The organism is Bdellovibrio sp. 22V, from assembly GCF_030169785.1.
Classification (GTDB): Bacteria; Bdellovibrionota; Bdellovibrionia; order Bdellovibrionales; family Bdellovibrionaceae; genus Bdellovibrio.
The window spans coordinates 1658907-1774249 of the sequence record NZ_CP125854.1 but is presented as its reverse complement, the minus strand read 5'-3'; the positions used below and the strand labels follow the sequence as shown (position 1 = coordinate 1774249).

102 protein-coding genes and 4 tRNA genes (2 of these 106 cut by a window edge) are annotated in these 115343 nt (G+C 46.6%); 50 read left to right on the top strand and 56 right to left on the bottom strand.

Annotated features, from left to right (window positions below; all coding sequences use genetic code 11):
* The 6 genes from QJS83_RS08505 to QJS83_RS08480 form a co-directional block, all read right to left on the bottom strand.
* Nucleotides 1-684 carry the 5' portion of an endonuclease I family protein gene (locus QJS83_RS08505; RefSeq protein WP_284608756.1) on the bottom strand. Its footprint begins 195 nt before the window's first position, so 684 of the gene's 879 nt are visible here — the first part of the coding sequence; it begins with the start codon at nt 682-684; its stop codon lies off the left edge, out of view.
* A 101-nt stretch (nt 685-785) separates the two neighbouring features.
* The gene (locus QJS83_RS08500; protein ID WP_284608755.1) at nt 786-1730 is read right to left on the bottom strand and encodes a rhomboid family intramembrane serine protease; all 945 of its coding nucleotides are present in this window, start codon (nt 1728-1730) and stop codon (nt 786-788) included.
* Nucleotides 1727-2941 carry an RDD family protein gene (locus QJS83_RS08495; RefSeq protein ID WP_284608754.1) on the bottom strand — a complete coding sequence of 405 codons (1215 nt, stop codon included), beginning with the start codon at nt 2939-2941 and terminating at the stop codon, nt 1727-1729. Before QJS83_RS08495 ends, QJS83_RS08500 begins: the two co-directional genes overlap by 4 nt.
* 39 nt (nt 2942-2980) lie before the next feature.
* On the bottom strand, nt 2981-3598 hold the full coding sequence (locus QJS83_RS08490) for a hypothetical protein (protein ID WP_284608753.1): 618 nt from the start codon (nt 3596-3598) through the stop codon (nt 2981-2983).
* 165 nt (nt 3599-3763) lie between these two features.
* Complete coding sequence (locus QJS83_RS08485; RefSeq protein ID WP_284608752.1) at nt 3764-4969, bottom strand: S41 family peptidase; 1206 nt, start codon at nt 4967-4969, stop codon at nt 3764-3766.
* 77 nt (nt 4970-5046) lie between these two features.
* Nucleotides 5047-5478: a helix-turn-helix domain-containing protein gene (locus QJS83_RS08480; RefSeq protein ID WP_284608751.1), complete on the bottom strand. Its 432-nt coding sequence runs from the start codon at nt 5476-5478 to the stop codon at nt 5047-5049.
* 669 nt (nt 5479-6147) lie between these two features.
* Here QJS83_RS08480 and QJS83_RS08475 point away from each other — a divergent pair.
* The 10 genes from QJS83_RS08475 (at nt 6148) to QJS83_RS08430 (ending at nt 15554) form a co-directional block, all read left to right on the top strand.
* Entirely contained in the window at nt 6148-6399 is a 252-nt protein-coding gene (locus QJS83_RS08475; protein ID WP_284608750.1) for a hypothetical protein, read from the top strand.
* Between the two features lie 9 nt (nt 6400-6408).
* The gene (locus QJS83_RS08470) at nt 6409-7059 is read left to right on the top strand and encodes a hypothetical protein (protein WP_284608749.1); all 651 of its coding nucleotides are present in this window, start codon (nt 6409-6411) and stop codon (nt 7057-7059) included.
* Complete coding sequence (locus tag QJS83_RS08465) at nt 7053-7541, top strand: hypothetical protein (RefSeq protein WP_284608748.1); 489 nt, start codon at nt 7053-7055, stop codon at nt 7539-7541. The genes QJS83_RS08470 and QJS83_RS08465 overlap by 7 nt, the downstream gene beginning before the upstream one ends.
* 16 nt (nt 7542-7557) lie before the next feature.
* Complete coding sequence (cpaB, locus tag QJS83_RS08460; RefSeq protein WP_284608747.1) at nt 7558-8475, top strand: Flp pilus assembly protein CpaB; 918 nt, start codon at nt 7558-7560, stop codon at nt 8473-8475.
* Nucleotides 8476-8505: 30 nt separating this feature from the next.
* The gene (locus QJS83_RS08455; RefSeq protein ID WP_284608746.1) at nt 8506-10035 is read left to right on the top strand and encodes a BON domain-containing protein; all 1530 of its coding nucleotides are present in this window, start codon (nt 8506-8508) and stop codon (nt 10033-10035) included.
* A gap of 53 nt (nt 10036-10088) precedes the next feature.
* The gene (locus QJS83_RS08450) at nt 10089-12305 is read left to right on the top strand and encodes an ATPase, T2SS/T4P/T4SS family (protein WP_284608745.1); all 2217 of its coding nucleotides are present in this window, start codon (nt 10089-10091) and stop codon (nt 12303-12305) included.
* Between the two features lie 3 nt (nt 12306-12308).
* Nucleotides 12309-13184, top strand: a complete 876-nt coding sequence (locus QJS83_RS08445; RefSeq protein WP_284608744.1) for a type II secretion system F family protein — start codon at nt 12309-12311, stop codon at nt 13182-13184.
* A gap of 31 nt (nt 13185-13215) precedes the next feature.
* Nucleotides 13216-14868, top strand: coding sequence for an RHS repeat domain-containing protein (locus QJS83_RS08440; protein ID WP_284608743.1), 1653 nt, complete (start codon nt 13216-13218; stop codon nt 14866-14868).
* A gap of 16 nt (nt 14869-14884) precedes the next feature.
* Nucleotides 14885-15187, top strand: coding sequence for a hit locus (locus QJS83_RS08435; protein WP_284608742.1), 303 nt, complete (start codon nt 14885-14887; stop codon nt 15185-15187).
* 166 nt (nt 15188-15353) lie between these two features.
* The gene (locus QJS83_RS08430) at nt 15354-15554 is read left to right on the top strand and encodes a hypothetical protein (protein WP_284608741.1); all 201 of its coding nucleotides are present in this window, start codon (nt 15354-15356) and stop codon (nt 15552-15554) included.
* A 107-nt stretch (nt 15555-15661) separates the two neighbouring features.
* Here QJS83_RS08430 and QJS83_RS08425 read toward each other — a convergent pair whose 3' ends face one another.
* The 3 genes from QJS83_RS08425 to QJS83_RS08415 are packed head-to-tail and all read right to left on the bottom strand — an operon-like array spanning nt 15662 to nt 17549.
* On the bottom strand, nt 15662-15922 hold the full coding sequence (locus QJS83_RS08425) for a hypothetical protein (protein WP_284608740.1): 261 nt from the start codon (nt 15920-15922) through the stop codon (nt 15662-15664).
* Nucleotides 15909-16301 carry a response regulator gene (locus QJS83_RS08420; protein WP_284608739.1) on the bottom strand — a complete coding sequence of 131 codons (393 nt, stop codon included), beginning with the start codon at nt 16299-16301 and terminating at the stop codon, nt 15909-15911. The genes QJS83_RS08425 and QJS83_RS08420 overlap by 14 nt, the downstream gene beginning before the upstream one ends.
* A gap of 42 nt (nt 16302-16343) precedes the next feature.
* Complete coding sequence (locus QJS83_RS08415) at nt 16344-17549, bottom strand: hypothetical protein (RefSeq protein ID WP_284608738.1); 1206 nt, start codon at nt 17547-17549, stop codon at nt 16344-16346.
* A 77-nt stretch (nt 17550-17626) separates the two neighbouring features.
* Here QJS83_RS08415 and QJS83_RS08410 point away from each other — a divergent pair, with 77 nt between their 5' ends.
* Nucleotides 17627-19225: an outer membrane protein gene (locus QJS83_RS08410; RefSeq protein ID WP_284608737.1), complete on the top strand. Its 1599-nt coding sequence runs from the start codon at nt 17627-17629 to the stop codon at nt 19223-19225.
* Here the strand turns inward: QJS83_RS08410 and QJS83_RS08405 are convergent.
* From QJS83_RS08405 to QJS83_RS08375, 7 genes are all read right to left on the bottom strand, one after another.
* Entirely contained in the window at nt 19222-20082 is an 861-nt protein-coding gene (locus tag QJS83_RS08405; protein ID WP_284608736.1) for an SDR family oxidoreductase, read from the bottom strand. The genes QJS83_RS08410 and QJS83_RS08405 overlap by 4 nt on opposite strands.
* 104 nt (nt 20083-20186) lie before the next feature.
* Nucleotides 20187-21827, bottom strand: coding sequence for a chaperonin GroEL (gene groL / locus QJS83_RS08400; RefSeq protein ID WP_284608735.1), 1641 nt, complete (start codon nt 21825-21827; stop codon nt 20187-20189).
* 39 nt (nt 21828-21866) lie between these two features.
* Entirely contained in the window at nt 21867-22169 is a 303-nt protein-coding gene (gene groES / locus QJS83_RS08395) for a co-chaperone GroES (protein ID WP_284608734.1), read from the bottom strand.
* Between the two features lie 142 nt (nt 22170-22311).
* Nucleotides 22312-22818, bottom strand: a complete 507-nt coding sequence (locus tag QJS83_RS08390) for a hypothetical protein (protein WP_284608733.1) — start codon at nt 22816-22818, stop codon at nt 22312-22314.
* Between the two features lie 232 nt (nt 22819-23050).
* Nucleotides 23051-23126, bottom strand: a tRNA-Asn gene (locus QJS83_RS08385).
* 59 nt (nt 23127-23185) lie between these two features.
* Complete coding sequence (locus tag QJS83_RS08380; protein WP_284608732.1) at nt 23186-23641, bottom strand: hypothetical protein; 456 nt, start codon at nt 23639-23641, stop codon at nt 23186-23188.
* A gap of 110 nt (nt 23642-23751) precedes the next feature.
* Nucleotides 23752-23828: transfer RNA gene (locus QJS83_RS08375), tRNA-Arg, on the bottom strand.
* Nucleotides 23829-23970: 142 nt separating this feature from the next.
* Here QJS83_RS08375 and QJS83_RS08370 point away from each other — a divergent pair.
* Nucleotides 23971-24063: transfer RNA gene (locus QJS83_RS08370), tRNA-Ser, on the top strand.
* 22 nt (nt 24064-24085) lie between these two features.
* Here QJS83_RS08370 and QJS83_RS08365 read toward each other — a convergent pair.
* Entirely contained in the window at nt 24086-24460 is a 375-nt protein-coding gene (locus tag QJS83_RS08365) for a hypothetical protein (RefSeq protein WP_284608731.1), read from the bottom strand.
* Between the two features lie 152 nt (nt 24461-24612).
* A complete protein-coding gene (locus QJS83_RS08360) occupies nt 24613-25452 on the bottom strand; it encodes a TIGR02147 family protein (RefSeq protein ID WP_284608730.1) in 840 nt (279 codons plus the stop codon).
* Between the two features lie 276 nt (nt 25453-25728).
* On the opposite strand from QJS83_RS08360, the gene QJS83_RS08355 reads away from it, so the two are divergent.
* A complete protein-coding gene (locus QJS83_RS08355) occupies nt 25729-26244 on the top strand; it encodes a hypothetical protein (protein ID WP_284608729.1) in 516 nt (171 codons plus the stop codon).
* A gap of 43 nt (nt 26245-26287) precedes the next feature.
* Here the strand turns inward: QJS83_RS08355 and queF are convergent, their stop codons facing one another.
* Genes queF through QJS83_RS08330 form a run of 5 tightly spaced genes read right to left on the bottom strand, consistent with a single transcriptional unit; the run spans nt 26288 to nt 31228 of the window.
* The gene (gene queF, locus QJS83_RS08350) at nt 26288-26800 is read right to left on the bottom strand and encodes a preQ(1) synthase (protein WP_284608728.1); all 513 of its coding nucleotides are present in this window, start codon (nt 26798-26800) and stop codon (nt 26288-26290) included.
* A gap of 38 nt (nt 26801-26838) precedes the next feature.
* On the bottom strand, nt 26839-27324 hold the full coding sequence (locus QJS83_RS08345) for a hypothetical protein (protein ID WP_284608727.1): 486 nt from the start codon (nt 27322-27324) through the stop codon (nt 26839-26841).
* On the bottom strand, nt 27321-28673 hold the full coding sequence (locus tag QJS83_RS08340; protein WP_284608726.1) for a hypothetical protein: 1353 nt from the start codon (nt 28671-28673) through the stop codon (nt 27321-27323). Before QJS83_RS08340 ends, QJS83_RS08345 begins: the two co-directional genes overlap by 4 nt.
* Nucleotides 28663-30702 (bottom strand): hypothetical protein, encoded by a 2040-nt coding sequence (locus QJS83_RS08335; RefSeq protein WP_284608725.1) that lies wholly within the window; start codon nt 30700-30702, stop codon nt 28663-28665. The genes QJS83_RS08340 and QJS83_RS08335 overlap by 11 nt, the downstream gene beginning before the upstream one ends.
* Before the next feature lie 58 nt (nt 30703-30760).
* The gene (locus tag QJS83_RS08330; RefSeq protein WP_350159273.1) at nt 30761-31228 is read right to left on the bottom strand and encodes a nucleoside deaminase; all 468 of its coding nucleotides are present in this window, start codon (nt 31226-31228) and stop codon (nt 30761-30763) included.
* 181 nt (nt 31229-31409) lie between these two features.
* Between QJS83_RS08330 and QJS83_RS08325 the strand changes: the two genes are divergently transcribed.
* Both QJS83_RS08325 and QJS83_RS08320 read left to right on the top strand, forming a co-directional pair.
* Nucleotides 31410-31826 (top strand): hypothetical protein, encoded by a 417-nt coding sequence (locus QJS83_RS08325; protein WP_284608723.1) that lies wholly within the window; start codon nt 31410-31412, stop codon nt 31824-31826.
* A gap of 5 nt (nt 31827-31831) precedes the next feature.
* The gene (locus tag QJS83_RS08320; RefSeq protein WP_284608722.1) at nt 31832-34450 is read left to right on the top strand and encodes a hypothetical protein; all 2619 of its coding nucleotides are present in this window, start codon (nt 31832-31834) and stop codon (nt 34448-34450) included.
* Nucleotides 34451-34476: 26 nt separating this feature from the next.
* Here the strand turns inward: QJS83_RS08320 and QJS83_RS08315 are convergent, their stop codons facing one another.
* From QJS83_RS08315 to QJS83_RS08305, 3 genes are all read right to left on the bottom strand, one after another.
* Nucleotides 34477-35457, bottom strand: coding sequence for a C1 family peptidase (locus QJS83_RS08315; protein ID WP_284608721.1), 981 nt, complete (start codon nt 35455-35457; stop codon nt 34477-34479).
* Between the two features lie 110 nt (nt 35458-35567).
* Nucleotides 35568-35951, bottom strand: a complete 384-nt coding sequence (locus tag QJS83_RS08310) for a DUF333 domain-containing protein (RefSeq protein ID WP_284608719.1) — start codon at nt 35949-35951, stop codon at nt 35568-35570.
* 8 nt (nt 35952-35959) lie between these two features.
* A complete protein-coding gene (locus QJS83_RS08305) occupies nt 35960-37066 on the bottom strand; it encodes a C1 family peptidase (RefSeq protein ID WP_284608718.1) in 1107 nt (368 codons plus the stop codon).
* A gap of 215 nt (nt 37067-37281) precedes the next feature.
* Here QJS83_RS08305 and QJS83_RS08300 point away from each other — a divergent pair, with 215 nt between their 5' ends.
* Both QJS83_RS08300 and QJS83_RS08295 read left to right on the top strand, forming a co-directional pair.
* Nucleotides 37282-39303: a hypothetical protein gene (locus QJS83_RS08300; RefSeq protein ID WP_284608717.1), complete on the top strand. Its 2022-nt coding sequence runs from the start codon at nt 37282-37284 to the stop codon at nt 39301-39303.
* A 22-nt stretch (nt 39304-39325) separates the two neighbouring features.
* On the top strand, nt 39326-41251 hold the full coding sequence (locus QJS83_RS08295; protein WP_284608716.1) for an adenylate cyclase: 1926 nt from the start codon (nt 39326-39328) through the stop codon (nt 41249-41251).
* Between the two features lie 17 nt (nt 41252-41268).
* Here the strand turns inward: QJS83_RS08295 and QJS83_RS08290 are convergent, their stop codons facing one another.
* The gene (locus QJS83_RS08290) at nt 41269-41913 is read right to left on the bottom strand and encodes a DedA family protein (protein WP_350159287.1); all 645 of its coding nucleotides are present in this window, start codon (nt 41911-41913) and stop codon (nt 41269-41271) included.
* Nucleotides 41914-42092: 179 nt separating this feature from the next.
* On the opposite strand from QJS83_RS08290, the gene aceB reads away from it, so the two are divergent.
* A complete protein-coding gene (gene aceB / locus QJS83_RS08285; RefSeq protein ID WP_284608714.1) occupies nt 42093-43691 on the top strand; it encodes a malate synthase A in 1599 nt (532 codons plus the stop codon).
* Nucleotides 43654-44979, top strand: coding sequence for an isocitrate lyase (gene aceA / locus QJS83_RS08280; RefSeq protein WP_284608713.1), 1326 nt, complete (start codon nt 43654-43656; stop codon nt 44977-44979). The genes aceB and aceA overlap by 38 nt, the downstream gene beginning before the upstream one ends.
* A gap of 49 nt (nt 44980-45028) precedes the next feature.
* On the opposite strand, the gene QJS83_RS08275 is transcribed toward aceA, so the two are convergent.
* From QJS83_RS08275 to QJS83_RS08260, 4 genes are all read right to left on the bottom strand, one after another.
* Nucleotides 45029-45118, bottom strand: a tRNA-Ser gene (locus tag QJS83_RS08275).
* An 89-nt stretch (nt 45119-45207) separates the two neighbouring features.
* Nucleotides 45208-46500 carry a serine--tRNA ligase gene (gene serS, locus QJS83_RS08270; RefSeq protein ID WP_284608712.1) on the bottom strand — a complete coding sequence of 431 codons (1293 nt, stop codon included), beginning with the start codon at nt 46498-46500 and terminating at the stop codon, nt 45208-45210.
* A 40-nt stretch (nt 46501-46540) separates the two neighbouring features.
* Nucleotides 46541-46849: a hypothetical protein gene (locus QJS83_RS08265; protein WP_284608711.1), complete on the bottom strand. Its 309-nt coding sequence runs from the start codon at nt 46847-46849 to the stop codon at nt 46541-46543.
* A gap of 24 nt (nt 46850-46873) precedes the next feature.
* The gene (locus tag QJS83_RS08260; protein WP_284608710.1) at nt 46874-49771 is read right to left on the bottom strand and encodes a tetratricopeptide repeat protein; all 2898 of its coding nucleotides are present in this window, start codon (nt 49769-49771) and stop codon (nt 46874-46876) included.
* 261 nt (nt 49772-50032) lie between these two features.
* Between QJS83_RS08260 and QJS83_RS08255 the strand changes: the two genes are divergently transcribed.
* Together QJS83_RS08255 and QJS83_RS08250 are read left to right on the top strand one after the other, a co-directional pair.
* Complete coding sequence (locus QJS83_RS08255; RefSeq protein ID WP_284608709.1) at nt 50033-50428, top strand: hypothetical protein; 396 nt, start codon at nt 50033-50035, stop codon at nt 50426-50428.
* A gap of 144 nt (nt 50429-50572) precedes the next feature.
* Nucleotides 50573-51472 carry a polysaccharide deacetylase family protein gene (locus QJS83_RS08250; protein WP_284608708.1) on the top strand — a complete coding sequence of 300 codons (900 nt, stop codon included), beginning with the start codon at nt 50573-50575 and terminating at the stop codon, nt 51470-51472.
* A gap of 62 nt (nt 51473-51534) precedes the next feature.
* Here the strand turns inward: QJS83_RS08250 and murA are convergent, their stop codons facing one another.
* Both murA and prmC read right to left on the bottom strand, forming a co-directional pair.
* Nucleotides 51535-52788: a UDP-N-acetylglucosamine 1-carboxyvinyltransferase gene (gene murA / locus QJS83_RS08245; protein WP_284608707.1), complete on the bottom strand. Its 1254-nt coding sequence runs from the start codon at nt 52786-52788 to the stop codon at nt 51535-51537.
* Entirely contained in the window at nt 52781-55534 is a 2754-nt protein-coding gene (prmC, locus tag QJS83_RS08240; RefSeq protein WP_284608706.1) for a peptide chain release factor N(5)-glutamine methyltransferase, read from the bottom strand. The genes murA and prmC overlap by 8 nt, the downstream gene beginning before the upstream one ends.
* A gap of 204 nt (nt 55535-55738) precedes the next feature.
* On the opposite strand from prmC, the gene QJS83_RS08235 reads away from it, so the two are divergent.
* The 5 genes from QJS83_RS08235 to QJS83_RS08215 all read left to right on the top strand — a co-directional run bounded on the left by QJS83_RS08235 (nt 55739) and on the right by QJS83_RS08215 (nt 60609).
* Entirely contained in the window at nt 55739-57508 is a 1770-nt protein-coding gene (locus QJS83_RS08235) for a DNA topoisomerase VI subunit B (protein WP_284608705.1), read from the top strand.
* Nucleotides 57508-58671 (top strand): DNA topoisomerase VI, encoded by a 1164-nt coding sequence (locus QJS83_RS08230; RefSeq protein WP_284608704.1) that lies wholly within the window; start codon nt 57508-57510, stop codon nt 58669-58671. Before QJS83_RS08235 ends, QJS83_RS08230 begins: the two co-directional genes overlap by 1 nt.
* Nucleotides 58672-58910: 239 nt before the next feature.
* A complete protein-coding gene (locus tag QJS83_RS08225) occupies nt 58911-59342 on the top strand; it encodes a type II toxin-antitoxin system HicB family antitoxin (protein ID WP_284608703.1) in 432 nt (143 codons plus the stop codon).
* A gap of 87 nt (nt 59343-59429) precedes the next feature.
* The gene (locus QJS83_RS08220) at nt 59430-59795 is read left to right on the top strand and encodes a VOC family protein (protein ID WP_284608702.1); all 366 of its coding nucleotides are present in this window, start codon (nt 59430-59432) and stop codon (nt 59793-59795) included.
* Nucleotides 59796-59946: 151 nt separating this feature from the next.
* Entirely contained in the window at nt 59947-60609 is a 663-nt protein-coding gene (locus tag QJS83_RS08215) for an energy transducer TonB (RefSeq protein ID WP_284608701.1), read from the top strand.
* A gap of 34 nt (nt 60610-60643) precedes the next feature.
* On the opposite strand, the gene QJS83_RS08210 is transcribed toward QJS83_RS08215, so the two are convergent.
* Nucleotides 60644-62191: an ArnT family glycosyltransferase gene (locus QJS83_RS08210; RefSeq protein ID WP_284608700.1), complete on the bottom strand. Its 1548-nt coding sequence runs from the start codon at nt 62189-62191 to the stop codon at nt 60644-60646.
* 138 nt (nt 62192-62329) lie between these two features.
* Here QJS83_RS08210 and QJS83_RS08205 point away from each other — a divergent pair, with 138 nt between their 5' ends.
* On the top strand, nt 62330-63358 hold the full coding sequence (locus QJS83_RS08205) for an MBL fold metallo-hydrolase (RefSeq protein WP_284608699.1): 1029 nt from the start codon (nt 62330-62332) through the stop codon (nt 63356-63358).
* Between the two features lie 31 nt (nt 63359-63389).
* Nucleotides 63390-64814 carry an aspartate ammonia-lyase gene (gene aspA, locus QJS83_RS08200; protein ID WP_284608698.1) on the top strand — a complete coding sequence of 475 codons (1425 nt, stop codon included), beginning with the start codon at nt 63390-63392 and terminating at the stop codon, nt 64812-64814.
* 23 nt (nt 64815-64837) lie between these two features.
* On the opposite strand, the gene QJS83_RS08195 is transcribed toward aspA, so the two are convergent.
* A complete protein-coding gene (locus QJS83_RS08195) occupies nt 64838-65878 on the bottom strand; it encodes an FUSC family protein (protein WP_284608697.1) in 1041 nt (346 codons plus the stop codon).
* Nucleotides 65875-66672 carry a substrate-binding periplasmic protein gene (locus QJS83_RS08190; RefSeq protein WP_284608696.1) on the bottom strand — a complete coding sequence of 266 codons (798 nt, stop codon included), beginning with the start codon at nt 66670-66672 and terminating at the stop codon, nt 65875-65877. Before QJS83_RS08190 ends, QJS83_RS08195 begins: the two co-directional genes overlap by 4 nt.
* A 44-nt stretch (nt 66673-66716) precedes the next feature.
* On the opposite strand from QJS83_RS08190, the gene QJS83_RS08185 reads away from it, so the two are divergent.
* On the top strand, nt 66717-67901 hold the full coding sequence (locus QJS83_RS08185) for an RtcB family protein (RefSeq protein ID WP_284608695.1): 1185 nt from the start codon (nt 66717-66719) through the stop codon (nt 67899-67901).
* A 12-nt stretch (nt 67902-67913) separates the two neighbouring features.
* Here the strand turns inward: QJS83_RS08185 and QJS83_RS08180 are convergent, their stop codons facing one another.
* From QJS83_RS08180 to QJS83_RS08160, 5 genes are all read right to left on the bottom strand, one after another.
* Nucleotides 67914-68612, bottom strand: a complete 699-nt coding sequence (locus tag QJS83_RS08180) for a hypothetical protein (protein ID WP_284608694.1) — start codon at nt 68610-68612, stop codon at nt 67914-67916.
* Nucleotides 68609-69127: a group I truncated hemoglobin gene (locus QJS83_RS08175; RefSeq protein ID WP_284608693.1), complete on the bottom strand. Its 519-nt coding sequence runs from the start codon at nt 69125-69127 to the stop codon at nt 68609-68611. Before QJS83_RS08175 ends, QJS83_RS08180 begins: the two co-directional genes overlap by 4 nt.
* Nucleotides 69128-69205: 78 nt before the next feature.
* The gene (locus QJS83_RS08170; protein WP_284608692.1) at nt 69206-69682 is read right to left on the bottom strand and encodes a hypothetical protein; all 477 of its coding nucleotides are present in this window, start codon (nt 69680-69682) and stop codon (nt 69206-69208) included.
* Between the two features lie 101 nt (nt 69683-69783).
* A complete protein-coding gene (locus QJS83_RS08165) occupies nt 69784-70380 on the bottom strand; it encodes a DUF4360 domain-containing protein (RefSeq protein ID WP_284608691.1) in 597 nt (198 codons plus the stop codon).
* 69 nt (nt 70381-70449) lie between these two features.
* Nucleotides 70450-71208, bottom strand: a complete 759-nt coding sequence (locus tag QJS83_RS08160; protein ID WP_284608690.1) for a DUF4360 domain-containing protein — start codon at nt 71206-71208, stop codon at nt 70450-70452.
* A gap of 147 nt (nt 71209-71355) precedes the next feature.
* Between QJS83_RS08160 and gloA the strand changes: the two genes are divergently transcribed.
* The 3 genes from gloA to QJS83_RS08145 are packed head-to-tail and all read left to right on the top strand — an operon-like array spanning nt 71356 to nt 73250.
* Nucleotides 71356-71832, top strand: a complete 477-nt coding sequence (gene gloA / locus QJS83_RS08155) for a lactoylglutathione lyase (protein WP_284608689.1) — start codon at nt 71356-71358, stop codon at nt 71830-71832.
* A 1-nt stretch (nt 71833) separates the two neighbouring features.
* Complete coding sequence (gene mtgA, locus QJS83_RS08150) at nt 71834-72580, top strand: monofunctional biosynthetic peptidoglycan transglycosylase (RefSeq protein WP_284608688.1); 747 nt, start codon at nt 71834-71836, stop codon at nt 72578-72580.
* 13 nt (nt 72581-72593) lie between these two features.
* Nucleotides 72594-73250 carry an AlkZ-related protein gene (locus QJS83_RS08145; RefSeq protein ID WP_284608687.1) on the top strand — a complete coding sequence of 219 codons (657 nt, stop codon included), beginning with the start codon at nt 72594-72596 and terminating at the stop codon, nt 73248-73250.
* Here the strand turns inward: QJS83_RS08145 and QJS83_RS08140 are convergent.
* Nucleotides 73247-74464: an MFS transporter gene (locus QJS83_RS08140; protein ID WP_284608686.1), complete on the bottom strand. Its 1218-nt coding sequence runs from the start codon at nt 74462-74464 to the stop codon at nt 73247-73249. The genes QJS83_RS08145 and QJS83_RS08140 overlap by 4 nt on opposite strands.
* 105 nt (nt 74465-74569) lie before the next feature.
* On the opposite strand from QJS83_RS08140, the gene QJS83_RS08135 reads away from it, so the two are divergent.
* The 5 genes from QJS83_RS08135 to QJS83_RS08115 all read left to right on the top strand — a co-directional run bounded on the left by QJS83_RS08135 (nt 74570) and on the right by QJS83_RS08115 (nt 80186).
* Entirely contained in the window at nt 74570-75703 is a 1134-nt protein-coding gene (locus QJS83_RS08135; RefSeq protein WP_284608685.1) for a CapA family protein, read from the top strand.
* Between the two features lie 41 nt (nt 75704-75744).
* The gene (gene ybaK, locus QJS83_RS08130) at nt 75745-76239 is read left to right on the top strand and encodes a Cys-tRNA(Pro) deacylase (RefSeq protein ID WP_284608684.1); all 495 of its coding nucleotides are present in this window, start codon (nt 75745-75747) and stop codon (nt 76237-76239) included.
* Nucleotides 76236-76901 carry an SRPBCC domain-containing protein gene (locus QJS83_RS08125; protein WP_284608683.1) on the top strand — a complete coding sequence of 222 codons (666 nt, stop codon included), beginning with the start codon at nt 76236-76238 and terminating at the stop codon, nt 76899-76901. Before ybaK ends, QJS83_RS08125 begins: the two co-directional genes overlap by 4 nt.
* A gap of 71 nt (nt 76902-76972) precedes the next feature.
* Nucleotides 76973-79480, top strand: coding sequence for a PAS domain-containing hybrid sensor histidine kinase/response regulator (locus QJS83_RS08120; protein ID WP_284608682.1), 2508 nt, complete (start codon nt 76973-76975; stop codon nt 79478-79480).
* 19 nt (nt 79481-79499) lie between these two features.
* A complete protein-coding gene (locus QJS83_RS08115) occupies nt 79500-80186 on the top strand; it encodes a response regulator (RefSeq protein WP_284608681.1) in 687 nt (228 codons plus the stop codon).
* Here the strand turns inward: QJS83_RS08115 and QJS83_RS08110 are convergent.
* Nucleotides 80183-80641, bottom strand: a complete 459-nt coding sequence (locus QJS83_RS08110) for a hypothetical protein (RefSeq protein WP_284608680.1) — start codon at nt 80639-80641, stop codon at nt 80183-80185. The genes QJS83_RS08115 and QJS83_RS08110 overlap by 4 nt on opposite strands.
* A gap of 152 nt (nt 80642-80793) precedes the next feature.
* Between QJS83_RS08110 and QJS83_RS08105 the strand changes: the two genes are divergently transcribed.
* The gene (locus tag QJS83_RS08105) at nt 80794-81813 is read left to right on the top strand and encodes a lipoate--protein ligase (protein WP_284608679.1); all 1020 of its coding nucleotides are present in this window, start codon (nt 80794-80796) and stop codon (nt 81811-81813) included.
* Here the strand turns inward: QJS83_RS08105 and QJS83_RS08100 are convergent.
* Nucleotides 81810-82475, bottom strand: coding sequence for a substrate-binding periplasmic protein (locus QJS83_RS08100; RefSeq protein ID WP_284608677.1), 666 nt, complete (start codon nt 82473-82475; stop codon nt 81810-81812). The two genes, QJS83_RS08105 and QJS83_RS08100, sit on opposite strands and share 4 nt — an antisense overlap.
* 175 nt (nt 82476-82650) lie before the next feature.
* Between QJS83_RS08100 and QJS83_RS08095 the strand changes: the two genes are divergently transcribed.
* Both QJS83_RS08095 and QJS83_RS08090 read left to right on the top strand, forming a co-directional pair.
* Nucleotides 82651-82911, top strand: a complete 261-nt coding sequence (locus QJS83_RS08095) for a hypothetical protein (protein WP_284608676.1) — start codon at nt 82651-82653, stop codon at nt 82909-82911.
* Between the two features lie 141 nt (nt 82912-83052).
* Nucleotides 83053-83781, top strand: a complete 729-nt coding sequence (locus tag QJS83_RS08090) for a hypothetical protein (RefSeq protein ID WP_284608675.1) — start codon at nt 83053-83055, stop codon at nt 83779-83781.
* A 100-nt stretch (nt 83782-83881) separates the two neighbouring features.
* Here QJS83_RS08090 and QJS83_RS08085 read toward each other — a convergent pair whose 3' ends face one another.
* Nucleotides 83882-84160 (bottom strand): hypothetical protein, encoded by a 279-nt coding sequence (locus QJS83_RS08085; protein ID WP_284608674.1) that lies wholly within the window; start codon nt 84158-84160, stop codon nt 83882-83884.
* Between the two features lie 210 nt (nt 84161-84370).
* Here QJS83_RS08085 and QJS83_RS08080 point away from each other — a divergent pair, with 210 nt between their 5' ends.
* The 4 genes from QJS83_RS08080 (at nt 84371) to QJS83_RS08065 (ending at nt 88207) form a co-directional block, all read left to right on the top strand.
* Complete coding sequence (locus tag QJS83_RS08080) at nt 84371-84559, top strand: hypothetical protein (RefSeq protein ID WP_284608673.1); 189 nt, start codon at nt 84371-84373, stop codon at nt 84557-84559.
* A gap of 184 nt (nt 84560-84743) precedes the next feature.
* Nucleotides 84744-85499, top strand: a complete 756-nt coding sequence (locus QJS83_RS08075) for a hypothetical protein (protein ID WP_284608671.1) — start codon at nt 84744-84746, stop codon at nt 85497-85499.
* A 24-nt stretch (nt 85500-85523) separates the two neighbouring features.
* Nucleotides 85524-87248: a DNA repair helicase RadD gene (gene radD / locus QJS83_RS08070; RefSeq protein ID WP_284608670.1), complete on the top strand. Its 1725-nt coding sequence runs from the start codon at nt 85524-85526 to the stop codon at nt 87246-87248.
* A gap of 203 nt (nt 87249-87451) precedes the next feature.
* Nucleotides 87452-88207, top strand: coding sequence for a murein L,D-transpeptidase catalytic domain family protein (locus tag QJS83_RS08065; RefSeq protein WP_284608669.1), 756 nt, complete (start codon nt 87452-87454; stop codon nt 88205-88207).
* 74 nt (nt 88208-88281) lie between these two features.
* Here the strand turns inward: QJS83_RS08065 and QJS83_RS08060 are convergent, their stop codons facing one another.
* Nucleotides 88282-88824, bottom strand: coding sequence for a hypothetical protein (locus tag QJS83_RS08060; protein WP_284608668.1), 543 nt, complete (start codon nt 88822-88824; stop codon nt 88282-88284).
* A 70-nt stretch (nt 88825-88894) separates the two neighbouring features.
* A complete protein-coding gene (locus tag QJS83_RS08055) occupies nt 88895-89797 on the bottom strand; it encodes a LysR family transcriptional regulator (protein WP_284608667.1) in 903 nt (300 codons plus the stop codon).
* 135 nt (nt 89798-89932) lie between these two features.
* Between QJS83_RS08055 and QJS83_RS08050 the strand changes: the two genes are divergently transcribed.
* Both QJS83_RS08050 and QJS83_RS08045 read left to right on the top strand, forming a co-directional pair.
* Nucleotides 89933-90322, top strand: coding sequence for an OsmC family protein (locus tag QJS83_RS08050; protein WP_284608666.1), 390 nt, complete (start codon nt 89933-89935; stop codon nt 90320-90322).
* Nucleotides 90323-90430: 108 nt separating this feature from the next.
* Nucleotides 90431-99109 carry a glycoside hydrolase family 94 protein gene (locus QJS83_RS08045; protein WP_284608665.1) on the top strand — a complete coding sequence of 2893 codons (8679 nt, stop codon included), beginning with the start codon at nt 90431-90433 and terminating at the stop codon, nt 99107-99109.
* Here QJS83_RS08045 and QJS83_RS08040 read toward each other — a convergent pair.
* The 4 genes from QJS83_RS08040 to QJS83_RS08025 all read right to left on the bottom strand — a co-directional run bounded on the left by QJS83_RS08040 (nt 99099) and on the right by QJS83_RS08025 (nt 103704).
* Nucleotides 99099-99299, bottom strand: a complete 201-nt coding sequence (locus tag QJS83_RS08040; protein WP_284608664.1) for a hypothetical protein — start codon at nt 99297-99299, stop codon at nt 99099-99101. The two genes, QJS83_RS08045 and QJS83_RS08040, sit on opposite strands and share 11 nt — an antisense overlap.
* 147 nt (nt 99300-99446) lie before the next feature.
* On the bottom strand, nt 99447-102395 hold the full coding sequence (gene pruA, locus QJS83_RS08035; RefSeq protein ID WP_284608663.1) for an L-glutamate gamma-semialdehyde dehydrogenase: 2949 nt from the start codon (nt 102393-102395) through the stop codon (nt 99447-99449).
* 233 nt (nt 102396-102628) lie between these two features.
* Nucleotides 102629-103216, bottom strand: coding sequence for a fumarylacetoacetate hydrolase family protein (locus QJS83_RS08030; protein ID WP_284608662.1), 588 nt, complete (start codon nt 103214-103216; stop codon nt 102629-102631).
* The gene (locus tag QJS83_RS08025) at nt 103213-103704 is read right to left on the bottom strand and encodes a phosphoglycerate mutase family protein (RefSeq protein ID WP_284608661.1); all 492 of its coding nucleotides are present in this window, start codon (nt 103702-103704) and stop codon (nt 103213-103215) included. The genes QJS83_RS08030 and QJS83_RS08025 overlap by 4 nt, the downstream gene beginning before the upstream one ends.
* A gap of 83 nt (nt 103705-103787) precedes the next feature.
* Between QJS83_RS08025 and QJS83_RS08020 the strand changes: the two genes are divergently transcribed.
* Complete coding sequence (locus QJS83_RS08020; protein ID WP_284608660.1) at nt 103788-104900, top strand: Hsp33 family molecular chaperone HslO; 1113 nt, start codon at nt 103788-103790, stop codon at nt 104898-104900.
* A gap of 696 nt (nt 104901-105596) precedes the next feature.
* On the opposite strand, the gene QJS83_RS08015 is transcribed toward QJS83_RS08020, so the two are convergent.
* From QJS83_RS08015 to QJS83_RS07995, 5 genes are all read right to left on the bottom strand, one after another.
* Nucleotides 105597-106544 carry a hypothetical protein gene (locus QJS83_RS08015; protein ID WP_284608659.1) on the bottom strand — a complete coding sequence of 316 codons (948 nt, stop codon included), beginning with the start codon at nt 106542-106544 and terminating at the stop codon, nt 105597-105599.
* A gap of 83 nt (nt 106545-106627) precedes the next feature.
* A complete protein-coding gene (locus tag QJS83_RS08010) occupies nt 106628-107812 on the bottom strand; it encodes a THUMP domain-containing class I SAM-dependent RNA methyltransferase (RefSeq protein ID WP_284608657.1) in 1185 nt (394 codons plus the stop codon).
* Between the two features lie 3 nt (nt 107813-107815).
* Nucleotides 107816-108877 (bottom strand): hypothetical protein, encoded by a 1062-nt coding sequence (locus tag QJS83_RS08005; protein ID WP_284608656.1) that lies wholly within the window; start codon nt 108875-108877, stop codon nt 107816-107818.
* Between the two features lie 14 nt (nt 108878-108891).
* Nucleotides 108892-111195 carry a hypothetical protein gene (locus QJS83_RS08000; RefSeq protein WP_284608654.1) on the bottom strand — a complete coding sequence of 768 codons (2304 nt, stop codon included), beginning with the start codon at nt 111193-111195 and terminating at the stop codon, nt 108892-108894.
* A complete protein-coding gene (locus tag QJS83_RS07995) occupies nt 111185-112444 on the bottom strand; it encodes a hypothetical protein (protein ID WP_284608653.1) in 1260 nt (419 codons plus the stop codon). The genes QJS83_RS08000 and QJS83_RS07995 overlap by 11 nt, the downstream gene beginning before the upstream one ends.
* Nucleotides 112445-112740: 296 nt before the next feature.
* On the opposite strand from QJS83_RS07995, the gene QJS83_RS07990 reads away from it, so the two are divergent.
* The 3 genes from QJS83_RS07990 to QJS83_RS07980 all read left to right on the top strand — a co-directional run.
* Nucleotides 112741-113718, top strand: a complete 978-nt coding sequence (locus QJS83_RS07990; RefSeq protein WP_284608652.1) for a glycosyltransferase family 9 protein — start codon at nt 112741-112743, stop codon at nt 113716-113718.
* Nucleotides 113715-115001, top strand: coding sequence for a 3-deoxy-D-manno-octulosonic acid transferase (locus QJS83_RS07985; protein ID WP_284608651.1), 1287 nt, complete (start codon nt 113715-113717; stop codon nt 114999-115001). Before QJS83_RS07990 ends, QJS83_RS07985 begins: the two co-directional genes overlap by 4 nt.
* 218 nt (nt 115002-115219) lie before the next feature.
* Nucleotides 115220-115343 carry the 5' end (the start) of a hypothetical protein gene (locus tag QJS83_RS07980; RefSeq protein WP_284608650.1) on the top strand. 1007 nt of this gene lie beyond the right edge of the window, so only the first 124 of its 1131 coding nucleotides appear in the window; its start codon is at nt 115220-115222; its stop codon lies beyond the right edge, outside the window.

The window sequence follows — 115343 nt, the reverse complement described above, 5'->3', positions numbered from 1 at the left end:
ACGCGCTACGTTTCCTTGATGATTCTTAGGTGGTTCGAAAACCTCTTCAGAACCTGCGGTTCCAATTCCATAACGAGAAGCCGGGCATTTCAAATCCAGCAAGTCTTTAGAAACTTCACCGAACATATTGTTGCCACGAATAGAGTTCAATTGTGAATCCGTTGGGAAAAGATGATGCAGATCAGACTTTTGCACATCATCCGGATGCTTTCTTGTGAAATGGCTTTGCGGCCATGTGTGCTCAACATTGATCACGTTGTTATCTGGAATTTTTCCCGGCGCTGGTGGAGAACCGCGGAAGTCATTGCGTGTACGATCTGTATCACAATAAACGTCGTGAACGGCGTAACCGTTGTTACCGTCTTTGACAAGATAGTAGTTACCAAGAAGGAAAACTCTTGCAGCTGTGTAGCCGATCGCTTGATGTGCGTAGCATTTCCCTTGTCCACCTTGGCAAGCTTTGACGATTTGGTCGAGGCTGCCAGCGCGTGACTGGTGATAACTTCTGAGAACTGTTTTTAAACGGAGTTGCAGATCCTTATCGGAGATACCCGATTTCAAATCGCGGTAAAACTCTTCCCCATAGTAAGGAATCATTTGGGTCGCAGGAGCAGCTTGAGCCGCACAAGCGAGGGATAAAGTTGTCAATACAATCACTGACTTAATGAGCTTCTCTAGCTTCATTCAGGTCCGCCATTTCATTGTGGGGGGTGATGTTCAGCCTCTGCCCGCCAATGTGGCCCATCGGTAATATTTCTGTCAACGGGTATATATAATATACAATGTCAGGATTGTGTTAAAACGGCCGAGGACTTCCATCTGTAAAGAACCCCCGCTAATGCTCCTAAAAGAGTGCCTCCGAGATGAGCAGCATAAGCGACCCCACTCCCTAAGCCCTCAGGCGTCGACCAGAGATTGGCCAAATCCACGATTAAAAACAAAGGCACAATCATGAGCGTCGGCAAAAAAATCGCTCCATGATGCCCGGGCATAGGTGAAACAATATACAAAAAGCGAACTCTGGTTCGGATTTCCGCAATACAATAAAATGCCAAGAGCGCACTAATGGAGGCTGAAGCTCCCACCATCGGAACAGTCCCGTGCGCTTCCGTTAAAAGAAACCCGGCACCGCCGGCTAAACCGCCCAGCATGTAAATCAAAAGAAGAGCTCCGCTGCCCGCCAACGCTTCAACGGCCGCACCGATTAAGACAAGGAACGCCAGGTTCGACAAAAGATGCATCCAGTTCGAATGCGAAAACTGATAGGTCAGCCAGGAAAGCGGGCCTCGCTCCGAAGAACTCAAACCGAAACGATAAAGAAGCTGCTGCTGATATTTTTTCCGAAACTCGACGAAGTCTTTTTTCCACGTAGAGATTTGCACGTCGTCACCGCGAAAAATCAATTGCTCGGCGGAACTTAAAAACCGCGCATCACGAAGAGCATACGCTCCCAAAACTCCCATATGTTCCAGATTATGAGCTTTGAGCTGATGCACCCATTGCGGTTTTTCATAAAGAGTTTCCGCGGGAAGATCCTGGAGATACTGATAATAAAGACGCCCGGTTAAAACCAATCCGTCTTTTTGCAACAAAGATGATGAAGATAAACCTGAGGTCGTTGCGCCACTGAAAATCAAAACAAAAATAAACACGTTCAATACCGCCAACGTGATTGTCAACGGATAGCGAGTGTAGTCTTTGAAGTTGTTTTCAGGGCAAGGTAAAATCATGGAACCTCATAACGTTCTTTGAACGTTTCGATCCAAGAGTCTTTCTCTGCACTCGCTGGCATACGGCCGCTGTTTGCCGTAGGAACTTCATCGCCGCGCAAAGCCCAGACGGAACGCACGAAACGTTTTTCCAAACCAGCCTTCAAACCCGGAACTTTTTGCAGATCTTCAATCAGTTTCAAACTGCCGATGAAATCACTTTTCGTAAACTTCTCTTCCGACTGCAAAAGACGCGCAGTCAAAAGTTTATTGTCAACACCAACGAGATCTTCGGCTTCCCCGTCTTCACCCAGATAGCGAGCCAATGCACAGCTTGAAGCATCTCTGTCCTCGCACGCTTTATCGAAATACTGATCCTGGGCTTTTCCGTCTGCGATCATATACTTCGCAAGATAAGCAAGGCTGCGCGTTTCTTTCGAATCGCTCCACAAAAACGCTTCGGCTTCTTTGTCCAAACACTCCGCCGGAATTTCGTTTAACAAGAACATCGCAATCGCCACATCCAAACGTGACGTACCCGCAGAGTCTGACTCTTTAATTTCTTTACATGCTAAAGCGGTCGCTTTGTCCTCTTCGCGGTAATGTCCCGCCATTAATGAATGATACGTTTTGAAAAAGCCCAAGACGCCGAACAACAGCAAAAACAAAAAGCTCATGCGCATCCATGCGGAAAGGAAACGCATCTCCAAAGGGTAAGGACCTTCATCGCCCGTTTTCTTAAGAGTGATAACCATCGTGTCGGAAACTCTTTCATGAAAAGCCCGACGCAAAGGATGGCTCGCAATCTCAAGATACGGAACCGCAAAGGCCAAGAAGCCCAAGCACCACGAGAATGCACGCAAAAGACATTGATTGAGGGTTAAACGTTCTTGCTCATGCGGATAACCAATCACTTTAAGTTGCAAAAACAATTGGCCTGGCGTCGCTTGCCAGTAATACAGAAATACTGTCTGCAACAACGTCACAAAGAAAACGATGAGGGCCACAACAAGCCCCGCCGCCACCATGCCTTCCTGTGAAGACACATTCAGCAAGAAATAGGTTTTCGTCTGACGAACCAGCCCCGCGATGAACAAACTCACGATCGGCGAGAAAATCAGAAAATCCAAAATCAGCGCGATAAAGCGGTCTGAAATCGAAGCGATGGATTGATGAGCACTTTTATTTTTTTGCGGCTTTGTTTCTGGAGCCGATAGATCTGGAAATACCATACAGATCGTATCGGCTTGGGACAGGAAAGACTAAAGTGATTATTGTGTGAAATTGATGGCTTGAACTCGACCTTGATCGTCCGTCAAAAATTTCGCCTGACCGACGATTTCTTTTGCCGGAGAAATCAAACTGTAAATCAATTCATTGTCCGAGTTTTGCGCCAGGCTTACTTCATTAAAGTTCATACCGAAGGCTTCAGAGTACTTGGTAAGAAACTCCGCCTTGTCAGCGATAGCCATCGGCGTTTCACCGGCTTGAGCATCAATGAACTCAAGACTTTGAATGCGCCCTTGGGACAACTTCATGCCGTATTTGCCTTCAAGGTAGCCAAACACCAACTCATCACGCAATGTCGGAGACTCCGCTAAAGCTGCCGAGATCGCGTTTTTATCCGCCGCCATTTTTTTCGCAAGATCTTGTTCCCACTTCACGTCTTTCGCAAAACTTGCCGGCTGAAAGCTGGCGATTTCACGATTGCCGTTTGTGACAAGGGATTTGTCTGGTCCTTGGACCAACCATTGATTGAGGAAAACCGTCATAATAAGAACTGATGCGATAGAAAGAATCAGCACGGCTTTTTGTTCCTGTGCTTTGTCCTGCAATCTTTTTCTTACAGACTGTGCTTTGGGAAATTCAATCACGTTTGCGTTCCTCATAATAAACCCCTCGCTGATATTGTCATTCACTGCGAAGGGTGTGCCGTTTATAAGTCTAACCTATTCTCTTTTGTTGCAAAAGACATTAACAGACGAACAAAAGATGTTTGACGTACCAATTTGATCATCTCATTTTGATGCGCAAAAATCTGCTAATTAACAGGTCTAGTCGAGGGCCTTTTTCACCCAAGAATCAATCCCCGCCTGCATTTCCGAAAGATTGTAATAGAGCACTTTATCCAACTCCACACCTTGTCCCTCGATCCGGTAATTCTTGTGACTCAAATAGAGAGCTTCCGGCACAGAGATCTGCACACCTGGACCCACTTCATTCAGCGGATACCAAACGCCGACAAGAAGTTGACCACGACTTGGGCTTCCAAGCAGTGGCGCCTTCTTAAACTCTTTCAACGCTTGCGCCACCATCTCGGCAACGGAAGCCGTTTTCCCGTCTACCAAAACACGAACGTCGCCGTGATAACAAGTGTCTTGTTTGAAAGTTTTCAAAATGACTTCTTTGTTGGCGTCGAGGACCTCTAATTGATTTTCGTCTTTCAAGTCATTCGGCAGCTCTGCCACTGTCGTGACTTTCGCGCGCGGTTTTGACAAGCGGCCGATTTCTTCCGGCGCACAAATAAAGAGCGAAAGAAATCTTAAGCCGGCAACAAAATTGCCACCCGGATTTCCGCGCAAATCCACAACAAGACGTTTCATATCTTTGATTTGCTCTGCCACTTTTTTCACTTCTTCTTCAGAAAAAAACTGCGAACGGAAAGACGGAATCTGAATCACGGCCGTTTTTTCGCTGAGCTTCTCAAAGTTCACACCTTCAGAGCGAGTGAACGAGCCCGTTTTCATTTTAATGCTGAGTTCTTTGTCACCGCGCTCGATAACGTAATTGCCGTCTTCCGTCGAGGCATCCCAAGGATTCGGTTGTTCACCCTTGATGCTTTTAATGACGTCGCCTTTTTTCAGACCTAATATCGCTGCGGGAGATTGCGGATGCACTTTGAAAATCACCAGCTCGCTGTCCACGAATTCGGATTCAATACCGGTCTCTAAAGTTTCACCTCTCCAGATACTCTTCACTTCGGAAGAGTCATAGACCTCGAGATGAGAAACGTTGAGGAGCCCCAACACATTATTAATATCTTTGATGATAAGACTTTTTGGAGAATACGGCGTCACCAAACGACTTCGGCGATGGCAGGTGCGCTTCCATTTTTTTATTTGTTCGTCGCCCAGAAAGATTTTTTCCGCGACAAGATCGCAAACCACAGGATACGGGTTTACGAAACCTCTCTTCAAGGTGAAGTGATACGCTCCGAAAGCGCAAGTTAGTGCAAGAAGTACGGCAAGCAGACGACTCATGGCTGGATGACTTTGATTCAGAAAAAAAAGACCGAGCGCTCACACACCCGGTCTTTCGTTTTCAATTCAAAAGGGTCTTAAGCAGCCACTTTCTTCTTGCGAGCTGCAGAAGGATCAATGTGGTATTGCTTCACTTTGCGGTAAAGAGTCGCGCGACCGATACCCAAAGCTTTAGCCGCCTCAGTGAGGTTGCCTTTATATTGTACGATCGCATTTTCGATAGCATGAGCTTCTAGCTCTTCCATCTTTTGTACGCTCGTTGATGAAGATGTAGCTGTTGGGAATTGGATAACATTTCCACCGACATCTGAATTCACTGGGCTGTTGCCAGAGATCAATGCAGGAACTCCCGCTACAAGTTGTTGTCTGAAAAACGCATTATCAAGACCTTCGCGCCATTGTGCTGACGAATATGCTTGAACTGTCACATCATGGTTCTCCCAGTACTTCTTTGTGTTCTCAATCGTTTCCTGGTTATCGCTCACCACGATCATTACTGTGCGTGACATTCTAGTCCTCCCCTTTTGAAACATTAACAAGTGCTAATTGACTCACTTTGTACCTATCGGCGTATCACGCTGAGAATTTAGGGCCAGTTGCAATTTTTTTTTGAGACAGTTTAAAACCGCTGAAACACTGGACTTTTCTCTGGCTCCGGGTTCGCGCTTGATTTTTATGGGGGTTCGGTGGGGGCCTTGAGGACCTGTGTTTAAGGTTGGTCGCTTCGGAAGGCACGCCGTCCGGGCTCTGTTGCCGCCGCCCTTCCGGGCGGTTCGCGCCATCGTGGCGCCGGCAAAGGCCTCCCTTCGGATCAACCTTAAACACAGGCCCCCAAGGCCCACGACGCCCCATAAAATTTGGTTGTGGTGTTTGTTTGTGTTTTTTTTTTAAAATAAAAAATCAAAACGACTGTGAGCGGTAAGATCAGTGAGCTTCAAGGCATGATCGGTCAAGTTCAGTAGTCTCTGATTACTCCACTTTGGAGGTTGGATGACCATAGAGTACGTCCTGTTGCTATTTGCTGCGTTTTTCATTGGGCTGAAGTTTTATATGACAGCTCCAGGGGACGCTTTTCGCAATTCGGGTCCTCGTTTGGGCGCTCGAGTTGAACAGCAATTGGCGACAGGAGATGGCTTTAAGCCTGAACGGGGCAATCACATTGGATGGACAGGTAACTGATGAAACGAGCTGTATCTAATAACAAAGGTCAGTTTGTGATCGAGACAGTCCTTATGATGATTGTCACCATCAGTGTTTTTCTCTGGGCCACAAATCAGCTTCGCGAAAGCAAGTTCTTAGCAAAGATGATCGCTGGCCCATGGCAAAAAGTTTCTGGAATGATCGAAGCGGGAGTATGGGATACGCCTGACAAAGCTCGTCAGTTGCATCCCAATCAGATCGACCGCTCGCTCACCGTGAAACCCAACTAGAAGGAGCGCATGAAAAGGTTCAATGCCGGAATCTTTAAACCAGTGCAAAACTCCCGCGGAATGCTTTCCGCCGAGTTTATTTTTGCTCTCGTCTTGAGCGCGGGCTTGTGCATTGTTTTATTCGCATTGAACTTCACGCTCTCAATGGCCGAAGTGGCGCAATATATCGCCTTCTCTACTTCGCGTGCTCACGCTGCCGGACACCTCGATACAGACAGGCAAAAGCAGATGGGCGAAGACAAATTCAAAGCTTTAGTTAATAACGCCGTTTTAAAACCTCTCTTTAACAACCCAGATGGCGGTTGGTTCACTTTAACGGATCTGGATATCCGTCAGGGTGGATTGAACGGCAACACATTTGAAAACGACTACAAGGTCGTTGCCGATCGCGTGCCTCAAGTCGGCGTGCGCTTTAATTACAATCCAAAACTCCTCAGCGTAAAAATCGCCTTCCTTGGTTCGACAAGTGACGATCCTAACGGCGAAGGTTTTACGGCTAAAGTCACAGGCCTTTTGATTCGCGAACCCACGTTCAAAGAATGTTGGGATTTGCAAATCAAACAGCGCTACTCAGCGATTTTAAATCTCGACCCCCGCTACAAGGTACTGGGCGGATCCGGCGCGAATAAGTATGTACCGATGGAGGACAACGGATGCTAAAAAAACGTAAGTCCTTCATTCGCAATGAAAAAGGGATGGCGATCTTTGAAATGATCCCCATCCTTGTCATTATTGTTCTTTTCGTGAATTTCTCCTTGGGATTCTTTGGCGCTATTCACACAGGCATTTTGAACTCGATTGCTTCAAGAAACTATGCCTTTGAAACCTTTCGCAACCGTTCCAATCTTACGTACTTCCGCAACATCGGAGCTGACGTGATTGAGTATTCCCAAGTCGGCATGCGCGTGCATGGAACTGTTTCAGAGTCTTCCAAAGGCGGAGACAACTGGGTGGCATCATCCAGAACAATTGATTTTATGAATTTTCAGCCTAAGAGAGCCGCAGACATCGTCGGGAACAGTAAAAATGTTCACTCGACTGTGCGTGGAATTCCTGAAGGCAGAAACGAAACCATCGGCGTGAACCCCATTTGGATCAAAACAACGTATGGCATTTGTTTAAATGCTAAGTGCGGCACTTAGAAAGAAGTAGGACTTTATGGGATCGAATGAGACAAGAAACTTATGGCTTTCCATCGCAGCAGGTGTCTTTGCGACGTTCTTGCTCTACAGCTATTCGCAGGAAAAGAAAGCCGAGTACGACAAGCGCTTCGGTTCCACTAAACGTGTCGTGGTTGCAAAAGAAGATATCGCAGAAATGCAAACAATCTACGATACAATGGTTGAAACAAAAGAACTTCCCGCTGACTTTATTCAGCCGGACGCAATCACTGTTCCTGATGAAATCATCGGTAACGTTGCGGCAGTACCTATCCGTAAAGGACAGATGGTTGTGAAGAACAATCTTCTTACTCCGGGCCCTGACACAGGTATTGCTTTGCAAGTGGCGCCAAGCAAAAGAGCCGTGACAATTCCCGTGGATGAAGTCCGTGGTGTTGCGAAACTTATTCGTCCTGGTGATCGCGTGGATATCTACGCCGCTGTCGACACAGGAAAAGGTGTGAATCAACGTCGTGAAGTTTTTGCGATGATGTCGGACGTTGTCGTTTTGGCGACAGGCGTGAGCGTTGTGAACAACATTCCGCGCATGTTCGAATTGGATTCCACGGGAAAAAATCTGACTCAGATCGCCCTTACGGGAGACACAAAATATACGACGATCACGGTTGAAGCGACTCCGAAAGAGGCGCAGGACCTTTTCTATATTCTTTCAACCGCTCCAGGAAACTTGTTCTTCGCTTTGCGAAACTCAAACGACAGAACAGTTCCGCCAAGAATGCCCAGCTCCACGTCGGACTCGGTTCTTGGCAAACCTGTGGTAGCACTTGATGGCGCGCCTGCGGCCCCTGCCATCGCGATGCCGCCACGACCAGTTTATACTCCGCCTGTACAACAACAACGACAAGCACCTCCGCCAGCACAAAGACCTCGCGGCAATGGATTTCAAACTCTGTAATTGGGTCTAGAAGGGGAATAAGGGGGATTTATGAGAAAACATTTTTTACTCGCAGGACTGCTGATCAGCCTCTGCTGCGGAAGCGTGGCCCTTGCGCAAGAAGAACTTGTGGCCGAACCTTCGACATCTTCGGGTGACGAAGCCACTGGTGCTTACCGCTCTCGTAAATTCATCAACCTGACTCTTGGAATCGAACAAGATGAGAAGCTTCCCCCGCTTCCAGACAGTATCGAGTTTAAAGGTGACTTCCGTCGTATCGTGACGGCGGCTTACGCTAAAGATCTCAATGTCATTCGCTTCACACCTAGAGGCGAAGGTTTTGCGACACTTACAATCCATGACAAACGCAATGGTAAAATCGTTGCTGAGTATCGTATTGACGTGAAGAAAAGCAAGCTCGACAAAGTGGTGCGTGAAATGCGCGCCCTCCTTGGCGATATTGAAGGCATCAACATCAAGATCGTAAACAATCGCGTTGTCGTCGATGGCCAGATCCTTTTACCAAAGGACTTGGCGCGCATTTATAACGTTGTTCAACAATTTGGCGAACAAGCATCTTCGCTTGTGACTTTAAGTCCGTTGGCGCAAAAGAAAATCGCCGAGTTTATCGCTCGCGATATCAACAATCCCGAAATCGAAGTTCGTGCCGTGAATGATAAAATCATCCTTCAAGGCTGGGCAAACAGCGAAGAGGAATCAAAACGCGCCGAGATCGTGGCGAAAACCTATCTTCCGGATATCGTGATTGAAGCGGCGGAAGAAAAAGGTGTCATCAAAAAGCGTAAACCGGCGAATGACGGTGTCATCAACCTTATCCAAATCAAGGAAGCGGCACCAAAACCACCGTCTAAGATGATCCAACTCGTCGTTCACTACGTTGAGTTGAACAAAGACTACTCAAAAGCATTTAAGTTCCAGTTCACTCCGGAATTGGGTGATAACTCGCAGATGACTTTCCAAACCGGTGGGGACTCACCAGGTGGTGTGATCAGTTCTATCACGGGAACTGTTTCCAACCTTTTGCCTAAATTGAACTGGGCGAAACAGCATGGTCATGCGCGTGTTCTTGAAAGTACAAGCTTGATCGTGGAAGACGGCAAAAAAGGTGAAATCAAGCAAGTGACGAACCAACCTTATCCTGTGATCGGAAAAGATGGAACACAAGGAACTGCCTTCGCGGAAGTCGGTATCGTGACGGCAATCACTCCGGTTCTTTTGGGTGAAAAATCCGGAAGCGTGCACATGGAGATGATGTTTAAAGTGAGCAGCTTGGTCGGTAATACGCCGAATGGCGCGCCGATCACGAGTGCCAATGAAATGACGAGCACGGTGACTGTGCGTGACCGTCAAAGTGCGGCTGTGGGCGGTTTGATCCGTAACTCCACAGCAACGGGTTACAATCGTCCAGCTGGACAAAAGAACCCGATCATCAGTTTGTATGCATCTAAAGACTTCATCAAACAACAAAGTCAGTTTGTTGTGTTTGTGACCCCCATCGTGAAGACTTCTGCAAGCTCTGGAGCAGAGCAAATTAAGAAGAAGTTCCGTTTACGCGACTAAGATCTCGTAAACGGGCCTCCTCTTTACGCCGATAAGTCGTTTGGAGGTCTGCATTGGCTATTAATCCTAATTGTAATCTCATCGCAGTTGTTGGCGGTAAAGGCGGCGTCGGAAAGAGCGTCTTTGCAGCCAATCTTGCTTGCACCCTCATGACAGAACTTCGCACGCAAGTGCTTCTTGTTGATGCTGACGCAAAATCCGTCGGCGATCAGAACGTCATCATGGGTTTGAAGCCGCAAAAAACTTTGAAAGAACTTGCGAACTTCCAAGGCTCACTCAACTCTCAGCCGATGAACACTCTCGTGACGATGCACCAGTCAGGTCTCGCCTACTTGGGTGCGGTTCGCGGCCCTGAAGAAGCATTGAATATTTCTCCGGATCTTCTTGGCAAGCTCATGGAATTTTTCAGTCGTGCTTTCAAATTTGTGATCGTCGACGTCGGCACTGATTTGGGTCCTGCGCAGATGGCGGTACTTCAAGAAGCCACTGCGATCATGATCGTGACCAGCCCTGAAGTTCTTGTCGTTACGCAGACTCAACGTCTTATCAATGAACTTCTTTCTGCAACGTTGCCGAAAGATATGTTTCAGCTCGTTATCAATAAAGCGTCACCGACGGGATTGTCGCCGCAAACGATTTCAAATCAGTTACAGCTTCCATTCTTAGGAATTATTCCTCAAGACGAAGCCACATCTATGATGGCTTTGCAGAAGTACACGCCTTTTGTAATCTCTTCGCCGAAAGCTCCGGTGACTGCGGCTTATTATGATGTCGCTCGTAAGTTAACGGGCGGAGTTCTGCAAAGACTTAAAACCGTTTCTCGTCCCAAACCTCCTGCACCGGCTGCGGCCTCTGCTGCCGACGGAACTGCGGGTGCAATAGCCACTGCGGGGATGGATGCGCGCACGCTGCTCAAGATCCGTGTGCACAATGAATTGATCCGCACGGTCGATCTTAAAAAACTTCTGGTCGATGGCAAACAGGACGAGAACAAAGAAAAAGAAGTTCGCGAGAAAACGAAAAGAGAAATCACTCTGATTGTCGACCGTGAAGCTCCTGATCTTGCGCGTGAAGAGCGTTCTAAAATTATCAAAGAAGTTTTAGAAGAGGCTTTGGGCTTAGGTCCTTTGGAAGACCTTCTCGCCGATCCGGATGTTTCAGAGATCATGGTAAATGGTTTCAGAAAAATCTTTCTTGAAAAAGGCGGAAAGGTTCAGCTAAGTCCAGTGACATTCACATCGAATGATCACCTTCGTCGTATTATTGAAAGGATCGTGACTCCTCTCGGCCGTCAAATCAACGACTCTACACCTTACGTGGATGCGCGCTTGAAAGATGGATCGCGTGTGAACGCCGTGATTGAACCTCTTGCGATCGACGGACCGGCTTTGACGATTCGTAAATTTAAAAAAGGCGGTATTACTCCTGAAAAATACATCAACTACGGAAGTACAACGAAAAACATGATCGACTTCCTTCGCATCTGCGTGGAAAACGGTTTGAACGTTGTTATCTCTGGTGGTACTGGTTCAGGTAAAACCTCTTTGTTGAATATGCTTTCCTCATTCATTCCTTCGAATGAACGTGTGATCACCGTCGAGGACGCGGCCGAGTTGCAATTGCAGCAGGAACACGTCGTCCGTCTGGAGACACGTCCCGCTTCTATGGAAGGAACTAACGCAGTCACGATTCGTGACTTGATCAAAAATGCCCTGCGTATGCGTCCCGACCGCATCATCGTGGGTGAGTGCCGTGACGGCGCCGCTCTTGATATGTTGCAAGCGATGAATACAGGTCACGATGGCTCTATGACAACGACTCACGCCAACAGTCCACGTGAATGTATTGCGCGTCTGGAAACGCTTTGTATGATGTCGGGTATGGAGCTTCCTGTCCGCGCGATCCGTGAACAAATCGCCGGCGCAGTCAACTTGATCGTGCAAATCTCGCGTCTTTCTGACGGTAGCCGTAAGCTTTTAAGCATTACGGAAGTCGCAGGTATGCAAGGTGACGTTGTTACTTTGGCAGAGATCTTCAGATTCAAAGAAACAGGTTACGACAAAAACAGAAAGATCCAAGGGGTCTTCCAGGCAACAGGTACAATCCCAAGCTTTATCCAAAAGCTGAGCGATAAAGGTGTTGTGATTCCTCGTGAGATCTTTGCGAATGATCCAAATACAAACAACCCGGCAGCAGCACAGCCGAAACCGCCTATCGCAGCGGCTATGCCAAAAATGCCAGGAGTCGCACCGGTGAAAAAATCGGGGTAGTAGATGAAGTTCTTATTTAACGAATGGGTGATGATCCCACTTTTTGGAATCTGCGTTTTTATCTTTGTTATCCTTTGGGCCGACAAAGCAATCGCATGGCTTCATAAGCGCAGCCTTGGGCAGCGTGATCAAGTGATCAAACTTCTTCGTTTGATGGGAAATGACGTTGACGAAAAGAAGATCACCATTCTTATCCTCCTGATGAGCTTTGGTGTGGGTGCCTTGGTGTTCTTGGCATTCTGGCCCAACGTTCTTATGGGCTTCGTCTTCGGCGCTTCTATTACGGTCGCAGGCTGGCAGCTTCCTCTTTTACTCGTGCGCTTGATTTACGAACAGCGTTGCACACGTTTCGTAGATCAAATGGTGGACGGTCTTACAATCATGGCCAACGGTATTAAAGCCGGATCCAATCCACAGGAATCCATGAAGCGCGTCGTGGAGATCATGGGAAACCCGATCAGCCAAGAGTTCGCACAAGTACTTTATCAAATGCAAGTCGGCGACAGTTTCGAAAGCGCTTTGAACGATTTAGGAAATCGCATTCCTCGCCCTGACGTACAAATGTTCGTAACGTCGATCAATATTCTTAAAGAGACCGGCGGTAACTTGGCAGAGACATTCCAGACCATCGTCATGGTGATTCGTGAGAGACAAAAGGTAGAGAAAAAAATTCAAGCTTTGACCGCACAGGGTCTCATGCAAGGGATTATCGTCACCATGATTCCGTTTATCTTGATGGCCGTGTTTCTTGTGATAGATCCGGCATTCATCAAACCAATGTTTAGCACAACCCTTGGTCTAGTGTTACTGTTCGTGATGCTCTCTCTCCAAATAATCGGTGGCGTAATAATTAAAAAACTTGTTACCATCAAAGTGTAGTTTGTCAGTTTCAAGGAAGAGGTAATCTATAATGAAGAAAGCAATTTTGGCGTTCGCTTTTCTTTTTTCAGCACAAGCTTTTGCTCTTGTGGATATGAAAAATGCCAACTATTCCAATACATGGATTGATATGGATGTTCCTGGAAGTGGTTATGATCTGAAGATCGTTCGCACTTACAACAGCCGTTCTCTTTTTAATGGAATGTTTGGGTTTGGATGGTGTTCTGATTTTGAAACTTCGATGGAAGTAAATGCAGAAGGCAATATCAAAATCAAAGAGTGCGGCGGCGGTTTAGAGGTTACTTTCGCTCCTCGCGAAGTCACTCGTAAAGATATTGAATCTACAATTTCTCAAATCGTTACAAAGATGAAGGCCGAGAAAAAAGTGGGCGTCACTGAGGCTTACATCAATAATTTGAAAACTCAACTTCTTGAAGACGACAATCTTCGCTCTGAGTACGCCACTCAATATGGAATCAGTGTTCCTGTGAAAGAGGGCACGAAGTTCTATGCCAACGGCAAAGAGGTCGAACACTTTGTTTTCAATAAAACGCATTACACGCGTAATCTTCCAGACGGGAGCGCTCAGCGTTTCAGCCCGCAAGGAAAGATGACTCACATCTACGACAAAAACGGCAACTATTTGAAGTTCGATTACGACAAAGACGTTATTGCCTCTATCCAAGATAACAATGGCCGTCGTTTAAATTTCAAATACTTCCAAAACAAGAAAGTTAAATCCATCACAGGCCCGAACGGCTTGATGGCGGAATATAAATTCGCCAACTTGGATGACCTTGCGTCTGTAAAGAACGCTTGGTTGAAGACATATACTTACGAGTACGATGAGCTTCACAATTTGACAAAGGCTTCTTGGCCAGACAAATCATTCGTAGCAATCAAGTACGACAAGAAGAATGACTGGGTCGTTGCTTTTGCTGACCGCGATAAGTGTATCGAGAACTATAAATACGAATTCTCGCAAAACGATCCGAAGAATCACTACTGGTCGACAGTAAAAAAGACCTGCGGCAAAGAAGTGATGGCGGATAATAAATATGAATTCTGGCATCAACAACGCGCTGACGGACAATACTTCCTGCAACGTGTGATGACCACTGTCAGCGGTAACGTAACAGACATTACTTATCACGAGGTATTTGGTAAGCCTGTTTCCATCCGCCGTAACGCTGACCGCGTTTCTTACGAATACTATCCAGATGGATTGGTTAAAGTAAAAGCGGCGCCAAACATGCGCATGGCTTACGAGTACGATCCTAAGATCAAAAAAGTAAGTTCTGTTACAAGCACTTTCTTTAATGAAAAAGGCCAAAAGATTTCCGTCAAAGCCACTCAATTTAAATACGATGGCAAAGGCAACCTGACTTTCGCGCAAAATAGCGACGGTCAGAAAATCAATATGACTTACGATAACAGAGGCCGTATCGCGACGATCACAGATCAAGCGAAGAAGGTCGTTAAAATCGAGTACGAAGAACGTTACGGCAAGCCATCCATTGTAACCCGTCCTGGATTAGGCACAATCGTGGTGAGCTACAAGCCCAATGGCGAAATCAACAAAGTTGACAGCAAAGAAGGCCCTTCTGTAGCGATGCAAGTTGCAAGTACTTTTAATAACCTGCTAGATATCATTGCCCCTGCAACCGCAGAAATGTATCTATAAAGGAGAAGGTGATTATATGAAAAGACTCGTAGCTCTTTCCATTTTGTTGGCACTAGGTTTTTCCTTCGTCGGCACAGCTTCTTCTTGGGCGCAAGAAGGCGATGCTAAAAGAACAGTAAATCCTGGAGAAGATCCAAATGAAGCAAGATCCGGCAAAGCTCTTGAGGCTGACGTCGCGGCTGTAGGAACTTGCCCTGAGTGTATCGCTCGTATGAAGCATACGCGTTTAGGCGATGATACGACTTATAGACCAAAAGGGTCTCCAGCATCTCCTTCAAGCCCTGGTGCTGAAGGGGCTCCCAAAGAGGGTACTCGCTAAACTGTCTAGTTTCTTTCCAATCGAAAGCATAAAAGGGCTTTGGGCAACCAAGGCCCTTTTATTTTGATCCAAATGTAACGTATTTGTCTCATTCTGAGACGGAAATCCTGGCACACCCGCTGCATTACAACCTTTATGAAGAGTTCTTTTTATAAAGGAGTGACCTATGAAGAATGTCGTTAAAGCCGTTATTGGTATGTCTGTGATCGCATTTGCCTCTGCAGCGATCGCAAACCCGAAATGCTCACATCGAGTGGCGTCTTCCTCTAATGACCTATTGAAAAACACGAACCCAGTACGCGTGGCGAAAGTTGCGAAATCAACTCCACAAATGGGTAAAGAGTCGACGAAATCAGGTATCAAGTAATGAGAAAAAGGTACCTGGTACCTGTTTCCACCTGATTATTTGAATATGCCTCCGAGGAAGGGTGACTTCTCCCCCCAAGGTCACTCTTCCTTTCCCTTTTTTCCGTCTTAGCGAATCGCCTTTTCGTGAGCGCCTTCTTGAAATCCATCAACAGTGCTGGCAACTCCATCTTTAAGAGCGCCGCCTAAATTACGCAAAGCCATGGCTCCGCCTGCCGCTGCACTTTGAATGTATTGAGAAACCGTAGATCTTCTTAAGAACTGAAACGTGTGAGCTTCGATTGATCCTCCGCTCACTTTCACTTGCATTAGAACAACTAACAACATTGTGAAACACAGACACTTAACAACGAACTTAAGTTCTTCCATGTGATGACTCTCCTAGATGCGGTAATACTTTTGAAATTGAATTTAAAATCTGTTCTTTGCTGAAAGGCTTCGTTACGTAGTCGTCGAAACCGGCTTCGTAAGCTTTCTGCACCAACATATCTTGGTCGATTGTAGAACAACCAATAATTTTAATGTCGGGGTGAAGTTCTTTGAGGACCTTGGCAGTCTCAATACCATTTCGTAACGGCATCACCATGTCGAGAAACACCAGCTCAGGCAGTGTTGATTCCACAAGCGCGATAGCTTCGTCGCCATTGGCCGCTTCGCCCACGCAGGTGCCGCCGACGGAAGTCACAATGTTTTTGATGAGTTCTCTAAGAAAGGCGGCGTCGTCGATAACAGCGAAACGAATCTTCATACCGCCAGTATAGATTTGATAAATCCTTTTGATGAGAGGATTTTAGTGTCCCCAACGATAGCCTAGGGAGAACATATACAAAGAGTTTGTCACGCTGACGTTGGAAGGAGTTGCACCCGTACTTGGGTCGGGCAAAGACGCTGCTCCGTCAAAGACGTTTCTTTCCGTGCTGGCTCCCAGATTCCAAATCATCTGACTTTCGCGCGTGAATTTCCATTCACCGCCAAGATCAAGTCCGAAACGAACGCTTTCTTCAGCCGAACCTGATGTCACAGAAATACTTGTTCCCGACTCCGAGTGTTGCAAGCGAGGAAAGAAGCTTCCGCCAATAACCCATGCATAACTTGTCGACGTTGGAATTCGCGCCTTTAAACCTACACCCAATCCTGTTGACTTAATTCGCGGGTGCGAATCATTGTCACTCGGAGTATTCATCTTATTGTCACTGAACAAAACGGAAAACTCCACCGAGCTTGATTTGCGGGAAACACCAAAGAACTTTCTAAAGTTCAATCCCAGATCAACAAACTCATACTTCGCAGGGACACGAGATTGATCGGCGTTCAGAGAATCCACATCCGCAGCAAATGAGAACATCACTTGGCCACTAACACCGATCAAGGGCGTAAACCAAACATTCGTTTTAATCTTAAGCGCGTTGAAATAGCTCTGATAATCCCTGAACGAGTAATTGGATTGGGAATCGTTGTAAGTCACAACGGGCATCACATCCAATTCTACGCGATTGTTGCGAATATCATCAGGATGAATCTGCTCGCGGTAGAAATCGTAAATTCTTTCCGCACCATTCGAGAAAAGACTTTGCGCCTGCTCGCCCAAACCAGGCTCTTGCACCTCAGGAGCTTCCGGTGGCGCTGTCAGAATCGGGTTCACTACAACTGGACCTGTCGTCACGACAGTCGCTGTCGGCTTGCTTTCAGCCGCTTTTGCCTCAGCAGCTTTTTTCTCTGCCGCTTTCTTTTCTTCAGCTAACTTTGCTTGGCGTTCCGCCTCTTGGCGCGCCTTTTCTTCAGCGGCCAATTCTTCTGGCTTCAAGGTACGAACTTTTAGACCGTCAGAATCCGTCACGACAGGAGCCGCCTCACCCTCAGAGGCAAGCTTTCTTGTTTTCGATTTACGTACTTCATAACGTCCAGAAGAAAAACCCTCTAGACCCACCTGTGCCATTGCTGGCGCATGCGAGAACAAAAAAAGAAGAGTCACAAGGAAAGAAAGATATGAATTCATAGAAATTCTTTCGGCTCTCGGTCCGAATTACTTGACGTCAAATTGACCTGTTTTCAGAGAGCGGGCAGAATTATTTTATGAAATCATTTCCTCTGAGATTTATCTTCGTCGCGTCCTGTTTCATTTCTATATCGCTTCCTTCTTGGGGCCAGACTAATGCCCAGAACGTCTATGTCAGCGCTGTCGACCAAGATCTGGCGATCAAGTCCATTGTTCTTGTGCCCACAACGGACAATGTCGGCGGGATTTATGCGCGCCCCGTAGAAGAGGAACTGCGCCAGCTTCTTAACGATGACAAACAATGGTCTTTGGCGAATTACCCACAAGACGTCAAAGTGAAATCCGAAACGTTAGATGAAAAACCTGGCGACGTTCAGAAAATTCTTCAAGCCGCAAAGAGCGAAGCGGCACTGACATCACGAATCGTACGTGGCTCTCGCGGTCTTTCTATCACTCTTACTCTTTTTGTGGGACGCGAAGGTTTGCCTCTTCTGCAAGAGTCACTCAATGAGTACAAAGGATTTGAAACGGCGGATGTAAAAGCCGAAGTCAGAAAACTTTTTGAGAATATCAAATATCGCATGCCTTTCCGCGCGACGATCCTGAGCCGCCGTGGGCAGCAAGTCACTTTGAATCTGGGAAGCGCTTACGGAATAAAACCCGATAGCCGCGTTTCCGTCGTGCAAATTATCAAAATCAATCGTCACCCAAAACTGAATTTCATGGTGAGCACCGAAAAGGAAGTCTTGGGGCGTGTGAAACTTTTTAAGGTGGAACCGTATCTGAGTTTCGGCGCCATCGAAATGGAAAGAGAACCCGGTGTCATCACAGTAGGCTCCAAAGTGATGCCTGATGAGTTTGTAAAATACTCCGTTCCTGTGACAACCCCTTCCGGAAAAGTTTTGCAGGATATCACTCAACGTCCAGATAAAGATGTCGCTTTCGGTGAAGAGCCGCAAGAATGGCTGCCGACGATGCCTCCGCAGTTTGGAAAAATCGAGCTGCTCGCGGGTCTTTCGAATTACACACAAAACGTGAATTTAAACACGGCAGGCTCAATCAGCGGCAGCAGCAACCTTGCTCCGAACATCATGGTACGTGGCGAGCTCTGGCTTAATCCCGAATGGTATTTCGGCTTGCAATTGCGCCAATCGGTTTTTGAAATTGATAATGGTCTGAGCGGTTCTTCGCCAAGCAAATTGAACATGTCGATGAGTCAATATGGCGTTAACTTTGGTTACAACTTCCTGTTAACCAGCGACTTCTTCGGACCGAAACTTCAGGTTGCCGCGGGTTTCATGAATACAAACTTTAACGTCGATGACAGCACACCTACAGCCTTCACAACGATGAAGTATGGCGGTTTCTTAGTCAGCATCGCCGGCCAATTTCCGTTGTCAGAGGAAATGCCCGTCGATATCGGCGGTAAATTTGATTTCTACATGAATCCAAGCGTAAGTGAAAATCTCAGCAGCGGAGCTTCAGAAGACAGTAGCATCAATGCATTTAGTTTCTTCGTAGATTATAAAATGAAAACGCGTTTCAAAATTCGCGGCGAAATCCTGCTTGAAAACTACAGCACGGACTTTAGCGGCACCGGAGAAAGAACTGATCCCGCTTCCAGCGCCAGCCATAAAATGACAACGTTCATGGGTGGCGTTCAGTATCTGTTTTAAGATTTTTTCTTAGCCGCCTGAAAGCGGTAACCCATTGAAAGCAAAGCATCGAGCCACTTCGTAGGCAGGTGCTTTGCCAAGAACGCCTGAATACGTATTCCTTTTCCCACAAGATAGTAAGCGCGCGGATTTTTCGCATTAATGGCGCTCATGACTGTGTCTGTGACCCAAGACACAGGAACCGCGCTCTTAGCGACCTCCGCCACAGCGGAATTCAAATTCTCAATGGCTTCACCATAAACTTTCAACTGATCACCTGTAATAAACTTTTTCAGCTCATTACTGTGATGAATCGACTTATCCCAAATATCCGTCTTAATGGGACCAGGCTCGACAAGAACAACATTCACACCGTGAGAGCGCAACTCTCTTCTTAACGCATCCGAGATCGCTTTCACCGCGAATTTGCTGGCGCAGTAGGGGGCAAGATAAGGGGAAGAAATTCGGCCACTGATCGAACCAATGTTAATCACAAGCCCACGATTTTGGCGAAGACGTGGCAAAAAATTTTTAGTTACCGAAACAAGTCCGAACACGTTGACTTCGAACAAGGATTTCCACTCTTCGAGAGGCAAGGATTCAATCGGTCCGCCTAAGGCCACACCGGCATTATTAACAAGAATGAACTTTTTATCGGAAGGATTTTGCGTAATTGTTTGTACTGCCGATTCGATGTCCGTCGCCGACGTGACATCGAGTTTTAAGACTTTCAAGTTTCCGGGATATTTTTCTGCAGGAGCTTTAAGAGTTTCTGGTTTTCTCGCCCCGGCCCATACAACATCTCCCCTTTGCAGAAAAGACTCTGTCAGCGCGTAACCAATTCCAGAGGAAGCTCCCGTAATTAAAACTTCATGCATAAGATACTCCATAAATAAAAAAAGCCTGGGTTTGATCCCAGGCTTTTTAATGATGCTACTTCAGCTTAAGCGACTGCCGTCGCTACAGCACTGTGGCCACTGGCCTACATCATTCCACCCATACCGCCCATGCCGCCATGGTCAGGCATTGCAGGAGCTGCAGTCTCTTTCTTAGGAGCTTCAGCGATCATTGTTTCAGTTGTAAGCATCAAAGACGCAACAGAAGCTGCGTTCGTCAAAGCACAACGAACAACTTTAACTGGATCGATAACACCGTCTTTGATCAAGTCAGTGTATTCGTCAGAGTAAGCGTTGAATCCCCAAGTAGCAGATTTGTTTTGAAGGATACGATCCAAAACGATCGCGCCATCAAGACCTGCGTTTGCAGAGATTTGACGAATAGGCTCTTCACAAGCGCGTTTGATGATCATCGCGCCGAAACCTTCTTCTTCAGAGAATTTTGTTTTATCAACTTTTTGAGAAGCGCGAAGCAAAGCAGTACCACCACCAGCTACGATACCTTCTTCAACAGCTGCGCGAGTCGCGTTCAAAGCGTCTTCTACGCGGTGTTTTTTCTCTTTCATTTCAACTTCAGAAGGAGCACCAACGTGGATAACAGCTACGCCGCCAGCCAATTTAGCCAAACGCTCTTTCAATTTTTCTTTGTCGTAGTCAGAAGAAGTTTCTTCGATTTGCGCTTTGATAGCAGAAACGCGAGCAGTGATGTCCGCTTTCTTACCAGCACCATCGATAACAGTTGTGTTGTCTTTGTCTACAACGATGCGTTTCGCAACACCAAGATCAGCAACTGTAGCTTGCTCAAGTTTGCGACCGATGTCTTCAGAGATTACTTTCGCGCCAGTCAAGATCGCGATGTCTTCAAGCATAGCTTTACGACGGTCACCGAAGCCAGGGGCTTTAACAGCACAGATGTGAAGAGTGCCACGAAGTTTGTTCACAACTAGAGTTGCCAACGCTTCGCCTTCAACGTCCTCAGCGATGATCAACAATTGACGACCTTGCTTAGCAACGCCTTCAAGAATGCCGATCATATCTTTCATAGAAGAGATTTTTTTGTCATAAACAAGAACGTAAGCGTTCTCAAGAACTGCTTCCATTCTTTCTGCGTTAGTTACGAAGTATGGAGAAAGGTAACCACGGTCGAATTGCATACCTTCTACAACTGTTACTTCAGTTTTAGCAGTTTTAGATTCTTCGATAGTGATAACGCCTTCTTTACCTACTTTATCCATAGCGTCTGCAAGCATTTGACCGATTTCTTTATCGTTGTTTGCAGAGATAGCACCCACTTGCGCTACTTCGTTAGAACCTTTCACAGGTTTCGCCATAGATTTCAACTCATCGATAACAGTTGCTACCGCTTTGTCGATACCGCGTTTGATTGACATTGGGTTGTGACCTGCAGAAACAAGTTTCGCGCCTTCGCGGTAGATCGCTTGAGCCAAAACAGTTGCAGTTGTTGTACCGTCACCAGCCTCATCGTTAGTTTTGGAAGCAACTTCCTTAACCATCTGAGCGCCCATGTTTTCGAATTTGTTTTCCAATTCGATTTCTTTAGCAACAGTGACACCGTCTTTAGTGATAAGAGGAGAACCGAAAGATTTGTCGATAACAACGTTACGACCTTTTGGTCCCAAAGTTACTTTTACTGCGTTCGCAAGAGTGTTCACACCTTTCAAGATGTGTGCGCGAGCGTCTTCTGAGAATGTTAATACTTTAGACATAGTTTTCTCCGTTTAAATTATTAAATTAAAAGCGTTCGCTTAGTTGAAAACACCCAAGATGTCTTCTTCGCGCATCATTAGGTATTCGTTGCCTTCAAGTTTCAACTCAGTGCCCGCGTATTTGCTGAAAAGCACTTTGTCGCCAACTTTCACTTCAAGAGGAAGAATTTTTCCATCTTCAGTGATACGACCTTTACCAGTCGCAATGATTTCGCCTTTTTGTGGTTTTTCTTTTGCTGTATCAGGGATGAAAAGTCCGCCAGCGGTTTTTTCTTCTTCCGCCATTCTGCGAACAAGAATTCTGTCGTGCAAAGGACGAACGCCAATTTCACTCTTAGCCATGTGTGCCTCCGTTTATTTATATAACAACGAAGGTAATATGAATTGCCCCGTGTAGGAGTCAAGGTCAGGTGCTGAAATTTTCTTCCGACACGACGAGTAAATTCGGAAATATTTCAGAAATTTTAGGGACTTATTTTGAGGTCTATTTTAGAGGGTCTTTCCCCACGTTCGCGGCGCTGGCAGGCAGGTCGGAGGTTTGAGCTCCGAACACAGAGTTCGCGTAAGCCGTCATCAACTCCGCCACTTCTTCGGGGGTCAATTTACCAGCCACTTCATTGAAAGCCGACTTCTTATCTTGGACTTTCGTTAGATACCCCACGAAGTAGTCTGTCACAGAAAGATCCTTCGCCACTTCAAGGTCATAAAGCTCCTCACGAAGCTCTCTTTCCAGTTTCTCGACGGAAATATCTTGGCTCGCGACGGCTTCCAAATGGGATTTATGAGCAAGATTGGGGTCCATGCCTTGAGCCATCTGACGAACTTGTTTTTTCGAGTCGATTTGCGCTTTCAAAGAGTTAATACGTACTTGAGAAAAAGTGACTTTCTCGCCCTTCCATTCGCGATAGCTTTTAACTCCTGCACCCGCTTCAAATGCGAAAGCAGTGAGGCTCCAAAAAGCGACTACGGGTAAGAATTTAAGAAAGCGCATGGGGACTCCTAACAACAAACGTGAGATATCCGAGACCCCTTAGTACAAGCCTTGTGCCGCTGGAAACATGACTCAATTGCAATATATTGATTTTGAGAACCTATGGCGGCCCATTTGTGTTACTTTGAGACGAAATTAGTTAGACAGATAAGACGAGGTTGACGGCAGGAGCCCGAAACAAAAAAACCAAGTCTTGTGGACTTGGTTTCTTCTTTTTCACAACTAATAAAGTTGGCTCAGGAGGAGGGACTCGAACCCCCGACCCAGCGGTTAACAGCCGCTTGCTCTACCGACTGAGCTACTCCTGAACTCGGTGAGAGACTATAATTAGGGCCTTGGCGACTTCTTGTCAAACGAAAATCATGAACTACGGACTGTTGAATCGTTCTAATATTTTCATTAAGCCCGGGCAAGAAAAGGGCATGCCTTTGACTCTAAAAATGGCCGTGCCTTGCGCTTGTTCGAGCGAAACGGGATTGCCGGAGCCCTCGGTCAACGCTCGCAAACGAAGCTTATAAACCGGCTCCTGACCGCCCTCCATAGAAAAGCCCCCGATCATAAGTTCGCAGACGGCAGAGATATCTTGTTTGGAAGTAAGGACTCGAGAAATCTCCCCCGAGTCAGAGTAGAGTTCAACCGATGTAACCCCCTCAGGGCACCAGTTCAACATTCTTTGGTCGCCGCCGATGAGAAGGCCCACGAAACTATTCGGATCGTCGGCTTTTTGCTGCACACTCGGAGATTTTAAGGCTTTGATACCGTAAAGAACCGCCGCCAACGAAAGAACCATCATAAGAACTTTGATTACCAATCCCATTTTCATGGAATAAATTTAGATCAAAGGCCGATCAGATCGAAAGAATTAAATTATTATCAGCTTCTTGCTGCGTGGCGATAATCTGTTTTGTTGGAAATAAATTCGGAGAGAAAAAATGGTGCACTCGAGAGGATTCGAACCTCTGACCACATGATTCGTAGTCATGTACTCTATCCAGCTGAGCTACGAGTGCACTGTGAAAGAGAAGTATTGATAGACTGCGGCCACCGAAAAATCAAGCATTCTTGATAAATTTACAAAAAGAGTCGGGTCAAAGCCTTGATTAACGGGCCCCGCTATGGCAGTTTGAATCCTCAGTCGAGAAAACCGACCGCGGAAAGGTGGGTGAGTGGCTGAAACCAAGCGTTTGCTAAACGCTCGTACACTCAAAAGGTGTACCGCGGGTTCAAATCCCGCCCTTTCCGCCACTTTTTTAAGCAGCTCCGATTCTTATTTACAGTTCATGATGCCAGTATCAACAACAGTTTTTGCAAGCTGATCGTTCAAAAGAGTCAAACCTGCGTTCGTAACTTTGTTCCCTTTTTCAAGAGTCGCAAGTTCACCGCTGAATGTAAGTTCGTTCGTCGTTGGACCGCTCTTAATTCTATAATAAGTCGCAATTCCGTCGTCTGTTTTGTCTTCTAGTTTTTCATAGACTTCAAACTCAACAGGGCTGCGCTTGTCTTGTTTTACTGTGATCGTGTTGTCGGCTTTATCAATAGAGATAGCAAATACAACATTCTTGTCAGAGACGCATTTAACAGTCGTTGCGTGAACAGTTGCAGAAGCTAAAAGACAACCGATAACAAGAGATACGATTTTCATAGGGGACCTACCTTTGGTTTATAAAAGGCGATCTTAAACGATCTCGTGTAAATCTAACAGTGAGAGGTTTAGAGTTTGCAAATTCTCTTTGAGTGAAAAAACTTTAAACACAAGAAACCGGACTCGCGTGGTAACGGCGGTGTCCTCTCACCCTAATCGTCTTTGGAGATACCACCCATTTCCTCGTTGGCGACCGGAATGATGTTCATATGAACTTGGTAAAGACGGCGGCCTTTATATTTGTCGGGATTAAATTTGAAGAGCTGCTCATTCACGAAGTTTTGCATATTGCTTAAGAACTCCGTGAACTCCTGCGCTGTCAACGGAAGGAACAGGCTTTTAACACGACGCACTTCTTTGGGGAGCAACAACGCCTTCTTCGCTTCGTCCAAACTATTCATATAAAAAGCGTTCATTCCTATGTCGCCGAAGTTATCAGCCACTTTGAAAGATTTTTTTAAAGTCACATAGCGAAGACCTTCTTTGCGAATCAGCTGCAGGCTTTCTAACTTCTCGAGCGCCGCAATAACTTCGTCAGTGAAACAGCTTAAAAGCCAAGCCAAGTTTTTTGGCGATTGCTCTAAATCAGTGAAACTCAAAAGGACCTGTAGGCGCGGGAGCAAGGGGTTCGATAAAAAGTCGAAGTGCGATTCGATTTCAAGCTGATCTAATTCGGTTTTCAAAATCTGCACTAATTTTTTTCCGAATAACTCTTTGTGCGCCTGCGTTTTGCTCTGGGTATAGTGAACCAAGTTGATGAAATATTCTTTTTCAACCGGCGGCAAATTCAGATTTTCAGCAAAGATCGCCAATATCTTCGGATTAAGGGGGCGCTTACCAAGCACTAGAATTCGCACATAGGATTTATCGTTCAGACCTAACTCTTTCGCCCAAACGTCATAGGAGAATTGAGGGTCATTTTCTTTGTGAAATTGATAAACATCCTGGAGAAACTGAATGGCATTAAGGTACTTTTTCACTTCTGGTTTCATATTTAAAGCCTGCGAAGGTTTATTCCCAAATGCAAGAGTGGACAATTTGTTCACTGCAAACAAATTTCTGCGCCAATTAGTGCCTCTTGACCAAAAAAACGACATCTTTCATAGCTGCCTTTCTCCATTAAGTGCTTAAGAATATTAAATATTCCAGAAATGCCGGACCTGCGCATACCCGTTGCTTAGATAAATTGCATACATATTTTGTCGTTTCTGCCTCATGAACTCATGCTGGCGTGCTCGCAAAATCTAAACAATACAGAGGGAGTTTTTATGAAAAACTTGAAAAATTTTGCGACGGCTGCATTGATTCTTTTAACTGGTTCTGTGGGCTTCGCAGGTAATGGACAAATCGGTTCAGCAACAAACAAGGTCTCTTCAGTTGCAAAGGATTTAACGTTGTCTCTGTCAGGAGGACATGACCGATTTATGTATCAAAATGGGACGGTTTTCTCTGCTAAGGCCGGAAGCAGAGCCGGAACAACTCCAACGATTTACACAAGATTATTCACATCATTTGATGCATCCAAACCTTATTGCGATATGTGGAGCGTCTCTGCGGAAACAAAAGCAGGCGAACCCGTAGAAGGCACAGTCATCATTCCACAAGGAACGGCCTGGCAGTCTACATATCTTGAGGGCATCTCCTCAAGCGGAGAACCTGTTAGAGTTCACGTTTACTTAAGCTGTTTTAAGGGCGTGATTGACGGTCAAAGAATCGACATTGATGCGACAAATAGAGATGAAGTAATCGCAGTAACAAAAGGGCTTGTTGAATATAACTTTTAATCTGAAAAAAAAGGGCTGACTCTTTAAGTCAGCCTTTTTTATTTTAGTATAGCTTCGAAAGCTCCATGGAGTACTTACCCGGAGCATATTCGCTCATACGCTTCTTATAAAGATCCTGGAAGAACTTATCTTTGACAGAATAACTAGCATACGGATAGATCGCAATACCGCCGCGTGGAGTGAACTCGCCCACTACTTCGATGTATTTCGGTTTCATCAACTTCACCAAGTCATCACAAATCGTTTGTACACAGTCTTCGTGGAAGTCCCCGTGATTGCGGAAACTAAAAAGATAAAGCTTCAAAGATTTTGATTCGACCATTTTCTTATCCGCGATGTAATTGATAAAAATTTTCGCGAAATCAGGTTGGCGCGTCTTCGGACACAATGAAGTGAACTCCGTACAAACAAAAGTCGTCCATGCAATCTTGCCTGGATTCTTGTTGTCAAAAGCTTCCAAAACCTCCGGAGCATACGTCTCTGGATATTTTGTTTGATTCTCGCCAAGGGCGAAGTTTTCTAGTTCTTTTGCATCTCTGCCGGTTTTCTTTTTCATAGGGTTCTTTTAGTTCATGTAGTTATGAGGTTCAATAGCTACTTTTTCTTTGCAGGTTTCTTTGAATTAGCACTGGGCTCACGCCCGCCGCAAGAACCCTCTTTTACGAGCTTCATTCCAGAATCCATATCAGGATGAAGAGGATCTGGGACACGACGATTGATATCGTCTCTCATAAAACGAGCTGTATAGGGTTTATCCGGAGAGGTCAGTTCCTTAATTTCCGCCGCTGTCTTTAGAGATTCGACGTGGCCACGATAGTTTTTAACAGGCTCGTAAAGACGTCCTTTGAGAGTCACAGGGTTATCGACATAAACACTCGCCAATTCCTCTAAATCCGACGCCAACGTGAGAACAGCCTCACTCATGGATCCTTCGTAAAGTTTAAGGACAACCTTTTCATCCATCTTGCGCAGAACACCTTTGAATTCATATTCGCCGCATTTAAAATTATCCTGAGCAAAAACGCCTAGTGGTAGCAGGCATATCCACATTGTTAACAGGCTTTTCCACATATGGTTCATAACTGAAAGCTCCTACAAGGATTTGGTTTTTTACTTTTATCTGAGTAGTGGTCATAAAGTTTATTGTAAATATCCCGCTCCGCTTGGGCGACGGCGTTCGCTTTCCAATAAAGGCCCCTGTCTCGCGAAGTATCGGCGACGGCTCGCTCGTACTCTTCGTTCGATTGACTCCAGGCTCTGTACTCTTGAGAGTTTATAAACTTTTTATAAACTTCATACTCCGCTTTTGATTTTGCGTCCATTCGACCCGTCGCCTCGAGTTGGCGAAGAGCAAGAAAACCGGCTTCAAAATTTTCAAAGCGCCCACAAAGCTGGTAGTTGGTGACAGCGAGGCATTTCTCGTTGTTTGAGTTATTCGCTTTGATAAGCTTTCTTGCAATTTCGTTTCTTGCTTGCAGATATTCTTTAAGCGCTTTATCGAGTTGCGCTTTTTCATACTCCAGCTTGGCTTGTCTAATGCCCAAGCCCACGCCCGCGTAATGCATAAGTCCGGTCTCACGATCAATCGCACTAAAATCACGCATAAGTCGTTTATACGACGGCGAAGACGTGGTCGCACAAGAAACATTGTTTCTAAGATCGTGATCCAAAGCCGTTCCCGTCGACATCGAGTCTGATATGAATTTTGTCGCAGCGTAAGCTTGTTTTCCGGCATCCGTTGAAATCTGCGGAGCGCCCGGAGATAAAGATCCGTCTCTGTTTCGCCCCTTCAGGAAAGCTTTCTCGAGATTAGTTCCTTTTGCGAGACTCTTTGCGATCATTTCCCCGCCGTTGTTGTATCCGACATTGTCAGAAGCGGCAGAAATGACACAGGTTTTGTCACTCGCAAGGTTCAGAGTCGCTCCGGAGTGACAAGAAAAATCTAGAATCGCAAGTTTTACGCCCTTGGACTCCGCCAGATTACGAAGCTCAAGAAGTTTATCCATGTTGAAGTCTTGATCCGTCGTCGTAACACTGTGGGACCTTTGCGGAGTTCCCCCTTTACGAAGTCCGTGGGTCGCCACAGTAATCATTAACTGATCGCCACTTTTCAAAGTCCCATTTAGAATACTGTCTTTAAGCTGCGCGATTTCGGCATTCATATTCGCCGCCGTCATCGGTTTGTTTTTTCCACCCGTCATTGCATCCGCAATTCTTTCTGAAGTCGGGTGCCCGCCATTAAAATAAGACTTCGTCGACCAACCACTTCCTGCATTGAAGGGTTGAAAGGCCATATAAGTTTCGTCAAAGATAGTGCCCGGAGTGGAAGGTTCTCCACCTCCGCCAAAGAACACGGCTACTTTTTTTGCATGTGCCGACATGGAAACACTGGTAACAAAAACGACCAAAGCCAGAGTCTTAATCAACATTACTAATTCCCGCGTATTTCGCTAACCAATATGCGTAGAGATAATCGACTCCCGCATTTTCAACACCTTTCGCATGACCTTCGCTGAATCCGAAAGCCTGATCCTTCCAAAGAAATCCGCTAGAAAAAGCCGTGAGTTCAAAGACAGGATAACTGTAAAGTCCTTGATAGAAATAATAAATCGGAGGTTCCGGTTTCTTGACGGATTTCCAGAAAAGTCGTGGAATCGGTGACATGCACCAGTCAGGTCTTAACGAGTGATCTATGCTCACATCCAAGTTGGGTCGAGGATACGGAATTTCCCGAAGACCCCAAACGGATTCAGCCAAAGACTTTTGGAATTTATCATCGCTGCTTTCAGAGCGAAAATGACCTCCGCGAGTTCCGTGTCTATATGCGAACGTGTAAGCGCCCATTGTCAGAAGATGTCTGCGTGCCGGCGAATACGTGACCCATGCATCCATCAAACGCTCTCGCATTTTGTCGCGCACGTTCGTGTTACCCAGAATATCAGCCAACATAATATCCGTGATGTCGCCAACCATGCTTAGATTGATGCCGCTCCAATCTGCAGATCCGTGCCAATAAAACGTAGTATCGAAATTGGTTCCAATTTTGTTTTTAACCGTGTTGAAAGATCTTTCGTAACGTTCTTTAAGAGATGGATCGTTATTGATCCACGCAGCCAATCCCAGGGCCGCCGGTTTGTTTTGTTCCTTTTCTTGAATGATGCGAAGACCTTCAAGTTTTTTCGATTTATCGCGAAGCTCATTCCAAATTTCCGTATCGGTTTTTGGAATCACAAGAGCGGCCCAAAGAAATCCATGCAGAATTCCCTTCACCATGTCGTTGTTTCCACCTTCGAGCCAAATCAGGTTGGCATGTTTTCCACTCCCGCGATGCCATTTTTCCGGAATTGGATTTGCAGGATTATAAACCGCAAGAGTTCTTGCGAACTCTTTTGAATTTCCGGTGATCTCAATCAACGTCATGAGACCTTGCAAAGATTTGCGTACGTTTTGCAAAGCTTCTGTATCATTGGTGTGTAAATAGCGCATCGCTTGCGATGCTAGATACATTCCTGTCCAAAGCGTCGAATCTCCGTCTGGAGCATAAGAAACCAAGCGGCCACTTTCATCCAAAACGGCATGCGATACCATACCCGCTTCGTTGAGGTGGAAATCTCGTGTATTGCGATCATAGCCTTTTGCTTTCTCATCTAAAGTGGGAGCATAAGCATTTCGTTTTACGACAGACTCCGTAATGCTGATGTCATCAGTGACCTTGTTAACCACACGAATGATATCTTTGTTGTGTCGGTAAAATTCAAAATCTGTCGGATCAAAGACGACGTAAGGCTGTTCGTCTTTGAATTCCGGACGGTCTTTGTAAGATTTAACCAAGGGATCTTTGTCGTATCCGATATCTATCTTGAAAGCCTTAATGACTCCGCGAACGACAAGAGGAATTTTCGGACCCTTGGCATCCAGATTTTTTCTTTCGTTCGTCCAAAGAGGTTTTGCCTCAAGATCTCTTCGAGTTGTTATCCACTCGGTATAATCGGAAACTTTTTTATCACTGAACTTCGAAGCGAGTCCCGCGGGAGACACAACGAAGCGAGATAAAACGGTGATCGGATTTCTAAAGTCGGAAGGTTGCCTTTTTTCGGAGCCCAATTTCGTGATGAAATCGCCTTGGCGAATATCATATGAGATCGTCACAGAGTCGTTTGTAGCGACAGCTTTTCCGGTCCAAACCTCTTGAACCTTCAATCCATCAAAGAAGTAGTTGATGTAGGTAATAACGCGAATGACGTTATAAGTACCATCGTTGGATTTTCTTAATTCAAGTTCACCGTTGTAAGGCCCCCGTGTGGACGACGTTCCTTGAAGAAACCAAATGCCTTCCATTCCACGGCCTGTTGCTTGTATAGAAGCAATGTCTCGCGGAATCTGTTTTTCTGTATGAGTGCATGAATTCAGAAGAAAAACGCTCAAAAATAAAAAGAGGAATGAACTCATATGTTTCATTCCTCTATTGTCTCTAAGAAGGGCCTAGGGCAGGAGTCCTGAAAGGACAACCTCGTCTTTAGTAGGGAACCTTATCGAGTTTGCTTTGCCACTCTCTAAAAACGTCCAAAGCTTCGGCGTGAGCACATTGGATCATTGGCACTTTGCGGTCTTTAATGTCTTTGGGAATTTCTTGATAAAGGAAATCATCATCAAAGTCGATATCGGCAGCATCTTTGCGGGTATTGCCGTAATAAATCTTCTCGATACGAGCCCAGTAAATCGCTGACAAACACATAGGACATGGTTCGCAGCTCGTATAGATTTCAGCGCCTTCAAGGCTGAAATTTTTTGCGTTTTCGCAGGCGTTACGAATAGCCACAACTTCTGCGTGAGCCGTAGGGTCATTGGACGAAGTCACTTTGTTCCAGCCTTCGCCAATGACTTTGCCATCTTTAACGATGACAGCGCCAAACGGACCGCCGGCACCTGCCTGCATGTTTTTTCTAGAGAGCTCAATGGCTCTAATCATGAATTCCTTTTTCATAAGGGAGACATAGTGGCGGGAGTCGTGGCGATAGTCAACTATGGCCTAATTCCGTAAAGTAGTTAGACACCACCGTCTAACAAAATTTGTCCATTTTTAAGACTGGACCTCATAATAACGCAAATACGCCTTTTAAATTTGGTCTTTGGGTTGCATATCCAGCGGTATCACTGAGGTTACAATGAACGTTGTTAGATTACTCATTTTGTTTATATTAATACTATCTGGAAGCCGTTCTTGGTCTGCTTCCACCCTGGTTTATTCTTTCAATAGTTCGGCCTCCTATGACCAGTGCACCAGCCACGGTGGCAAAGGCGGCACAAATACCTTCTGTGTTAAACGTGCTTGCGCCAACCATACCGCCGTGGACGCGCCCATCGGATGCTTTTCTAAGGGCTACATAGATCTCGTTGACGCTGAAACCTACAAAAAAGAACAAGAGGCCAATGCAGCTCGAATTCAAGAGCTTGAAAATCAACTTTTGCAATATAAGCAAGAACTCGCAAGAGGCCAAATTGATGTAATGGAGACGATGATACAAGACCCTCAGTTTAGATCCGCACTATTAAAACAACTTAAGGCGGATCTAAAAAGGTAGTGCCCATGAGAAAACATCTTCTTTCGCTCTCTATTTTAGCGTCTTGTTTGTCAGCGTGCCAGCCTGCAGGCAACACAATCGTTACAGTACCAGCTTCTCCAGAAGACAATTCAAAAAAGGGAAATCAACAGATTCAATCTGATCCGCTATTAGATTATCTACTTGATACCTCCTATTTACCGCTGAAAACAAAATCATTTATTGCATCACTTTCGGATGAAAAGCCTAGTTTTCATAAATTAACTTCGAACACGGCTGATCTCATTAAGGCCCAAGAAGCCTACGTAAGCGAACAAAAGAAAATAGAGAGTGATTTAAACATTCTAAATTCCTCAAAGGACGGGCTTGATTATCTTCTTACCGCAAGCGCAGCCGGCGCCACCATAATGGGTGTCACTGTTCCTGCGGCCATTGCCATAGAAGTTACGAATAAAGCCCTAAATCAAGCTCTTGAATATGGCATTGGCGAAATGGAAAAGAAAGCGCAGGAAGAGGCCTCAAAAGTCTTAGTTGAAAAACTGCGCAGTCTTTCTGCAAAAGAACTCAAAGAGTTCAACGCGCTAAAACATCTCAGCCCTGACCAAGCCCTCGTCAAAGCTGAAAGCATGGTCAACAATTGGATCTCTGAAAAAGACCTTAACACCTTACCAACGGCCGAACGAGCTGAAGCGCGCTCCATTATATCTAGCTGGACGGCACGAACAGCAATTGCAAAGTTAGCTGAGCACCAGTCCGCTTTTGAAATCATGCAAAAAGATCTATCTTCGGACTTAAACTCCGCGAAAACTGAATTACTTGCCCTTGGCAAAAGTTTAAAAATATTTGCAGTTGAGACGCGATCAACTTTAAGAAAAATAATAAAAAGCCAAGATGTCATATCCCAAGGGTTAAATCAGATTAACTCTGCGGTGAACAAGCAATCTCATAAAATTGAGGAAGTGGCTGATGACGTCGTTTTTTTGAAAACTTTTGCATTCTCACGTATGACTGCGCGAGAACAACTTGCTTATTTAAAAAAGCAGAACCCCAATACTAACGAACGTGGAGAGTGGGATAAAAAAATTGCGCTTCTCGAAGAAAAAATAAACTTTGAAGAGAGTTATCAAAGTTACTTCAATGGTGTACAGAACTTAGTAACAATCGCTAAAAATTTGGGTGTTAATGGCAAAACGGTTCAAGATATTGCCGATGGTATTGAAAAAATAAATGCTATCAAATCAGGAATTGAAAGTATCGTTAACCAAAATTACCTCAGTGGAATAGCAACTCTTTCTGGTTTGTTAGGTGGCGGTGATAATGCTGAGGCCGCGAAACATCGCGCGATCATTGCGCGGTTGGACAGGGTGATCGATAATCAAAAGCTACTGTCAGAACAGGTTCAAATCAGCTTTAAAATACAAACAGAAATGCTTAGCAAGCTGTCAGCACAAATCCGAGAGTCGACAGAAGTTCTATACCTGAAAATGGATAAGATTCACAACGATGTTCTAGGAAACAGAGTTGTCCTTTCCAACCTTATGCAAAAAGGTTTAAAGTCTTGCGAGTTTGTATCGACTCAAATGCAAGAAAAAGGATTGCAAAAGGCTTTTCTAAGTACATCTAATTTTAAAAGACATCTCGCAGACTGCTCAATGGAGTATGATAATCTTTTCCGTCAGAAAGACTATGACACTTATTTTTCCACTGCCCTTTATAAAACAACTCTTACAAAAGAAATTGTAGAAGCTGAAGAAGCTCTTTACGCTGATTCAATTGGATATATTTTAGAAAGATTTAAATTCGCAGACGGATATGCGCCTAGTATTTTACTTAAAAATCCTAGCGAAAATGCTTTTGGACTTATAAAAAAAATTACAGCTGAAGCTTCGAATGGATTAGGCATTAAAACAATTAACGAAGCTCAAAGTGAAATCGAACAGCTTAAACATCAGATTTTTACTCCTGCGGTACTCAAAAACGTACAAAAAATGATTTCCATTTTGCCCGCTATTAATATTTGGAATTCCAGATCAGCGGAAAGCTTCGCAAGTTCGGCAGACCTTTTAAATCTTAAAGAGAATGCAGGTTTTGAGGATATCGCTCTGATTGATTCAGCTCTTGAGCTCATCAATATTTCTCTTCAACAAGAATCTTTGCGTTCCGGCGACATGTTATTGCCTTTAATGTATGAAGAGTTTCCACAAATACAAAATGAAGAACAAAAATGTTATGGCGGATCTAAAATCTACGCGCGTTGCCTTCTTCAGCAAAATGCTCTCTTATTTAAGAACTTCATAACTTTTGCTTTATACAAAGAGTTCTACGATCAGCGCTTCTCTTTAGCGTCTTACAAACAGCAGCTTCGAATTCCAAACGATGTGAAGGGATTAAAAGTTCTTTTCAAAAACAATTGGAATATTCAGTGGAATTCGACGAAGAAGGTTTATGAAGCGAAGGTGGCTGGACAGACTATACAAATGCCTTCTGCAGAGGAAGCCACTGAAGCAAAGCTGATTTACTCTGACTCTATGTCGGCGCTTTTGCAGCTTCGCGACGACCTTATTCATATTAAAGCCGAAATGAATATGAATGCCGTAATGAAAAAAAATGAGGCTTCGACGATTTATCGCTTGTTTATCAGGTAAGCAATAAAATGAAACTCACAAGGATCTTATTGCTTCTGTTTTAACCAGGAGAGGCTTTGTGAGGCATAGAAAGTCCTCTTAAGTAGTTCTTTTGCGTCAACCCATCCGTCATCATTGGCACGTTGCCAGGATTCTCCCCACGAATTTTGAACCTGAAGCACATCACGGCACTGATTCTTTTGATTACAAACTTTTCGGTATCCTTTGATAACAAGGGCATGCCCAAATTCACCACACGCTTCATTGGATTTCACCTTTAATGGTTCTTGCGCACAGAAACCTAAAGCGAGGGGTCGTTTTTGCCCTAGCACTTCTTTGATTTTGCTGATCATAGAGTCATAGGTCCCTTTTTTATTGCGCTCCGGAAAAGTTTCTATGTCCCAGTCGCCTTGAAGAGCAAATTGATTTTTTAAATCCAAACAATCATCCGGAATCAGAAGACGATCTAAAAAATTTCCGTATGTATCTTGAGCAAATGCCTCTAGGATCTCTTCATTCGAAGCTTTTAACTTATATTCTTTTTTAAACTGATCTGCTTTTGCCGTTGCGTACTCGAGACCACAGCCAGCACATTCTTTCACTTTCTTTTTGTAAGCCTTGAATGAATTTTCCAGCTTAGTCCACATAGCGAGTTCTAGCTTCTGCGCTTCCACGGCGTCTGGTACTTTATTTGCGACTTGATCAAAAGGAGCACATGACTCTTTTACCAAGTATCTCGAGTTTATGGCGTTATAAAGCGCCATCTGCTCGCTTCCACCAATATCAAGTCCCTCATAATTATAGCGATCCGTGATGTCTGCATTTTCCGGAAGATTTTTTGAGAAGCGCGCCATATCCAAGGGAGAAACCTTTTCTTGATCGGGCACGCTTGCACAATCCATTGTTTTTTTCGCAGCACAATTGGCTTCGTCAAAAAGGGTTGCCGCCACAAACGCGTAACAGAGTCCTATTGAATCTTGAGATCTGACCCGGGGCATATTGGCGATTTGTATCTGAGAATTTGCCACGACTTTATATTCACTACTTATCGGAATTAATCCGTAATTACTGCCAAAGGACGCGCTGGAAAATAATGTGACTAATACGAATACAATCCGTCGCACGATCGGCCTTTCGACTATTTGATTACATTTGGCGGGTAGTGCGCCTTATATAAATCCCATGCATCCACCATTGAGCCGTCATCAAAAACGCAAAAGTCATATTGGTTGTTACTTTGGTCCTTAAGAACTCTATTTTTTGCGCCCGCATCCCAACAGTAATTAGCGCCCGGATTTCCTACAAATGGAGCTTTTGTTGGCTGGATTTTAAAAGGCTTACTCTTTACAGCCGTCAAAGCTTTGCAATTTTTCTTCGTTACACAAACATCGTTAACTCTGACCTGATCGACTTTCTGAGTCTTCACTTGGGTGTAAGCATTGTTAACGTAATAACGAAGAGTCATTTCGGAGTTTGCAGCAAATGCAAGATGCGAGAGTACAGAAAAAAGATAAATCAACACAACGGCTCCTATTTTTTATCTGCGAAATAACCCAACACTTGGGGGCTTACTTTGATGCTCGAGATGAGGGTATCGGCATCAACCCATCCGCCATCATTCTGATCCTGCCAAGACTTACCCCAACTGTTGACGACTCTTAAAGATTCCCTACATTTTCCCGCCTGATTACAGATCTGGCGATACCCTGAAATCACGACGGCATGACTATTTTGCGGTTTACAGTTTTGAGCAGACTCTGCTCCTACACAAAGAGCACCTAAAGACAAAGGTCTTCCCGTTTTTAAAACTTCTTTAATTTTCCCTTTAAACTTATCTGGAGAAAAAGCGTCTTTTAGTTTTTTTGGATCCTTTTCGTCTTCAGGATAAAATTTATATTCAAGACTATCAGCATTTTCCATGAATGCTAATTGGGTAGCCCTTCTGCATTTATTGGCCCCTAGCAGTTGGTCTAAAAACTTTTCGTAACTATCTTCCCCGAATGCCTTTAATATTTCTTCGTTTGAAGTCGTGAGGCTAAGATTTTCATCAATATCGCTTTTGGCCGTTGCATAGATATCGGAAAGACAGTCGGCACATTTCTTGTTTTTTTGATAGTTAAGATAGTGCTTCTTCATTCTTTCCCACATCGCGGCCTGCGCTTCGATGGTTTCTCCTCTGGAATTCATTTTGCTCAGAACTTTGTCCAAAGAGATACACGCTTCATTAGCCGTTTCTTGTACCACAAGGCCCGCGATAATAGCTGCATTGTGTGGATCACCTCCGGATTCAGTATTTAAGCCCGCATACGAAGAACGCAAGCGCGCCTCCTCTGGCTTAATATTTCCCGAATCCTTAATCCGGGCTATATCAAGAGGCGAGAACAGTTCTTCATCCGGTAACTTCGAACAATCTTTTCTCAAAACCCTGCAATATTCCGCTTGTAATTGAGTTGCCGCCACGAACGCATAACATATCCCAAGTCCATCCTGAGATGCGACCCTCGGCATATTTTTAATTTCAAGCTCACCAGTCACCTTCGAGTAAGATTTATCAATAATTGAAAAGGCACGGATGGAGGGAAGTGAATAGGCAAAATGACCACCAAACAATAAAACAATGATGATAAGTATCTTCATTATTTTATTGTGATTTGGATAACGTACTTTGAAAAGAACCTCGGTTTATGTTGGACCGAAGCCTAGTTTGATTCCGGACCTAAATCTCGTCTAATTTATTTACATAAAATCCGATAAATCTTTGGATGAAGAGTTTCGTCGTATTCTTTTTGCTATTTTATTCTTCAATGAGCTCAGCGAGCTCAATATCACCATTTTTTTCCACTCAGCAAAAAATGACGTCCTTTTCTCTATTAGACGCAGACTACGAAGACACTCGCATCGATACAAACTTAGATAAGAAACTAGAATATTGGAAAATTCAAAAGGGCGGTCTCATCATAGAAAGATATGATCTTGCCGAAGGGATTTATTACCATATTCGAAAGATTCAGGGCGCACGAGTTCAGGAACGCGTGGTTTTGGAAGAAAACGGGAACCTCTATCTTATCTATTCCCAGAATAGACGACAGGAAATATATAATTTTTCTGAAAATGGAAGACTTTGTACCACAAACCATAAAAGTGAGTGGGAAAAAATTCTTAAAACTTTCAGCGAAATTTCTGATTCAAATTTTAAAAAAACTGTAGAGAAATCTATTGCAAACTCTTGTTATGAAATCGACGAGAAAGGGTCTTTTGCAAGCACCCTCGAGTCGGCCGTGCGGGATATTTTCAGAGCACCCAAAGACGATAAAAAGAACTCATTCTTAAGTTGCGTCGAGGGAGATACCGTCAAGAAGATGTTCGTTGAAAAATTCGGCGAAAAAAATGGTCCGATTGAGCACGAAAAAGCCGTTATCGGCTTCAAAAACTCCATTATACAGATTCAAGAGGCAACTAAGCCTATTTTTACTTGTAAGAAAAAAGGTAACGACGCTTCCACGCCGGCAATGCAAACAGCCGAAAATGGTCTGATCCAAATCAATATGGATCCGGCTGAGACCGGAGCAGTTATAAGCCGTTTACGGCAGCAACTGGTCCACGAGTCGCTCCATCGTTCTTCTGTAAAGGATGAAGCTCTTACCAATCAAATTGGTGCGCTTTGCAACGCAGAGAAAGTTCGAATTATTAATAAAGACGCTCTTGAAATGAGAACATCTCTTGCGAACGCCAATCAAACGCGTTCCTGGTCAATGCTTCCAGATAAAAACATTATTAAAAAAGGCGCCGACGACGCAGCGAAAGAGAATAAACAAGTCATCGCCAAGGAAGATGCGGAAGCTCCGCCTCAGCCAGCGAAAGATGCTTCGCCTGCGGATATGAATCGTTTGGCAGATGCTCGTGGCAAACAGGAAGCCAAAGAGACAAGTACAGCGCAAACAAGCGGTGTCGTTCGTATGGCGGAAAAGGTTTTGGGATCGACTCCAGCTAACGCGGCAGAGCCTGGTCCTACAAATTCTTTAGCTGACAACAGGTCTGGAGCAAGTGTTCCAAGTGGATCTTATTACGCAGGTCCTTCGAGCGCACCAAGCAGCTCTTCTGCATCTTCTGAAAGCTCGTCAAGTTCGTCTTCCTCATCCTATGATGTCGCGACGTCATCCAGTTCTTCAAGTTCGGATTTGTCCTCTCGATCTTCACGTTCATCATCTGCACCGCGCGCTCCAGCAAGCGATTATAAAATGGATACTGAAGTTGTCGTAGGATCGAAAGTGGCTGCTGCAAAAAATCTTGGCAACATGCGCTCTAAAGAATTACAGCAAGGTGAATACATCAAAGAAGAAATTACGGTCGGCGGCGGATTCTCCGGGGGCGGCGTTGCAAACTCACGTCCCTCTGCTCCGTCAGATCAGCAACCGCAACGAGCTCCCGCGGCCGTTACGCCTCCTGCAGGTGCGAGACCTAGCACTCCAACAACTCCGTCGGGCAGTCGTGAAGTCGGTGGTAGCGGCGGGGGATTTAACCCAGGCTTCAGCTCTGCACCAGGTAGCCCCGGAAATGCAGGCGGTGGCTCTGGCGGTTCCATTCCGACGGTCCAACCATCCGCGAGCGGCGCTACACCACCTCAAAAATCGGCAGCAGGCACGGCACAAAGAAATGTCGCAAATACAACGACACCTAGCCGCGACGAAGTCGTTTCTTTCTTCTCTCGCGGATCTTATGAGAATGCCCGAGCGAAACTGAAGGATCAGACTTTTATCAATACGTTGAAACAAAACAAAGTCACCGTCTATGACCTCGGCGGAAATGAATATGGAGCTGAAAAAGGCGATGTGATTTTTGTCGACCAAGGAGATCGCTTTGTTCGGCAAAAATAAGAAATCTCTTTTACTCCTTATCATGGTTTTCTTTTGGATCGGTTATGTTTCTATCTCGGCCTACCAGTTTTATGGGCAATCCAACAAGCTTGCCGATGCTGAAATCGCTTCCAGAAAAGAGAATCTCAACTATATCTTACAAAGTTCGATCGGAGCTTTGGTTCAAGAACATTCAGAAAGTCTAAAAGATCGTCTATCACAGGCACGAAAGCTCGGACTGATTGATTTTTACATTCTTCAGAAAGGTGATGAGGTTGTCTTTTTTGAAAACAACTCCGGCGACGTCAACGACCTCAATCACAACTATCAAAGATTCAATGAATTTCGCGAGTCCAATGGACTGACTTACAAGACGATCAAAGTCATTGATTACAGACTCACAGCTGGGACGGCTTCTGATCGCAACAGCATTATTTGGAAATCGTTTCTCGTTATTCTTCCTCTCTTGATAAAAGATATTGCAATGGTTTCTCTAATGCTGGGAGTGATTTGCTATCTTCTTCTCAGAGACATTATGAACCTTAGCAAAGTTCTTGCTAGCCGCACTCGTGACGGCATGGAGCAAATCAAAACCAATTCAGCGGAAGCGGAGACTCTCTTACAAGCATCCATGGGTCTTGAAGGCGAGCGCGTTCGTTTGGAGAATCTTAGCGAAACTTATGGAGAAACCGTCGGACCTGCCATTCGTTACGAATTGCAAAGCGGGAGACAAGCTCCTTACAGTTTTCCTGCGACTCTTTGCCGTGTGGACCTCAATGGTTATACGCAGATGTTTTTGGAAAAAGACGACAAGTATCTCACAACGATTCTTAATCAATACTTCGCCAAAGCCCGCGAGGTGATTCAACGCTACGACGGTTTGATTTATCAATTTGTTGGTGACGAGATTGTTTTCCTCTTCAAAGACGAAATGGCTCCAGATCTTTCTTCTGAATCGCTTGCCGTCGCCTGTATTCGCGACTTGTTTTACGAAGCCACTGTGATAGAACAAAGTCTTCCACCTGAAGCAAATCACTATTTCAAACTTAAGGGTTCCTTCGCCAAAGGCACAATGCGTTTCATTCAGTTGGATGAAGGCCATGCCATGAGCGGGTTGCCATTGATCGAATCTGTTCGCCTGCTTTCTTTGGTTGACGATAAAACTCACCAGGTGCTGACATTCTTCCAAGAAGCGGCAATCAGTGCCGACGGATTAGCCTTTATCTTTGACCGTAAGACAAACCAATTAAAAGGTTTTAAAGAAGAATCTCTTCTGTGTCGCACTCGAGACTTTAATTCTATCGAATGGGTTTTCGAGGCGGAAATGTGGGATCGTCTGGCTTATTTTAGATCCGACGCACACACGGCCTTTGTTCTGAAAAAAGTACGCTTGATGGCAGTCACTCGCCGAGATGATGACATCGTTCGCATTCTCCACGCTTTGAAATATCATAGTTTTGAAAACACGACACCGGAAATGGTTGCGGAAGCAGAAACGACTTTGAACTCTTTCCTGCGCGGGGAAGAGGAAGGACTTCTCAGCACCAAAGCTCTTTCTGCCGTCGTCACTCTTATCGGACGAATTATTCCACAGAGTCTGTGGACGGCATCTTTACAAAGTTCCATCGAAATACTTTTGGAGCACAAAGATCCTCGTGTTCAGGCGAACGCAATCGTTGTTCTTGGAAAATACGGTTATCCCGCACGCAAAATTTGGGAGAATATGTTTTCTCAAAACAACCGCGTGGCAGCAGATACGATTGTCGAGGTGGCCAAGCAGCAGCTTAACGCCGACGTGTGGGACGCTCTCCACAGACTTCTCAACAGTCCTCACCCAAGCAGTCAGCGCTCGGGCGAGTACGCACTCAATACCATTTTGAATTATTATAAAGAAACGGATCCGGTTTATTTAAAAACAAATCCGATTTTAACAAAGATGCAGACCTTCACATCGCGAAAGTCTGCTTAAAATCACCTTGTTTGAGTCTAGTGCTGCGCTCTTTTAAGTTTTTGGAGCTTGCTTGAAATCCACGGCCAAATAATTGGAATCAAAGATACACCGATCACGCCAAAGATCACGATGTGGAAGTTCTTCTTAACAACAGGAAGATTTCCAAAGAAATGCCCCGCGAGAACGAAGATGAAAACCCATGCAACCGCGCCAATCACATTGTACGCCAAAAACTTTCTATAATTCATGGCTCCAATTCCAGCAACAAACGGAGCAAATGTACGAACGATCGGAGCAAAACGAGCGGCTACAATCGTAAAAGCTCCCCATCTTTCATAAAATGCATGTGTCTGATCAAGATACTCTTTTTTAAAGAAGCGCGAATTACTTTCGAAGACTTTGGGACCGACGTACTTACCAATGTGGTAGTTAACGGTATCTCCCAAAATGCCTGCAATCGTTAAGCTCGATAAAAGAATCCAAAGGTTTAATCCATTTTCTACGGTTGTAAATGCACCCAAGGCAAACAACAAAGAATCACCTGGCAAGAACGGAGTCACAACAAGGCCCGTTTCTGCAAAGATGATAAGGAATAAAATCACATACAACCACGGACCAAAGTAAGCGATCCATTCGGGAATGTGTTGATCAAGATGCAGGATAATATCGACGATTTCCATCATAGGCTTCCTAGAATCTTTGTAAAAACTCGGAAGCGCAAGCGAGAAGTTATGTTGTTTATCGGTGGACCTCGACTAAAAACTCTAAGCGTGCGTAAATACAAGGGAAGTTTCTTCTTCGTCATTTGAAAAACAAAACTGAATTCAGCACTCTTTAATTAAATCCAAGGGGTGCTGTCATGAGTGAACAACTTAAGTCCGAAATCGTTTCTCCTGAAGCAGCAGCGTTTCTCATTTCCTTACACGAAAAATTCGATAATCTGCGACAAAACTTACTTATTCAAAGAAGAACTCAAGCAGAAAGATTTGCCGAGGGTCATCGACCGGATTTCCTTCCACATACGGAAGAAATACGCAGATCCGAGTGGCAAGTTGCAGAAGCTCCACATGATCTCCGTGATCGCCGTGTCGAGATCACCGGTCCCGCCGAACCAAAAATGATGATCAACGCCCTCAACTCTGGAGCCCGCGTTTTCATGGCGGATCTTGAGGATTCCCTTTCGCCCAGTTGGACAAATATTTTAACGGCCCAAAAAGCATTGCAACATGCAGTCAGAAGAACACTCGTACACAGTGCCGAAGATAAAATATACAAACTCAATGAAAAGACTGCGACGTTGGTTGTTCGTCCTCGCGGATTACATCTCGACGAGAAGAATTTCCTGATTCGCGGCGAGCCCATTTCGGCATCCCTTTTTGATTTTGGACTTTATTTCTTCCACAACGCTACGGAGCTTCTGCGCCGGGGTACAGGTCCTTATTTTTATCTTCCTAAACTTGAGAATCATGAAGAGGCGGCCTGGTGGAATGACGTTTTCAATTTTGCTCAAGACCGCTTGCAAATTCCACGCGGAACTATCCGCGCGACGGTCCTGATTGAAACAATCACCGCGGCTTTTGAAATGGAAGAGATTCTTTACGCCTTAAAAGATCACGCCGCCGGACTCAATGCTGGAAGATGGGACTATATTTTCAGTCTTATAAAAAAGTTTCATGCACACGAAGAGTTTCTTACGCCCGATCGCTCTTCGATTACGATGAGCACTCCTTTTATGGATGCTTACTGCCGCTTGCTTGTGCAAACATGCCACCGTCGTCAAGCACATGCCATTGGCGGTATGGCCGCGTTCATTCCGAATCGCCGCGATCCAGAACTCACGCAGAACGCATTTAAAAAAGTTGCAGAAGATAAAAAAAGAGAGGCGCGCATTGGCTTCGACGGCACGTGGGTCGCTCACCCGGATCTTATTCCTGTTGCTGAAGAAGAGCTCACTCGTGTTCTAAAGGATAATCCCCATCAAATGCACGCCATGCCTCCTATCGCGATTCGCAGCGAAGACCTGTTAAATCTTCCCTCCGCGAAAAATCAAATCACGGAGCAGGGAGTGCGCACAAATATCAACATCAGTTTGATGTATATAGATCGCTGGCTCACTGGAACGGGTGCTGCAGCTCTTCATAATATGATGGAAGACGTCGCTACGGCTGAAATTTCCCGCAGTCAATTGTGGCAATGGCTTCATCACCGAGTACACCTTTCCAACGGCCGCGTTTTCACACCTGAATACTACCGCGAGCTTCTGCAGGAAGAAGTCATTAAACTTATTCCGCACAGACTCCCTTGCTTGGATGAAGCCGTTGAGCTTCTTAACTCCCTCGTGCTGTCTAAACAATTCCACGAGTTTATGACCATCAGCGCTTACGAAATTTTAAATCAAACATATCTTAAAGGAGCCGCTCATGATTTTAAACAAGGACCTTCAGTCTCGCCAGCTTAATGAGACGTGGAAAACAGATGAACGTTGGAAAGGAATCCAAAGAAATTATTCTGCGGAGGACGTCGTTCGACTGCGCACAACCATTCCGATTAAACACACGATCGCGGATTTGGGTTCTAGAAAACTTTGGAAATCTTTGAACGGCGAAGGCTATCTAAATACCTTCGGCGCGATGACTGGAGCCCAAGCCGTACAAATGGTGAAGGCAGGTTTGAAATCAATTTATCTTAGCGGTTGGCAGGTTGCCGCCGACGCCAATCTTTCCGGAAGCACGTATCCTGATCAAAGTCTTTACCCCTGCAACTCCGTGCCGACTCTTGTGCGCAGAATTAATAATGCTTTCATGCGCGCGGATCAAATCGCGAATCAATCCAACGAGGATGTTAAAGGTCTTGATTGGTATGCTCCTATTATTGCCGATGCGGAAGCGGGGTTCGGCGGACCATTGCATGCCTTCGAACTTATGAAAGCGATGATTGAAGCCGGCGCGTCTGGCGTTCACTTTGAGGATCAGCTCGCAGCTGAAAAAAAATGCGGGCATCTCGCTGGAAAAGTTTTAGTTCCGACAAGTTCATTCACACGTACGCTGCAAGCTGCTCGTCTTGCTTCGGATGTTTTAGACGTGCCGACTGTGATTGTCGCCCGCACAGATGCCTTAAGCGCGACTCTCATGACTTCAGATATCGATCCGGCCGATAAAAAATTTCTTACCGGCGAAAGAACTCCCGAAGGATATTATGTCATCAAAGGCGGCATCGAGCATGCGATCGCTCGCGCTTTAGCTTACGCTCCTTGGGCGGATGTTCTATGGTTTGAAACTTCCAAACCAGATATGAAGGAGGCCGAACTCTTTGCCCGTGAGATTCACAAAAAGTATCCGGGAAAAATTCTCGCTTACAATTGCTCCCCTTCGTTCAATTGGAAAATGCATTTGAACGACGATGACATCGCAGATTTCCAAGCGCGCTTAGGTTCACTGGGATACAAATTTCAATTCATCACGTTGGCGGGATGGCATCTTGTTAATTACTACACTTTTGATTTGGCTCATCGCTACGCCGAAGAAGGCATGACCGCGTATGTGGACCTACAGGATAAAGAATTCGCAGCCGCGCAACACGGCTACACGGCCGTCAAACACCAAGCGGAGGTTGGCACCGGTTACTTCGATCAAGTGTTACAAACTGTCATGGACGGCAAAGCTTCCACGGGTGCGTTGAAGGGCTCCACAGAAGAACAGTTTGCGGCCGCAAAAAAACAATCCGTAGTTCAACCTGCTCGAAGATAGTTTAAAGGAGTTAAAATGAAAAAAGCCGCTTCAAAGCGGCTTTTTTAAATGGCGGAGAGTGAGGGATTCGAACCCTCGAGGCCCGCGAAGGCCTGCCAGTTTTCAAGACTGGTGTATTCAACCACTCTACCAACTCTCCGTCGACCGTTTTATGGGTTTTGACGAGAGACTTCAAGCAGTTGTTAAGCTTAACGCATTGTAGCCAGAAAAAACAAGCAGGCACCTTTTTTAGCGGATTTCGGTTTTGCCGCCCATGTAGCTTTGCAGAGCTTTTGGGATTGCGACAGAGCCGTCTTCGCGTTGGTAGTTTTCTAGTATAGCCACCAAGGTTCTGCCTACTGCGAGGGCAGAGCCGTTCAATGTATGAACAAACTGAGGTTTTCCTCCAGCCGTGCGGAAACGGATGTTTGCACGACGGGCTTGGAAATCCTCAAAGTTCGAACATGAGCTGATCTCGCGGTAAGCATTCTGTCCCGGAAGCCATACTTCCAAATCATAAGTTTTTGCGGATCCAAAACCCATATCACCTGTGCACAGAAGCATGCGACGGAATGGAAGCTCCAAGTTGATCAAAACTTGTTCCGCATGAGACGTCAAAGCCTCGTGAACTTCATAAGATTTATCCGGATGACAGAACGTCATCAACTCCACTTTGTCGAACTGATGCTGGCGGATCAAACCTTTCGTGTCTCGGCCTGCACTTCCTGCTTCAGAGCGGAAGCATGGAGAGTAAGCACAGAAACTCTTCGGAAGATCTTTTTCATCCAAAATCTCATTGTTGAAGTAGTTCGTCACAGGCACTTCAGCCGTTGGAATCAAATAAAGATCAGACCCTTCCAAGTGGAAAACGTCTTCTTTAAATTTCGGGAAATTCCCCGTGCCGAGCAAGCTATTACTATTCACCATGAACGGCGGAATCATCTCTGTATAGCCATGCTTGGCAGAGTGCAAATCCATCATAAGTTGGATCAATGCGCGCTCCATCTGAGCGGCAGCACCTTTCAAGAAGGCGAAACGCGTTCCTGTTGTTTTGCCGGCTCTTTCAAAGTCGATGATATTCAAAGCTTCGCCGAGCTCCCAGTGTTCTTTCGCTTTAAAAGAAAACTTTGTCGGAGTTCCAACGACTTTGATTTCTTTATTTTCGTCAGCAGAAGCTCCCACGGGAACAGACGCATTGGGCTTGTTCGGAATGATCAGCGCCAAGTTCGTCACCTGTTGATCTGCCTCCGCAGCTTTCGCTTCCAATTCTTTCACTTGAGATTTTAACGTATCCACTTCGGCTAAAATCGCAGACGCGTCTTTGCCTTCGCGCTTAAGCTTGCCAATTTCGCCGCTCAATTTATTTTGATTCGCCTTTGCGGTCTCAGCTTGAGTGATCAACTCTTTACGCTTTTTATTAAGCTCCATAATTTGATCAAGAACGTCTGTCGAGGCACCACGATTGATCAACCCTTGCTTGTATTCATCGAAGTAAGATGGTCCGCTCTCTGCTTTTCTCTCAAGAAGTTTAATATCAATCATGTTCAACGTCCTTTACTAAAAAATCCCATTCGCCCGGCCGTTACGGGGCCACCAATATATACATTCTAAGAAGCATCACTACAAGAACGCAGATCAGATCAAAGATCAAAATTTGCGCAATACTCCAGCTCGCCAACATTTTCATGATCACGCCTAAAACCACCACAATCACAAAAAGAAGAGCAAAAGTTCCATAGTCCATCAACTCTTGACCAATAAAGCCCAAGGTCATTCCAAGAAGGACGCCTGTGATAAAACGCAAAGTAATATGAAATAAAGACAGAGCCGATGATTTGGCTCCTTCTTGTGCGCTTGAAGCCAACCCTCTCATTTTGTCGCCGATTCCCATGGCTAAATTCCTCCGATGCCTTCCTTAGTTGCCGAGCCGTAAAATTTTGTTTTCTATTTCAGCACGATCCAGAGCGTTTGGCGAGAGGCCTAAATATTTATTATAAGCCTGCGCCGCAGAACGGGTGTCACCCTTCAGTTCATAGATAGCGCCTTGCTCCCGGTAAATTTCAGCGAAACCACTTTCGCGCGCCGCCGCCAACGCCAACATGTCTTCAGCGACATCCAGCGAGCCTGATTGGCGATAACATGTGGCCGATTTTACATAAATATCCGCACCTTGAGGGCGCAGCTTCATCGCATGCGAATACTCCGCCGCACATTCCGCATATTGTTTTCGAGCTGTATAAACTTCCGCCGCAAGAATGTACGAATCCGCCACATTAGGATTCAATTTCTTTTCTGATTTCGAAGCCTCGAGCGCCGTTGCAAAATCCCCGGAAGAAAACGCCGCTTTACCAATGTAGTAGTAGGTACGCGGGTAGTTGCCATTGAGTCTTTGCACACGCTTAAACTGCTGGATCGCCTCTTCAAACCGACTGGTCTCTAAGTATAACTTACCGGCTTGAAACAAAGCTTCTCCATCAGTGGGATCAAGAACCGCCGCACTTAAGAAAGCCTTCAAAGCTTTGTCATTCAGGCCCAGAGCTTTTTCACTCTCGCCCAATCCCAGCCAGCCTTTTTTGCTTTTTGGATCGGCCTCGACAACTTTTTCGTAAATTTCTTTCGCCTGACTATAGCGGTCTTCAGATTTGTAAACTTCCGCCAAGGCAATGCGATAATCCAAAGTGTAAGAGAATCGTTTGATCAGCTCATTGAGATAATTAATCCCTGAGTCCACGCCATTTGTTTGCGCAAGCATCTTGGCATAAGTAATTTGTGCTTCCGGATTGGTTGCATCAATCTCAACAGCTTTGGTCGCGTATCGAATCGCATCTTTCGCGGCATTTTCTTTACGTTCAATTTCTTTTTTATTAATTGGCATAATCGAGCGCGCCAGCAAACCATTGGCTTTTGAAAGAAGAATAAACGTTTCGATATCCCCGTCATAAACTTTCGCCGCACGCATGGCATAGTTGATGGTGCCCACCATGTTATTCTTTCGGAATTCGAGCATTGCAAGACCGCGCAAAACTTCATAGTTGTTCGGTGCGATTCTTGTGGCATTCGTAAGAACCTGAAGAGCTCCCACAAAATCAAAACGCTGTGACATGTAATCAGCTTGCAAAACGTAAGCGGAAACTAACTTCGGCTCTGCTTTAATTGCTTTATTCAGCCACTCGATAGCTTCGAAACTTTGATTCAACTGCCACAAACATTTCGCCGCCTTCATGGCCGCCGTTCCGTTTTTAGGATCGACTTCAAAAGCAGCTTTGAACTCTGCCTGTGCTGCCAAAAAGTCGCCTTGGCGCACATACTGATCCCCGAGGTAAAGAAGCTCGTTGTTCTGACCTTTTTCACCTTTGATCTTATCCGAACCGCCCAAACGAACAACAAGCTGACGGATCTCGTTGTTATTCGGGTTCAAAGAGAAACCTTTTTGAGCAGCGTCTAATGCACGACTTTTTTCTCCGCGCAGAACATAAATCTCTGCAAGGATGGCGTATCCATCAGCTTCCACAAGTTGGCTAAGGCGACCCTTGGACTCCAGGGCCGTGCTGAGGTAACTATAGGCCGAGTCCGTTTTCTTAAAACCGCGATACTCGATAATCCCCAGCAGAATCTTAGCTTCTTTGTGTTTCGCATTTTTAGAAATGACGTTTTTTAAAACTCCCGCAGCGGAAGTGAACTCACCTTGTTCCAAATAAACTTTAGCCAAAGAAACTTGCGGATGAAGCCACTTTTCCCAAAGTTGCACGGCTTTTTCATAGTAAGGAGAAGCGTTGTTGAAATCTCTTTCCCCAACCAGAAGCTCCGCCTTGAAGTCGTACAAAACGGGAAGCAAAGAAAAAGGTTCATTGCTTTCCAGAGTTGTCTCAACAACACCTTTCGCTTCTTTGTAACGGCCCGTGGTCATGAGCTTCACGGCCTCGCACACTTGACCGAAAGGGCTAATAACATTCAATGCCCGCGTTTGCTGAGTTGCCGTCGCAATCGTCTTAACGTCTTGTGCATCTTGAACAGCAAAAGGCCAAAGCTCTTTGTATACCACACACAAAAGCGCACGCACTTCGATATTCATCGGCGCGCCTTCGACAATGGAAACGAGTTTGTTTTGCGCTTGGATATAAGACTCAAACGTATCCTGCTCCATTGCGAACAATGCTTCGTTGAGTTTTTCTTTTACCTGTTGATCGTTCAGCGTCGCGCCTGATTTTCCCGGGGCCAGCAAATGAATTTTAGAACCATCGGCCGGACCGGAGTCCCACAGCAAAAACACGCCGATCACAATCGCAACGGCGAGAATAATTGCCGGCATTTTTAGAGATTTGGCGATCTCGCCTTTCTCCATGTTTTTCAAATTAGAAAGCTCAATGACAGAGTCCGATTTTTTATCGTTCGAGGTGACGCTTTGAAAAGGAACCTTCGCCGGCGGCACATACGCTGGTGTATCGTAAACGTCGACTTTTTGTTTCGGTTTTTCTACACGCAAATTTGCGAAGCTCTCGGGGTTCGGAGCTTGCGGCGGCGGTGGATTTTGTTTTTGTGCACGGGGAGGCTGTATGATGACAGTCTCTGCTTCCATCTTCTGCGCTTTTTTTGGATCAACATCGACGACACCTTCAAGAGCTTCAAGAAGCTTGTCGTAAAAGGCAGGTTCTTTGGAAATAAGAGACCACTGGCCATCGGGAAGTTTAGAGATCATCTCTTGACCAGAAAAGACCCCCTCACCAATCATGCGAAGAATGGCTTCTGTGGAATACGGTCCTTTAACCTGACCATTCCGCGTTTTAACAACCCAAGTGACCTGAATACGTGACATAGACACCTAATAATACTGAGCTTTTTGACAAAGGACTATGGCCTCGGAGGCTAGCTTTCTTATCCTGTGCTTTGGTCTAAGAAAATGGTTCCAGAATAGAACCTCCGACCCATTATGGAATTACCCCTGGTTCCGAATTGAGTGTGGTACTTTCTAAATTCGTGCCTCAAATCGAATTTACACGGTTTTGAGCAGTGTCTCAAACTGGCACAGGCTTTGCTTTAATAGAAACCGTTAGTTGTTATTTTGGGGAGTACGTCAGTGATTCGTAACGCTTTGATTGCAGTCTACATCTTGGTTGTTTTAGCGATTTCAGCAGTCGCTCGTGCAGGAGTTCTTCCTAGCAATTTCCAAGGCGAAGAGCAAACAGCAGCGGAACTTCAAAACTACAACTTCAAAACACACGTTGGTGAAATCGTGGCTTTGGCTGATGGGTCGCTTGTGTTGGCGATGGAAGATCAGCAAACATTCTTCGTATTGAAGTCACAAATGGATCTAACACCTTATGTTGGTTTCAAAGTTATGATTAGCGGTATTGAACTTGAACATCAGCTTGCTCCCAACTTCGAGCTTGAAACTGTGGACCCCCTCCCTGGTTTCGGTTCTGGGAACAAATCGGTCGTCTTCTTTGTGTTCGGTATCAGCGAGGTTAGATAATAGCCTCTTGATCATTGGGTCTCAGCCCCATCCCCTCCGCGGGCTGAGACTTTTCTTTTTTTCTCTTAAAAAGGCCTACGGACCCCCTCCATGTAGGCCTTTTTCTTTTTTGCCCTCGCGGTCTTCATGATCTACTCTTGATGAATGAAAAACTGCCTCTTTATTATTCTGACAATTCTTGGATCTGTTGCATCCGCCGCCAAATTTAGCATCACGATGGATGACTTCAATATTCACGAAGAAACTCTCTTGAATGCTACCGAAAGAAATAAACGGATTCTTGGCACTCTCAAAAAGCACAGAACCAAAGCGGCGTTGTTCGTTGCCTGCAAACACTTGCAAACGGAAGCCGACCGAAAATTATTGCGTGAGTGGAATCCCGCAGGACACTTCCTTGGTAACCATACAACAAACCATCGCAAGTTCGGTGCAAACGTAACCGCCGATGAAGAAATTAAAGATATCCAGTCTTGCGAGGAACAACTCAAGGCCGAAAAAGGATTTGAAAAGATCTTCCGCTATCCTATGTTAGCCGAAGGCGATACTCCCGAAAAAAGAGATGCGGTTCGCGACTGGCTCAAAAAAAATGATTACCGCTTTGGTCATGTCACTATTGATGCATCTGACTGGTATATCGATCAAAGACTTCGCGAAAAGATCAAATCGGATCCGAGCTTCGATCTGAGCAAGTTTAAAGACTTTTATCTTCAGCACATGTGGGATCGCGCTCAATACTACAATGATTTGTCAAAAAAAGTTTTAGGTAGAGAAGTGAAGCACACGATCTTAGTTCACTATAACCTATTGAATGCTCTCTTTCTTGATGATCTTATAACGATGTTCAAACATAAAGGCTGGAAGATTGTCGACGCAAAGAAAGCTTTTCAAGATCCTGTCTTCCAGATGCTTCCGAAAAGCATGCCGTCGGGACAAAGTATTTTGTGGGGACTTGCTAAGGAAAGCGGGCGATATGAAAACATCCTTCGTTATCCGGGTGAAAACGACACTTATGAAAAAGAAAAAATGGATGCTCTAGGATTATAGATAGAGATAAAAGAAAAGGCCCTTAGACAGGGCCTTTTTTATTTTTCGAATTTTAGGACCTGTTAGTCGATACGGCGGATTTTTGCACCCAGCGCAGACAACTTGTCTTCAAGTTTTTCGTATCCACGATCCAAGTGATAAATACGGTTTACAACAGTTTCTCCACTTGCAACAAGACCCGCAAGCACAAGCGAGGCACTCGCACGAAGGTCCGTTGCCATCACAGGAGCTCCCGTGAGCTGGCCTGGCTTACCGCGCACCACAGCCACACGTGTTTTCGGCGTGATGTCTGCGCCTAAACGAATCAACTCTTGCACGTGCATGAAACGATTTTCAAAAACTGTTTCTGTGATAACGCTTGTTCCGCGCGCCACTGTCATCAATGCCATGAACTGAGCTTGAAGATCCGTTGGGAAAAGTGGGTGAGGAGCCGTCGTGATATCAACCGCGTCCCACGCGTCTGTTTTGAAAACCGTCATCGTATCTTTTGTCGTTTCGATTTTGAAACCTGCTTCACGCATTTTCAAAATCAAAGCCTCAAGATGAGCCGGCACACACTTTTCAACTGTGACTTGGCCGTGCGTAATAGCACCCGCAATCAACAAGGTTCCTGCTTCAATACGATCCGGCATGATCGAATGCTCTGCAGGCTTCAATGTTTCAACACCGTCAATAGTGATGACGCTTGTTCCGTGACCGGTAATTTTTGCGCCCATCTTATTTAGATACTCAGCAAGATCTACGATCTCGGGTTCCTTCGCGGCATTTTCAAGAATAGTGCGACCTTGTGCCAACGCCGCTGCCATCATCACGTTTTCTGTTCCGCCGACAGTCACTGTCTCGAACAAGAAACGCGCACCTTGCAAGCGTTTTGAAGCCGCATGAACGTAACCTTCTTTTTGCGTGATCTCGGCACCCAAAGCTTTGAAACCTTCTAAGTGCAAATCAATCGGACGACTTCCGATGGCACAACCACCCGGTTGTGAAACAACCGCTTCACCGTACTTCGCAAGAAGAGGCCCCATACACAAGAAGCTCGCTCTCATTTTACGAACAAGATCATAAGATGCTTCATACGATTGAAGACGGGAAACTTTCACTCGGAAAGTGTCTCCATCCCAACGCGTTTCACAGCCCAAGCTTTCAAGAAGAGCTGCCGTTGATTCGATGTCTTTAAGCTTCGGAACATTCTTAAAGATATGCTCCCCTTCAGCCAAAAGAGTTGAAAAGAGAATTGGAAGAGCGGCATTCTTTGCACCACTCGTAGCAACCGAACCTTGAAGAGGGCCATTGCCCATAACAACCATTTTATCCATGCTTCACTCCACGAATGATTCTATCATGCCCGGAAAGATCTTTGATGACACTGATTTCGTTAAATATGTTTAGATTTTCATAGAAGGCCTTCATCGCGTCACCTTGGGTCATTCCCATCTCCATAAGTACTAAGGCTGAAGAACTGAGATGCGTCCCATACATCTGGGTCCATTGCTTTAATAAAGCCAAACCTTGATCTTCCGCAAAGAGAGCCGACGCGGGCTCAAACTTACGAACATTTTCTTCTACTTGTGGATCATTTTGAGCGATGTAGGGAGGATTCGAAACAAGAAGGTCCACGTCTGCACGATTTAAAAACTCCCTGTAGACTGACAGCACCGTCTCCTTTTGGGAAGCGTCCGCGTGGACGAAGCGGACTCGCTCCGCCACACCTAAGGCTTCGGCGTTGCGCTTTGCGACCTCAATGGCCTTATCAGAAATGTCGACAGACACAAGGCGCGCGTTCGGATACTCCTTAAGAAGAGACAATCCTAAACAACCTGAACCCGTTCCTAAATCAATAATTCCCAAAGCGGCTTCTTTATCCGTCTGCCACTTCAAAACTTCTTCAACAATATGTTCAGTTTCAGGGCGCGGAATAAGAACCGAAGAGTTCACTTCAAAGCGATGTCCAAAGAAATCACGATATCCAAGAATATAAGCGACCGGCTCGCCAGAGCCACGACGACGAACCAACTCGATCGCAGAATTCGCTGCTGCCGTTAAACGCCCTTGCGCGTCCACGGTGAATGTTCCAACTTGCGTTGTTGAACCATAGGAGCCAGCAGTAACAGAAGTGTTTGCAAGAGAAATAGTTCCAGTAGAAGTAATCGGTCCGCCACTAAGGCCCGTGCCCGTCGCGATATTCGTAACAGTACCACCCGCATTGCTATCCGCAGCCGGAGCCCAATTCGTTCCATCAAACTTCAATACTTGTCCTGTTGTTGGTGCTGTCGCACTCACGGGCTTCGTTTGAAGTTTTGCTACAGTTGGGTTTGGATAAGTACCGCTAAGGTCTCCACCAGCAGAGCCAGTCGGATTTCTCGAGTCAGTAAAACGTGCATCATTACCAGCAGCCACAGTTCCTGCGGCTGTTCCCACATTCACCGTAAGAACGGGTGTCGAAGAACCTGTCGCAACAGATAAGTAAGCATTGGCACTACTAACATTCGTAACCGTACCACCAGAAGAAGTGTCCGTATCATTCGCACACTCCCAACGAGAGTTGGCAGTAATCCACTTCAAGACTTGGCCATCCGTACAAGCAACGTTATTAGGTCGATAAGTAAGATACTTCGAAGCAGCACTATTGATATCACCGTAATCCAAAGTGACAGCACCGGTTTTAGTTGCAACCGAAGTCACGGGGAATGCAATCGCGGAATTCGATGCCGCCGTCAAACGCCCTTGAGCATCAACAGTAAATGTTCCAACTTGTGTTGTTGATCCATAGGAGCCAGCAGTAACAGAAGTGTTTGCAAGAGAAATAGTTCCAGTGGAAGTGATAGGACCACCACTTAATCCAGTACCTGTGGCGATATTCGTAACAGTACCGCCCGCATTCGAGTCATTAGCAGGAGCCCACTTCGTGCCGTCGTACTTCAACACCTGACCTGAAGCTAAACCTGTTGTATCAACATCAACACCTTTGATTTTATTTACGGAAACCGCACCAATAGTTCCACTCACGTCACCTGCAACGGAAACATTGATCGCCTGACATTGGAAAGATCCCGAAACGGAATTCCAATAAGGCGTTTGGTGAGCCGCACAGTTCCCACTTCCGACGGCTGCATTAAATGCCGCCACCGTATGATAGTTACTGAGTGTCGTATTTAAATTAGTAACATCACTCATCGCAATAGCTGAACTCGCCCATTGCGAACCATCATATTTTAAAAAATGACCTGAAGTCGGCGCCGCAGCTGAAACCGCTACACCTTGAATCTTAGCGACAGAGGGATTCGGATATGTACCGCTCAAATCTCCGCCGGCTGATCCTGTCGGAGTGCGAGCATCGCTAAAGCGGGCATCATTCCCGGCAGCCACCGTGCCCGCCGTTGTTCCTACGTTCAATGTTAATTGCGGAGTCGAAGTCGGATTGCTCACAGAAATATAAGAATTGGCAGAGGAAACATTCGTGACCGTCCCGCCGCTAGCACCTGCAACCGCAGAACAGCTAAGAGCCGTTCCATTCCAGGTCAAGAACTCGCCCGCAGCACAAGCAGGTACTCCTGTTTTGACGAAGAAATCATTCTCTGTCTTTGTACCTAATTTCTCGGCGGACTGCGCATAAGCGGAAAAAGGCACAGAGCGAATCTCACTCGACGGAGAAATCACCCGCCAAGCCACGCCATCATGAAATTGCACTTTCAATAAACGAATGTCTCCGGTCGCGGCTGTGTAAGTAGCTCCGCCAAAACAGTTATGAACCTGAGAGTTATTAAAGGCATCGAGCAATGTGAAAAGCGGATCGGCAGGGAAAAGTTTCGCGCCCGAACCGATCGGAACGTCAAAAATCCCTTTGGAATTGACCATATTCACGCCGTCACGTTGTTCGCGATAAATCACGCAAGCGCCATTGGGGCTCGTGATTTCAAAAAGAAAGCTGGTGTTTGCATACTCCAGAGGAGTTCCGTCATCCTTAATGATACGACCTTGATACGTAAGAGCTTTGGGGGCCGCAAAAACGACGCCGTTCCAAAGAAGAAAAAATGCGAGTACCAGATACGTACAGTGTTTCATATGATGTATAACTTATCGGCTTTGTCTGAATTTTGATGAAGGGTCCGGGTCTTAAAAGCTTCAAAAAGAGACAAGCTCAGGCTCACATTTCAAAATTACGCCACGCAGTGTTGAGGCTTTAGTCTTGCTTTAACCCCATGCGTTGGAGTTAACCTATCAAAGTCATTATTAAATTTCGTTAACATCGTGAAGGATCAAGCGACCGTGAGTAAGATTACTAAAAGTAGTACCGCTGAATATTTTGCGAAGAACCTCCAGCAAGTGGGTTTCTCTTCTCCTTTAAAAGCCGTTTTAACGACTTTGAAGGAAGCCGTAGACAACTCTTTGGATGCATGTGAGGCAGCGGGCATTTTACCTGATCTTTTAATTGAAGTTTCTAAAGTAGGATCGGGATCAACTAAAAATACTGATTTAATTCGCATTGTTGTCGAAGATAACGGGCCGGGAATTGAAGGTGAAGACCTTGCCAAAGTTTACGGTGAGTATCTAGCTTCGTCTAAGTTTGGCCGCGGGCAATGTTCTCGTGGACAACAAGGTATTGGTATCTCTGCAGCGACGACGTGGGCACAAATGACAAATGCTCGCGGGGTTAACGTTGTCTCTAAGACTAAAAAAATGCGTAAAGCCATCGCCGCGCAAGTCGACGTGGACATCAAATCCAATACAGGTGTTTTAAAGAATAAAGAAACTTTGGATTGGGATCGTGAACACGGAACGCGCGTTGAATTCGTTCTTGATGGACGTATTCAATTGAACGGCGACGGCGGTATTGTGACATATATCGAGGGCACGATTCTTGTGAATCCTCATATGACAGTGACATATAAATTGATGGAAAACGATTTCGTCACTGTGAACCGCGTGAGCCAAGACGTTCCGAAGGTTCCAGAGGCATCTTTGCCGCATCCTCATACGTTCAAATTGGGTGAGTTCATCACGCACTCTACTTTGTTCGGTAAAACAACTCTTTCGAAGTTCTTGAAGACAGGTTTTTCGCGTATTTCCGATCAGTCTATCTCTGATTTCGTGAAGCACGGATTGCCAAAATCCCTTCTTGAAAAGCCTTTGACGTCTTTGAATGAAGAAGATTTCAAAAAAGTTTTCCAAGCGGTGCAAAACACCGAATTGATGTCGCCTTCCACGAAGTCTGTTTTGACTGTGGGCGAAGAGGCTCTTTCCAAGTCCATCACTCGTTTGGGAGAGATCGACTTCTTCGCGGTTGTGACTCGTAAACCGACAATTTGTGACTTCAAACCTGTGGTTGTGGAAGTCGCTTTGGCGCGTTTTAAAGACCGCAATCAAGAGTCGGATTCTCCAGTGACATTGTTGCGTTTCGCGAACCGCGTTCCGTTGCAATTCGATAAATCTGGTTGTGCGATCACATGGGCGATTGAGTCTGTGAACTGGAAGTCCTATGGTTTGGGACAACCTAAAGACAGTCTTCCTCTAGGACCTTATATTTTCGCGGTTTCTATCGTGTCTCCGTTCATCAAGTTTAAAAATGCTTCGAAAGAAACAATTGATGCTTCTGAAGAATTGGTGGCAGAGATCCGTTTGGCGTTGATCCAAGCCGGTCAAAAGCTTTCTCGTCACATCAAAAAAGAAGTGAAAGAGGCGGATCTTGAAAGAAAACTCGCGCACATCGAGCAGTTTGGTCCCATCCTTGTAGAAGGTTTGGCAAGCATCATCAAAGCTCCGGAGTCTCGTAAGAAAAAAGCCGAAGAAGGTTTGCGAAAACTTCTAGGTCGCGACTCTGAAGAAGCGATGGCAGATTTGGAAGCGGCAGAGTCTAAACTTCTAGAGCAGAAAAAGCGCGAGAAGAAAAAAGGCATTGATCATGGCGATGAAGAAGAGATTGATGTGATCACTTCTGAAGAGCTTGTTGAAGAAGCTTCCGAGCCTCGCGGCACAAAGAAGACAACAACAAAGAAAACTGTAGCTACTACTAAGAAAACGACTGGGAAAAAAGCGTAATGGCAAAACTATTAAGCATTCGCGATTTAAAAATCGATATTCCTAAAGAAGCCCGCATTTTGGCTGACAAAATGTTGAAAGACCTAGAGATGTCAAAGCGCCCTGTTTTAGAGGCGGTAAAAACATCTTTGGACAACTCTTTGTACAATGCGAAAGTGGGCTACCTCACTCCGGGCGACAAAGTTGTTCGCACCGAATTGAACGTTTCGTCGGTTCAAAAACTGGCGCGTGTGGTCTTTATCCTTGAAATCCTTCTTCGCAATCTGGATGTGGGAAACGTCAATACGAAGCGTGAGCTTTACTACATCTGTAAAGGTGAGATTAAAGGCAACCCTCGTTTGAAACCTTTGGATTTCGAAGATCAACCGGAATCAGACGCGATCATCGATTTCATCGGTGACATGTTGGAAGTCTACCGTGAAGAATTGAACGTTTTCGCCAATGACCGTGGCGGACAGACTTACTCGCAACAACTTGTTGTGACGGAAACTCTTCCGGACGGTGACAAAGCGATCATTGATCTTTCGACGTTGGGAACTTCCCCGTTCCAGCCAAAAAACAAACCCCAGGCTTTGAAGTTGAAGGCGAAAAAGAAAATCGACTTCTGCTTGATCGTAGAATCTGAAGGTACGGCGAATACCCTTGTAACGATGGGATTCACAAAACGTAACAACTGTATCGTGATGGGTGCTCAAGGGGTTCCTTCGAACGGTGTTCGTGGCTGGGCGAAGTTGATTCAAGAAGAGTTGGACGTGCCAATGTTCTTCTTCGGAGACCTCGATGCGTACACATTGCAAAACATCTATCGTACGTTGAAAGCCGGTTCCGCGGCCTCTTTGATTCGTAACGCCGATTTCTCTGCACCGAACGTGAAATTCTTGGGCGTATTGCCTGAAGACGTGAAGAAATACGATCTTCCTCACTACAAAGTGAAAGAGTCGGATCCAGCAGAAGCGCGCGCTTTGAAAAAAGCGAAAGATGCTTTGGAAAACGATCCATTCTTCCTCGACAAGAAGAACAAAAACTTGGCGGACATCCTGCGCTGGTTGATCAAAGAAAAAGTCCGTTGCGAGCAACAGTCTTACTTCTCCGTCGATCCAAAAGATCCAATCAAAACAGAAAAATTGATCCTCGAAAAAATCAAACGCGGATCATACGTTTAAAAAAGAAAAGGGACCGACAAGGTCCCTTTTTTCTTCCTAATACCGAACGGAGCCTTTTCCGTTATTCTTTTCATTTGCAGTTAGCAGTAGGTAGCATTCTTGCTTGCGCTCCCTTTAAAAAGGTGAGTGATTACAATGCTTTTGCGGCTTCATAAGGTCGGTCTTGTTCATTACCACTTAAAAGTGGTAGAATTGTCGGGACTCGAAAAAGCTCTTCTAAAAAGACTGGCGGGAAAGAAATGAAATATCATTTTAAAGTCCATAAAGAAAAAGAGGGTGGTTTTTGGGCCGTGTGTATGGAACTCAACGGTTGTTATACACAAGGTGAGACAAAAGAGGAGCTTCTAAAAAATATGTCGGAAGCCTTGAATCTTCATCTGTCCGAGCCTCAAGACTCCAATATTATTTTTCCTTCACCGCAGAAGAAAATTTCCGGAAGAAATGTATATGAAGTTGAGGTGGACCCATCTGTCGCCATTGCCAATCGTATTCGCGAAATTCGTTTGAAAAGCAAACTCACGCAAGTGGCGATGATGGAAAAGTTAGGTATTAAAAACCTCTCAAACTATCAACGGCTTGAAGATCCTAAGCGTGCAAATCCTGAATGGAAGACTTTGGTGAAAATCAAAAATGCTTTTCCCAGATTCCATCTTGATGATCTTGTTGATTAACCGCCGTGCAGGAATACACAAACTCTCTGCTTAGCTAAGGATTCGGGAAGATTCATAATATGTGCTCCTCTTTCTAAGGAGATTTTTATGAATGTTGTTGGGTGGTTTGAAATTCCTGTTAATGATTTGAATCGTGCGACGAAGTTTTATGAAGGCGCCTTCGGCGTGAAGATGAAGCCGATGGAAAGTCCGCCGTACAAAATGTCGATGTTTCCCTTTCAGGATCACGATGAAGGGGCTACGGGCGCTTTGATTCAAGGCGAATATTATAAGCCTTCGCATTCAGGGACTGTGGTCTATTTCAGTGTTAAGAGTATTGAAGACACGATGAAGAAGATCCTCGCCCAAGGCGGTAAGACAATCCTCGAGAAAAAGAGCATCGGGGAGTACGGCTTCATTGCGATGTTCGAAGACTCTGAAGGCAATCGCGTTGCACTTCATTCCATGAAGTAACCGGTATTTTGAGAAAAGAGGCCGGTGATTTTTTCAGTAAGCTTTCACTTGGCCTCTGTCATCTTGAATTAAATGCATTATAAGCAATTAATAGCCTCGGAACGTTGAGTTTTTAGCCCGCCGCTCTTATAACCATGGCTACCAAAAGCCTATGAAATTACCGAAGATTTCTCTGAACCTTAATAAGTCCGTCGCTCTGTCAGCTCTTCTGCATGGAAGTGCGTTTATCGTGGCGTTGGGTTTGGCGGTTCCCGAGGTCTCTCCGCTTCCGGTCGGCGTGGAGTTGATGTACGGAGACGGTGGAGAAATAGCAGCTCCTAAAGTCGAAGAGATCAAGACACCGAAGGTCAAAGCTCCCGTTGTCGCAGACGACTCTGAAGGTCCTGCAATTAAAACAAAAAAATCACAATCGCAGCCAGAGCCGCAACAAACTTCTTCAGGCAAGGTGGCAGGTTCCCTTCAGGGAGCTTCCGATAAAGGTGCTTTGCAGGGGCGTGAGGGTGTTGCGAACGGCAGCGAAGTCTCTCCGGAAGAACGCTACCTCTACGAAATTAAAAAACTTCTGGAGCGTCGTAAACGTTATCCTGTGATGGCGAAAAAAATGGGTCAGACGGGAAAAGTAACAATGCGTTTTACTCTCGCGGCGGACGGCTCTTTAGTTACAAGCGAAGTGGTTGAGAAAACACCGTATGATTCTTTGAACCAAGCCGCTCACGATCTTGTGAAAGGCATCCATGGTATGAAGCCTTTCCCGCAAGAGATTCAACGAACCACGTGGGTCATTACTGTACCAATCGAGTACGTTCTTAATTAAAAAAGCTGTGAGGTTCTCTCACAGCTTTTTTTATTTATCTTGTGATGCCTTGAAAATTCTTACAGTAGTAAACATTGAAGGTGCGTGCATGAATGCCGTGACGGAAGGTTTTGAGCGTTTCCTTCTGACAGTCATCCCATTTTGCCCACTCCATCGGATCCGCAGGATATTTTTCAGTGCTGACGAAGATCGCGTCTTGGCCTTTGAGATTGTTCATTTCCTCGGGTGATTGCATGACCGTGTAGTGACTGACTGTCGAGCTCAACATGTAAACTTTTTGTTTCGTTCCCCAGGTTGTTTGTGCGGTGTTTTCATAGCGGTGAGCCGCGATGAAAGGCTTACGTCCGCTCTCCGCGTGGATTTCGCGCTGACGGCGATTCACATAGCGGCCGAGCTCCTCCCAGCCGGTGAATTCATTACTGAAATCATAAGTTGTTTTCCATTCTCCGTTAGGATTGAAAAGCTTGTAGGCTTTTGGAATCCATGGATAAGCAAAAGGTGTGTAAGCAATCAAAGTCAGAGGAATAAAGAACGCCAGAATGCCCCATGTATAAACTTTGCTGCGCGCCTTAACGATACGCTTTTGCCCCCATCGCAAACCTTGCGACCAAATGAAGCCGGCTCCCATCAACAAAAGGGTGAAGGCCGCACCCACCCAGTGAGGTTTGTATTCAGCAAACAACGGCTGCGGATAAAAAATCGCGACGGAAGGAACCGTTAAACAGAATAAAAATCTCCAGCGCGCTTCTTTGATTTTCACCATCGACGTGATGAAAGCCAGCACCAGCATCACGTACAAGAATGGTGTATAGAACAAAAGCTGAGCCGCAAAGAACGTGAACCAGCGATTCACGCTGAACTCGGTGCCGGTGTGGCGGTCGTGGAATTGATATTTAAATCCAGGCCACTCGTGCATGTGGTTCCATGCAAAGATCGGCATACACAAAGCAGTGGCGATGAGGAAGCCCACCCACGGCCAAGGTGTCAGAAGATCTTTACGGCGCGACGGAGTGGCTAAAAGATAAAGACCAAACCCCGGCGCTAACAACGCAATAATAAATTTGGAGTTCAGACCGAGACCCATAAGAACACCTAACCACAACCAGGTCTTTTTTATGCTCCAGCGTTTTGAGTCCTCACGCACGCCTTGCCAGAAGACGTAAGCCGCGCCCACCCAGCACAGCATGAACGGTGGCTCCGGTGAAGCGACGTAACCGCCAAAGCCCCAAAGCGGAGACCACAAAATCACAAAGCCAACAAAGATCGCCGCCCAATCATCAAAAAGATCGCGTGTCAGTTTGTAGAGAAGAATAACTGTTCCAACAAAACACAGAAAGCTCGGGAAGCGCACGCCCAGATAGGTGTCGCCAAAAATGCTGGTCGAAAGAGCTTCCAGCCACGCGATCATAGCCGGGTGGTCAAAGTAAGAAAGCTGCAACCATTTTGCCCAGGACCAGTGATAAGCTTCGTCGTCAATCAAGCCAATGCTGAGAGAGAAAAAAGCGCGGAATAAAAGCGTCAAAATGAAGAGAAGAGTGACTTTCTGCGATGTACTTTGTTGCTTCCAAAACTCACGAATCACGGCTGTTTCCTTGCTCTGAAAATGTCAAAGCTCAGTCCTAATATTTCATGGCGCGCAAGGCAACAGATCCGCTCTATGACTGATTGTGTAAATTGAAGCTTTCTTGCTTCACAGGCCTCTCAATGAGAATCTTCGTGAATGAAATGGTCCCTGCTCTCAGTTATTGGTTTTCTTGTTTTTTCAGGATGTCAAAACTTCCGTTATTACGATCCTAAAAAACCTCATCACGGAAAAAATCAATTTCTGAATAACTATGACAATCAACCGAAAGCGAGTTTCTGGAAATGGCAGTGGGAGCGTTTGTGGACCAATGCTCCTGAAGAACCCGTCTTTGCCCCGGAGATTGTAAAAACCGACACCGCTTTTCTTCGCGCTAATAAAGCGCATAACACGCTGACGTGGGTCGGGCATGCGACAAGCCTGGTGCAAGTCGAGGGTGTGAATATTTTGATGGACCCGATGTTCTCTGAAAGAGCTTCTCCGGTGAGCTTTGCGGGGCCGAAGCGTTTGGCGCCATTGCCGTTTGCTCTGGCGGAGTTGCCGCCGATAGATGTCGTCATGGTTTCGCACGGTCACTATGATCACATGGATTTGCCGACGTTAAGAGAACTGCAAAAGCGCGGCGAAGGAAAAACAATGTTCCTGGTGCCGTTAGGGGATGCGGAACTGATGCGTTCGGAAGGTTTGACGAACGTGCAAGAGTTGGACTGGTGGGAAGAAGTTAAAATTCAAAATATCTCTTTGGTTTTTACTCCGGCTCAACATTGGACTCAACGCAAACTTTTTTCTCGCAACCAAAGCCTGTGGGGCGGTTGGCTGGTCAAAGCTCCGAGCTTGAAACTTCTCTACACTGGAGACACCGGTTACTCGAAAGACTTTCGGGACATTCACGATAAGTGGGGCGACATCGACGTGGCGCTGATTCCGATCGGAGCTTACGAACCACGCTGGTTTATGAAACAACAACACGTCAATCCGGCTGAGGCGATTCAAATTCATCAGGATTTGCACGCGAAACTTTCCATTGGCGTGCACTGGGGGACATTTCGTCTGGCCGATGAAACAATGCTGGCGCCTTTGGAGGACTTGCACAAAGCCCTCGAACAACGGCGCCTCGGTCCGGAATCTTTCCGTGTCTTGAAGCACGGAGAAACTTTGCGTTTATAAAAGACATATTTAGAAAACAGGTAGGACACATATGCAGAAATATCGTATTGAAAAAGATTTGCTCGGAGAAAAGAAAGTTCCTGCTGAAGCTTATTATGGAATTCACACGCTGCGTGCGATGGAGAACTTCCAAATTTCAGGACAGAAGATCGGTGAAAGTGAGCACTTCATCCGCGCTTTGGCTTTAGTTAAAAAGGCATGCGCTTTGGCGAATATGGAACTTGGAACTATTCCTAAAGATATCGGTCAATCCATTGTGGAAGCGTGCGAAGTGGTGCTTAAAGATCCGAAAAAATGGGGATTGCAGTTTCCTTCCGATATTTTTCAGGGCGGCGCAGGCACGTCCATCAACATGAACGCCAACGAAGTGATTGCCAACATCGCTTTGGAAAAACGCGGTTTGGAAAAAGGCACGTACTCTGTCATCAATCCCAATGATCACGTGAATAAGTGTCAGTCGACGAACGATGCGTACCCAACGGCGTTCCGCGTGGCTTTGTATGAACATCTGGATGTCGCTGTCGAGGCTATCGACGAGTTAGCGAAAGTTTTTGATGCCAAAGGCAAGGAATTTAAAAATGTTTTAAAGATGGGAAGAACGCAATTGCAAGACGCGGTTCCTATGTCTTTGGGGCAAGAGTTCAATGCGTTCGCCACTCTTTTAAAAGAGGACAGCCGTCTGATCAAGAACGTGCAAAAACTGATTCTTGAAGTGAATTTAGGTGCCACCGCGATCGGTACCGGGATCAATGCTCCAGAAGGTTACGCCCCGTTGGCCGTCAAGAAATTGGCGGAAGTCACAGGCTATGACTTCGTTCAGTCGGAAGATCTGATCGAAGCGACAAGTGATTGCGGCGCTTATATTATTATCTCAAGCGCCCTGAAAAGAACGGCAGCGAAGCTTTCGAAAATTTGTAATGATTTGCGTTTGCTCAGCTCCGGTCCGCGCGCAGGTTTAAAAGAAATCAATCTGCCGGAAATGCAGGCGGGCTCTTCGATCATGCCGGCGAAAGTAAATCCTGTGATTCCGGAAGTTGTGAATCAAGTGGCTTTCAAAGTGATCGGCAATGATTTGGCGATCACTCTGGCTGCAGAAGCGGGCCAGCTGCAACTCAATGTCATGGAGCCGGTTATTGCCTCCAGCATTTTTGAATCGTTGAATCTGTTGATTCATGCGTGCTCTACTCTGGGCGAAAAATGCGTCAAAGGAATTACAGCGAACGAAGCGCGCTGTCGGGATTACGTCATGAACAGTATCGGAATTGTGACATATCTGGATCCTATTATCGGTCATGATGAAGGGGACAAGATTGGCAAGATCTGCGCGGAAACAGGTCGCAGTGTCGCGGATGTGGCTCTTGAAAGAGGCGTCGTCACGCAGGCCCAGTTGGACGAGATTTTCTCTTTCGAAAACCTGATCAATCCGAAATACATTGGCAGTTTAAACAAGTCATAGAAAGCCGCCGTCTTCAAACGGCGTTATTCTTTGGGAGGCGCGTCCTTCCAAAGAATTTGCGGATTGGCGATCACCACGCCAATCAGACTGAACAGACATCCTACGCCTGTTGCTTGCAAGCGCAACAGAGGCGTGTGCAAATCTCCGCGCTCCAAATAGGGCATATCAAGCAACAACAAAACCATCACTGACATGACCGCGGAACCCAGCCAATAGCTGCGGCTTAAGGCCCATGGTCCCCAAAAACTGATAAAGGCTAAGACGGGAATGGCAATCCATGGAGAATGAATTGTAAAGATCAAAGCCTCTGCCAACAAAACACCGATCAAGGTACCAAAGAATCTTTGAATATTGCGATAGATGCTGGCTTTGGGTTCGGGGCGCATGATGATCAACACTGTGCCGACAGCCCAATAGCCGTGATTCATTTTAAAATAGTCGACAATAAACAGGCTGGAGAGCACGCAAAAACTGTAAGCAAAAGCATAAAGGTGGCGATGTTTCTCAGTTGTTAAACTGTCTTTAAGCGCTTTGCGCAGACGGGCAAAGGGATTGGGATTGTGTCTGCGAATAAATACCAGACAAGACAAGATCACGACGACGCAAAGATATCCCAGAAAAGCGTACAACAGAAGCGGAGCAAGATATTGCATTCGCACTCCGGTGTATGTTCCCGCCAGCACCTGAAATGTTCCAAACAAAACGGCTCTTTCCAGTTCGGCCCCTTTGGCCGCTGAAAGTCCCATCCAGTAAGTTAAACAAAGCAAAATCGGAAACAAGAGCAGAGGATGATTGTGCGTGAGCACACCGAGAAGCAGTCCCCCCAGCATAATCAGAAAAGTCAAAGTGATGACCCAAAGACGATGGCCTAAGGTTCCAAGATGATCATTAAGAACCAAGAGAAATCCAAACAGCGCACCGAAGATAGAAATCGGCAGTTGGTTTAAAAAAAGTCCGACCATCAAAGGAATAAAAGTTGCGAAAGCGGAAACAACCATACGCGGCCAAGGAGAAGGAACGGGATTTATTCTTAAAACTTCTTCAAGATGGCCACGCAGATTCATAATTCGATTATAGGGGCTTTTTTACCATTGGACACCAACAAAACTTCAGTAGGGGAACTCAAGGGGCCGAACCATTTTTTGTAGAGAGCTTTGTAGGTGCCATTCTTTTTTATTTTTTCAAAACTGCGTTTCCATTTCTCAATGATGTCTTTGTCGGTGTTTTTGGAAAACGCAAAGTAAAGCGAGCTGTGTTGCAAAGACGTCACTTTTTTTTGCGCGTCATAAGGATAACCCGCCTCTTCCGAAATTCTGTGAATCGCCAGGACGTCGTCACAAAGCATATCCACACGCCCAGCCATAAGCATTTTTAGTCCGCTGATCGATGAGTTCACCGGAACGATCTTTTTGTAACCGTTATCTTCGAGCACTTTGTGAAAGGCTGTTCCTCTGTGAACAGCGACAGAATAATTTTCTTTCACATAGTTTAAATCAGAAAAACTTAGATCCGCAGTGCGACGAGTATAAATGGCGATCTCGCCGTTGGCGATAGGTCCCAGCAACGTGAAAAGCTGTTCACGCTCTGGAGTTCTGACGACTGTGAAGAGCAAAGTATTAGGCCGGGTTTTAGCAACGTGATAAGCGCGAGGCCAAGGAAGCACTTCGATAGGATCGCTTTCACCCATTTCTTTTTGAATAAGATGTGCAAGCTCTACAGCCATGCCTTGTGCTTGGCCTTCTTTTTCATAAGTAACAGGAGGCCAGTTCTCTGTGACGATCCTCAGTGAGTTGTCAGGAAGAGCCAGGCTCGCACTGGCGAGAAGATGAATAAATATAAATAACAGAGCCTTTGCCATGTGTTAAGATTAACACAAGACAACACTAACAGTGAGTTACCTTTATGCCAGTTTTAACAAACCTTACTTCATCTCATGTTCCTGTGAAAATCTGGGCGCCCGAGGCGGAGATTGAAACACAGGCAAAACAACAACTACAAAACGTGGCGTCTTTACCTTTTGTGTTTAAACATGTTTCGGCGATGCCCGATGTGCATTTGGGAATAGGAGCGACTGTGGGAAGCGTTATCGCCACGAAAGGCGCCGTGATCCCGGCAGCGGTCGGTGTGGACATCGGCTGCGGCATGATTGCGGCTCGCTTAAATATAGAGCCCGATCGCGTTTTGCACGACTTAGATCGCTTGCGCGCCGGCATAGAAGCGGCGATTCCTGTCGGCACTGAATCTAATACAAGACTCACATCTCGCGTGCAGGAATGGTCGGGCTGGAAACATGCTCCTGAACTTGTCTCCCTTCTTCGCTTAAAAGAAAAAGCCGCATTGCAGTTGGGAACATTAGGCGGCGGCAATCATTTCATCGAAATTTGTACGGACGCGGACGGTTCGGTATGGGTGATGTTGCATTCGGGTTCTCGAAACGTCGGTAAAAGTCTCGCCGAAGAACATATTCGCCATGCAAAAGGTGAGATGAAACGTTTAGCCACGAAGTTGCCCGATCCCGATCTTGCGTACTACGTGGAAGGAACGCCTGAATATGAAAACTACATGCGCGATTTAGAGTGGGCGCAAGCCTATGCTTTGGAAAATCGCGAAGAGATGTTAATGCGTGTCCTGGATGTGATTTCTCATCACGTGGGCATGAAAGGCGCCCCTGTGCCATTTTCAATGAAAGTAAATTGCCACCACAATTATGCCACTCGTGAAGTGCACTACGGAGAAAACGTTTTAGTGACTCGCAAAGGAGCGGTTCGTGCAGCGCAAGGGGATATGGGAATTATCCCGGGCTCAATGGGTGCACGTTCATATATCGTGCGCGGTAAAGGCAATCCGGAATCGTTCAACAGCTGTGCGCACGGTGCGGGGCGCAGAATGTCGCGCTCTGAAGCAAAAAGAAGATTCACGGTGAAGGACCTGATTGAAGAAACGGCCGGGGTTGAATGCCGTAAAGATTTTCACGTTGTCGATGAAATCCCGTCGGCGTATAAGGACATCGATCAAGTGATGCAAAACCAGCGTGACCTTGTCGAAGTTGTCGCGGTTTTAAAACAAGTTCTCTGCGTAAAAGGTTAAAGCTTGGACCCTTTAATTGTTGGCAAAATTCTCTGGTAAAGCGATGTGCTGCTCATACAGCATCACACCGCTTTGTGGAATACGTGTCGCGATGACTTTCGCAAGATAGTCTTTAAAACGATACTCGGTCGTTACGGCATTCAGATCTTTTGTAAAATCATGAAAAGAAAAACTTTCAGTCTTGCGACTGGGCTCCCCGAGGCGCAGCTTGAGTTGCTGGGAAATTCTTCTAAAGAGAGCAAAAGCTTGTTTGCTTTCCATTTTTCCTTGAAGGAATCCAACAAAGATCAAACGGTCGTAAGCATCCAGCGCGAAATCCAAATCGCCGATAGGACCTTTAAACGGCCGGCCCAAAGAGGTTAAAGAAATATTTTTGCACTTATAGTACACGTAACCTCGTCGCGATTTTTCGCACGTGAATCGGCGATCGCGCATCCAGCGCAAAAGCTCGGCTTCATTGGAGCGGTTCAACGTTAGGCCCCACACTGTTTTTGTGGGTGCTTGCGAAGCGCCGCGTATCTTGACCAAGGAATCGTGACGAAGATGATCCAAGCCTTGGGCTGTCAAGAAGTCGGTGGGACAAGAGGTGCCAAGCCAGGTCAGCACCTTCATTGCAAAAGGCGTTTGTCTTAAAGAAGGTGTGTGAAGAAATCCGACAAAGCCCGCCGCGAACCCAATCAACAGAAGAAAGATGATGGCGAAGGTTTTCACAGTCCGACCACATCCTCTTTCATGCCGATAAGGATCGGTGCGATTTGATGAATGTCATGTTGTTCGACGCCGTTGGCTTTCAACACATCGACAGCGATCATTAGAAAGCGATTCCAAGCTTCTTCCGAGATGTTTAAACCCTTGTGAATTTTTCGCATGCTGAGGCATTGATAACCCTCTGGAGGTGCATTTCGAAACTTGGACCGGCCGGGATAGACCGTGGGGCCGCCCAATAAAGAAACCAATTGCAAATCCAAACAACTTAAAAGGCGATCGGGTGTCACGTGGCCTGGTGTCCCCACGACACCGAAATAGGGAGCGGTGATCGGGTCCACTAAAAGCGCGTTACCCAAATCATTGGCAAGTTTCATGACCGTCGGATAGCCGCCGTATTTTTCATAGAGGTTTTCGCGCACGGAAACTTCCTGCGCAGATTTTTTGACATTTCCGTAAACGGTCAGCGTAACAAGTGCGCCGCCCACAAGCAGAGCGGTGATGAAAAGATTGCGAAACATAACAACCTCCACAGTCCCTCGCCAAAAAGGCTACGCCAGTGACACTGTGAAGGGGATATGTTTTTTTAGACTCGGAGGTTAGTTGCGTTTCTTTCTTGCTTGATGACGGTGTTCTTCATGCCAACTTTTTCTTTCCGCAAGAATTTGGTCTTTAGGCATTTCGACCTTTGGCAAATTTTGTAGAGTGGCACGCAGCTGAGAGTGCAATGGCAACAAAGTGGAACCCGTCATCAACATAGCACGGTACTGTTTGTTAAATTCGGAGCTTTCATCCTGCTCGAACAGCATTCTTTCAATTTCCGCACGCGCTGTGGAGACGTGCTGGTCTGTGATAAAATCCAATTCGGTCATGATATCGATATCGGCCATCAAAGATGTCAAATCACGCAGCCAGATATAACGTTCTGCTGTCATAAGAACTTGGAACCATTCCGTAGGAGCGGCCTCGTAGCCGACTTCGCGATCGAATTCATGTTTTAGAGAGTTGAGAACTTCTTTTTGCAGAGCCCAGAGGGCTTGTCTTACTTGAAGGGCATTGGATTGGTGAGAATTCATGGCGGAGCTCCTGTTTACCGACAAAAGCAGATGGTATCGCAAATTTCTTAGGATGACATCTACTTTTGCCTTAGGAACCCCGCCTCTTGGGGATTTTTTAACTAGCGGCAACGTCTCCATTGCAAGTGATAGATAAGGCCGGAAGAAATATCGGCGCTATCTACTGTTGCCAATGTTTGTTCGCTGCGCGCGTTAGATTGGGCCATCATGGATGTGTTGACACGCAAGTTCACACTCGCACCGCACGGAGTCCATACCATGGCGCTTGCGATAAGACCGTCAGACACTGTGTAAACATCTGAAACCGGGCCCACGAAAGTTCTGGAAACGCGAGGTCCACGCGCACCAGCCCAGAAGTATTCCGCATCAAAGCGTGACATACCACCGCGAGGCACAGAGTTGAAACCGCGGTAATCCACTTGGAAAACGGCGACACTATATCCGGATGGAACTTGCACAGGAACAGAGATGTTACAAGATTTACGATCTACACGGCGACCACCACCGGCTTCGGCGACGTAGTTATCAAACAAGATACTCACAGCGCTTTGATCCGGGCTGAGTGTCACACTCGCGGTTCCCGCAGGACAGCCGGTGCCGCCATAAGCTGGTTGGCCCAGACGAATTTGATTTGCTTCCGCTTGCAAACTCCACATGGATAAAATTCCGGCAAGAGTTAAAAGTACTTTCGATTTCATGGTTCCCCCTTTTTGTGATTTTTATTTTCACAGTTTTGTTTTTAAATAATTCGTTTCTAAATTTTATTTTTAAGGAAAGCGTGGTGGTCGGCCGTTGCCAGGATCCCGTGGGCGCGGGTTGCGCGGATCTGTTGGCGGTTGACCGGGACGTGGGCCGTTCGTTGGCGTGCACTGTCTCCATAAAAATTGATATCTTTGTGACTGAACTTGTCCGTCGATGCTGTCCAGTGTGATTTGCGATTGGACCAAAGAAGAGAGATTGAGATTACGAGCCATCAGGTATGTCGTAATAAACAATGTCTGATTAGGATCGTTACTGCATGGCGCCCAGGGAGCGACACGCGGATCAATTTTATGGCTGATAAAATAGTTGTCGTTATAAGGACCGCGGAACTCCTGTGCACGGAAGTTGTAAGTGCCGCCATTTTCGTAACCGGGTCTTTCATTGCGAGGTTTACTTCCATCAAAAGAATAAAGAGCTTGATGTGTCACCATGGTGCCGGCCTCTGCATAAGCAAAACCGCGATAGTCGGCAGAGACCACGGCGAATGTCCATCCGCGCGGAACATAAAATCGCACGCGCAATTCACAGTTAAGGCGGGCGATAGGTCTATGCATTGTGGATTCAGCGATAAAATTATCTAAAAGAAGAGAGAAGGCCTGGCCGTCAGGAGAAATTGTAGCGTTATAAGAACCGATGGGGCAGCCACTACCGACGGCCTGAATGTCTTGAACGCGTACTCCCGGTGGCGTTTGTGCCTGTGCCTGAAGTGAATTGAAAAACAAAACTCCGATGAATGGTAATAAAGTTCGCCAGTGCCAGATCATGTGGTTTCCCCCTCAAGAACCGGTGACAATCGTCACCTGCGAAGGGGTATAGCAAGGGCTGGGCCAGAAACTTTGGTGGCAGGATGGCTCCGTTGCCCTGTTGACACTTTTATGTTATTTCTAGGAACACGCGTTATCGGAGAAAGTATGTCAGAAACTCAGGGCTATGCCTTTAACCATACAATGTTGCGAATTCAAGATCCTAAAAAGTCTTTGGAGTTTTACACACAAGTTTTAGGTATGAAGCTGGTACGTCAGTTGGATTTCCCGGAGTGGAAGTTTTCATTATTTTTTATGGCCTACGTTCCCGAAGGCACGGAAGTTCCCAAAGAAGGGGCTGCAAATGCCAAATACACTTTCGGCAGAGAAGCTGTCTTGGAGCTCACGCATAACTGGGGAACGGAAGAGCTTGAAAAAACACCGTACCATAACGGCAACACCGAGCCGCGCGGATTCGGCCATATTTGTATTTCCGTTCCTGATATTAAAACGGCTTGTGAACGTTTCGAAAAATTAGGAGTTTCTTTTCAGAAGAAACTCGGCGAAGGCGGGATGAAGAATATCGCTTTCATTAAAGATCCGGATCAATACTGGATCGAGATTGTGCAGCCAGGTCTTTTATAAAATGAAAAATCGCTGGGCGTTGTTATTGAGAAAAATAGTTCTGCAAGCCGTGTTGCTCTTTTTCGTGAGCAGCTTGGGCTTCGTTCTATTATATCGATTCGTCCCGGTGCCATTGACGCCATTAATGGTCATTCGCTCTGCTGAATCTATCTGGGGAGAGCAATTCGTAGGGATTCACAAAGACTGGGTGCCTTTAGAAGATATTTCTCCCTCTATGCAAAGAGCCGTACTGAAAGCCGAAGATTATAAATTCTTCGAACACAACGGTTTTGACTACGACGCCATTCAAAAGGCGATGAAGTACAATCAAACGCACAAACGAAAAAAAGGCGCGAGTACGATCAGCCAGCAGACGGCGAAGAATGTGTTTCTCTGGCCGCATCGCGATTGGATTCGCAAAGGATTTGAAGCGTATTTTACCGTTCTCATTGAGTTTGTCTGGCCGAAAGAGCGCATCTTGGAAGTCTATCTGAACGTGATTGAGCTCGGCCCCGGTGTGTACGGAGTGGAAGCGGCCTCCCAAAAGTACTTTAAGAAAAGCGCGAAAAATCTCAATCCTTATCAAGCTTCTTTGGTCGCGGCCGTTTTGCCAAATCCTCGCAAGTTCCGTATTGATCGTCCGTCGAATTACATTGTCGGTCGTCAGCGTCGTATCTTAAATCGAGTGGCACCTGAAATGCCCAAGTCCGCGGATGCCTCGTTGCTTGATTTCCTGGATCTCAAGTTTGATTCCGACGACGAAGAATAGTTAAAATCCTTCCATGAGCTCTAAAGTCAAACGCCGCAAGATGATTGATGCGATCGAAAGAAGAGGATGTCTTCTGGTCTATCCTTTAGAGAACCGCAAAGAGCCAGCCAGCCTGTGGTCCGAGCTTTATCCGCGCACAAAAATGCGCTGGGAGTGGGATCAAGAAGGCGACAACCGTGTTGCTGAAATGTGGGTGATGCGCGAAGAGCTTTCGCGCAGTCAGGAAGTGGTTTATGCGAAATGGTTTCGCGGGCGCGCGACGTTCTTTTCAAAAGAAGTGTTCGTCTTGCTTCTGGCATTTTTAGGAAGTTCTCAAGGGCGCGTGTCTTTGGCGAAGTCCTCGCAAGAGGCGCTGGACAGTTTTCTTTTGGACTCTCCGCAATCAACGAAAATCATCAAAGAAAATCTGGGCTGGCAGGGGAAGATGATGGAAAGCCACTACAACCGTTCCATGAAACCGCTATGGAATTATCTTTTTATCGTCGGTTGTGGCGAGGTCGACGACTCGAGTTTTCCGTCTCTGAATATGGCGGCGACTCAGAATTACTTTGAAAATCTGTGGTTGCAATCGCAAGAGATCACTCCTGAAGACGCAGAGAAAAAACTGCTCCGCATCTTGGGTGAAGATAATTTATTTTTTAAATACGCGAAAAAATTAGCCAAGGCTTAGTCTTTGACGTTCGGACTTTTATAGCGCCAAAACTGCGGCAAACAAAACGCCGTGATAATCACAGCCACAGCACAGATGGTTCCTCCGACAGAGATACTAAACGGCACTGACACTTTCGAGGCCATCCAGCCGGCACGCGCATTTCCCAAAAGAGGTCCCGACATATAAGAAATCATTTCGATTCCGGAAAGGCGGCCGCGCAAATCGTTGGGTACTGTTTCATTCCAAATGATGCCGCGGAAAAGACCGCTCATCATGTCGGCGGCTCCCGCCAAAGCAAGAAACGCCAATGCCACCCAAAGATGAGAAGCATATCCGACGCCAATAATAAAGACGGCCCAAAGGGCGGCGGCAATCACGACGGCTCTTCCGTGATGAAAAACTTTCGCAGTCCAACCGCTAAAGAGGGTCATGACAAGGGAGCCGACAGCCATTGCGGAAAAGAGCAGCCCCGCGGCGGAGGCTCCGCCCCAGTTTTCCGCCATCGAAGGAAAAAGAGCAACGGGAAAGGCAAAAACCATCGCGACGATATCGACGACGTAAGTGCCGACAAGTTCAGGTTTGGAAATCGCGTAACGAAGACCTTCTTTCGCGTCGATCCAAGGCGAATGTTCTTTCTTGTCAGGGTCGGGCATTGACGACATCAAATACAAAGCAATGTAAGCGGCGACAAAGGTGACGAGATCGAAAAGGAAAGCTCCTTTTATACCAAAACTTGCGATCAGGACGCCCCCCAAAGCGGGACCGACAATCGCGCCCGTCGCATAACGAAAGCTCCCGAGAGCTCCGACGGCGGCGTAGTCCGATTTATCAACAAGCTTCTGCGTAAGCGCATCCATCGCCGGGCGGTGGAACCCCAAAACACCCTGGAAAATAGCCACGAGGATAAAGATCAAAGGCACCGACGGCTTGTCCTTCCAGGCATTCAGTGTGAGACCTAAAATCAACAGACTTAACAAAAATTCAGAAACCAAAAGAAGCTTGCGTCGGTTCAAACGGTCAGCGTAAGTTCCACCCAAAATTCCAAAGATAAGAACGGGAAGAAGTTGCACCAGCCCGAGAAGCCCGACAAGAAAGTTGTCTTTGGTCAGCTCATAAACTTGGTAGGGAATGGCGACGTAACTCACCATACTGCCAAGAAACGAAATCATTTGACCAAAGAAGAGCAGGCGAAAATCGCGGTATTTTTTTAGAGGAGCGATGTTAATAAGCATGAGTGAAAACTTAATGGGTCTGCGCCTTCTTGTCAGCTCATTTCAAGCAGCAGATTACATTCTCGTATATTGAGCCATGTTGCAAACATCCGGAGAATCAGTTTCATGAAAAAAATTATATTTGTTTTCCTAACTTTCCCGCTCTGGGTGCAGGCCTCGAAGGACCTTCAGTTTTCTTCAATGTGTGACTCACAAAACGATGTGGTTACTTTGTCGTTTGTTGGCGATATTCTGATCCATAAAATGCTTTACGATGCAGTCGTGCGGGAGTCGCAGCAGTTCTCGCAAATATGGAATGCTACGGATTATCTCATGAAGAAATCGCACTTTTCCGTGGCGAATCTTGAAGGCGCTTCGGCTTTGGGGATTGATAAAAACGGGAAAGACCATGGTGACATCGGTTTTGTGAATGACGGCGTCGTTTATTCCGGCACCGGGTTTTCGTTTAACTATCATCCGCGCATTCTCACCAATCTGAAAAACTCGGGATATGATCTTTTGACATTGGCGAACAACCACTCTTTGGATCGCCGGTCGATCGGAATTGATAAAACGATTCAAGCGGCCCGCCAAGCGGGGTTGCTGACTGTCGGCACACGCATAGCTGCGGAACGAAATGCGACCTTCTACAAAATCGTAACGATACGGCAAACGCGCGTGGCGTTTCTCGGCTGCACCGAAATGACGAATGGTCACGTCGACAGCAACGAACAAATTCTTTATTGCTTCAATTCAGGCGTCATCTTGCCAATGATACGCGAGCTTGCGTCGCGTTCCGACGTTGACGCGGTTGTGGTTCTTCCGCATTGGGGAGTGGAATATACGCACACACCTTCTTCTGCCCAAAAGGAATTCGCGCGAAAGTATCTTGAGGCCGGTGCGTTAGCTGTTATCGGTTCGCACCCGCACGTTTTACAGCCGTGGGAGAAATACGTCACGCGCGACGGTCGCGAAACCATTGTGATTTACTCACTCGGGAATTTCGTCGCAGGCCAAAAGGATCTTTCGCGACGGACCGGTGTGGTTGCTTACTTGGGCTTGCACAAAACGGGAAATGCGCGGGCGCGCTTGGTGGGAGCTGGGTATACACCGACGTATCGAACCGGAACAAAACTGGCACCCATTTCTTCTTCCGGTCCTGCCGACGTTCTTAAACATACGGCGCAAATGTACGGAACCAAAGGGCGGGTGGAGCCGAACCAAGATCTGATTTCCACTTTTTGTCCTTCGGGACGCTAGCTTCCGTTGCGGGCTCGCCGGGAAACTTGTAAAGTCTTTCTATGGCGAGCGACAAAGAAAAGTATCCAGTCACACTTGCAGTCCGCGAACTTCAGAAGGAGGGCGTGAACTTCACGCATCATCCTTACACTTACGTTGAAAAAGGCGGAACGGCGACGTCGTCTCAGGAACTTGGAGTTCCCGAACATATCGTGATCAAAACACTGATTATGGAAACCGAAACCAAAGAACCGATGATCGTTCTTATGCATGGGGATATGCAAGTTTCAACGAAACAACTCGCGCGTGAATTGGGAGTAAAGACCGTATCGCCCTGTAAACCGGAAGTCGCGGATCGGCACAGTGGTTATCAAGTCGGAGGAACTTCTCCCTTCGGTACCAAAAAGAAAATGCCGGTCTATATGGAAAAGACGATCGCGGATTTAGAGCGCATTTATATCAACGGCGGAAAGCGCGGTTATCTGATTGCCATGTCTCCGCAGGATTTAATGCGCGTGTTACAGCCCCAGCTCGTGCAAGTAGGTATTCCGGGATGACAAAGAAAACCAAGAAAAAGATTCTTCCTGCGCAAGTGCATTCCAAGCTTGCCGGAGTCACGACAGAGACTGTTTTAAAATCCACAGGCAAAACGTGGGATCAGTGGATTGAAATTCTCAATAAAGCCGGAGCAAAATCCTGGCAGCATAAAGAGATCGCGGCGTATTTAAAAAATAAACGCAGACTCAAAGGCTGGTGGCATCAATGGGTTGCCATTGGTTACGAAACCGCCGTCGGAATGCGCGCGCCGGGAAGAAATTTGAAAGGCGAATACTCCATCACTGTCACACGCACGGTGCACGTCGATCACAAGATCATCTGGAAAATGATGATGTCCGAAGAGGGACTGGCGATTTGGCTTAAGCCCGTTTCGAAATTCACCTTGCAACCTAAAGCGCATTTTGAAACCGATGCCGGTGTCTTCGGGGAAATTCGCACGATGTTGGCAAATCGCCGCGTGCGTTTTACTTGGCAAGAAGGGGACTGGGATAAGGGCACGGTCGTGCAAATGTATCTGATTCCACTGCGCAATAAACCGGGCAGCACCATTATCTGTTTCATGCACGAAAAACTGCGTGACGGGCGGATGCGTGATCCTCTCAGGGAATATTGGTCACAAATTGCCGAAGAATTAGTCGCTCGTGCTCAGGCCAAGGTCTAGAAAGAAAAAGATCTCTCCTAAAGTGAGGCCATTCAGTAAAATCTCCGAGTGAACACTCCGAAAAGATGCTTATGAAATCAGCATCTTTTTTGAAAGCCTTTCTTATGCGCTTCGGGGTCGAGTTGGCCCTGGTGCTCCTTTTGGTCGGAGGCTGGTTTCTTTTTCAGGATCTCGAGGCACGAAGACAAGGGGGCTTAACCACGGTAAAGCCTTTGTCGGCCTCGGCCGTTCAAGCGCTAAAAAAAATCCAAAATATTTTGCGCGTGTCTGAGGAACAGCGGGTCTCTTTTTTAAAACATCGTAAAGAAAAAGATCTGCAGGATTATAATCAGCAAGTTCTTCTTCTGAATTACGAGATGGGAGTCCTTTTAAAGTCTTCTCAGGGAGTTCCGGAACACCAGAAGATGGCGGCTCATCTGAATCGTCAGTTGCGGCTGTTTTTTGAATACAACAACGCTAAAATGGTCAACGGCCGTTTGCCTGCGAACTCGGTGTCTTCCGAACAGGTGCATAAGAATATCGAGGATCTGATTCGCGGTTCTTTGCTACCACGCGAATCATTCTGGCGAATTTCGAATCCTTATTTGCTTGGCAGTGCTTTGGCAATTTTATTGGCTGTGATTTTTTTAAGCCGTTATTGGCAACGCAAAGATCAACGGCGCAAAGATCAGGCGATCACCGCCTTTCAAAACCGTTCGATTCTTTTGGATACAATTCTTAATAGCATGAGCGAAGCTTTGATCGTCGTCGACAAAGAGGGCGCCTTCACGCACTACAATGCCGCGGCTCAAAGAATCATCGGGACAAAAATCAAAGACGTCGTGACGGAAACAAATGTTGAGGATTTGGGATTCTTCAATGCTGAAAGCGGAGAAGCGTATTCCCGCCGGCAACTGCCTTTGATAAAGGCGCTTTATGGCGAGCAAGTCGACGATCTTGAAATTTTCGTGCAAAACGTCACTCAGCCTGAAGGACTGTATATTAGTTTAAGCAGCCGCTCGTTGACGGATATTGATGGCAGTATCTCTGGCTCTTTGGTCGTCTTTAAAGACGTTACTCATCGCAAACATGTCGAGCAAGAATGGCGTCGTGCCCGGGAAGCCGCTTTGGAAGCTTCTTTGAAAAAATCCGATTTCCTCGCGGCCATGAGCCATGAGATTCGTACTCCGATGAATGGCGTGATTGGAATGACGACCTTGCTTGCGGATACGGCGTTGAATCCGGAACAGAAAGAATATGTCGGGACCGTGAAGCGTTCTGCCGAATCCTTGTTGATGTTGATTAATGATATTTTGGATTATTCAAAAATTGAAGCCGGTAAAGTCACCTTGGATCCTCAGCCGTTTGATTTGAAATTTCTTGTGCGCGACGTCCTTGAAATTTTTAAACCCGGCCTTGCGGAAAAAAATGTCGTTTTGAATTTGAACTTCGCCGAAAAAGAAAACTGGCACCTTGTGGGGGATCAGGGGCGTCTGCGCCAGATTCTCGTGAATCTTATGGGGAATGCCGCGAAGTTTACGGATACGGGATTTGTCAGTCTGGACATTTCGGCCCTTTCGGAAAAAGCGGGGAAAAGGAAAATTAAATTCGAGGTCAAAGACACCGGTCCGGGTTTAAAGGAAGAAGATCGCCGCTCTTTATTTCAAAAATATTTTCAGACGAAAAACGGGATGCAATTCGGAGGCACGGGCTTGGGACTTTCCATCTGCAAGCAACTTGTCGATCTGATGGAAGGCGAGATTGGCGTTGAAAGTGTCGTGGGTCTTGGTTCCAACTTTTGGTTTACGGTTGATCTGCCTCTGAGTTCCGGACAGGAAATCCCTCGCCAGCAAGACGTCGTCTTTTCTGAAATGTTCGTGGGCACTGTTTTATTAGTGGAAGATCAAATCGTGAATCAAAGAGTCGCGCAAAGTTATCTGCGTAAGCTGGGTCTGCAAGTTGAAGTGGCGGCTAATGGTCAAGTCGCTTACGACAAGGCTTCGCAAAATCACTACGACTTAATTCTTATGGATTGCCAAATGCCGGTCGTCAACGGCTATGAGGCGACAAGAAAGATTCGTGACGAAGAGTCCAAGACAGGACGACGAACACCGATTGTGGCACTAACGGCCGAGTCCCCCAGTGGCGACAAGAATAATTATTTTGCAGCCGGCATGGACGATTTCCTGGCAAAGCCTCTGGAGTTGCCTCGCTTGATCGAAGTTTTTCATCGTTGGTTAAAACCTAAAGCTTCTTTACTGGACGTAACGGCGTTAGAGCAGCTTCAAGACTTGATGGTGAATGAACAAAGTCTGATCGATGTTCTTATCGAAGATTTTGAACAGTCGGCTCCGATGCTTTTGGATTCCATGCGCCTCGGCGTTGAACAAGAAAATTTACAGACGTTGCAAGAGGCGGCCCACGCTTTGAAATCCAGCAGCGCGACTCTGGGCCTGCGGGCTCTTTCGCGTCTGTGTGCGGACGTAGAGACGGGTTCGTCGCTCTCTGAAAGCGCGGAACGTCTTCACGAAATTGAAAAGAATATTATTGCGGGACTGGGCACTTTAAAAAAACATGCGGCGCAAAGAAGAGCCGCTTAGCTACAGGGAGGAGGTCTTTATGTCTAAAATTCTCATCGTCGACGATCAAAAAAGTGTTTTGCTGACACTCGAAGCGCTTCTAGCGAAAGAAGGTCACAGTGTGACGGCGTGTATGAATGCGATTGAGGCTTCGCGCACCTTGGGAGCGGATACTTTTGATCTTGTTATCACCGATGCCGTGATGCCGGGCGGAGGTGATGGTTATGCCCTGACTCGGGCCATTCGCAAACAAGCGCAACTGGAGCATCTGCCTGTGATTCTTTTGACAGGAAAAAGGGAAAAGAGCGACGTCGAAAAAGGCATTGAGTCGGGTGTCAGCGACTATGTCATTAAGCCGATTGATCCGGAGCTGCTCATGGCTAAAGTGCGCAATCTTTTGCCGCACAATCCGGAAGAAAAAGTTTATTTTGTCGAAGCGGCGGTGAAGTATCAAGCGGAGTGGGAGACAAAGACGGAAATCGTTTCGGTCTCGGAAATGGGTTTGATGATTCAATCGAATACACCTATGGCGGTCGGCAAGATCACTCGTTTAAACAGTTCTCTTTTTGGTGATATTGGAATTCCGAAAATTCCTGTACGCATTGATTCATGCGATGTGGTGCCTGGGCTGGAGCCGCTATATCGGATGCAAGCTCATTTTGTCGGCGTGACGGAAAAGGAACTTGCACCCTTGCGTTTGTGGATTCGCTCTAAAAAGAACTATTAATTTTCGGGCTCGATTCTTTGGGCGTCGGGCACTTCGACCATCGTGCTGACTTTGCGGAAGCGTTCACCCATCCAATAATTTTGGCGACCGCTGTTGTCAGTAAAACGGTTGTAGTGCTCCATATAAACTCTGCCGGAATTTGCAGAGAGCTTAAAAGTCACAAGCATCTGTTTAAATGAAAGATTATAGATCGCTGTCGCCGCTTTGTGATTCATATCGGCAACATGAGTGCCGTTGGTATAAAAATTCGTCTGCCCGATATCACAGGGAGTCGGCGCACATGCGCCATAAAGATGGATTTTCATATTCGTATCCACGGTGAATTTGACGATGCCTTGAGTCTTTGAATTCATATTCACCCATGTTCCAACGAATTGCGAGGGAGCGGCCTCGGCCGTTGTGACCATAGCTGTTGCGACGAAAACGGGCGCTAATGCTCTAAGAAGCACTTTCATTTAGGATCTCCTTGGTGATTATTTTTTTAGGTGGTCTGAGAAACTCAGAGAAGTCCGAGCCTAGTGAGAAGCCGTTCGCCCCGCAATTTTTATTTTAGCATGCGGGCGAGGCCCTCTTCCCATTTGGCCTTTAAAAGTGTAGGATGGGCGCTATGACAAAGCTTAAGGTTTTTCTTTCAGATAGTTTCAATCCGCATTTGAATCTTGCAACAGAAGAATGGATTTTTCACAATCTAGATCCGTCCAGTCAGATTCTCTTTTTGTGGAGAAACGAAGAAACCGTTGTCATCGGTCGCAATCAAAATCCATGGTCTGAATGTAATCTGGCTCACATGAAAGACGACAAAGTTCATCTCGCGCGCCGTACGACGGGCGGGGGAGCCGTTTTTCATGATCTTGGGAATACAAATTTCACCTTTCTTTCTCCGAAGGAAAGTTATAAGCGCGAAAATAACGTGCAAATCATTCTGAATGCTTTGCAGGGATTTGGTATTCAGGGCGAAGCCTCCGGGCGGAATGATCTTTTGATTCCATTTGCAGATGGTCCGCGCAAATTCAGCGGCAGCGCTTATCGCGAGAAAAAAGACCGCGCTTTTCATCATGGGACTTTGCTTTTGCACGCGAATCTGACTCGTCTTGGGAACTACCTCACGCCGAACCCAAAGAAACTCCAGTCCAAAGGAAAAGAATCCGTTCGTGCTCGCGTGACAAACTTGAATGAAGTTCATGCGCCGATCAATCACGACAAAATTGTGGAAGCGATGATTGCTTCCTTTGAAAAATTCTATGGTCAAAAAGCGCCGGTGGAATTTTTAAACATGCAAAGTTTGCAACAGATCCCCGAACTCAAAGCCCAATATGAAACGCTCAGTTCGTGGGATTGGCTCTATGGCAACACTCTTGAGTTCACCCATAAAATGGATGAGTACTTGTCATTGGGTTTCTTTGACGTGCACTTCAAGGTCAATGACGGCGCTATCAAAGACCTGCAAATCTATACGGACTGTTTGTATCCGAATCTTATTGAGGGACTCACCGAGGAGCTTAAAGGCAAAGCCTATACGGGTGAAACGGTCTTGCAAGCAGCAGCGAAGGCCAAAGAAAAGTTTTCGGAGCTCGCCACAGGCATTGATGAGTTGGCAGGTTGGCTCCGAAAAAATATCGAAGTTTAATAAGATCTTAAAATCTTTTCAATCGTGCCGTTCTTTTTAAGAGAAGAAAGAGCTCTGTTGACCTGGTCAATACTCAGCTTAGATTTTTTCGAGACCGCACATTTCGTCATAACGTTATCCATGCCTAGATCGGTCTCTTTCAAAGAAGGATAAATCTTCTTATAGTAGTTGAATTCAAGATTCGACATGGCCACGTAATCAAGACGTCCGTTAAGGAGTTTGCGGATATTGCTTTCGTTGTTTGGGCCGTCTTCGCGAAGGATTGTTTTTTTCGCGAAAGAGCTGTCGAGATTTTGATAGACGAAATTCAAAACGGTCCCAACCCGTTCTCCATTTAAATCCGCCAATGAGCGAATCGGTTTTGCTGTCGTGTAAACAATCAAGTTCGTACTTCTGTAGATCTCTTGACTCCACCACACTTCGTCTTTGATCGCGGGTTGCCAGACTTCATTCAAATGACACAGAATCTGCACGTTCCCCGAAGCCAGGCTTGGGGCCACTCTTTTTTTGGGCAGAAGAATCCAACGCGGGTTATAGCCCATTTCTTGACTCAACGCTTCGCCGAGATCTTTTAAAATGCCGGTTGTGAGTTCGGGGCCGTTGTTGGGTCTTTGTATGCCCACCAATGGAAGAGCGTAGTCCATATTAACGCCGAAATTCAATGTCGGGACGGGGGCCTCTTTTGATAGTGCGCAAAAAGGAGATAGAAAAAACGAAAGAAACACGAGGCTCTTCATGGGAGCAGGTTACATGGACTGCGCAGGGAGTACAAGCCATGAAATCATACATCTTGTACTCGGAAAAAAAGCTAAGCATTTTCAATGTCGGAGGATGCTTATGAAAAAATGTGAAAGCTGTGGCAACGAGTATGAGGATGTGTTCGAAGTCAAATTTAAGAACGGAACTTCGCATTGGTTCGACAGTTTCGAGTGCGCAGCCCATAAATTGGCGCCGACTTGTTTGCATTGTGGAGTGAAAATTCTGGGACATGGTGTGCAGGTTGAAGAAAAAATATATTGTTGTGCAAGCTGCTCACGCCATGCGGGATTTAAAGGTGTCGTCGATCACGCGCGCAAACAGCAAGTGCAGCGGCAGTAAGTGAATATACTCTGATCTAAACTAGGACTTCCTCACTTTAACCGGGCCTTTCCACCAGAAAGACCGGGGCGAGGGTGGCGAAAAATTTAAGCGACTGTGTAGTCTGTCACTTCATTACTTAATAGTAACGAAGGAGAACAGATGAAAGTAAAGCTAAATGGAATCGCTCTCGTATTCGCTCTGAGCTTGGCGTTGGCCGGTTGTCAAGGTGGCGGAAATGGAAATGATGAGTTTTCTAGCAATACGGCAGAGAACGCTACCGAAGCTCCTGTAGACACAGATAGTGAAGATATTGCGGATCATATTCATGGCGAGAGTCCCGTCAGCGAAGAGTTGCAAAGCCTAGGCTGCGTAAGAGCTTCTTCCTCGCAAAAAGCTCAAGTGAATGCAGGAACAGATAAGAAAGATGAATTTTTGCGATACTGTGCCGCCCAGACAAATGGCTCCTACTGGTGTGATCAGTTAGTGCGCCCGAATCCTCGCAGTGTGAATACATTCCGTTGTACTTATGGTTCCAGTCAGCCACACAACCTCATTCACCCCGACGAGAACACTTGGAAGTATCCCGTCGAGGCCGTTAAGATCATTCAAGATCTGACAGCAAAAGGAATTAAAGTCAGCCAAATCTATAATTGGTGGAGACCCGAGCCCTACAACAAAAATGTAGGCGGAGCGAAAGGCCGTCATCCTTATGGAACTTCGATTGACGTGCGTTTTGGCAGTAATAGCGAAGCAGATCGCGCTTTCCGTGAACTTTGCAAAATGCGCGCGCAAAAGCGTCTTCGTGCAATTGGTCACTATGGTAGCTCTTCTTTACACATCGGTGTCGGCGACAGACTTGCCAACACCTGGGGCAAAAGCTGCCGCTAAGACTTTATAAAAATCTCTACGGAGCCTCTGCTTGTTAAGCTGTCGAATCTAAAAAGCTAAACATGTGCGAGGCTCCTGTCTTTTGGGGAATTCGACGAGGTTAGTGCATATGACGGCGTCTTGTTTCCCATCCCTTCTTTGCAGCACGAACGCGGCTTGCATGAGATGACGTGGCTTTGCCGCCTTTATGTCCGCCTTTTTTCGAAGGAGACGTGTTCTTCACAGACTTTCCTGCGCCGCCTGTTTCTTTATTCACGGTGGCCCAGCCGATCTGCGCAGCTCTCTTCGAGGAGTAACCTCTTTTTTTTGCTCCCTCTTCGATGTGATGTGCTTGGCGTTTTTGCTTGCTGGTGTATTTCTCTTTTGAACCTTGTGGCATGATGTCCTCCTTGACTCGGTAAGTTCATGCTAACAGGAATTATTTTGTCATATCAGAACGAAAACCCCGTATCTTAACAAGAGCGCGAAGGTTCTTTCATTCGCAGCCCTACCTTTGCCCGCAAATCTTACGAAGACCGAAAGTTCATTCGGCCTTCCGTCTGTTTCTCGAAGAAATGAGAATTGTTATCCTAAGGCGCAGGAGGTGGTTATGTCGGGTCATCATAAGAACAGAGGCTTCAGTCAAACGAGCAAGAGGTACGATGGCGCTTTGAAAGCGCAACACCAACAAAGTCGCAATAAACAAATGGATCATCCCAGTCCATCCGCAAAACGGGAAGAAGCCGAAATGAACGAAGCAAAACATCCGGGCTCGCCCAGCAAAAAGAATCGCGCATAATCTTGCGCGTTCACCCATTACTTGCACGCAAAGAGCGGTCGCTGGGCCGCTTTTTTAATTCAGACTCTTTTCATCTGCCGAAATTGGGCAACTTAGGCAGGGAAGGCCTCTTGAAATCCAATATATTAATGCCGACCGAGTCTCGTCCTTGCACTTCTTTAGAGTGAAAAGGTGAGGTATCATTTTGAGACATTTTCTAAATGCGGTGGTCGGCTTTGTCATATTGTTTTCTGGCGTTGGCACTTCGAGTGCGGCGGCAGCGGCGGAGCAGTGCTCTTCACTTTTCCTTGTTAGCCATTGGGAAATTTCCGCGCGAGTGCAAAAGAATAAATTTGTTACGAATCGCGACCTCTTCGAATATGGCGAAGTTCTTCATAAAGATTTTAAAGACAGCCTGCAAAAACTCTCCCCGGAGCAGCATTGGATCGATCTTGGTGCCGGTAAAGCCAATGCGCAAATCGCCTATATAAAATCCTTTCCTCATTCGCAGTCTGCTGCGCAAGCGACAGCCGTCGCTTATAAACTGGATCGTTGGTTCTCGCCGCCGAAGTTTGACGGGAAATTACAAGTCAAAGAAGGGGCTTTTGAAACGCAACCGACACATACTTGGAAGAAAGCGGATCTTGTGACCGACGTCTTTGGTGTGGTGTCTTACACTCACGATTTGCATACGTCCCTGCAAAAGGTTTTCGACATGATGAATGTAAAGGGAGAGTTTTATATTTATGCGTCGAACTATCACACCAGCGTTCGAGTCAGCGAGAAAACGTCTCTTTCGTTAATTGATTTTTTGGCAACCATTGACGGGTTACGTGTGGAAGGCCGCTATGGCACAATCAAAATCACAAAAGAAAAAGAGAATGTTACCGTTCCTCAGCTCGAGCTTTTGAAGTATAAAGATGATGCTCCGCCATCACGATCTTTTAGAGTGGTCCCTTAGGCCTTCTTAAGCTTATATATTCCTATGTATCAGCTCCGCTCCTATCAACAAGAAGCCGTGCAGGCGACGCTGCGCCATTTTCGCCAAGAGAAATCCCCGGCTGTGGTTGTTTTACCGACGGGGGCCGGGAAAAGTTTGGTCATCGCCGAGCTTGCGCGTTTGGCAAAGGGGAGGGTTTTAGTTTTAGCGCACGTTCGCGAACTGGTAGAGCAGAACCACGCTAAATACGTTTCGTTCGGTTTAGAGGCAGGAATTTTTTCGGCCGGATTGAACCGCAAAGAAATGGATCACAAGGTCATCTTTGGCAGCATTCAATCCATTGCGCGCGCACCTGAAGATTTCTTTCAGAATTTTTCTTTGCTGGTCATTGACGAGTGTCATCGCGTTTCCGTCGATGGTGAAACCCAATACCTGCAAGTTATAACGAAGCTTCAAGAGCTGAATCCAGGTTTGTGTATTCTGGGATTAACAGCGACACCGTACCGTTTGGGTTTGGGCTGGATTTATCAATACCATACAGAGAAAAAACTGCAGCAAACTCACGAAGAGCGGTTCTTTAAGAAATGCATCTATGAACTTTCCGTCCGTTATCTTATTAAGAACAAGTTTTTGACTCCGCCTGTGAAGATCGACTCGCCGGTGGCGTGTTATGATTTTTCCAGTTTAAAATTGCAGCACGGGCGTTTTGTGATGGCGCAGGTTGAAGCGCTGCTTAAAGATCAAAAACGAATCACGCCTCTTATTATCAAAAACATCATCGATATGGCGGCGGACCGTAAAGGTGTGATGATTTTCACCAGCTCAGTAAATCACGCCATCGAGATCATGCAGAGCTTGCCTCCTTACGTTGCGGCATTGGTGGTCGGGGATACACCTGACCAGGAGCGCGACGAAATTATTGAAGCGTTTAAGGCGCAAAAACTGAAATATCTGGTCAATGTTTCTGTTTTGACGACGGGCTTCGATGCGCCTCATGTGGATGTTATTGCAATTCTTCGCCCGACGGAGTCTGTCAGTCTTTACCAGCAAATCATCGGCCGCGGTTTGCGCTTAAGCCCCGGAAAATCGGATTGTTTGATTCTGGATTATACGGGACAAGGACATGATATTTATTCTCCCGAAATTGACGACGATAAACCGAACAAAGAATCCGTTAGCGTGGAAATCGTGTGCCCGCAGTGCGGGGTTACGAATCACTTTTGGGGACTCGTCGATCCCGAGGGACAGCTTATTGAGCACTATGGGCGAAAATGCAAAGCAGCTTTCGAAGATCCGGTGACGAAAGAATTGGACGAGTGCGGTTTTCGTTTTCGCTTCAAGCGCTGTGAGAAATGCGGTGAAGAGAATGACATCGCGGCTCGCCAGTGTGCTTCGTGTGCAAATGTCTTGGTGGATACAGATAAGAAGCTTAAAGAGGCCATGCTGCTAAAAGATGCGCACGTGATGCGCGTTGAAACCATGGCTTTCCATAAAACAATGGATAAGAAGGGAACTCCGCGCCTGGAAGTGCATTACTACGATGCAGACGCGCAAGTTCTTAAAGAATATTTTTATTTGAACTCTTCCGAAGATTGCCGGGCTTTTTATTTCAACTTTATTCGCATGCACGCTCGGGTTCCGGAAAAGAAAATGTCCGTGCGCAACCTTGACGAGGCGTTTGCTCTTCAAAAAAACTTTCGTATGCCGATGTTTGTGATTGCTAGAAAGCACAAACAGTTCTGGAATATTCGCGAAAAAATTTTTGAATAGTTTCTAATTTCCATTGCCCTCTATGTGTCTTGACAAACCTTGTTGTGTGCGATGACACAAAATTCTTGCGCGTTCAAAGATCTCCTCAAATCATCTTAGGTACTAGGTCCTATTCTTAATGTTTCAGCAATGATTTTTTCCTTTCTGTAATTTTCTTCCGCTAAGGTTTCTCCATGCACAACAACAAAGTTCACGGAGGACGAATGCAAATTGCTGATGCTAACAAAACTTTGCTTGTACGTTTTGGAACGCTTTTACTCATCACTTCTTTCTTAACCCTTGGGGCATGCGGCTCCAACAGCAATGCGGCAGATCTACCTAGTTTGCCAGATGACACAGTTCAAGAGCAGCCGGTCGGCGATGATCAAGCGGCGGCGCAAATCCCTCAAGATGCTTCCGCAAATTTGAATGCGGGTCAGCGCGAGGGGATTCTACAAAAATACAGCTACGTGGATCCAACACGGGTTGTGCCCACAAAAGCTTTGGCGGATGCTTTAGTTTATTTTGAGGCGAATAAAAATGGATTTAGAAATCAAGATTATATTTCCGTGATTGATTTCTCGAAGAATTCTTCGGAGCCGCGTTTTTACATCGTCAGCATGAAGACGGGTGAAGTTTGGTCTATTCGGGTGGCTCACGGCAAAGGCTCTGACGCGAATCATGACGGTTTTGCGGAAAAGTTTAGCAACACATCGGGCGCGCACGCGAGTTCGCTGGGTTACTATCGCACGGCCGAAACTTATTACGGTGCGCACGGTTTGTCTCTTCGTTTAGACGGACTTTCTTCCACCAACTCCAAGGCGCGTTCAAGAGCGGTTGTTATTCACGGAGCGAACTACGTGCAAGACACCAACGTGAAACAGGGAAGAAGCTGGGGATGTCCTGCGGTTTCGATGGAGAATATCCAAGCAGTGATCAAATACCTTAAAGGTGGAAGCTTGATCTACGCTGTGAACTAAATACCAGAAGCACAAAAAAAAGGCGTCGAATAAAATCGACGCCTTTTTTATTTTCAAAACTCCAGTTCATAGACCTAGAAAGAATCGCAGCGAATCGCGCCCGTGCAGTACGAAGGATGAACTTGGTCGCCGCAAGCTTTGCGAGCTTTGTATTCGGCCTCAAGAATTGTGATGCCTTCCGCTTTGAAAGTTTTTGAGTAGCCTGTATCTGTGATCACACAGATAGCCCCGCGAACAAGAGGTTCTTTATCGCTGCACTTGATAGAGCCTTGGCAGTAGGAAGGGTGAACAGCTTTACCGCAACTCTCACGCGCGGCTGCTTCCGCCTCTAATTTCACGCGCCCTTTTCCCAAGAAAACTTTTGAATAGCCAGAGTCCGTAATCATACAAGCAACTTCAGTGCGGCCGGGCTCTGGAAATGGAGGGGGACGTTGCCCATATTCTAGATTTGTCAGTCTTTGATTGATTTGGGAAAGCGCGCCTTCTAATTGATAAACGCGAGATTCAAGAATGCGGATTCTTTCGGCATTGCGATCTTGTGCGTGAGCGTTCGTCGCGAAGAAGAAACAACAGGCAGAAAGTACCAAAATTACAGAATTTCTTAGAGCTGACATCATTTGACCCCCGATGGTTGGTGAAAAGTCCTAAAGCAAACTAGGGGCCAAAGAGTTTGGTGTCAAACTGACTCTAAAGTTCCGTCTCCTTGAGTCGATTTTTGAGGACATCTAAGGCGATATCCATAAAGGCCTGAAACTTAGGCGCCGGGAACTTTTGCGGCGGATAGACGAAGTGAATATTGCGCACGTCAGAGCGCCACTCGGGAAGAATGCGGACTAAGCGATTCTTTTTGGTTTCCATTTCGCATAAAAAGGTCGGCAGAAGAGCGATCCCTTCGCCATTCAGAGCGAAGTCCTTAATGACATGCAGATCGTCCGCGATAACTTTTCCCACCAAAGAGACGCTGATCTTGTTTTTATTTTTATTCACAAGCTCCCACTTATCTCGGCCTAACGGCGCAAATTGCAAACACTTATGAGAGCGAAGATCCTTGGGATGAATCGGAGTTCCATTTTTCTTTAAGTAAGCCGCCGAGGCGAAGGGCGCAAAATAGCTGACCCCGATTTTTTTTGCGATCAATGTTGAGTCCTGCAGTTCGCCCGCGCGAATTGCCAGATCAACACCTTCGGAGATAAGGTCGACAACCCGGTCCGCAAAAATCAAATCGACAGTCATTTTGGGATATTTCTCAAGATACTGAGAAATCACTTCCGGTAAAAGCGTGCTACCGAAAACGCTAGGAGCGGTCAGTCGCAAAACACCCTGCGGTTCGCCTTGGTTTAAGGTGACCTCAGCCTCGGCACCTTGCAGCTCTTGCAGGGCCGTGAGGCTGCGATTGAAAAAAGCTTGCCCGGCCTGCGTGATCTGCAATTTTCGAGTGGTTCGGTGGAGCAGTGTCACGCCCAGGCGTTTTTCCAGGGCTGAAACTTTAGCGCTGACCGTGGAGTTCGGCATTCCTAAAAGTTTCGCGGCTTGATTGAAGCTTCCCGCCTGAACGACTTTAACAAAAATCATGATTTCATTTAAATCCATGCTCCGATCCTAGCAGATGCTGCATAATAATCTATGATTATCCAATACCGTGCATAAAGATTTCGCGAAAAAGGGACTAATCAGAAAGCAGGAATTGTTTTACTCTTAAAAAAGGTTTCAGACGTTAGGAAAGATATGACTATCGAATCAGCAAAGCTTATTGAAGGTTTCACTTACGAAATTAATACCGGAAATTTCCAACTGCGCACGGATGTGGCAAAAGAGTTGGGAGGTCAAGGCAGCGCACCAAGCCCGCACGATTATTTGGAAGTGGCCTTGGCTTCTTGCACGGCGATCACTTTGCAAATGTATGCGAAAAGAAAATCCTGGCCGCTGGAAAATGTCGACGTGAAAGTGCAAATCGTTTCAGAGGGCGCAGAAAATAAAATTGCCAGAACCATCAAACTTGCAGGTCCGCTTTCCGCAGAACAAAAACAAATGTTGACGACGATTGCGGAGAAATGTCCTATCCACCGCTTTCTTAGCAAAGGTGCGGTCATTACCACAAACATGATCGAGGCGTAATACTCAGCTGTCTTTTCGCAAAACTGCACTCCGCAAGTTGAGACCTTTTTTCTTCAGAAATAAAAAATAGTTTGAAGAGGAAATCAGGTCAGCGGGGAGACATGCTTGATGAAAAAAAGGACGTTGTATCCGTCTCTCAGCGATATTGTTGAAGAGCCCATCCGCGGTGAAATCTACAGCGCTGAACGACTCGAAGAGTATGCTCTGTATCTGGCGGAGCATTTGCGAACGGATAAAGCGCCGCAATTAAGTCGTCCTTTGCTTCGTCGGATGAAAGAAAACGGAGATAAGCTGCTGGCGGCTTATCGGACCTTGATCGACTCCATTGAAAATAAAGAAGCGGTTTCGCCGGCGGCGGAATGGCTGATCGATAACTTTCATATTGTCGAAGAACAGCTTCGCGAAATCAAAGAAGACCTTCCGAAATCCTATTATGAGGAGCTGCCGAAGCTTTCGATTGGCGACCTTGCTGGCTATCCGCGTATTTACGCTTTGGCTTTGGCGTTGGTCGCGCACACCGATAGCCGCCTGGAGCTGGAAACGATTCGTAGCTTCATCCGTTCGTTTCAGACGAAATCTTATTTGAACATAGGTGAGTTGTGGGCCGTGGCGATCACTTTGCGTTTAGCTTTGGTCGAAAACGCACGCCGTGTCTCTTTGCGCGTGGTCTGGGATCGCAATCAACGTAACGCTGCCAACGTTTTGGCCGATGAAATTATTGATAAGGCCAAAGAACCCGAAGATCTTAAAAGAATTATCGAAAAGATATCTTTGCATTGCGGGAAAAATATCGAAACGGAGTATGCCTTTATCTCTCAGTTGGCGCAAAGATTGCGCGACCAAGAGTTGGATATTTGGCCGGCTTTGGAGTATCTGGAAAACACGCTTAAAAAATGTGACTGTACCGTCGAAGAAACTGTTCATCGCGAACATCAGCATCAAGCTGCGAATCAAATCACCATTGCCAATATTATTTCCAGCATGCGGCTTCTTTCCAATATCAATTGGAAGAACTTTTTTGAGGACGTCAGCTTACTGGATCGCGATTTGGCGGAAGATCCCACAGGCCATTATCAAGGCATGGACTTTCAGACGCGGGATGAATATCGGCATACGATTGAACGTATTGGTAAAAGAACGAAAGCGCACGAGCGTGACATCGCCAGAAAAGCGGTGGCTCTGGCGGCGCAAAAGAATCTGCATGTCGGTTATTTTTTAAAAACTCAGGGCCTTCCAGAGCTCGAGAAAAATTTTAAATACAAACCAAAATGGAATGAATCCCTCAATCGGGGCATCAGAAAACGTCCCACGTTGTTTTATCTAGGTGTTCTTGTTCTATGTATTGTCGCTATTCTTGCCATACCTCTTTGTTACGCGCACTCGCACGCGGCTTCGGTCGGAGCTCTCATCGGATTGACGGTCCTTTTGCTTATTCCTTGCAGTGATCTGGCCGTGAGCTTGGTGAATTTTATCCTGACGCATCTTCTGAAGCCTCGGCGTCTTGCAAAGATGGATCTAACCTCGGGCGTTCCGGCGGAGGCCCGCACCCTGGTTATTATTCCCTGTCTGCTGGCTGATAAAGACACGATTCAAGAGCTGATTGGCCGCCTTGAAGTTCACTATCTGGGAAACAATGAAAAGAATATCTATTTTTCTTTAGTGACGGATTTTAGCGATGCCCCTGTTGAAATCACGGAGAATGACGAGGAGCTGCTGCAAACAGCCCTTTCCGGAGTCGCGCGGCTGAATAAAACTTACGGCGAGCATTTTTTTGTTTTTCATCGCCGGCGTCTCTGGAATGAGGCTGAAAAAAAATGGATGGGGTGGGAAAGAAAAAGGGGAAAAATCCACGAACTCAATCGCTTGCTTCGCGGAGCCCGTGATACCAGTTTTGTGAACGTGACGGCGCCGGCATCGCTTCTGACCAGCTTTCGCTACGTCATCACTTTAGACGCGGATACGCAGCTGGGATTGGATACTGCAAAAATTCTTATCGGCACGGCTCTTCATCCTTTGAACAAAGCCGTTTATGATGCCGAGAAAGGCCGAGTCGTTCAAGGCTACGGGATTATTCAGCCACGGATTTCGATCTCGCTGGAAAGTTCTTCTCATTCGACGTTCTCGATGATTTTTTCAGGACACACGGGGATTGATCCGTATACGACGGCGATCTCGGATGTTTACCAGGACTTATTTGATGAAGGCAGTTTCACGGGAAAAGGTCTTTACGACATTGACGCTTTCGAAGCGGCGTTGAAAGATCGAGTTCCCGAAAACACAATCCTAAGCCATGACCTTTTCGAGGGCTTGTACGCGCGCGCCGCTCTGGCGACGGATATAGAACTTCTCGACGATTATCCCAGTAATTATTTTTCTTTCGTGCAACGTCAGCATCGTTGGGTGCGTGGCGACTGGCAAATTGCGCGGTGGGTGTTACCTTTTGTTCCCGATGCCTCTAAAAAACGCGTGCGCAATACTCTTCCGTTTATTTCGCGCTGGAAGATTTACGATAATCTCCGTCGCAGTCTGGTTGCTCTTTTTCTATTTCTTCTGTTCGCCTTGGGTTGGCTGACTCTTCCGGGAAGTGCTTTCTTTTGGACCGGGTTTGCCGCGTTGATTGTGGCCTTTCCTTGTTTCCTGCATGTGGCAAACGGTCTCTTTGTCAGTCCTCGCGGCATTCCGTGGTCGAGCGGCTTTTGGACCGAGCTGGGCAAAACGAAAATGAGTCTCGGGCAGTTTCTTCTGTCTATGGTCTTTCTTCCGCATAAAGCATACGTGGAATTGGATGCTATCATTCGCGCCTTATATCGCAGTGAAGTCAGCGGAGAAAAATGTTTAGAGTGGGTCGCTTCAGCGCAAATCAATCGCGGGCAGAGCCATCACCAAAAACCGTTATGGCAGCAGCCATGGGTCGTTGAAGGCGTTCTGTTGCTATTGTTATGGATGATTCTTATCAAAGGCCCCTTGTCGGCGACGCTTTTAGCTTTACCGATTATATTAATCTGGATGAGTTACCCGCAGGTGGCGCGAATTACGCACTTGCGCTTGCAAAAGCGCAAGCCCGAGCTTGAAACGGATGAAAAATTATTTTTCTCTGAAGTGGCCCGTCGCATTTGGCATTTTTTTGAAACGTTCGTTGGACCGCAAGATAATTGGCTGCCTCCGGATAATATTCAGGAAGATCCCGAAGTGGTCATTGCGCATCGAACGTCGCCGACCAATATCGGGCTTTATGCTTTGGCGCTTGTGTCGGCGCGCGATTTGGGATACTTGGGACTGCGCGGTTGTTTAGAGCGTTTAAGATCTTTGCTTGATACGGTAAAAAAGCTGGAAAAGTACGAAGGCCATCTTTTGAACTGGTATGACACGCAAACCTTGGCGCCTCTTTATCCCAAATACGTGTCTGTCGTCGATAGCGGCAATTTAGCCGGTTATTTGTTGGCGGCAAAACAATCTTGCGACGAATTTAAAAGAACGCGCTTGTTCAACGTGCAAATCGTCAAAAGCATGACGGTCACAGTGAAGTTGCTGGAGGCGGAACTTCGTTTGCTGCAACACCAACGGCAAAGCACAAGTGCCATCAGCGCAACTCATTTGTTAGAGCGTATCGAAGAAAGCAAACGTCTTTTAGCCAACGCGCGTCCTCATACCTTGCGGGAGTGGTCCGGTCTTTTGCGCTTTTTAAAACAAAGTTTCGATGACATTAACGACAGCGTCGCCGCTTTAGAACTTGAACATGGCGCTCGCCATTACTTGCGTCTGCATTTATGGATTCGCTCATTGACAAGTTTAACCAGCGATTTGGATACGGACATTGAGCTGTACGCTCCGTGGATTTTTAGTTCTTACCGTAACGTCGAAACGGAACTCAGGACATTTCATGAAAAACTGCTTCCCGAGTGGCAAGCTATTCTTGAGATGCTCGATCAGAATCTAAGTGTGAACGACCTCAGCAGAATAAATGGAGAAGCGGCGGTTAAGCTAACCGAACTTAAGCAGAAAGCGACGCGGCTGTCGTCTTACGACATCGACACCCTTATTGATTGCTGCCGTCGCGCGAATACCAACCTGCAAGCCGTTCGTGCTGCAGCCGATGAAGTCATGCAAGATTGTGACGACCTTTTCCAAAAAATGAACTTTGCATTTCTTATTGACCCTGACCGCGAGGTTTTTTCGATCGGTTTTAACGTTGGCGAAAATCGACTCGACAATGCTTATTATGATCTTCTTGCTTCCGAAGCGCGCCTTGCGAGTTTTATTTCTATTATAAAAGGGGACGTTGATCAAAAGCATTGGTTCCGCTTGGGCCGTCAACTGGTGCCTGTTGAAGGAGGTCGTGCCCTGATTTCGTGGTCGGCGTCGATGTTTGAATATCTGATGCCTCAATTGATCATGAAAAATTACGAAAACACTTTGCTCTTTGAGACGATGCAAGCCGTGGTTCATCGCCAGGTCAATTACGGGCGTAAGTTGAAAGTGCCTTGGGGTATTTCCGAGGCGGGATACAATGCGCGCGATTTAAATTTTAATTACCAATACGGTCCTTTTGGAATTCCCGGTTTGGGTTTAAAACGCGGTTTGGGACATGATCTCGTGGTCTCTCCTTATTCAAGTTTTTTGGCGGCGATGGTTAATCCGAATGTAGCGGTGAAAAATCTCAAAGCACTGGCGCAACAAAATATTCTTACAAGTTACGGCTATTACGAATCGATTGATTATACCCCCGAACGTCTTTCCGCTGATCAGAGATTTTCTGTGATTCGTTCATTTATGGCGCATCACCAGGGGATGAGTTTGATTGCAGTAAACAACGTCTTGCACAGCGATGTGATGCAAGAACGCTTTCATTCGGAACCTCGTGTTCGGGCCGCACAACTTCTTTTGCAAGAACGTATCCCGCAGAAGGTCGCTCTTACAGTTCCTAAAGCCGCCGAAATTGAGTGGGACGGAGCGGGAGATTCATTGCTTAAGTCTTTCTCGCGGGTTTACGACGATGCCAGCCATCACAGTCCGCGTGTGCAGATTCTTTCAAACGGTAAATACTCATTAATGCTTTCCACGGCGGGATCGGGATATTCGAAGTGCGAGGGTTTGGCTTTAACACGGTGGCGTGAAGACGGAACGCGAGATCACTGGGGCAGCTTTGTTTTCATCCGTGATCTCGACAAAAAAGAAGTCTGGTCCGCGACGTTTCAGCCTAATATCAAAGATCCCGAAGGCTACAAAGCTATCTTCACCGAAGACAAGGTTGAGTTTTGGCGGGAAGACCGGGATATTCGCACGCACATGCAAGTGATTGTGGCTCCGGAGGACGATTTGGAGCTTCGCCAAGTAAGCATCATCAATGATTCCTTTAAAGACCGTTACTTTGAAGTGACAAGCTATATGGAACCGGTGTTGGCGCCTCTTGCGGAGGATCAAGCGCATCCCGCTTTTAGCAATTTGTTTTTGCAGACAGAGTATCTTGCTTCTAAACATACTTTGATCGCCCGCCGCCGTCCGCGCTTAAGTAAAAAAAGTGAGGTGTGGGGACTGCACAGCGTGACTTCCGATGGCGCCTATGAAGGAGATATCGAGTACGAAACCGATCGCGCGCGCTTTATAGGACGGGGAAAAAGTCTTCTTAACGCCGCAGCGTTAACCGAAGGCCGGCAGCTTTCTAATACGATCGGCTCCACGTTGGACCCGACGCTCTGCTTGCGGGTCCGTGTTCGGGTTCCTCCCGGAGGCACGCGAAAGATTTTATTCACAACCGGTATCGCACCTACACGCGACAAGGTTTTAATGATGGCCGATCGTTATCACGACATTCATTCATTTGACCGTGAAAGCAAGTTGGCGTGGACGAAGTCACGAATTGATCTGCGACACTTGGGAATGGATTCAGAGGCGGCCTATTTGTTTCAAAGACTCGCGGAAAGAATTTTATATTCAGACTCGTCATTGCGACAGCCATCGCATTTGCGGGCAGTGAATATTCGCGAACAGGCAAGTCTTTGGCCTTACGGGATCAGCGGGGATTTGCCTATTGTTGTTCTAACCGTAAGCGATAAAAAGGATATGGGCATTGTGCGAAAACTTTTGCGCGGGCACGAATATCTTCGCTTAAAAGGTCTGTCTTATGATTTTGTGATTCTCAGCGATTCGAAAAGCACTTATCTGCAAGAACTCTTCGAAGAAGTGCAAAGGCAGATTCGCTACAGCGGTTCGCAGGGCTGGCTGAACAAACCCGGCGGCGTGTTTCCTCTTCGCTTGGATACGATGCCACAAAAAGATCGCGCCTTTATTCAAGCCATGGCTCGCGTTGTGCTCTCTTCAGAGTGGGGAACTCTGAAGGAACAAGTGGCGCGCCGAGTGCCCGCAGAGAAATATGCCAGCGCCTTTAGGGCAGAACGGGAACCCCGCGACTATGCAACGCCGGCATTGCAGCCGCCGGAATTGGATTTTTTCAACGGCCTTGGTGGATTTTCAAAAGATGGAAAAGAGTATGTCATCTGCCTGCGCGACGATCAGTGGACGCCAGCACCCTGGATTAATGTGATCGCCAATGCTCACGATTTTGGTTTTCAAGTCAGTGAAACCGGCGCGGGATTCACGTGGTCCGTGAATAGTCGCGAAAACCGTTTAACACCGTGGTCAAACGATCCCGTGAGCGATCCTTCCGGCGAGATATTTTATCTGCGTGATGAAGAAACGGGGGAGTATTGGAGTCCCACGCCTCATCCCATCCGAGACAGCGCTCTTTATATCATTCGCCATGGTCAGGGTTACTCTAAATTCGAGCATACGACGAAGGGAGTTTCTCTTTCACTCGTCCAGTTCGTGCCGCGCGTGGATTCAGTGAAAATCAGTCGTCTGAAAATCAAAAACGTTTCGGGCCGGCGACGAAAAATTTCTTTGTGGGCTTATGTCGAATGGGTTTTAGGAAATCAAAGGGAAAAATCCGCGCCTTATATCTTCACCGAAACCGACGAAAGTAAAACGATCTTTGCCAAAAACGCCTACAATCATGAATTTGCGGAACGTATTTCATTTTTCAAAATCAACAGTTCCAATGTCACTTTCACATGTGACAGAAAAGAATTTTTGGGCCGAAACGGAGACACCTCTGCGCCGGAAGCTTTAACACGACAGACCCTGGGAGGACGCTCGGGAGTAGGTCACGATCCTTGCGGCGCTTTACAGACGGTTTTTGAGTTGAAAGAGCATGAAGAGATCGAGGTTATCATTCTTTTAGGTCAAAGCGATAAAGACAGTGCGCAAAGTATCCTGCGGAAGTATCAAGACGCACACGCCGTGGATAAAGCTTTTCAGGATGTCTGTAAAATGTGGGATGAGATTTTAGGTGTTATCCAGGTTAAAACGCCGGATCTTTCCCTGAATATTTTGATGAATCATTGGCTTTTATATCAGGCCATGGTTTGTCGCTTATGGGCACGCTCTGCCTTTTATCAATCGGGCGGGGCCTATGGATTCCGCGATCAGCTGCAGGATTGTATGGCCTTTGTCTATGCGACTCCGGAGCTGGCGCGCGCGCATATTCTAAGAGCGTCTTCGCGACAGTTTCCAGAAGGAGATGTTCAGCACTGGTGGCATCCGCCCACGGGGCGCGGCGTACGTACACATTTTTCAGATGATCTTTTGTGGTTGCCTTTCGTTGTCAGTCATTACATTCGTGTCACCGGCGACGAGCAAATTTTGCAAGAAGAAACACCATTTATCGAAGCTCCGCTGTTAACTCCCGAGCAAGAAGACTCTTACACACAACCGAAAGTCTCTTCACAAAAAGCGACATTGTTGGATCACTGCCTGCGCACGATCGAACATTCCTTGAAACTGGGTGCGCACGGACTCCCGCTTATCGGCTGCGGAGACTGGAATGACGGGATGAACCGCGTCGGCGAAAAAGGCCAGGGCGAAAGCGTCTGGATGGCGTGGTTCCTTCATAAAGTTCTTGAGGACTTTTTACCGTTTTGCGATTCCGAGCAAAAGAAAAAATATAGTCAGCACATGCGAGTGCTCAAAGAAAACGTCGAGAAAAACGCGTGGGATGGTGAGTGGTATCGCCGGGCTTACTTTGACGACGGCACACCGATTGGCTCCGCCCATAATGAAGAAGCACGGATCGACTCTTTAGCGCAAACTTGGTCGGTGCTCTCAAAAGCTGGAGATCCCGAGCGCCAACTTCAGGGCATGGAAAGTGTGGATCGTCATCTTATTCTTAAGGACAAAAAGCTGATTCTGCTTTTGACTCCGCCTTTTGATAAAACTTCGCTAGATCCAGGCTACATCAAAGGTTATGTGCCGGGCGTTCGCGAGAATGGCGGCCAGTACACGCATGCCGCTTTGTGGGTGATGATGGCCTACGCCGAACTTCGCGAGAAAGAAAAGGTTTACAGTATTTTCAATATGCTGAATCCGATTCACCACACAAGAAACCGGGAAGGTGTTCATAAATATAAAATCGAACCTTACGTTGTTGCCGCGGATGTTTACGCCGTGGAACCACATGTGGGACGGGGCGGGTGGAGCTGGTACACCGGTTCGGCTTCGTGGTTTTATCGCGCGGGTTTAGAATCCCTCTTGGGTTTTGAGCGGCATCGAGATCGTTTGGTGTTAAAACCTTGTGTTCCGTCGGAGTGGCCGTACTACGAGATTCACTACCGTTACAAATCAAGTTTTTACAAAATTCGGATTGAGCAAAGTGCCGGAAGAAAAACTTCCGAGAAGCTTGAGGTGCAGCTTGTGGATGACGGGAAAACCCATGAGGTTGTCTTTAAAGTGTAAGGTGTTTTTTCTTATCGGGCGCCACATCCTGGCGTTTTTTATAGTGATGAATCAGAATTTCGAAGTTGTGATCAAAGGAACGGGAGTTGACGGTTTCATAGATATCAATCTCAAGAATATTTTCTTCCCGAGCAGTTTCCTCTGGCGTTAAGGACGTCTTCTTTTTCGGTTTTTCTTTCTCGAGATCCATCAAAGTTCTCCAAGCTCTACAGCTATTTTAGCTGTGCTCGTGGGAAAACTCGACGGCGCTGAGGCAGGATATGTGAAGTTACAAAAAAAGGCTCCGACTTCGGGTCGGAGCTTTTTTAATTCTTCTCTGTTTGTAATATACTTTGGTTTATTCTTCCGCCGGTGCAAAGCCGCGACGAAGAGTATTCTCTGTCACAGCTGCTGGCTCCATGTATTGTTTCAAGTAATCCGGACCGCCGGTTTTAGAACCAATACCTGACATCTTGAAACCACCAAATGGATGACGGTCGACCATGGCACCTGTGATGCCGCGGTTGATGTACAAGTTACCCACTTCGAATTCTTCTTTCACACGAGCGATATTCGCAGGACTGCGCGAGAACATTCCGCCAGTCAATGCGTACTCGGTGCTGTTTGCGATCTCAATAGCTTGATCCAAGTTTTTCGCACGGATCACAGCGACAACCGGCCCGAAGATTTCGTTTTGCGCGAGTTTGGAGTCACCTGGAACATCTCCGAAAATTGTTGGCGGAGCAAAGAAGCCTGTCGTAGGAGCCGTGCCTTTGAACAGAAGTTTGTGAGTCTTCTCATTCTCCGCAATCGTGTTCAGGATACGTTGGTAAGCTTCTTCATCAACGACAGGTCCCATGTAGGCTTTTGGATTTTCCGCAGGCAATACGTCAATGGATTTCGCGGCTTCAACCAAGCGCTCTGTAAATCTGTCATAGACTTCGTCAAGAACGATCACGCGGCTGGCAGCAGAACATTTCTGACCGCTGAAACCGAAAGCGGAGTACAAAACTCCGTCGACTGCTTCATCAAGGTCGGCATCGTTGTCGATGATGACGGCGTTCTTACCACCCATTTCGATGATGCATCTCTTAACGTGAGTTTGGCCCGGCTGAACGTAGGAAGCACGATTCAGGATGTGCAAGCCGACGGCCTTAGAACCTGTGAACGCGATGGTTGTCGTGAATTTGTGGTTCACGATGTATTCACCGACTTCTTCACCAAAACCAGGCAAGAAGTTTATCACGCCCGCAGGGAAACCTGCTTCTTGAACCAATTTCATCAAGCCCCAAGCAACGACAGAAGATTGCTCGGCGGGTTTCATTACGACCGTGTTTCCAGTCACAGCCGCCGCTGTCACCATGCCTGTCAAAATCGCCAGAGGGAAGTTCCAAGGAGCAATTACGGCTGTCACACCACGAGATTTGTAAATGTAGTGCGAAAGCTCGCCGGGCAAACCGCCCACGCGAAGAGGTTTTTGCAAGTGACGCATATCACGCGCATAGTAACGGCAGAAATCGATCGCTTCTGCGATGTCACCGTCCGCTTCCGCCCACGGTTTACCTACTTCCATGACTTGTGTTGCGATCAATTTAAAGCGGTCACGCACCATCAAGTCTGCGAGTTTGTCGACCAAAGCCGCACGCTGTTCGCAAGGCACGTTCTTCCACGTTTTGTAAGCTGCTTGCGCGGCTTGCATCGCTTGTTCTGCGTGTTCTACGGAAGCCATGTTGATCTTGCCCACGACTTGCGAAGTTTCCGAAGGATTCACGCGGTCAAAGTTTTTATCCGTACGGATTTCTTTGTTGGCGATCATCACTGGAACTGTCACAGGCAAAGACGCCTTCATTTCGGCCAAAGCTTTGATCATTCTTTCGCGATCGGCTTTAACAGCGAAATCAAGAAGAGGTTCGTTATAGAACTTTCCTGGTTTTTTCGCGATGATCGGCGAAGTCGGAGTCAGTCCTTGCGCAGGATCTTTCAAAAGCTCCGCTGTAGATTTGTTGTCAGCGAATTTTCCGCGCAACCAAGATTCATTGGAAGAGTTCTCAAGCAGGCGACGTACAAGGTACGCCATCCCAGGAATCAACTCACCCACAGGAGCGTACTCGCGCATGCGGTAGCCCATGTCGACCAAAGTTTTCTTAATGGGCTCCGCCATTCCGTAAAGCATTTGGAATTCCAAAGCCTCTTTCGGGATGTTCAATTTTTCCGCGTAAACCATACAAGCGGCGATCGTTCTTACGTTGTGAGAAGCAAAAGCAGGGCGGATGTATTTGATATTTTCAAGGAAGTACTTCGCGCACACTTCGTAGTTCGCGTCGGACTCGGCTTTGTTCGTGTAAACGGGAACTGGCCAGCCACGTTGTTCAGCTTCGATTGTTTCATAGTCCCAGTAAGCGCCTTTTACAAGACGAACCCAGAACGGAGTGCCACGAGTCTTCGCGAAGTCTGTCAGCATTTTGACGTCTTCGAAAGAGTCGCGCAAATAAGCCTGGATCACGACACCGAAGTATTTGTAGTTTTTAAATTCCGGCTCATTGATAAGCTCGGTGAACACTTCCAAAGTCAAATGTTTGACAGAGTATTGCTCCATATCGAGGTTGATGAACACACCTTTTTGCATTCCCAAGCGGAACACAGGGCGCATGCGGTCTTTCAAGATTTTCTTGGATTCATCCCACGCCAAATCTTTGATTTGGGAATAAAGAGCCGTCATCTTCACAGACACGTTGACTTTCGGCAGGGCCCCTTCGTGATCACGGTCGATCTGAGGAACTTCGTCCCACTTCTCGGCGTCTTTTGCGAGCCAAGTGACAAGCTCCACGTATTTGTTGGTGTATTCTTGCGCTTCTTTCTCTGACAAAATCGCTTCACCCAAAATATCGACAGTGAAGGTCATTTTGTTTTTGCGCGCTTTTTTCAAAACAGGAAGAGCTTCATCCGGATTTTCACCTGTGATGAACATTTGCGCCATACCGACGACGTTCTTTTTAATCGCGCTGGCCATCAAGCCCGGAGCCAAGGAACCCAACCCCAAACCCACGTTGAAAACCGGAGGAAGTTTTCCGCCGTCTTCGGCGAAGTATTCTTTCAAGTGACGAGCGACTTCATCACCAGAGTTGATCGAAGGAAGCACGTCCACGAAGCGGAACATATTGGTTTTAAATTTTTCGTTTTTCATACTCCATTCCATGATGGAGCCGTACCAGAAATCTTTTGAGAAAATGGAAGCCTTTGACTGGCCTTCCATACGCTTCATAATCTCTTCGCCGCGCGCGACGATTTGCGATTGGATGTCGTTCATATTTTTACCTCAATTGAGAGGCCGCATCTTCGCTCTGTGAATATAAAAAAACAAGCCCAAAAAGGACGTTGAAAAAGGCCCATCTGACTGCGTTGTCGGGGTAGGTTCTCGCTCCGACGTGTTTGGAGCAGGCCTGCGCTGCGAGCCTATCCCTCCGCCTTGCATATGGACCTTTTTGAACGTCCTTTTGACGCAGCCCTCAACCATAAGTAAGGCCGTACCTTGGGAGCGAATTAAACGACTTTCCAGGTGTGTTTGGCTTTTCCTGGGATTTCGGCTTCGAGGAGGTCACCTTTTTTGAAGGGGCCGACGCCGGAAGGGGTGCCTGTGAGGAGGAGGTCGCCCGGGATGACCGGGAAATGGTGGCGCACGAACTCAATGAGCTGTTCCAAAGGGAAAATCATTTGCGAGGTGTGGCCTTTTTGGCGAAGATCGCCGTTGATTTTTAAAATAATTTCCAGGTTTTTGAGCTCTTCCAAATCGTTCACTGGGAAGAAGTTAGAGATCGGGCAGGATTCTTTAAAACTCTTGGCCAAGGTCCAAGGCTGGCCTTTGGCTTTCAACTGATTTTGTTTATCACGGTCGGTGAGATCGAGAGCGATACACGCTTCATCGATCTGCAGGTTTTCATCGAAGCGCAAGGCCAGTTCAACTTCGTGATGCAACTCGTTTTTCCATGCCGGCAAGTGCAGTTCCTTGCTCGCAAGAGTGACGCAGCTTCCGGCTTTAAGAAAAATCAAGGGTTCTGTCGGCACTTCGTTGCCAAGTTCTTTCGCATGCTCCGCATAGTTGCGGCCGACGGCCCACACATTTTGAATCATAGCTGCACCCTCTTAAATTCGATAAATTCATAAAGCCCTTGGCCATCCGTTTCAAAGCCGATGTACTGACAAGGACTCCAGTGCGAGAACTCCGAATCGGACAGATCTTTGTCGCTCGTAATAACATTCATCGCTTCAAGAACGACGTCGTAGTGAGAACAAAAAAAGACGACGGCATTTTTCTTTTGCGCGGCCTCTTCAAACAAAGCGTCGATGCGTTTTTGAAAGTGAGAGATCGTTTCGTCTGGCTGTTGCTCCAGCAAGGATTCATGAATCTGCATCGGCAATTTGAAATACTGAGAGAGCGGGCGGAAGGTGCTATGAGTTCTTTTTTTCGGCGAAACCCATAATTCTGTGGGCGTTGGCAATTCGTTTTTCAACACTTTATCCAGCAGTTTGGAGGCCTGAGCGTGTCCTTCGGGAGTGAGATCGGGATCTCCTGAAAAATCCATGGCTTTTTGTGCGTGTCGGAAGAGATAGATCTTCATCGGTTCTGGGTCTCTCTGCTTGATATTACGAAATTGCTTTGCTACCTTCCGAGGTAGTTTTCCATAGAGTGCAGGAGTTTGTCATGAGTAAAGAACGTGTTCATCGTTTTGTTTCTAAAGATCTGACGGTTCGTATCGCCGCGGTGAATGCGACGGAAGTCGTTCGACACATGCAAGGACTCCAAAATACTTATCCTTTGGCCACTGTGGCCGTGGGACGCAGCATGGTAGGCGCACTTTTGATGGCTTCTCAGCTGAAAGACGGCCAACAAGTCGGTCTTTTGTTCCGTGGAAACGGCGCTTTGCAAAGCGTTTATGCTGAAGCTTCTTACGAAGGACACGTGCGCGGTTACACGCCGAACCCGCAATACCAACCACCGAATTACGATCAAGGTTTGAGTTTGAAAGAAGCTCTTGGCAACGGAACTTTGAGTGTCGCAAGACATCAGCCCTTCCAAAAACAACCTTTCCACGGAACGGTGGAGTTGGTCAGCGGCGAGATCGGCCAGGACATTGCTCATTACTTGCATCAATCGCATCAAATTCGCTCTTTGGTTTCTTTGGGCGTGTATTTGGATACTTTCGGTAAAGTCGTCGCGGCCGGTGGCGTTTTGATTGAAGTCATGCCGGGTGTGGAAGAAGCCGTGGTTGAAAAAATCCAAAAGAACTACGAAGAAAAACAACCGAACATTTCCAAAATGTTGAAAGAGGGCGCGCAACCAATGGATCTTGTCGCTCCATTCATGGATGGCATTCCGTTCGAAGAACTCCCGCACGATCACAATATTGAATACTTCTGCCCGTGTACAAAAGAACGCGTCGTGCGCGCTCTTGAAACTTTAGGAGAAGAAGAACTTCAAGACATGATCAACAAAAACGAAGACGCCGCCGTCACTTGCCAAAACCCACACCCCCCCCCCCCCCCCCAACACAAAAACCCCACCCCCCGCCCCCCCCGCCCCCCCCGCGCCCCCCAAAAAAAAAACCCCCCCCCCACCTTTCTTATCGAGTTCCTCGTGAGGGTGGTGGGTTGCCGCTGCGAGTGGTGCGACCTTCGATACCTCGAGGATTGCAGCCGAGAAGCGGAGCGCTTTCCGTTTCTTTGTCGAGACATGCTAATGATTTTTCGAAGGTGGAGCTTGCGGCACCGTGCTTTTGATTTTCTACGAAACAGTCCACGACGACATGGTCACTGAGTTCCCGATCGCGAATCATATTTAAGCACGAACGGGTTTCGAGCTCCGAGCGTTCGAAAAGACGAAAACATTCGGAGAAAGATTTTTTATTATAACTGGAAGAGCTGACAGAAAGATGTCTGAGGCATTCCTTACGCGGAGACCAGCGACTGTCCCCTTCACGGACATTGGCACAAACGTCATAGTGCCCCTGTGGAATCGCCAAACCTTTGCTAACTTCCAAACAAGCAACAAAAGCGGCATCCGAAAACTTCACGCAGTTAGCGGCAGCATTCAAAGAAAAACGCTCGGACTCGGCTAGCTCTAAACAATGTGACTTGTTACCTGCCACTTGCGCATAAAGCCCGAGTTCATTGCAGCGTTGCCGAACTTGATTCCGCGCTTTTTCCAGATCCTGGGCCGAAGCTTGAAGCTGCATCACACCCGCCTTCAAAACCTCACCCGCCCGCGCCCCAGAGACGCATAAAACCAACCCCACAACGAGCAATCCAAGACACTTCATGTGCCCTCCACATCCTCTCTCATTTCGGCACAACCCCGCTGCGATTTAAGTCCAGGAAAAGGTGCCTGGTTCTTTTTTCTGGCGAACGCGCGTTAGCCGCGCTGTAGCCAGAAAAAAGAAGCAGGCACCTTTTAACGGAAAAAGGACCTTGTTAGGTCCTTTTTCTTTTGAGTCTGGTTGTCCAATTGGTTTTGTTAGAGGAGAAGAAGTCGGCTGAGGTCGACTGTGGGGCGTTTTCCGCATGTCGCGATTGTGGATTTGAAGCTAGAGCCTGCCACTTCCACTGTTTCGTCTTGGAACGTAACAAACTTCCCTTTTTTATCCGTAGTGATTTTCGCTGAGCCCTTAACTTCGTTGCACAGACCCACCATGGAAAGCTCGTGGTTTTCACCTTCGATTTTCACATCAAGAGTTCTACCGTTGTTCTTCACAAGAGACATCACAGATTTTGTCGAAAGAACTTTGACGTTTTCTGTATTTAAAGACTCTTTATCTACAACCAAAGCAACTTGGATTTTAACATTTTCTTTCGAACCATTTTCCTCTACCGCCGCGTTCATCGTACCCGCAGAAGTCAAAGTGATTAAAGCCGCACTGTCATCGCCTGCTTTGTCTTGAAGAGTCACTTCAAACGATTCCTCACTCAGGTTCGCATAAGTTTTCTTCTCGTTCTCTGCGCGTGCTTTATCAAGAGATTGTTTTAATTTTTTGCCAGAGATTGTGACTTTACCTTCAGCAACGACTACATCCAAATTCTTCGCCACGTTTGTTTTAAACGTGCCTTTATCTGTGACATACTCAAGAGTCTCAGAACTTAAAGACAATTTCGCCGTGTAGCCGTTTTCTTTAACCGCTTTATCCGTCAGCTTTGCGTTGGATTTCGTGCCATTGTCTTTTTCAAGAGCAAGACGAACCAACTCCACCGCTTCGACTTCCTTATCAACAAGCAAAGAAGAGATCGCAAAGAATCCGATCTGGAAACGCTTCTGACCATTCGAGGTCTTACCTTGACGGCGATTTTTTTGTTCAAGGATTTTGTTGCGAGTCGCAGGATCCGTGATGGCTTCATCCTTCGGAGTACAAGCCGTTGTTAAAAGAGCTGAAGACAAAATAAGGGCGGAGAAAAGTTGGGCTGTTTTCATGGACCAGGAATGTAGCTGGAAATCCCGCAAACTTCCAGCGGAAGAACCGGGGGTGCCGCAAATCCTAACCGATTCCTGAAATTTTACAGGCGTGTCAAAATCGTGAACAGGCAGCGGAGGCCGCCATTATTGATTTTATGCTCTTTAAGCACTTGGTAGCCCTCTGGCACCGGCGTAACGCGTTCCTTATCAGGGTACAGAATACCGAGCTTATGAGGCTTATACCGCTCGCAAAGAACCTGCGCGAGGGCTCTCACGCCCCCTTTGCCAGCCACCGGCAAACGTTCTCCATAAGGAGGATTGACGACCATCCACAGAGGGCTGTCAGAGGAAAACTCCCCCGTTAAAGCGTCTTGCTGCTTAAATAGATGTTCGGCTTTTTGAAACAAGTCCCGCTGCACTTCGCGAAGCTGTCTTTCCACTTCGGCAAAGTTTTTCTCGGCCGCAGGAAGCATGTCAGCGTTGACGTCAAAGCCGATGTAGCGACGGAAAATATTTCGAACCGGCAATTCATAATTTAATGCAAAACTCGGCGAAAGAAATAACTTCGGCGCCTTCTTCCACTTCTGAAAAGAGTAAGGTCTTGCAAAGTGCCCGCTCCACAAACCGCGCGCTTCGCACAGAAAAGTTCCCGAACCCATCATCGGATCCAGCAATGTCACTTGCGAAAGTTCCGCAGGCGTCGCTTGGTCGATCATCGCACGCAGAAGATACGCGGCGATCGTTTCCCGCAAAGGCGCTTCCCCTTTTAGAACGGACCAGCCTCTTTTATGAAGATGTTCTCCGGTTGAATCCAGACTGATTGTGCAAAGATCATCATCCAGGCGAATGTAAATTGCGCCACAAGGAGTGGCCTCTTTGGGTTCGCCAAAAATTTCGCGCAAGGCTTTTTCCGCACTTTCCTGCAGGCGCTTTTCATTATTCAAACGGCTTTTCTGCGCGGCCACTTCCCATTCGACGTGTGCGTGCGGTAAATACTCACGCCAGGGAAGAGATTTGAATTTCTGATAGAACTTCGGAAGATCGCGAGTTTTAAAGGACGTCATTCGCAGCAAAACGCGATTGGCCGTCTTCATAAAAAAATTCAGCTGCAAGGCCGCGAACAGATCCGTCTCAAACTCAAGACCGCCTTGAACGACATCCACTTCGGGAAAAGGCAGTGTGTGCGTTTTCGCATCTTTCCCTAAAAGATAGGGCCAGATTTCTTTCATTTCCAGAAGCGCGTTTTCTTCAAAATCCAGAGGAGTTGAAACGAAAAAACGGTTCATACTCTAAAATCTCCAGTAAGCGTCAAACGCAGGGTAATAACCGTCTGTTGGAGACACTTTGATAGAAGTAATGTCGGTGGCATTCAAAGAAAAACTCAGGTGAAACTTATCCCAAATCTTAAGATAAGTGATGTAACCTCCGACCGCTTTTTTCTCGAAGTTATAACTTGGCCCAAGAAGAACACGGTCCCAGTTGCTAAGGATAAACTCATAACCCGACTGCAAAGAGCTTGTTCCCAAAGTTTTAATGGCCGTTGCTTCTTCCGCATCGTCGAAACTGAAAAGAGCGATCGTCAACAACGTGTGCGAAACCGTTGTTTCCGAGGATACAGAGTCCCAATAAACCGTTAAGTTCAAAGTCGATCTGTTTTCATTCGGAATACGCGCAAAGTTCAAGCTGGTCGCTACAACATTCGAAGGCGACTGATGCAGACGCGCTTTGACGTTGGCATTGTAAGCCCCAAGAAAGTACGCCGGCACAACGGCACTGGCCGTAAGCCACTCTTTAAAACCATAGTTCACTTGACCGAACCACGTGATGAGATACTCGTTCTCCCACAGTGTTTCCGCCGTTTCACCGACAGAGAAACCCTGCGTGAACAGAGGCTTGTACTTCGAGGAAATATTTTTACTTTGCTGTTTAATGATCAGATCCGTCGTGCCTTTGTATCTCTCGTTTTCAGTGCTAAGATCCAAATGCATAAGCGTGTCGCCGACTTGCACGAAGTTCAAACGCGACTGGCGAAGAAGCTCACAAGAAAGCTCGTAAGTGCCGTCTTGCTTGTTTTCAATACCAGTGACCTCGACGAAACCGATGATGCCGATCGCAGGAGTTTGCGATTCAATCGCGATCACTTCGCCGATATACCAGTTGTTAAAATGGCTGGTGGCCCGAAGAGTTTTATTGTCGATCATAACCTGAACGCGGGCTCGGGCCTGTGGATGCAGAACCGCAGCCTCCGCAGCCGCGGGCTCACGCAGAATGATAGGCACTTCGTCGTCCATCGAAGACGCAAAGGCCTGCCCTGTTAGCAATAATGATAAAAGAATCCCGCGAAAGGTCATGAGCTGACCTTAGCTTAGTTTTGAGGCTTGTTCAATTGATCCTTCAAGGTGCCGAAGATTCGGGCAATTTCCATTCGAGTAGCGTCATTGAGGCCCCACATCTTATCCCATTGGAATTTCGCCAGATCCCCAGCGTCAGGAATAGAGCCGTTGAACACCAAGTAAGCAAATCCCTGCTTCAACAACATTTCCGATTTTGTCGTTGTCACCGTTTTAAAGAACGACATAAAGCGTGGCGTGGCCGCGTAGACTTCATCCAAAGACAACGCCTGATTACCGTCGCCATCATAGAGAACAACGAGGCCTTCAATATAGTGAAGAATCGTGACCATCGTGCGAATGTTCGCCGTTTCCACATGCCCGCTTTTTTGTCCCGGAGCCGCCGAAGCCACAGCGAGGAAGTTATAGAACTGTTCCCACTGCGCTGTCGTCAAACTGCGAACGTAGCTCACCATTCCAGGCAGATTATTGAAGTAAACGCCGATGTGCTTTCGCAATTGATTTTTAAAACAGTCTTCTTTGAAGTATGGATATCCAAATACGTCTTTATCTTTCGTCGCGCAGGCTGCGACGATCATGTGTTGACGCAACGATTCGGAAGTTGAAAGGCCCGCCGCAAACAAAGTGCTTACAAATTCAAAGGTCTCTTTGTGGTCCATGGCTTCGTCGCCATTACCGCTGAAGGTAAAGAAATTCGCCTCTAAGAAACTACGACCTCCGGAATTACCAGAGCGCGGATCAAAGGCCTTGAGGTCCGTCATAATTTCCTGGAAGTCGTCGTACCAGGAGATCAAACCTTTTTTGGACATGCGGGCTTCGCTCATACGTTCTTGCGTATTTTCGCCATAACCCATCATCAACATACGAGCGATCGCGCGCATTGCATTGAACTTGGTCAAAGATTTCCACGTGCTTTTAAAGGGCGTGCGATCACGAACGATGACCAGGCGGCCGTCCGCATTGAAAGACACCGGAACTTTATTATTAATAAGTTCGCGAATATCCTCCCACGCGTTCTCCAGAGCCTGTTGCTCGAACGGATCATCAGTAAGACCTTTTTCAATCACAAAGGATTTATTAAAGCGAACAAACACCGCTTGAATTTCTTCCTGGGAAAGCGCCGTTGCCTCTTGCGAAGACGTGAATAAGTTGTCGAAGAAACTTTGATTCAAACGCCAGATATTAAACTCGCGCTGCAAAGTCGCGATGTGTTTTTTCTCGAGCCCCAAGAAAGCCCGCGAGTCGCCTTTGCGGTCCCGATCAAGCATCTTCAGCAATACGGCGCGATAAGTTTTCTTGAGAGAGCGCGCCCGGATTTTATCCGTAAACTTCGGCAGCAACTGTTCGATCAAATTATCAATATCGTCCACAGGAATCACGCCCGTGGTTTTCATTTGATGCGAGTTTTCAATCAGTCTCAACCCTTGTGAAACGAACTGACTGACCTGACGGAGCTTGTTTTGATCTTCAAACTTAAGATCACTTAAATTGTAGTGATATTTAAGAGCCATTTCATACAGGCCGATCAAAGTATCAAGGCTTTCGCTCCATTGATAGAGCCCCGTGAAATGAGCGCGTTTACCCATCAAGACATTTTTCACGGCTTCAACAACCGGAACCCATTCGCCGTACTTTTCGTAGGGAGCAAACGGCTCTTCACCTTTGATAAATTCCGCGAAACCGGAAAGTGCTTTCTTGGCGTCTTCAAAGCTGTAATCTGATTTGGCAATCTGCGTTTTTTCTAAAATTCTTTGCAAACTGCGACGAAGCTGTTCCGAGGCATTTGAGATCTCTTCCCACTCCGCTTTTTGCTGAGTTGTTTGATTCAAAAGAATCTTGACGTGCGGAGCGATCTGCACGGATTCATCGCGCACGATGTTCATCATCTCGATCAAACGGATGATTTCGTCTTTCGTGATGTAAGCCGTCGAGCCCCCCAAAAGAGCTCGCTTGATTTTCATCAATTCCGCGGCGAACTCAGGGGTGACGTTGTTTTGCTTGAGGAAGTATTTTCCGAAGAATTTGCGCATTTCTTCGACCGTGTAAGCGCCTTCCAGTGAACCAAAAGTTCTTTTTTGGAAGTAAAAAAGCGCATCGGTCATACAGTCAAAACCGGCGCGCACGTCGGACTCTTGCGCATCACCGACGGAAAACTTTTGCAACTGCGACGGAAGCTTTTGCAGACACGCGAAACGTTTGTCAGAAAATTCGATAACCTCAGGCTCTGTCTTTTTCCCGTTAAGGAATTCGCTGCAACCCAAAGAGGACATAGAAAGAACGGCGGCCACGCCTATTTGCAGGAGCTTTTTAGAAGACATAAGCAGCTCCCACCATGAGACGGTCGTTATTAACGAATTGAGCGATTTCATTTTGATTGCTCGCGGTCAAAGCGCCAGCCCTGACCATTTGCATTTCACCGATCACGGACCACAATCCTGAAAGACGGAAGCGCGTGCTCACGCGAATCAATTCAAAATCATTTTTTTCAGAGTACGTATAACTGATTTTACTTAAAAGCTTACGGCCTTTGCGGAAACTCATGTTGGTCAAAAATGCGACTTGCTGTGCCTGCTTATACGGATAGCGCGTCATTAAGGCCGCGCGGTCTGGATTCGCCAACTCCCCTTTTTCCGTCACGTCTCCGCCGAAGATATCGAGATGTTGCAAAGAAACACCCCAACGTCCGTTGTTCCACTCCATAAACGGGCTTAACAAAACAGCGTCCGAGAACTCCGGGTGGGTCCACTCGGCTTTAAAAATTTCATCTTTATTCGGGCGATCCCACATTCCACTGACACCGATGCGGAACGCATTCGCTTTATAAGTCACGTCAGCCCCGGCAAGAGAATGATAAAATACTTGCGGTTGCAACTCGACCGCGCCTTTGAGTTGCGCGACATCGAGATTGCCTTCGTAACCGATGGCCAATTGATTGGAAGGTTTATACGCATAGCTCAGCTGAGCACGAAGACTTTGCGGATCGCCAAAGGACAGCTTCATTCCGAAAGAATTCTGTAAAACGATCTGCGATTCGTTCGGCTTTTCGAAATTATAATCGATAGCCGTTGCCTCGCTCCAAATGCGAATACTTTCTGGCGGACGACGGAACCAGGGATTTCCCTTCACAAAACTGCCGTTTTCAATTTCAAAACTCGGCCCCTGGTCAGGCAAATAAAGAGGCGACGCAAAGAGCACGAGAGTGTAATAAGGCTTATCCACTTGCCAGAAAAGCCCTGAAAGCCCCTGCCGTTCCGGTGAAAGAGGATTCCACTTAAACAGAGGCTCCCACACGCCCAAATCCCAGCGCGCATCGAGCTCATTCCAAAGAATCTTTTTTCGCCCTATATAAAAGGTCTCCGTTTCGCTTTGCCGGCTTTGGACGTAAAGCTCAGAAATATTGAGATAATTCAGAAGAGGCGCTCCCATGGCAACGCCGCCCGCAACATCCATCTTCAGATTTTCCTCAGCAAAGGGATCGGTCTTAAGTTGGGCTCCGACAAACTGGTAATTCGTTTTTTGCGTGGCTTCAAAAGAAGGACTGATAAAGGAGTCCGAAAAAACTCTCATCTCGGTCTGCACCTGGGCAAACGCGCGCGGAGATGCGCTTAAAAACAAAGCTGCACCTACTAAAGATGATAAAAAGGTCCCTAAAAAAGGGCGCCCCGGAAATGCCATGGGCCTCCTATTCGGATCTATATAGATCAAAGCCTGTGCCCGGCCAGGGCGACTTTACGAACAATGCTTTTAATAAGTTTTAAACAAGTGACCTTTTTTGGCGCATTTGTTAGTCTTGGGGGATGTTAATACGGGAACCTAAAAGTGCTAAATTTTTAATCATTCGCTTCTCCGCGTTCGGAGATGTGGTGCAGACTTTGAGTGTTCCTTCGGCCATTAAAAAGACCTTCCCTGACGCCGAAATCCAATGGATTACTCGTAAAGATATGGCGCCTCTTCTAAAAAATCACAACGCCATTCAGCGCGTTTGGGAGTTTGATCGCAAAGCCGGCTTAAAAGGTTTGATTCAACTTGTTTTAAAAATGCGCAGCGAAGGTTTCACGCATATCTATGATGCCCACAACAACATGCGCTCGCGCGTGATCGTGTGGATGCTGCGCCCGTTGGGTTTCTTGGGAATCGGTCCTAAGTTCATTCGCCGTTCGATTCGTCGCTGGAAAAGATTTTTGCTATTTCGATTGCGCATTAATAAATTTGAAATGCCTTTTTCCGGGCAAAGAGATTTGTTAGAGCCACTTCTCCCTTGGGGAGTTTCAAAATTTCCTCCGGCAGCACCGCAGCTGTTTTTAAGCGAAGATGCCTATAAAAAAGCGGAAGAGATTTTGGGCTCTTACAAAGGTGCGATCGCACTAGCTCCTTCCGCGGCGCATTTTCTAAAGCGCTGGCCTAAGGAGTATTGGAAAGAATTGATTCTTTTAATGCCGCATCAGAAGTTCATTCTTCTAGGCGGCCCGGAAGATTCTTTTATCGAAGACATCCGTGATGTGGCGCCGGACCGAGTTTTGAATTTGGCGGGAAAATGTTCTTTACCTGTGAGTGCAGGTGCCGTCGGGTTGTCGTCCGTCCTTGTGACGAACGATACATGGCTTTTGCACGCGGCGGAGCAATTAGGTCATAAGGCCATTGCGTTGATGGGCCCCGCACCTTTTGGATTTCCGTCACGTCCTTCGACACGTATTATGGAAATTGATCTGCCTTGCCGTCCTTGCAGCAAACACGGTCAAGGACCTTGTGTGAATAAAAACAAATATCACCAGTGTCTGGTGGATATCACTCCTCAGCACATCGCCGCTGAGATCAAAATCTTATTAGGTCGTTCTTCATGAGTGCTCTTGTTTTTTACTTCTATAAGTTCATCATCGTGCCTTTGGCGTATTTTCTTTTGCAGCTCTTCCGCCCGTTTTTGCAGGGGAAACTGCGTGAGATGATCGAAGATAAAAATCACGGTTTCTATAAAATCAAACGCGCAGGAGCCGAAAATGAAATCGCTTTGGCTCGACCGTATTGGATTCACGCTGCCAGCGGGGAAATCGAGTACGCCCGCCCCGTCATTCGAGAATTGAAACGTCAGCATCCTGAAATTCCCGTTCTTGTAACGTACTCCTCCCCTTCTGCAAAAAAAATTCTTGAAAGCTTGCATGACGTGGACGTGTGGGCGGCCTTACCTTGGGATCTGGATTTTCTTTTGCTTCGTTTTATCAAAAAATGGAATCCCCGCGTTTTGATGTTTTCGCGCACCGATGTGTGGCCGGTTTTGGCGGCTGTCGCAAAAAAAGAAAATATTCCGACGACGTTGTTTTCAGCGACTTTTGCCGATAATTCGTCACGCCTCAAAGGTTTTACGCGTTATTTGACGAAGTTTTCTTTGAACCGTCTCTCTGAAATTCACTGTGTCTCTGCGGAAGACATTGATAACTTGCACGCACTGAATCTCGACATTCCTGTCGTCGTGAGTGGCGACACCCGCTTTGATCAAGTTTTTCATCGCTTGGAAAATCCGAAAGCTTTAAAGAGTGAGTTGATTCCCAGTCCTGAAGACTTCGTTTTTATTGCCGGCTCCACGTGGCCTGAGGACGAGGCGGTTTTAATTCCTGCTCTGGCAAAATTGAAAGGCGTGCATATTCAAGTCATCATCGCGCCTCATGAAACGACCCCTGCGCACTTGGAACATCTGGAGGCGCAGTTTAAAAATGCCGGTCTTCGTTATGTTCGTTACTCGCAGGCGCAAGTGTGGCCCGCAGGTTCTATTTTGCTTGTCGATCAAGTGGGAATTTTGGCCGAGCTTTATACGTGGGCGGATATTGCGTTTGTCGGTGGCTCCTTTAAAAAACAAGTGCACAGTGTGATGGAAGCATTAGCGGCAGGCCTTCCTGTCATGGTGGGCCCTCAACATCGCAACAATCGCGAAGCGCTTTTTTATCAGAAAAAGAATTTTTCTTCGGGAATGATTGTGCAGGTGGTTCACTCTGCCGACGACGTGGTTGTTCTTCTTCAACGCATGAAAAAGCAGCAAGAACAGATCCCCCACATCAAAGAAGAAATCCGCGCGGAAATCGGGAAAAATCGCAATTCCACACAGCGAGTTCTTTCCTCCCTGGAAAAATATTAGTTCCGTCACATTTCCGTCTCAAAAATCTTCATTTCGGGCTCTGCCAACGGATTCCTGACATTCGTCTTCTCTTCTCGCTCAAGCCCTTGAATCCCTTTAAGGACGACAAAAAACGGCATCTGTAAAAAGGCCTCCGTGCCAAATCTTCTATTATTGCAATGAATCCCGGAGTGCTAAGCACAGAACTTGAAATAAATGGCTTAGCACACGGGGTTTGAATGAAAAGGTTTGGATTAACATGCATTTGTCTCATTTTGATACTGACAGCTCAAGCAGGGGCTCAAGGTCAGAATAGCACGGCTTTGTCGACGGCAAAGCAAGACAAATTCTCTGCGGAATGGC

Coding starts and splice junctions, on each gene's coding strand:
- QJS83_RS08500 (WP_284608755.1), bottom strand. CDS start 1,730: ATGATTTTACCTTGCCCTGAAAACAACTTCAAAGACTACACTCGCTAT.
- QJS83_RS08495 (WP_284608754.1), bottom strand. CDS start 2,941: ATGGTATTTCCAGATCTATCGGCTCCAGAAACAAAGCCGCAAAAAAAT.
- QJS83_RS08490 (WP_284608753.1), bottom strand. CDS start 3,598: ATGAGGAACGCAAACGTGATTGAATTTCCCAAAGCACAGTCTGTAAGA.
- QJS83_RS08485 (WP_284608752.1), bottom strand. CDS start 4,969: ATGAGTCGTCTGCTTGCCGTACTTCTTGCACTAACTTGCGCTTTCGGA.
- QJS83_RS08480 (WP_284608751.1), bottom strand. CDS start 5,478: ATGTCACGCACAGTAATGATCGTGGTGAGCGATAACCAGGAAACGATT.
- QJS83_RS08475 (WP_284608750.1), top strand. CDS start 6,148: ATGAAACGAGCTGTATCTAATAACAAAGGTCAGTTTGTGATCGAGACA.
- QJS83_RS08470 (WP_284608749.1), top strand. CDS start 6,409: ATGAAAAGGTTCAATGCCGGAATCTTTAAACCAGTGCAAAACTCCCGC.
- QJS83_RS08465 (WP_284608748.1), top strand. CDS start 7,053: ATGCTAAAAAAACGTAAGTCCTTCATTCGCAATGAAAAAGGGATGGCG.
- cpaB (WP_284608747.1), top strand. CDS start 7,558: ATGGGATCGAATGAGACAAGAAACTTATGGCTTTCCATCGCAGCAGGT.
- QJS83_RS08455 (WP_284608746.1), top strand. CDS start 8,506: ATGAGAAAACATTTTTTACTCGCAGGACTGCTGATCAGCCTCTGCTGC.
- QJS83_RS08445 (WP_284608744.1), top strand. CDS start 12,309: ATGAAGTTCTTATTTAACGAATGGGTGATGATCCCACTTTTTGGAATC.
- QJS83_RS08440 (WP_284608743.1), top strand. CDS start 13,216: ATGAAGAAAGCAATTTTGGCGTTCGCTTTTCTTTTTTCAGCACAAGCT.
- QJS83_RS08435 (WP_284608742.1), top strand. CDS start 14,885: ATGAAAAGACTCGTAGCTCTTTCCATTTTGTTGGCACTAGGTTTTTCC.
- QJS83_RS08430 (WP_284608741.1), top strand. CDS start 15,354: ATGAAGAATGTCGTTAAAGCCGTTATTGGTATGTCTGTGATCGCATTT.
- QJS83_RS08425 (WP_284608740.1), bottom strand. CDS start 15,922: ATGGAAGAACTTAAGTTCGTTGTTAAGTGTCTGTGTTTCACAATGTTG.
- QJS83_RS08420 (WP_284608739.1), bottom strand. CDS start 16,301: ATGAAGATTCGTTTCGCTGTTATCGACGACGCCGCCTTTCTTAGAGAA.
- QJS83_RS08415 (WP_284608738.1), bottom strand. CDS start 17,549: ATGAATTCATATCTTTCTTTCCTTGTGACTCTTCTTTTTTTGTTCTCG.
- QJS83_RS08410 (WP_284608737.1), top strand. CDS start 17,627: ATGAAATCATTTCCTCTGAGATTTATCTTCGTCGCGTCCTGTTTCATT.
- QJS83_RS08405 (WP_284608736.1), bottom strand. CDS start 20,082: ATGCATGAAGTTTTAATTACGGGAGCTTCCTCTGGAATTGGTTACGCG.
- groL (WP_284608735.1), bottom strand. CDS start 21,827: ATGTCTAAAGTATTAACATTCTCAGAAGACGCTCGCGCACACATCTTG.
- groES (WP_284608734.1), bottom strand. CDS start 22,169: ATGGCTAAGAGTGAAATTGGCGTTCGTCCTTTGCACGACAGAATTCTT.
- QJS83_RS08390 (WP_284608733.1), bottom strand. CDS start 22,818: ATGCGCTTTCTTAAATTCTTACCCGTAGTCGCTTTTTGGAGCCTCACT.
- QJS83_RS08380 (WP_284608732.1), bottom strand. CDS start 23,641: ATGAAAATGGGATTGGTAATCAAAGTTCTTATGATGGTTCTTTCGTTG.
- QJS83_RS08365 (WP_284608731.1), bottom strand. CDS start 24,460: ATGAAAATCGTATCTCTTGTTATCGGTTGTCTTTTAGCTTCTGCAACT.
- QJS83_RS08360 (WP_284608730.1), bottom strand. CDS start 25,452: ATGAAACCAGAAGTGAAAAAGTACCTTAATGCCATTCAGTTTCTCCAG.
- QJS83_RS08355 (WP_284608729.1), top strand. CDS start 25,729: ATGAAAAACTTGAAAAATTTTGCGACGGCTGCATTGATTCTTTTAACT.
- queF (WP_284608728.1), bottom strand. CDS start 26,800: ATGAAAAAGAAAACCGGCAGAGATGCAAAAGAACTAGAAAACTTCGCC.
- QJS83_RS08345 (WP_284608727.1), bottom strand. CDS start 27,324: ATGAACCATATGTGGAAAAGCCTGTTAACAATGTGGATATGCCTGCTA.
- QJS83_RS08340 (WP_284608726.1), bottom strand. CDS start 28,673: ATGTTGATTAAGACTCTGGCTTTGGTCGTTTTTGTTACCAGTGTTTCC.
- QJS83_RS08335 (WP_284608725.1), bottom strand. CDS start 30,702: ATGAAACATATGAGTTCATTCCTCTTTTTATTTTTGAGCGTTTTTCTT.
- QJS83_RS08330 (WP_350159273.1), bottom strand. CDS start 31,228: ATGAAAAAGGAATTCATGATTAGAGCCATTGAGCTCTCTAGAAAAAAC.
- QJS83_RS08325 (WP_284608723.1), top strand. CDS start 31,410: ATGAACGTTGTTAGATTACTCATTTTGTTTATATTAATACTATCTGGA.
- QJS83_RS08320 (WP_284608722.1), top strand. CDS start 31,832: ATGAGAAAACATCTTCTTTCGCTCTCTATTTTAGCGTCTTGTTTGTCA.
- QJS83_RS08305 (WP_284608718.1), bottom strand. CDS start 37,066: ATGAAGATACTTATCATCATTGTTTTATTGTTTGGTGGTCATTTTGCC.
- QJS83_RS08300 (WP_284608717.1), top strand. CDS start 37,282: ATGACGTCCTTTTCTCTATTAGACGCAGACTACGAAGACACTCGCATC.
- QJS83_RS08295 (WP_284608716.1), top strand. CDS start 39,326: ATGGTTTTCTTTTGGATCGGTTATGTTTCTATCTCGGCCTACCAGTTT.
- QJS83_RS08290 (WP_350159287.1), bottom strand. CDS start 41,913: ATGGAAATCGTCGATATTATCCTGCATCTTGATCAACACATTCCCGAA.
- aceB (WP_284608714.1), top strand. CDS start 42,093: ATGAGTGAACAACTTAAGTCCGAAATCGTTTCTCCTGAAGCAGCAGCG.
- aceA (WP_284608713.1), top strand. CDS start 43,654: ATGATTTTAAACAAGGACCTTCAGTCTCGCCAGCTTAATGAGACGTGG.
- serS (WP_284608712.1), bottom strand. CDS start 46,500: ATGATTGATATTAAACTTCTTGAGAGAAAAGCAGAGAGCGGACCATCT.
- QJS83_RS08265 (WP_284608711.1), bottom strand. CDS start 46,849: ATGGGAATCGGCGACAAAATGAGAGGGTTGGCTTCAAGCGCACAAGAA.
- QJS83_RS08260 (WP_284608710.1), bottom strand. CDS start 49,771: ATGTCACGTATTCAGGTCACTTGGGTTGTTAAAACGCGGAATGGTCAG.
- QJS83_RS08250 (WP_284608708.1), top strand. CDS start 50,573: ATGAAAAACTGCCTCTTTATTATTCTGACAATTCTTGGATCTGTTGCA.
- murA (WP_284608707.1), bottom strand. CDS start 52,788: ATGGATAAAATGGTTGTTATGGGCAATGGCCCTCTTCAAGGTTCGGTT.
- prmC (WP_284608706.1), bottom strand. CDS start 55,534: ATGAAACACTGTACGTATCTGGTACTCGCATTTTTTCTTCTTTGGAAC.
- QJS83_RS08230 (WP_284608704.1), top strand. CDS start 57,508: ATGGCAAAACTATTAAGCATTCGCGATTTAAAAATCGATATTCCTAAA.
- QJS83_RS08225 (WP_284608703.1), top strand. CDS start 58,911: ATGAAATATCATTTTAAAGTCCATAAAGAAAAAGAGGGTGGTTTTTGG.
- QJS83_RS08220 (WP_284608702.1), top strand. CDS start 59,430: ATGAATGTTGTTGGGTGGTTTGAAATTCCTGTTAATGATTTGAATCGT.
- QJS83_RS08215 (WP_284608701.1), top strand. CDS start 59,947: ATGAAATTACCGAAGATTTCTCTGAACCTTAATAAGTCCGTCGCTCTG.
- QJS83_RS08205 (WP_284608699.1), top strand. CDS start 62,330: ATGAAATGGTCCCTGCTCTCAGTTATTGGTTTTCTTGTTTTTTCAGGA.
- aspA (WP_284608698.1), top strand. CDS start 63,390: ATGCAGAAATATCGTATTGAAAAAGATTTGCTCGGAGAAAAGAAAGTT.
- QJS83_RS08195 (WP_284608697.1), bottom strand. CDS start 65,878: ATGAATCTGCGTGGCCATCTTGAAGAAGTTTTAAGAATAAATCCCGTT.
- QJS83_RS08190 (WP_284608696.1), bottom strand. CDS start 66,672: ATGGCAAAGGCTCTGTTATTTATATTTATTCATCTTCTCGCCAGTGCG.
- QJS83_RS08185 (WP_284608695.1), top strand. CDS start 66,717: ATGCCAGTTTTAACAAACCTTACTTCATCTCATGTTCCTGTGAAAATC.
- QJS83_RS08175 (WP_284608693.1), bottom strand. CDS start 69,127: ATGTTTCGCAATCTTTTCATCACCGCTCTGCTTGTGGGCGGCGCACTT.
- QJS83_RS08170 (WP_284608692.1), bottom strand. CDS start 69,682: ATGAATTCTCACCAATCCAATGCCCTTCAAGTAAGACAAGCCCTCTGG.
- QJS83_RS08165 (WP_284608691.1), bottom strand. CDS start 70,380: ATGAAATCGAAAGTACTTTTAACTCTTGCCGGAATTTTATCCATGTGG.
- QJS83_RS08160 (WP_284608690.1), bottom strand. CDS start 71,208: ATGATCTGGCACTGGCGAACTTTATTACCATTCATCGGAGTTTTGTTT.
- gloA (WP_284608689.1), top strand. CDS start 71,356: ATGTCAGAAACTCAGGGCTATGCCTTTAACCATACAATGTTGCGAATT.
- mtgA (WP_284608688.1), top strand. CDS start 71,834: ATGAAAAATCGCTGGGCGTTGTTATTGAGAAAAATAGTTCTGCAAGCC.
- QJS83_RS08145 (WP_284608687.1), top strand. CDS start 72,594: ATGAGCTCTAAAGTCAAACGCCGCAAGATGATTGATGCGATCGAAAGA.
- QJS83_RS08140 (WP_284608686.1), bottom strand. CDS start 74,464: ATGCTTATTAACATCGCTCCTCTAAAAAAATACCGCGATTTTCGCCTG.
- QJS83_RS08135 (WP_284608685.1), top strand. CDS start 74,570: ATGAAAAAAATTATATTTGTTTTCCTAACTTTCCCGCTCTGGGTGCAG.
- ybaK (WP_284608684.1), top strand. CDS start 75,745: ATGGCGAGCGACAAAGAAAAGTATCCAGTCACACTTGCAGTCCGCGAA.
- QJS83_RS08125 (WP_284608683.1), top strand. CDS start 76,236: ATGACAAAGAAAACCAAGAAAAAGATTCTTCCTGCGCAAGTGCATTCC.
- QJS83_RS08120 (WP_284608682.1), top strand. CDS start 76,973: ATGAAATCAGCATCTTTTTTGAAAGCCTTTCTTATGCGCTTCGGGGTC.
- QJS83_RS08115 (WP_284608681.1), top strand. CDS start 79,500: ATGTCTAAAATTCTCATCGTCGACGATCAAAAAAGTGTTTTGCTGACA.
- QJS83_RS08110 (WP_284608680.1), bottom strand. CDS start 80,641: ATGAAAGTGCTTCTTAGAGCATTAGCGCCCGTTTTCGTCGCAACAGCT.
- QJS83_RS08105 (WP_284608679.1), top strand. CDS start 80,794: ATGACAAAGCTTAAGGTTTTTCTTTCAGATAGTTTCAATCCGCATTTG.
- QJS83_RS08095 (WP_284608676.1), top strand. CDS start 82,651: ATGAAAAAATGTGAAAGCTGTGGCAACGAGTATGAGGATGTGTTCGAA.
- QJS83_RS08090 (WP_284608675.1), top strand. CDS start 83,053: ATGAAAGTAAAGCTAAATGGAATCGCTCTCGTATTCGCTCTGAGCTTG.
- QJS83_RS08085 (WP_284608674.1), bottom strand. CDS start 84,160: ATGCCACAAGGTTCAAAAGAGAAATACACCAGCAAGCAAAAACGCCAA.
- QJS83_RS08080 (WP_284608673.1), top strand. CDS start 84,371: ATGTCGGGTCATCATAAGAACAGAGGCTTCAGTCAAACGAGCAAGAGG.
- radD (WP_284608670.1), top strand. CDS start 85,524: ATGTATCAGCTCCGCTCCTATCAACAAGAAGCCGTGCAGGCGACGCTG.
- QJS83_RS08065 (WP_284608669.1), top strand. CDS start 87,452: ATGCAAATTGCTGATGCTAACAAAACTTTGCTTGTACGTTTTGGAACG.
- QJS83_RS08060 (WP_284608668.1), bottom strand. CDS start 88,824: ATGATGTCAGCTCTAAGAAATTCTGTAATTTTGGTACTTTCTGCCTGT.
- QJS83_RS08055 (WP_284608667.1), bottom strand. CDS start 89,797: ATGGATTTAAATGAAATCATGATTTTTGTTAAAGTCGTTCAGGCGGGA.
- QJS83_RS08050 (WP_284608666.1), top strand. CDS start 89,933: ATGACTATCGAATCAGCAAAGCTTATTGAAGGTTTCACTTACGAAATT.
- QJS83_RS08045 (WP_284608665.1), top strand. CDS start 90,431: ATGAAAAAAAGGACGTTGTATCCGTCTCTCAGCGATATTGTTGAAGAG.
- QJS83_RS08040 (WP_284608664.1), bottom strand. CDS start 99,299: ATGGATCTCGAGAAAGAAAAACCGAAAAAGAAGACGTCCTTAACGCCA.
- pruA (WP_284608663.1), bottom strand. CDS start 102,395: ATGAACGACATCCAATCGCAAATCGTCGCGCGCGGCGAAGAGATTATG.
- QJS83_RS08030 (WP_284608662.1), bottom strand. CDS start 103,216: ATGATTCAAAATGTGTGGGCCGTCGGCCGCAACTATGCGGAGCATGCG.
- QJS83_RS08025 (WP_284608661.1), bottom strand. CDS start 103,704: ATGAAGATCTATCTCTTCCGACACGCACAAAAAGCCATGGATTTTTCA.
- QJS83_RS08020 (WP_284608660.1), top strand. CDS start 103,788: ATGAGTAAAGAACGTGTTCATCGTTTTGTTTCTAAAGATCTGACGGTT.
- QJS83_RS08015 (WP_284608659.1), bottom strand. CDS start 106,544: ATGAAAACAGCCCAACTTTTCTCCGCCCTTATTTTGTCTTCAGCTCTT.
- QJS83_RS08010 (WP_284608657.1), bottom strand. CDS start 107,812: ATGAACCGTTTTTTCGTTTCAACTCCTCTGGATTTTGAAGAAAACGCG.
- QJS83_RS08005 (WP_284608656.1), bottom strand. CDS start 108,877: ATGACCTTTCGCGGGATTCTTTTATCATTATTGCTAACAGGGCAGGCC.
- QJS83_RS08000 (WP_284608654.1), bottom strand. CDS start 111,195: ATGTCTTCTAAAAAGCTCCTGCAAATAGGCGTGGCCGCCGTTCTTTCT.
- QJS83_RS07995 (WP_284608653.1), bottom strand. CDS start 112,444: ATGAGAGTTTTTTCGGACTCCTTTATCAGTCCTTCTTTTGAAGCCACG.
- QJS83_RS07985 (WP_284608651.1), top strand. CDS start 113,715: ATGAGTGCTCTTGTTTTTTACTTCTATAAGTTCATCATCGTGCCTTTG.